General features: G+C 63.0%; 110 protein-coding genes, 2 tRNA genes and 2 pseudogenes (2 of these 114 running past the window's edge). 71 read left to right on the top strand and 43 right to left on the bottom strand.

Going from position 1 to position 115343, the window contains the following annotated elements:
- Positions 1 to 508: the start of an iron uptake system protein EfeO gene (gene efeO / locus AOT96_RS01605; protein WP_065351216.1), read on the bottom strand. The gene continues 623 nt to the left of window position 1, outside the view; the window shows 508 of its 1131 coding nt (coding positions 1-508); it begins with the start codon at positions 506 to 508; its stop codon lies off the left edge, out of view.
- A gap of 14 nt (positions 509 to 522) precedes the next feature.
- A complete protein-coding gene (efeU, locus tag AOT96_RS01600) occupies positions 523 to 1425 on the bottom strand; it encodes an iron uptake transporter permease EfeU (protein WP_003946279.1) in 903 nt (300 codons plus the stop codon).
- Positions 1426 to 1565: 140 nt separating this feature from the next.
- Between efeU and AOT96_RS01595 the strand changes: the two genes are divergently transcribed.
- The 6 genes from AOT96_RS01595 to AOT96_RS01570 all read left to right on the top strand — a co-directional run bounded on the left by AOT96_RS01595 (position 1566) and on the right by AOT96_RS01570 (position 6240).
- Complete coding sequence (locus tag AOT96_RS01595) at positions 1566 to 2378, top strand: lytic transglycosylase domain-containing protein (protein ID WP_156778924.1); 813 nt, start codon at positions 1566 to 1568, stop codon at positions 2376 to 2378.
- A gap of 214 nt (positions 2379 to 2592) precedes the next feature.
- Positions 2593 to 3879 (top strand): phosphopyruvate hydratase, encoded by a 1287-nt coding sequence (eno, locus tag AOT96_RS01590; protein WP_003946309.1) that lies wholly within the window; start codon positions 2593 to 2595, stop codon positions 3877 to 3879.
- A gap of 20 nt (positions 3880 to 3899) precedes the next feature.
- Positions 3900 to 4625 carry an FtsB family cell division protein gene (locus tag AOT96_RS01585; protein WP_075833969.1) on the top strand — a complete coding sequence of 242 codons (726 nt, stop codon included), beginning with the start codon at positions 3900 to 3902 and terminating at the stop codon, positions 4623 to 4625.
- On the top strand, positions 4622 to 5167 hold the full coding sequence (locus AOT96_RS01580; protein ID WP_003946286.1) for a DUF501 domain-containing protein: 546 nt from the start codon (positions 4622 to 4624) through the stop codon (positions 5165 to 5167). The genes AOT96_RS01585 and AOT96_RS01580 overlap by 4 nt, the downstream gene beginning before the upstream one ends.
- Positions 5164 to 6129 (top strand): Ppx/GppA phosphatase family protein, encoded by a 966-nt coding sequence (locus AOT96_RS01575; RefSeq protein ID WP_065351214.1) that lies wholly within the window; start codon positions 5164 to 5166, stop codon positions 6127 to 6129. The genes AOT96_RS01580 and AOT96_RS01575 overlap by 4 nt, the downstream gene beginning before the upstream one ends.
- 34 nt (positions 6130 to 6163) lie before the next feature.
- Positions 6164 to 6240 (top strand) — tRNA-Leu (locus AOT96_RS01570).
- 93 nt (positions 6241 to 6333) lie between these two features.
- Here AOT96_RS01570 and AOT96_RS01565 read toward each other — a convergent pair.
- The 3 genes from AOT96_RS01565 to AOT96_RS01550 form a co-directional block, all read right to left on the bottom strand.
- Entirely contained in the window at positions 6334 to 7020 is a 687-nt protein-coding gene (locus AOT96_RS01565) for a hypothetical protein (protein WP_007728826.1), read from the bottom strand.
- A 963-nt stretch (positions 7021 to 7983) separates the two neighbouring features.
- A complete protein-coding gene (locus AOT96_RS01555; RefSeq protein ID WP_007728824.1) occupies positions 7984 to 8178 on the bottom strand; it encodes a hypothetical protein in 195 nt (64 codons plus the stop codon).
- Between the two features lie 289 nt (positions 8179 to 8467).
- Positions 8468 to 9145 carry a TerD family protein gene (locus tag AOT96_RS01550; RefSeq protein WP_007728823.1) on the bottom strand — a complete coding sequence of 226 codons (678 nt, stop codon included), beginning with the start codon at positions 9143 to 9145 and terminating at the stop codon, positions 8468 to 8470.
- 296 nt (positions 9146 to 9441) lie between these two features.
- Between AOT96_RS01550 and AOT96_RS01545 the strand changes: the two genes are divergently transcribed.
- The 8 genes from AOT96_RS01545 to AOT96_RS01510 all read left to right on the top strand — a co-directional run bounded on the left by AOT96_RS01545 (position 9442) and on the right by AOT96_RS01510 (position 19720).
- Positions 9442 to 11745 carry a putative bifunctional diguanylate cyclase/phosphodiesterase gene (locus AOT96_RS01545; protein ID WP_231917381.1) on the top strand — a complete coding sequence of 768 codons (2304 nt, stop codon included), beginning with the start codon at positions 9442 to 9444 and terminating at the stop codon, positions 11743 to 11745.
- A complete protein-coding gene (locus AOT96_RS01540) occupies positions 11738 to 14128 on the top strand; it encodes a putative bifunctional diguanylate cyclase/phosphodiesterase (RefSeq protein ID WP_083197574.1) in 2391 nt (796 codons plus the stop codon). Before AOT96_RS01545 ends, AOT96_RS01540 begins: the two co-directional genes overlap by 8 nt.
- A gap of 46 nt (positions 14129 to 14174) precedes the next feature.
- Positions 14175 to 15026 (top strand): SDR family NAD(P)-dependent oxidoreductase, encoded by an 852-nt coding sequence (locus AOT96_RS01535; RefSeq protein ID WP_030536264.1) that lies wholly within the window; start codon positions 14175 to 14177, stop codon positions 15024 to 15026.
- Positions 15027 to 15029: 3 nt separating this feature from the next.
- Complete coding sequence (locus AOT96_RS01530) at positions 15030 to 15935, top strand: TIGR03619 family F420-dependent LLM class oxidoreductase (protein ID WP_042448880.1); 906 nt, start codon at positions 15030 to 15032, stop codon at positions 15933 to 15935.
- Positions 15936 to 16003: 68 nt separating this feature from the next.
- Positions 16004 to 16690: a nitroreductase gene (locus AOT96_RS01525; protein ID WP_003943290.1), complete on the top strand. Its 687-nt coding sequence runs from the start codon at positions 16004 to 16006 to the stop codon at positions 16688 to 16690.
- 73 nt (positions 16691 to 16763) lie between these two features.
- The gene (locus AOT96_RS01520) at positions 16764 to 17900 is read left to right on the top strand and encodes a class I SAM-dependent methyltransferase (RefSeq protein WP_007728811.1); all 1137 of its coding nucleotides are present in this window, start codon (positions 16764 to 16766) and stop codon (positions 17898 to 17900) included.
- A 194-nt stretch (positions 17901 to 18094) separates the two neighbouring features.
- Positions 18095 to 18943 (top strand): Bax inhibitor-1/YccA family protein, encoded by an 849-nt coding sequence (locus AOT96_RS01515; RefSeq protein ID WP_020970268.1) that lies wholly within the window; start codon positions 18095 to 18097, stop codon positions 18941 to 18943.
- Between the two features lie 120 nt (positions 18944 to 19063).
- Positions 19064 to 19720: an enoyl-CoA hydratase/isomerase family protein gene (locus AOT96_RS01510; protein WP_231917380.1), complete on the top strand. Its 657-nt coding sequence runs from the start codon at positions 19064 to 19066 to the stop codon at positions 19718 to 19720.
- A gap of 165 nt (positions 19721 to 19885) precedes the next feature.
- Here the strand turns inward: AOT96_RS01510 and AOT96_RS01505 are convergent, their stop codons facing one another.
- Positions 19886 to 21103 (bottom strand): acetyl-CoA C-acetyltransferase, encoded by a 1218-nt coding sequence (locus tag AOT96_RS01505; protein ID WP_019744600.1) that lies wholly within the window; start codon positions 21101 to 21103, stop codon positions 19886 to 19888.
- Between the two features lie 121 nt (positions 21104 to 21224).
- Positions 21225 to 22196: an SGNH/GDSL hydrolase family protein gene (locus tag AOT96_RS01500; protein WP_042448870.1), complete on the bottom strand. Its 972-nt coding sequence runs from the start codon at positions 22194 to 22196 to the stop codon at positions 21225 to 21227.
- A gap of 71 nt (positions 22197 to 22267) precedes the next feature.
- Here AOT96_RS01500 and AOT96_RS01495 point away from each other — a divergent pair, with 71 nt between their 5' ends.
- The 3 genes from AOT96_RS01495 (at position 22268) to ilvA (ending at position 26169) form a co-directional block, all read left to right on the top strand.
- Positions 22268 to 23653 (top strand): cystathionine beta-synthase, encoded by a 1386-nt coding sequence (locus AOT96_RS01495; protein ID WP_003943292.1) that lies wholly within the window; start codon positions 22268 to 22270, stop codon positions 23651 to 23653.
- A 44-nt stretch (positions 23654 to 23697) separates the two neighbouring features.
- A complete protein-coding gene (locus AOT96_RS01490) occupies positions 23698 to 24870 on the top strand; it encodes a cystathionine gamma-synthase (RefSeq protein WP_007728802.1) in 1173 nt (390 codons plus the stop codon).
- Between the two features lie 135 nt (positions 24871 to 25005).
- Entirely contained in the window at positions 25006 to 26169 is a 1164-nt protein-coding gene (gene ilvA / locus AOT96_RS01485) for a threonine ammonia-lyase (RefSeq protein ID WP_228402296.1), read from the top strand.
- A gap of 6 nt (positions 26170 to 26175) precedes the next feature.
- On the opposite strand, the gene AOT96_RS01480 is transcribed toward ilvA, so the two are convergent.
- Positions 26176 to 26970, bottom strand: a complete 795-nt coding sequence (locus tag AOT96_RS01480; protein ID WP_003943281.1) for an FAD:protein FMN transferase — start codon at positions 26968 to 26970, stop codon at positions 26176 to 26178.
- Positions 26967 to 27212, bottom strand: coding sequence for a hypothetical protein (locus tag AOT96_RS01475; protein ID WP_153211881.1), 246 nt, complete (start codon positions 27210 to 27212; stop codon positions 26967 to 26969). The genes AOT96_RS01480 and AOT96_RS01475 overlap by 4 nt, the downstream gene beginning before the upstream one ends.
- Before the next feature lie 205 nt (positions 27213 to 27417).
- Between AOT96_RS01475 and AOT96_RS01470 the strand changes: the two genes are divergently transcribed.
- Positions 27418 to 28518: a C40 family peptidase gene (locus AOT96_RS01470; protein ID WP_003943296.1), complete on the top strand. Its 1101-nt coding sequence runs from the start codon at positions 27418 to 27420 to the stop codon at positions 28516 to 28518.
- Positions 28519 to 28606: 88 nt separating this feature from the next.
- Here the strand turns inward: AOT96_RS01470 and greA are convergent, their stop codons facing one another.
- Together greA and AOT96_RS01460 are read right to left on the bottom strand one after the other, a co-directional pair.
- Positions 28607 to 29101: a transcription elongation factor GreA gene (greA, locus tag AOT96_RS01465; RefSeq protein WP_007726385.1), complete on the bottom strand. Its 495-nt coding sequence runs from the start codon at positions 29099 to 29101 to the stop codon at positions 28607 to 28609.
- A gap of 227 nt (positions 29102 to 29328) precedes the next feature.
- The gene (locus AOT96_RS01460) at positions 29329 to 29754 is read right to left on the bottom strand and encodes a DUF4307 domain-containing protein (protein ID WP_007726384.1); all 426 of its coding nucleotides are present in this window, start codon (positions 29752 to 29754) and stop codon (positions 29329 to 29331) included.
- 279 nt (positions 29755 to 30033) lie between these two features.
- Between AOT96_RS01460 and mca the strand changes: the two genes are divergently transcribed.
- From mca to AOT96_RS01445, 3 genes are read left to right on the top strand one after another with little or no spacing between them, the layout of a single operon-like run.
- On the top strand, positions 30034 to 30912 hold the full coding sequence (gene mca, locus AOT96_RS01455; protein WP_007726383.1) for a mycothiol conjugate amidase Mca: 879 nt from the start codon (positions 30034 to 30036) through the stop codon (positions 30910 to 30912).
- On the top strand, positions 30909 to 31223 hold the full coding sequence (locus AOT96_RS01450; RefSeq protein WP_007726381.1) for a hypothetical protein: 315 nt from the start codon (positions 30909 to 30911) through the stop codon (positions 31221 to 31223). Before mca ends, AOT96_RS01450 begins: the two co-directional genes overlap by 4 nt.
- A 19-nt stretch (positions 31224 to 31242) precedes the next feature.
- Positions 31243 to 33270: a thioredoxin domain-containing protein gene (locus AOT96_RS01445; protein WP_065351211.1), complete on the top strand. Its 2028-nt coding sequence runs from the start codon at positions 31243 to 31245 to the stop codon at positions 33268 to 33270.
- On the opposite strand, the gene trhA is transcribed toward AOT96_RS01445, so the two are convergent.
- On the bottom strand, positions 33237 to 33905 hold the full coding sequence (trhA, locus tag AOT96_RS01440; protein ID WP_003945269.1) for a PAQR family membrane homeostasis protein TrhA: 669 nt from the start codon (positions 33903 to 33905) through the stop codon (positions 33237 to 33239). The two genes, AOT96_RS01445 and trhA, sit on opposite strands and share 34 nt — an antisense overlap.
- Before the next feature lie 172 nt (positions 33906 to 34077).
- Between trhA and AOT96_RS01435 the strand changes: the two genes are divergently transcribed.
- Entirely contained in the window at positions 34078 to 34845 is a 768-nt protein-coding gene (locus tag AOT96_RS01435; protein WP_003945211.1) for an isoprenyl transferase, read from the top strand.
- Between the two features lie 6 nt (positions 34846 to 34851).
- Here the strand turns inward: AOT96_RS01435 and coaA are convergent, their stop codons facing one another.
- Positions 34852 to 35784 carry a type I pantothenate kinase gene (coaA, locus tag AOT96_RS01430; RefSeq protein ID WP_003945270.1) on the bottom strand — a complete coding sequence of 311 codons (933 nt, stop codon included), beginning with the start codon at positions 35782 to 35784 and terminating at the stop codon, positions 34852 to 34854.
- Between the two features lie 172 nt (positions 35785 to 35956).
- Here coaA and AOT96_RS01425 point away from each other — a divergent pair, with 172 nt between their 5' ends.
- The 5 genes from AOT96_RS01425 (at position 35957) to AOT96_RS01405 (ending at position 42509) form a co-directional block, all read left to right on the top strand.
- Positions 35957 to 37153, top strand: a complete 1197-nt coding sequence (locus AOT96_RS01425) for a DUF885 domain-containing protein (protein WP_065351210.1) — start codon at positions 35957 to 35959, stop codon at positions 37151 to 37153.
- Positions 37154 to 37229: 76 nt separating this feature from the next.
- Positions 37230 to 38537, top strand: a complete 1308-nt coding sequence (glyA, locus tag AOT96_RS01420) for a serine hydroxymethyltransferase (RefSeq protein WP_003945195.1) — start codon at positions 37230 to 37232, stop codon at positions 38535 to 38537.
- 152 nt (positions 38538 to 38689) lie between these two features.
- On the top strand, positions 38690 to 40123 hold the full coding sequence (locus tag AOT96_RS01415) for an amidase (RefSeq protein ID WP_065351209.1): 1434 nt from the start codon (positions 38690 to 38692) through the stop codon (positions 40121 to 40123).
- A gap of 26 nt (positions 40124 to 40149) precedes the next feature.
- On the top strand, positions 40150 to 40866 hold the full coding sequence (locus tag AOT96_RS01410; protein WP_030536254.1) for a helix-turn-helix transcriptional regulator: 717 nt from the start codon (positions 40150 to 40152) through the stop codon (positions 40864 to 40866).
- 275 nt (positions 40867 to 41141) lie between these two features.
- On the top strand, positions 41142 to 42509 hold the full coding sequence (locus AOT96_RS01405; protein WP_058037245.1) for a PhoH family protein: 1368 nt from the start codon (positions 41142 to 41144) through the stop codon (positions 42507 to 42509).
- 60 nt (positions 42510 to 42569) lie between these two features.
- Here the strand turns inward: AOT96_RS01405 and AOT96_RS01400 are convergent, their stop codons facing one another.
- The 5 genes from AOT96_RS01400 to AOT96_RS01380 all read right to left on the bottom strand — a co-directional run bounded on the left by AOT96_RS01400 (position 42570) and on the right by AOT96_RS01380 (position 47394).
- Positions 42570 to 42974, bottom strand: a complete 405-nt coding sequence (locus AOT96_RS01400) for a carboxymuconolactone decarboxylase family protein (RefSeq protein ID WP_003945227.1) — start codon at positions 42972 to 42974, stop codon at positions 42570 to 42572.
- A gap of 30 nt (positions 42975 to 43004) precedes the next feature.
- Positions 43005 to 43430 carry a limonene-1,2-epoxide hydrolase family protein gene (locus AOT96_RS01395; protein WP_007726363.1) on the bottom strand — a complete coding sequence of 142 codons (426 nt, stop codon included), beginning with the start codon at positions 43428 to 43430 and terminating at the stop codon, positions 43005 to 43007.
- A 17-nt stretch (positions 43431 to 43447) separates the two neighbouring features.
- Positions 43448 to 45061 (bottom strand): serine hydrolase, encoded by a 1614-nt coding sequence (locus tag AOT96_RS01390; RefSeq protein ID WP_064689298.1) that lies wholly within the window; start codon positions 45059 to 45061, stop codon positions 43448 to 43450.
- A gap of 97 nt (positions 45062 to 45158) precedes the next feature.
- The gene (locus AOT96_RS01385; protein WP_065351208.1) at positions 45159 to 46730 is read right to left on the bottom strand and encodes an MFS transporter; all 1572 of its coding nucleotides are present in this window, start codon (positions 46728 to 46730) and stop codon (positions 45159 to 45161) included.
- A 97-nt stretch (positions 46731 to 46827) separates the two neighbouring features.
- Complete coding sequence (locus tag AOT96_RS01380; protein ID WP_003945239.1) at positions 46828 to 47394, bottom strand: TetR/AcrR family transcriptional regulator; 567 nt, start codon at positions 47392 to 47394, stop codon at positions 46828 to 46830.
- Positions 47395 to 47734: 340 nt separating this feature from the next.
- Here AOT96_RS01380 and AOT96_RS01375 point away from each other — a divergent pair, with 340 nt between their 5' ends.
- Entirely contained in the window at positions 47735 to 48190 is a 456-nt protein-coding gene (locus tag AOT96_RS01375; protein WP_042920867.1) for a nitroreductase family deazaflavin-dependent oxidoreductase, read from the top strand.
- A 107-nt stretch (positions 48191 to 48297) separates the two neighbouring features.
- On the top strand, positions 48298 to 48969 hold the full coding sequence (locus tag AOT96_RS01370; RefSeq protein ID WP_003945272.1) for an NADPH-dependent F420 reductase: 672 nt from the start codon (positions 48298 to 48300) through the stop codon (positions 48967 to 48969).
- A 49-nt stretch (positions 48970 to 49018) separates the two neighbouring features.
- On the opposite strand, the gene AOT96_RS01365 is transcribed toward AOT96_RS01370, so the two are convergent.
- Together AOT96_RS01365 and glpX are read right to left on the bottom strand one after the other, a co-directional pair.
- Positions 49019 to 50422 (bottom strand): class II fumarate hydratase, encoded by a 1404-nt coding sequence (locus tag AOT96_RS01365; RefSeq protein WP_003945220.1) that lies wholly within the window; start codon positions 50420 to 50422, stop codon positions 49019 to 49021.
- A gap of 101 nt (positions 50423 to 50523) precedes the next feature.
- On the bottom strand, positions 50524 to 51558 hold the full coding sequence (gene glpX, locus AOT96_RS01360; RefSeq protein WP_003945202.1) for a class II fructose-bisphosphatase: 1035 nt from the start codon (positions 51556 to 51558) through the stop codon (positions 50524 to 50526).
- A 180-nt stretch (positions 51559 to 51738) separates the two neighbouring features.
- Here glpX and AOT96_RS01355 point away from each other — a divergent pair, with 180 nt between their 5' ends.
- A complete protein-coding gene (locus AOT96_RS01355; protein ID WP_003945206.1) occupies positions 51739 to 52308 on the top strand; it encodes a DUF4245 domain-containing protein in 570 nt (189 codons plus the stop codon).
- Between the two features lie 21 nt (positions 52309 to 52329).
- Here the strand turns inward: AOT96_RS01355 and AOT96_RS01350 are convergent, their stop codons facing one another.
- Genes AOT96_RS01350 through AOT96_RS01340 form a run of 3 tightly spaced genes read right to left on the bottom strand, consistent with a single transcriptional unit; the run spans position 52330 to position 54406 of the window.
- Complete coding sequence (locus AOT96_RS01350) at positions 52330 to 52548, bottom strand: exodeoxyribonuclease VII small subunit (RefSeq protein WP_003945276.1); 219 nt, start codon at positions 52546 to 52548, stop codon at positions 52330 to 52332.
- Positions 52545 to 53810, bottom strand: coding sequence for an exodeoxyribonuclease VII large subunit (gene xseA, locus AOT96_RS01345; protein WP_042920858.1), 1266 nt, complete (start codon positions 53808 to 53810; stop codon positions 52545 to 52547). The genes AOT96_RS01350 and xseA overlap by 4 nt, the downstream gene beginning before the upstream one ends.
- Positions 53807 to 54406 carry a lipid droplet-associated protein gene (locus tag AOT96_RS01340; protein ID WP_030536251.1) on the bottom strand — a complete coding sequence of 200 codons (600 nt, stop codon included), beginning with the start codon at positions 54404 to 54406 and terminating at the stop codon, positions 53807 to 53809. Before AOT96_RS01340 ends, xseA begins: the two co-directional genes overlap by 4 nt.
- A 153-nt stretch (positions 54407 to 54559) precedes the next feature.
- On the opposite strand from AOT96_RS01340, the gene AOT96_RS01335 reads away from it, so the two are divergent.
- On the top strand, positions 54560 to 55573 hold the full coding sequence (locus tag AOT96_RS01335) for a 4-hydroxy-3-methylbut-2-enyl diphosphate reductase (protein ID WP_003945273.1): 1014 nt from the start codon (positions 54560 to 54562) through the stop codon (positions 55571 to 55573).
- A 69-nt stretch (positions 55574 to 55642) separates the two neighbouring features.
- On the opposite strand, the gene AOT96_RS01330 is transcribed toward AOT96_RS01335, so the two are convergent.
- Positions 55643 to 56599 (bottom strand): DUF6542 domain-containing protein, encoded by a 957-nt coding sequence (locus AOT96_RS01330; protein ID WP_042448843.1) that lies wholly within the window; start codon positions 56597 to 56599, stop codon positions 55643 to 55645.
- 217 nt (positions 56600 to 56816) lie between these two features.
- On the opposite strand from AOT96_RS01330, the gene AOT96_RS01325 reads away from it, so the two are divergent.
- Together AOT96_RS01325 and AOT96_RS01320 are read left to right on the top strand one after the other, a co-directional pair.
- Entirely contained in the window at positions 56817 to 57992 is a 1176-nt protein-coding gene (locus AOT96_RS01325; protein ID WP_054826655.1) for an exonuclease SbcCD subunit D, read from the top strand.
- Complete coding sequence (locus AOT96_RS01320) at positions 57989 to 60967, top strand: AAA family ATPase (protein ID WP_065351207.1); 2979 nt, start codon at positions 57989 to 57991, stop codon at positions 60965 to 60967. Before AOT96_RS01325 ends, AOT96_RS01320 begins: the two co-directional genes overlap by 4 nt.
- On the opposite strand, the gene AOT96_RS01315 is transcribed toward AOT96_RS01320, so the two are convergent.
- Positions 60968 to 62161, bottom strand: coding sequence for an AI-2E family transporter (locus tag AOT96_RS01315; protein ID WP_003945249.1), 1194 nt, complete (start codon positions 62159 to 62161; stop codon positions 60968 to 60970).
- A 152-nt stretch (positions 62162 to 62313) separates the two neighbouring features.
- Here AOT96_RS01315 and AOT96_RS01310 point away from each other — a divergent pair, with 152 nt between their 5' ends.
- Complete coding sequence (locus tag AOT96_RS01310) at positions 62314 to 62718, top strand: hypothetical protein (protein ID WP_003945253.1); 405 nt, start codon at positions 62314 to 62316, stop codon at positions 62716 to 62718.
- 6 nt (positions 62719 to 62724) lie between these two features.
- On the opposite strand, the gene AOT96_RS01305 is transcribed toward AOT96_RS01310, so the two are convergent.
- The 3 genes from AOT96_RS01305 to AOT96_RS01295 all read right to left on the bottom strand — a co-directional run bounded on the left by AOT96_RS01305 (position 62725) and on the right by AOT96_RS01295 (position 66909).
- A complete protein-coding gene (locus tag AOT96_RS01305; RefSeq protein WP_003945213.1) occupies positions 62725 to 62934 on the bottom strand; it encodes a YbdD/YjiX family protein in 210 nt (69 codons plus the stop codon).
- 2 nt (positions 62935 to 62936) lie between these two features.
- A complete protein-coding gene (locus AOT96_RS01300) occupies positions 62937 to 65219 on the bottom strand; it encodes a carbon starvation CstA family protein (RefSeq protein ID WP_007726338.1) in 2283 nt (760 codons plus the stop codon).
- Positions 65220 to 65331: 112 nt separating this feature from the next.
- Complete coding sequence (locus AOT96_RS01295) at positions 65332 to 66909, bottom strand: FMN-binding glutamate synthase family protein (RefSeq protein WP_037132028.1); 1578 nt, start codon at positions 66907 to 66909, stop codon at positions 65332 to 65334.
- Positions 66910 to 66998: 89 nt separating this feature from the next.
- On the opposite strand from AOT96_RS01295, the gene AOT96_RS01290 reads away from it, so the two are divergent.
- Together AOT96_RS01290 and ychF are read left to right on the top strand one after the other, a co-directional pair.
- On the top strand, positions 66999 to 67538 hold the full coding sequence (locus AOT96_RS01290) for a CD225/dispanin family protein (RefSeq protein ID WP_065351206.1): 540 nt from the start codon (positions 66999 to 67001) through the stop codon (positions 67536 to 67538).
- 70 nt (positions 67539 to 67608) lie between these two features.
- The gene (ychF, locus tag AOT96_RS01285) at positions 67609 to 68688 is read left to right on the top strand and encodes a redox-regulated ATPase YchF (RefSeq protein ID WP_003945278.1); all 1080 of its coding nucleotides are present in this window, start codon (positions 67609 to 67611) and stop codon (positions 68686 to 68688) included.
- Positions 68689 to 68706: 18 nt separating this feature from the next.
- Here the strand turns inward: ychF and AOT96_RS01280 are convergent, their stop codons facing one another.
- Positions 68707 to 69669, bottom strand: a complete 963-nt coding sequence (locus AOT96_RS01280; RefSeq protein ID WP_065351205.1) for a pseudouridine synthase — start codon at positions 69667 to 69669, stop codon at positions 68707 to 68709.
- A 188-nt stretch (positions 69670 to 69857) separates the two neighbouring features.
- Between AOT96_RS01280 and AOT96_RS01275 the strand changes: the two genes are divergently transcribed.
- A tRNA-His gene (locus AOT96_RS01275) sits at positions 69858 to 69933 on the top strand.
- A gap of 296 nt (positions 69934 to 70229) precedes the next feature.
- On the opposite strand, the pseudogene AOT96_RS01270 reads toward AOT96_RS01275, so the two are convergent.
- Together AOT96_RS01270 and AOT96_RS01265 are read right to left on the bottom strand one after the other, a co-directional pair.
- A pseudogene (locus AOT96_RS01270) lies at positions 70230 to 71327 on the bottom strand (glycerophosphodiester phosphodiesterase family protein).
- A gap of 62 nt (positions 71328 to 71389) precedes the next feature.
- A complete protein-coding gene (locus AOT96_RS01265; RefSeq protein WP_039972676.1) occupies positions 71390 to 72232 on the bottom strand; it encodes a PE-PPE domain-containing protein in 843 nt (280 codons plus the stop codon).
- A gap of 107 nt (positions 72233 to 72339) precedes the next feature.
- Here AOT96_RS01265 and AOT96_RS01260 point away from each other — a divergent pair, with 107 nt between their 5' ends.
- The 7 genes from AOT96_RS01260 (at position 72340) to AOT96_RS01230 (ending at position 76994) form a co-directional block, all read left to right on the top strand.
- The gene (locus AOT96_RS01260) at positions 72340 to 73305 is read left to right on the top strand and encodes an L-lactate dehydrogenase (protein ID WP_039972672.1); all 966 of its coding nucleotides are present in this window, start codon (positions 72340 to 72342) and stop codon (positions 73303 to 73305) included.
- Positions 73306 to 73345: 40 nt separating this feature from the next.
- Entirely contained in the window at positions 73346 to 73732 is a 387-nt protein-coding gene (locus AOT96_RS01255; RefSeq protein WP_003945275.1) for a phage holin family protein, read from the top strand.
- On the top strand, positions 73729 to 74094 hold the full coding sequence (locus AOT96_RS01250; RefSeq protein WP_007726323.1) for a VOC family protein: 366 nt from the start codon (positions 73729 to 73731) through the stop codon (positions 74092 to 74094). The genes AOT96_RS01255 and AOT96_RS01250 overlap by 4 nt, the downstream gene beginning before the upstream one ends.
- Positions 74095 to 74169: 75 nt before the next feature.
- Entirely contained in the window at positions 74170 to 74646 is a 477-nt protein-coding gene (locus tag AOT96_RS01245) for an SRPBCC family protein (RefSeq protein WP_030536240.1), read from the top strand.
- A gap of 32 nt (positions 74647 to 74678) precedes the next feature.
- Positions 74679 to 76007, top strand: coding sequence for a WS/DGAT domain-containing protein (locus AOT96_RS01240; protein ID WP_030536239.1), 1329 nt, complete (start codon positions 74679 to 74681; stop codon positions 76005 to 76007).
- Between the two features lie 20 nt (positions 76008 to 76027).
- Positions 76028 to 76591, top strand: a complete 564-nt coding sequence (locus tag AOT96_RS01235; RefSeq protein WP_003945221.1) for a mismatch-specific DNA-glycosylase — start codon at positions 76028 to 76030, stop codon at positions 76589 to 76591.
- Between the two features lie 52 nt (positions 76592 to 76643).
- Positions 76644 to 76994 carry a hypothetical protein gene (locus tag AOT96_RS01230; RefSeq protein ID WP_003945214.1) on the top strand — a complete coding sequence of 117 codons (351 nt, stop codon included), beginning with the start codon at positions 76644 to 76646 and terminating at the stop codon, positions 76992 to 76994.
- A 60-nt stretch (positions 76995 to 77054) separates the two neighbouring features.
- Here AOT96_RS01230 and AOT96_RS01225 read toward each other — a convergent pair whose 3' ends face one another.
- Positions 77055 to 78752, bottom strand: coding sequence for a fumarate hydratase (locus AOT96_RS01225; protein ID WP_007726313.1), 1698 nt, complete (start codon positions 78750 to 78752; stop codon positions 77055 to 77057).
- 114 nt (positions 78753 to 78866) lie between these two features.
- Complete coding sequence (locus tag AOT96_RS01220) at positions 78867 to 79988, bottom strand: winged helix DNA-binding domain-containing protein (RefSeq protein ID WP_007726312.1); 1122 nt, start codon at positions 79986 to 79988, stop codon at positions 78867 to 78869.
- Between the two features lie 271 nt (positions 79989 to 80259).
- On the opposite strand from AOT96_RS01220, the gene AOT96_RS36295 reads away from it, so the two are divergent.
- From AOT96_RS36295 to AOT96_RS01185, 8 genes and pseudogenes are all read left to right on the top strand, one after another.
- Positions 80260 to 80385 (top strand): hypothetical protein, encoded by a 126-nt coding sequence (locus AOT96_RS36295; protein ID WP_019744544.1) that lies wholly within the window; start codon positions 80260 to 80262, stop codon positions 80383 to 80385.
- A 314-nt stretch (positions 80386 to 80699) separates the two neighbouring features.
- Positions 80700 to 81641 carry an alpha/beta hydrolase gene (locus AOT96_RS01215; RefSeq protein WP_442978599.1) on the top strand — a complete coding sequence of 314 codons (942 nt, stop codon included), beginning with the start codon at positions 80700 to 80702 and terminating at the stop codon, positions 81639 to 81641.
- On the top strand, positions 81638 to 82687 hold the full coding sequence (locus tag AOT96_RS01210) for an alpha/beta hydrolase (RefSeq protein ID WP_442978598.1): 1050 nt from the start codon (positions 81638 to 81640) through the stop codon (positions 82685 to 82687). The genes AOT96_RS01215 and AOT96_RS01210 overlap by 4 nt, the downstream gene beginning before the upstream one ends.
- Before the next feature lie 85 nt (positions 82688 to 82772).
- Positions 82773 to 83252, top strand: coding sequence for a VOC family protein (locus AOT96_RS01205; RefSeq protein WP_003945229.1), 480 nt, complete (start codon positions 82773 to 82775; stop codon positions 83250 to 83252).
- 252 nt (positions 83253 to 83504) lie between these two features.
- A complete protein-coding gene (locus AOT96_RS01200; RefSeq protein ID WP_231917377.1) occupies positions 83505 to 84260 on the top strand; it encodes an ABC transporter substrate-binding protein in 756 nt (251 codons plus the stop codon).
- Positions 84261 to 84428: 168 nt separating this feature from the next.
- On the top strand, positions 84429 to 85127 hold the full coding sequence (locus tag AOT96_RS01195) for a CPBP family intramembrane glutamic endopeptidase (RefSeq protein ID WP_051720844.1): 699 nt from the start codon (positions 84429 to 84431) through the stop codon (positions 85125 to 85127).
- Between the two features lie 69 nt (positions 85128 to 85196).
- A pseudogene (locus tag AOT96_RS01190) lies at positions 85197 to 86589 on the top strand (amidohydrolase family protein).
- Position 86590: 1 nt separating this feature from the next.
- Positions 86591 to 87439, top strand: a complete 849-nt coding sequence (locus tag AOT96_RS01185) for an antibiotic biosynthesis monooxygenase (protein ID WP_231917376.1) — start codon at positions 86591 to 86593, stop codon at positions 87437 to 87439.
- Positions 87440 to 87519: 80 nt separating this feature from the next.
- On the opposite strand, the gene AOT96_RS01180 is transcribed toward AOT96_RS01185, so the two are convergent.
- Complete coding sequence (locus AOT96_RS01180) at positions 87520 to 87750, bottom strand: PLDc N-terminal domain-containing protein (RefSeq protein ID WP_030536232.1); 231 nt, start codon at positions 87748 to 87750, stop codon at positions 87520 to 87522.
- Between the two features lie 895 nt (positions 87751 to 88645).
- On the opposite strand from AOT96_RS01180, the gene AOT96_RS01175 reads away from it, so the two are divergent.
- Positions 88646 to 89428, top strand: coding sequence for a DUF1906 domain-containing protein (locus AOT96_RS01175; protein ID WP_042920828.1), 783 nt, complete (start codon positions 88646 to 88648; stop codon positions 89426 to 89428).
- On the opposite strand, the gene AOT96_RS01170 is transcribed toward AOT96_RS01175, so the two are convergent.
- Positions 89415 to 89915: a nuclear transport factor 2 family protein gene (locus tag AOT96_RS01170; protein ID WP_042920826.1), complete on the bottom strand. Its 501-nt coding sequence runs from the start codon at positions 89913 to 89915 to the stop codon at positions 89415 to 89417. The two genes, AOT96_RS01175 and AOT96_RS01170, sit on opposite strands and share 14 nt — an antisense overlap.
- A 235-nt stretch (positions 89916 to 90150) precedes the next feature.
- Positions 90151 to 91581, bottom strand: a complete 1431-nt coding sequence (locus tag AOT96_RS01165) for an MFS transporter (RefSeq protein ID WP_047270338.1) — start codon at positions 91579 to 91581, stop codon at positions 90151 to 90153.
- An 85-nt stretch (positions 91582 to 91666) separates the two neighbouring features.
- Here AOT96_RS01165 and AOT96_RS01160 point away from each other — a divergent pair, with 85 nt between their 5' ends.
- Positions 91667 to 92125 carry a MarR family winged helix-turn-helix transcriptional regulator gene (locus AOT96_RS01160; RefSeq protein ID WP_003945257.1) on the top strand — a complete coding sequence of 153 codons (459 nt, stop codon included), beginning with the start codon at positions 91667 to 91669 and terminating at the stop codon, positions 92123 to 92125.
- Here AOT96_RS01160 and AOT96_RS01155 read toward each other — a convergent pair.
- The 3 genes from AOT96_RS01155 to AOT96_RS01145 all read right to left on the bottom strand — a co-directional run bounded on the left by AOT96_RS01155 (position 92116) and on the right by AOT96_RS01145 (position 93910).
- Complete coding sequence (locus AOT96_RS01155) at positions 92116 to 92514, bottom strand: hypothetical protein (RefSeq protein WP_042448789.1); 399 nt, start codon at positions 92512 to 92514, stop codon at positions 92116 to 92118. The genes AOT96_RS01160 and AOT96_RS01155 overlap by 10 nt on opposite strands.
- Positions 92515 to 92592: 78 nt before the next feature.
- A complete protein-coding gene (locus AOT96_RS01150; RefSeq protein ID WP_003945233.1) occupies positions 92593 to 93336 on the bottom strand; it encodes an Rv1157c family protein in 744 nt (247 codons plus the stop codon).
- A 271-nt stretch (positions 93337 to 93607) separates the two neighbouring features.
- On the bottom strand, positions 93608 to 93910 hold the full coding sequence (locus AOT96_RS01145) for a 4a-hydroxytetrahydrobiopterin dehydratase (protein WP_003945236.1): 303 nt from the start codon (positions 93908 to 93910) through the stop codon (positions 93608 to 93610).
- 16 nt (positions 93911 to 93926) lie between these two features.
- Here AOT96_RS01145 and AOT96_RS01140 point away from each other — a divergent pair, with 16 nt between their 5' ends.
- The gene (locus tag AOT96_RS01140; protein ID WP_007726279.1) at positions 93927 to 94352 is read left to right on the top strand and encodes a (deoxy)nucleoside triphosphate pyrophosphohydrolase; all 426 of its coding nucleotides are present in this window, start codon (positions 93927 to 93929) and stop codon (positions 94350 to 94352) included.
- Here the strand turns inward: AOT96_RS01140 and AOT96_RS35630 are convergent.
- On the bottom strand, positions 94330 to 94506 hold the full coding sequence (locus AOT96_RS35630) for a hypothetical protein (RefSeq protein WP_003945207.1): 177 nt from the start codon (positions 94504 to 94506) through the stop codon (positions 94330 to 94332). The two genes, AOT96_RS01140 and AOT96_RS35630, sit on opposite strands and share 23 nt — an antisense overlap.
- Positions 94507 to 94830: 324 nt before the next feature.
- On the opposite strand from AOT96_RS35630, the gene typA reads away from it, so the two are divergent.
- The 6 genes from typA to AOT96_RS01115 all read left to right on the top strand — a co-directional run bounded on the left by typA (position 94831) and on the right by AOT96_RS01115 (position 101226).
- A complete protein-coding gene (typA, locus tag AOT96_RS01135; protein WP_007726276.1) occupies positions 94831 to 96738 on the top strand; it encodes a translational GTPase TypA in 1908 nt (635 codons plus the stop codon).
- A 150-nt stretch (positions 96739 to 96888) separates the two neighbouring features.
- Entirely contained in the window at positions 96889 to 98673 is a 1785-nt protein-coding gene (locus tag AOT96_RS01130; protein ID WP_007726274.1) for an ABC transporter family substrate-binding protein, read from the top strand.
- On the top strand, positions 98670 to 99554 hold the full coding sequence (gene mshB / locus AOT96_RS01125) for an N-acetyl-1-D-myo-inositol-2-amino-2-deoxy-alpha-D-glucopyranoside deacetylase (protein ID WP_007726273.1): 885 nt from the start codon (positions 98670 to 98672) through the stop codon (positions 99552 to 99554). The genes AOT96_RS01130 and mshB overlap by 4 nt, the downstream gene beginning before the upstream one ends.
- Before the next feature lie 107 nt (positions 99555 to 99661).
- Positions 99662 to 99820, top strand: a complete 159-nt coding sequence (locus tag AOT96_RS35625) for a hypothetical protein (protein ID WP_003945210.1) — start codon at positions 99662 to 99664, stop codon at positions 99818 to 99820.
- 92 nt (positions 99821 to 99912) lie between these two features.
- Positions 99913 to 100329, top strand: coding sequence for a hypothetical protein (locus AOT96_RS01120; RefSeq protein ID WP_065351203.1), 417 nt, complete (start codon positions 99913 to 99915; stop codon positions 100327 to 100329).
- A 51-nt stretch (positions 100330 to 100380) separates the two neighbouring features.
- Positions 100381 to 101226: a uroporphyrinogen-III synthase gene (locus AOT96_RS01115; RefSeq protein WP_003945251.1), complete on the top strand. Its 846-nt coding sequence runs from the start codon at positions 100381 to 100383 to the stop codon at positions 101224 to 101226.
- Here AOT96_RS01115 and AOT96_RS01110 read toward each other — a convergent pair.
- Both AOT96_RS01110 and AOT96_RS01105 read right to left on the bottom strand, forming a co-directional pair.
- Positions 101186 to 102757: a PH domain-containing protein gene (locus AOT96_RS01110; RefSeq protein ID WP_081305368.1), complete on the bottom strand. Its 1572-nt coding sequence runs from the start codon at positions 102755 to 102757 to the stop codon at positions 101186 to 101188. The genes AOT96_RS01115 and AOT96_RS01110 overlap by 41 nt on opposite strands.
- Positions 102754 to 103257, bottom strand: a complete 504-nt coding sequence (locus tag AOT96_RS01105) for a PH domain-containing protein (RefSeq protein ID WP_065351202.1) — start codon at positions 103255 to 103257, stop codon at positions 102754 to 102756. Before AOT96_RS01105 ends, AOT96_RS01110 begins: the two co-directional genes overlap by 4 nt.
- An 82-nt stretch (positions 103258 to 103339) precedes the next feature.
- Between AOT96_RS01105 and AOT96_RS01100 the strand changes: the two genes are divergently transcribed.
- The 8 genes from AOT96_RS01100 (at position 103340) to AOT96_RS01065 (ending at position 112527) form a co-directional block, all read left to right on the top strand.
- Positions 103340 to 103528, top strand: a complete 189-nt coding sequence (locus tag AOT96_RS01100; protein WP_003945217.1) for a hypothetical protein — start codon at positions 103340 to 103342, stop codon at positions 103526 to 103528.
- A 118-nt stretch (positions 103529 to 103646) separates the two neighbouring features.
- Entirely contained in the window at positions 103647 to 106205 is a 2559-nt protein-coding gene (locus tag AOT96_RS01095) for a bifunctional FO biosynthesis protein CofGH (RefSeq protein ID WP_003945208.1), read from the top strand.
- Positions 106205 to 106963: a hypothetical protein gene (locus AOT96_RS01090; protein ID WP_007726264.1), complete on the top strand. Its 759-nt coding sequence runs from the start codon at positions 106205 to 106207 to the stop codon at positions 106961 to 106963. Before AOT96_RS01095 ends, AOT96_RS01090 begins: the two co-directional genes overlap by 1 nt.
- Before the next feature lie 146 nt (positions 106964 to 107109).
- A complete protein-coding gene (fdxA, locus tag AOT96_RS01085; protein ID WP_003945248.1) occupies positions 107110 to 107433 on the top strand; it encodes a ferredoxin in 324 nt (107 codons plus the stop codon).
- 5 nt (positions 107434 to 107438) lie between these two features.
- Positions 107439 to 108542, top strand: coding sequence for a succinyldiaminopimelate transaminase (gene dapC / locus AOT96_RS01080; protein WP_065351201.1), 1104 nt, complete (start codon positions 107439 to 107441; stop codon positions 108540 to 108542).
- 64 nt (positions 108543 to 108606) lie between these two features.
- Entirely contained in the window at positions 108607 to 109287 is a 681-nt protein-coding gene (locus tag AOT96_RS01075; protein ID WP_007726255.1) for a hypothetical protein, read from the top strand.
- A gap of 12 nt (positions 109288 to 109299) precedes the next feature.
- The gene (locus AOT96_RS01070; protein ID WP_065352740.1) at positions 109300 to 110712 is read left to right on the top strand and encodes an acyl-CoA synthetase; all 1413 of its coding nucleotides are present in this window, start codon (positions 109300 to 109302) and stop codon (positions 110710 to 110712) included.
- A 213-nt stretch (positions 110713 to 110925) separates the two neighbouring features.
- A complete protein-coding gene (locus tag AOT96_RS01065) occupies positions 110926 to 112527 on the top strand; it encodes a substrate-binding and VWA domain-containing protein (protein WP_065351200.1) in 1602 nt (533 codons plus the stop codon).
- On the opposite strand, the gene AOT96_RS01060 is transcribed toward AOT96_RS01065, so the two are convergent.
- Positions 112524 to 113744, bottom strand: coding sequence for an HNH endonuclease signature motif containing protein (locus AOT96_RS01060; protein WP_231917375.1), 1221 nt, complete (start codon positions 113742 to 113744; stop codon positions 112524 to 112526). The two genes, AOT96_RS01065 and AOT96_RS01060, sit on opposite strands and share 4 nt — an antisense overlap.
- A gap of 211 nt (positions 113745 to 113955) precedes the next feature.
- On the opposite strand from AOT96_RS01060, the gene AOT96_RS01055 reads away from it, so the two are divergent.
- A complete protein-coding gene (locus tag AOT96_RS01055) occupies positions 113956 to 114990 on the top strand; it encodes an ABC transporter ATP-binding protein (RefSeq protein ID WP_065351198.1) in 1035 nt (344 codons plus the stop codon).
- On the top strand, positions 114990 to 115343 hold the beginning of the coding sequence (locus AOT96_RS01050) for an ABC transporter permease (RefSeq protein WP_065351197.1). 405 nt of this gene lie beyond the right edge of the window; the window shows 354 of its 759 coding nt (coding positions 1-354); its start codon is at positions 114990 to 114992; the stop codon falls past the right edge of the window. The genes AOT96_RS01055 and AOT96_RS01050 overlap by 1 nt, the downstream gene beginning before the upstream one ends.

The raw sequence follows: 115343 nt of genomic DNA, 5'->3' as shown, positions 1-115343 counted from the left end.
GGTCGACGTTGCCGGACTGGACGGCGGCGACGAACTGAGCAGCGGTGTCCTGCAGTGCGACGATCTGGCTGCGGATGTACCTCCGGTAGCCGTCGGCAGCTTCGGCGAGTTGGCCGCTCTCGTCGGTGGCCGCCTGCGAATCGCCCGTGACGACGAAGTCCTGACGGATGCCGGTTCCGACCATGCCCGGCTTGCACGCGAGTTGATAGGTCGCAGCCTCGGGGAGGGAGACGATCAGCTGCCGGGTAAGGCCGGGGCCGATGTTCTCGACTTCGCCCATCGCTCGATTGCCCTCGGCGAAGACGTAGAACTCGGTGACCTTCGAGCCGTTGTTCGTCACCTGGAACGTCGAACTGCCAGTGGTTCCAGTGGTGGCACTGACGTCACACGAATCGTCGGTGGCCGTGACGACGATGTCGCCGTCGCTCGCGGTCGTCTTCTCGGTGCATGCGGCGAGGGAGAAGGGAAGTACCGCGGCCGTGGCCAGTACGAGGGTGTATTTACGCATGTCGGCAATGCCTCTCAGGATTTTTCGGGAACGTGTGTGTCGTGCGCAGGCGGGGTTGTCGGTTCCGATGGGCTCGACGGAAGGGGACGTAGGAAGAGCGCGAGGACGACTACGAGGTAGACGACCCATGCGACGGCTTGCAGGACGGTCGGGTCCGGGCGGAAGTTGAAGATTCCGGCGAGGACGGTGCCGTACCAGGTCGACGGGTCGTAGCCGGGTGTCAGGTTGAACGCGAGATTCGAACCGCCCGGCAGGACGTTTCCGGTCTGCAGAGCGCGAACACCGTACGAGAGGATTCCGGCGGCTACGACGATGAGGAAGATCGCCGTGTACCGGAAGAACGTCGTCAGGTTGAGACGGAGGGCGCCGAAGTACATGGCGACGGTCAAGACGGCGGCCAGGAGAATTCCGAGGAGCAGTCCGACCAACGGCCAGGAGCTGCCTGCGGTGTTCTCGGCGTAACCGACCATGAGCAACGCAGTCTCGACGCCTTCACGACCGACCGCGAAGAACGACAGCGACAAGATGGCGACGGGTCCGGCGATCAACGCCTTCTCCATCCCCGCTTTCAGATCTCCGGAAATGTTTTTGGCGGCCGTGCGCATCCACAAGACCATGATCGTGACGATGACGACGGCGATCAGGGAGGCAACGCCCGCGATGATCTCTGCGGTCAGGCCGTCGACCGTCGACGTTCCGTAGTGGATCGCGAAGAAGATGATCGCCACCATCGCGACGGCGATCGCGACGCCGAGCCACACCCATTTCAGTGCGTCCTTGCGCTGGGCCTTCACGAGGTAGGCGGCGAGAATCATCACCACGATGCCCGCTTCGAGGCCTTCGCGCAGACCGATCAGGCCACTGCCGAATAGCTGGGTGGCAACTGATGGTGTGCTCGCGGCAGCGAGTACCGACACGGGCACGGGCGACTCCTGACTGAGTGAGTGCAACAGCTTCTGACGAACGCATGAGGCTAGGCCAGCCTTAACTCAGAAGAAGATACTCCATCATCGACGGCGAACCATGCTCTCACCTGTACTTTTGCTGTTCTTTACCAATGGATTCGGGAGTAGTTCACTCGCATGTGGATGATGGAGGGGTGTACCGAACTCCCGCAGCCCGCAGAAGTCCCCGGCGTCTCTCGCGAGCCGTAGCAGCAGTAGCTGCCGGAACAGCTTTGCTGGGCGCAGGCGTCGTGGCTTGCGGATCGAACGAACCGAAAGTAGCCATTCCGGAGGGCATACCCCCAGGTACCGGCTCTCCGACGCCGCCGATCGACATCAATGCTCCCGGCCGCAGTGCTGATCAACTCGCCGACTGGGCAGCGGGATTGTCGGACGACATCGGGATCGGGACGACGGCACTCGAGGCCTACGGGTACGCCGCTGCGGTCATGGCCGAGACGCTTCCCGGCTGCGGAATCGGGTGGACAACTTTGGCCGGTATCGGCAGCGTCGAGAGCCGCCACGGGACCTACGACGGCTCGTCGGTCGACGCGTTCGGCCAGGTTGCTCCGATCATTCGGGGAATCCCTCTCGACGGTGGCCCGGGAGTTGCCGAGATCCCCGACACCGACGGCGGGGCGATGGACGGCGATCCAGTGCACGACCGTGCGATGGGGCCCATGCAGTTCATCCCCGAGACGTGGCTCAAATGGGGAGTCGACGCCAACGGCGACGGCCGGGTGGACCCCGACAACATCGACGACGCTGCCCTCACGGCCGCCCGCTACCTGTGCGCACGCGGGGGAGACCTCACTTCCGCTGCCGGATGGCAGCAGGCACTGATGGCGTACAACCTCTCGGGCGACTATCTCGCGCTCGTTCGTGATCGTGCGTCGGCGTATTCAGTCGGGGTACAGCCGGACTGACGGTGATCGATCCGCAGGTCGGACCCGTGACCGCGCGTCGATAAAGAAGCCTTCGGCCCGTGCGGTTAGGCTGTGTGCTGGCACTACAGAGGTGCTGGCACTGCAGAGGCCCAGCCGCGATCGTGGTCCTCTTTCGACCGGAGGGGTCGGAGCCCAAGTGTCAAGCACGCAGAGCGTGCCCCAATGCGAAGCCCATTCGAAGGAGAACCACACAGTGGCCAGTATTGAGCAGGTCGGAGCTCGCGAGATCCTTGATTCCCGTGGTAACCCCACGGTTGAGGTCGAGGTTCTGCTCGAAGACGGAAGTTTCGCCAGGGCTGCGGTGCCGTCCGGCGCTTCGACCGGTGAGCACGAAGCCGTCGAACTGCGCGACGGTGGCGCACGCTACGGCGGAAAGGGCGTCGAGAAGGCCGTGGAGGCTGTGCTCGGCGAGATCGCTCCTGCCATCATCGGCATCGACGCAACCGAGCAGCGCACGGTCGACCAGGCGCTGCTCGACGCGGACGGCACCCCGGACAAGTCGCGTCTCGGCGCAAACGCTCTGCTCGGTGCCTCGCTTGCCGTGGCTCGCGCCGCCGCCGAGTCCTCGGGCCTCGAGCTGTTCCGCTACGTCGGTGGCCCCAACGCTCACGTTCTCCCTGTCCCGATGATGAACATCCTCAACGGTGGCGCGCACGCAGACACCGGCGTCGACGTCCAGGAGTTCATGGTTGCTCCCATCGGCGCACCGAGCTTCAAGGAATCGCTGCGCTGGGGCGCCGAGGTCTACCACTCCCTGAAGTCGGTTCTCAAGGAGAAGGGCCTCTCCACCGGTCTCGGCGACGAAGGCGGATTCGCGCCCGACGTCGCAGGCACCAAGGAAGCACTCGACCTCATCACGATCGCCGTGAACAAGACCGGCCTCAAGCTGGGTACCGACGTCGCGCTCGCTCTCGACGTCGCTGCCACCGAGTTCTACACCGACGGCACCGGCTACAAGTTCGAGGGCAAGAACCGCACCGCGGCCGAGATGGCGGCGTTCTACGCCGAGCTCATCGACGCCTACCCGCTCGTTTCCATCGAGGATCCGCTCGACGAAGACGACTGGGACGGCTGGGTCGCACTCACTGATCAGATCGGCAACAAGATCCAGCTCGTCGGCGACGACCTCTTCGTCACCAACCCCGAGCGCCTCGAAGAAGGCATCGTCAAGGGTGCGGCCAACGCACTCCTGGTGAAGGTCAACCAGATCGGCACCCTGACCGAGACCCTCGACGCCGTCGATCTCGCTCACCGCAACGGCTACAAGACGATGATGAGCCACCGTTCCGGCGAGACCGAGGACACCACCATCGCCGACCTCGCGGTTGCCGTCGGCAGCGGCCAGATCAAGACCGGTGCTCCGGCACGCAGCGAGCGCGTTGCCAAGTACAACCAGCTGCTGCGCATCGAGGAAAACCTCGGCGACGCAGCACGTTACGCCGGCGAGGTTGCGTTCCCGCGCTTCGCTTTCGAGGCCTGACGGAAATCTAAGATTCAGTAGTGTCTGCACAGCGCGGTAAGCCACGATCCCCCGGCGGAAGTCCGGGGGGTCGTGGTTCCCGTCGTGGGGACACACCGTCGCGTGCGCGTCGGGACAGTGCCCGACGCCCACGCGTGTCGGAACCTTCGGTAGATCCGGAAGCAGTCGATTCCGCTGTGACAGGCCCCGCGCAACCGGGGGTCTCCGCCGAGAAAGCGTCGGCGCGAGGGTCGAAGTCGGCCCGGGGGAAGAGCGGAACCAACAAGTTCTGGTCTCGGCTTCCGAAGTCGGACAACACCATTTTCGGCTTGTCCACCAGTCGGGCAGTTGTGCTCGCGATGGTTGTGCTCATGCTGGCGCTGACACTGGCAGTGCCGCTCCGTACTTACATCAGCCAGCGTTCGGATGCCGCGCAGGTGGCGGCGGAACGTCAGGTACTCGAGGAAGAACTGCGAAAGCTGCAAGGGCAGAACGCGCGCTTCGACGACCCTGCGTACATCGAAGCTCTTGCACGAGAACGCCTTCGGTACGTCAAACCGGGCGAGACCCCGTTCCAGGTTCAGCTTCCCGGTGACTACAAGGAACCCGAGAAGAAGCAGGAAAAGGAAACACCGCTCACAGGTCCGTGGTATCGCGATCTGTGGCAAACGATTTCGGAACCGCCAGTGGTTCCTGAGACGACGACACCGGCCCCGATGCCGTTGGCGCCGATAGAGCCAGAAGAACAAGGAGTACCCACCGGGTGAGCAACACGTCCGAAAATTCCCCACAGGTTTCACAAGCGGATCTCGACGCCGTTGCCGCTCAATTGGGCCGTGAGCCACGCGGAGTGATCGAGATCGCGTACCGCAGCCCGGACGGTCAGCCGGGCGTGGTCAAGACCGCCCCCAAACTTCCGGACGGAACACCGTTCCCGACGTTGTACTACCTCACGGACCCGCGACTGACTGCCGAAGCGAGCCGTCAGGAATCCGCCGGCGTCATGCGTGAAATGACCGAACGCCTGACCCAGGATCCGGAACTTGCCGCGGCCTATCGACGGGCATACGAGTCGTACCTTGCCGAGCGGGACGCGATCGAATCTCTGGGAACCGACTTTGCCGGCGGTGGGATGCCGGATCGTGTCAAGTGCCTGCACGTGCTGATGGCACATTCGCTTGCCAAGGGACCCGGCGTCAATCCGCTCGGCGACGAGTCCGTCGCGTTGGCCGGTCACGGAAAGCTGCGCGGCACTGCAATTCCCGCGGACTGGCCTGGCATCGACGATGCCGACAACACCGACCGGTGACTCGCCGTGTCGCCGCAGTCGATTGCGGTACCAACTCCATTCGACTGCTGATCGCCGACGTCGGCGCCGACGGTCGTCTGGTGGATGTCCGGCGCGAGATGCGCGTCGTGCGACTCGGTCAAGGTGTTGATGCGACAGGGGCATTCGCGCCCGAGGCCATCGAACGCACCCGGGTCGCGCTGGTCGAGTACGCGTCGATGATCGCCGATGCCGGAGCAACCGCCGTTCGCATGGTCGCCACCTCGGCTACTCGCGACGCTGCGAATCGGGAAGACTTCTTCACGATGACGCGGGACGTGCTCGGCGCGGTGATTCCCGGATCCGGAGCAGAGGTCATCACCGGCGACGAAGAGGCGCGCCTCTCGTTCAGCGGTGCTGTGGGAGAACTCGATCCGTCGGAGGGCCCCTTCGTGGTGGTCGATCTCGGCGGCGGATCCACCGAAGTTGTCCTCGGCGACACGTCGGGCGTCCAGGCTGCGTACTCCACCGACATCGGCTGTGTGCGCGTCACGGAGCGGTGCTTACCGTCGGATCCGCCTACAGCAGAGCAGGTTTCCGAGGCGACGGCTTTCGCGACCGCGAAACTTGCCGAGGCGTTCGAGGCCGTACCCGTCGAGAAGGCGCACACGTGGGTGGGTGTCGCTGGAACCATGACGACGCTGGCCGCGATTGCTCAGGAACTTCCGGAGTACGACGCCGAGAAGGTGCACCTGTCGAGGATTCCGTTCAATCAACTGTTCGACGTGTGCGAGCGTCTCATTGCTATGCCTCGGGTTGATCGTGCTGCCTTCGGCCCGATGCATCCGGGGCGGGTGGACGTCATCGGCGGCGGAGCGATCATCACCACGGTGCTGGCTCAAGCGTTCGAAGCCAAAGCCGGGATCACCGAACTGGTTGTCAGCGAACACGACATCCTCGACGGCATCGCGATGTCGGTAGCTCAGACCGACCCGATAGTCTGATCCCTGCCGCACCCGACCCGTCGGGTGCGGCAAGGCCCCCATAGCCCAATTGGCAGAGGCAACGGACTTAAAATCCGTCAAGTGTCGGTTCGAGTCCGACTGGGGGCACCACGTAGATCCTCCTGCACATTGAATCGAAAAACCCCGCTCGTCCTCTTCGGGCGGGCGGGGCTTTCCGTGGAGCAGCGACTGACCACCAAGTGGCTACTGAGCCCAGACGGTCGTCCCTGCAGGAGCATTCAGCGTGTTGACGAGATCGATGCCGGCTACGACAGCCGCGCCGCCGCCGCCGAGGATCGTTCCGGCGACACCGCCGATTCCGGCGCCTGTTGCGAGGCCACCCAGACACAGTGCCGCGGCGACGGGGAGTCCGACGATGGTCAAGCCCAGCGGAGCGCCGACAGCGCAACCGATTCCGGCGCCGACGATGGTGCCGAGCAGGCTGCCGACCTGAGTGCCGAGTCCGAGTTGGCTCTGGAAGTGCGCAATCGCCCGATCATTCTCCTCGGGCGAGGCGACGGGCGTCCATTCCTTTGCCGCAGGCGCACTCTCGGGTCGAGGTGTTGCCTTCGCCGAATCGGTGATCGGTGTCAGCGTGAGGGTCTTACCGTCTTCACTGATCGTGCGATCGAAGGGGAACTGTAGATCCCCGAGGTTGTATGCGAGAGGCAGGGAAACAAGGTCGGCTCCCTTGCTGTCCTGCAAGACGACGGACTTGCCGTCGCCGGATACCTTGAACAGCCCGGCGTCGATGGTGGTGACGATCGACTTGTCGACGACCTTCGCTTCGTAATTCACGTCGGTCGACGGATCAGCTGATGCGATCCCTGTTGATGCTCCGACTGCAGCGACCGCTAGAGCAGTCACTGCCGCCTTCTTGAAGAAACCCATAGTTCAACCCCGTGTTCGCCTGCGTGTGCTCGCAGAAACTCGACAACTTCGGACATTGGTAAACCCCCGACAAAGCCTTCGTATTAAGGCAGACCGAAGTGACGGAAGGGATAGTTGCGCTCGGGCCGACCGGAAGCGGCCGGTGCAATCGAATGTGCAGCGTGCAGTACCAACTTGTCGAACATGTGTGCGAAAATGTGGAGATGCGGTTGACCGAGCAATCCCCGGACTGCTGCCCCAACGGACACCGGCTCACGGCGAACACATGCCTTGTCGGTTGGGAGGTCTGCGGGTGTGCCTCGACGGAGAATGGCGGACACAGGACCCATTACTGCAGGCGATGTGGTGAAACTGTCCGGACGCCGGAGTGCGTCGGCGTGGATCCGCAGAAAAGTCGGTGGAGTTGAAGTGCTGTTACGTTGTGTTTCAAAGAGATTCGCGAGAGCCTCACCCGGCGGATCGGTGCCGGGTGAGGCTTGTGGATCAGGTAGGCGGGGCGACGGGTGCGTCGCTGCTTCCTCCCGAGCTCCCGCTCGACGAGCCGGTGCCGAACAGTAGACCGAAGAAGCCGGAGATTGCGCCGAAGAAATCGAACATGGGCGAGCCTTTCGCGAGGACGAATGCGGTCACGACAAGTGGCCGACTTGTGGTGGTGTTCAGAGAAGTTCCGTCGACATTGACGGCAAAGGCGTCGGACGAAGGCCGACTGCCGGATGAAATGTACGATTCGTCCCGGTTTGATACAAGTCTTTCCCGAGTAACAGTTACTTGAGGCTTAAATTATCGGGGGTGCCCTGCCTGATCTGGGGTGCCTGCCTGATCTGGGGTGCCCTGCCTGCTTGGGTGGGGCAACCAGGCAGGGCAGTGGTTGGCCGTCCCTCTCAATACCGACCTACGGCGAACCATCGGCGTTGAAACTACCCACAGTTCGTGACGTGCGCCACTTACGTACCGGTACCTTCGTTAGCCGAGGTCGGACGTTGCGGCGAAGGCGGTCGTCGACGTCCCCGCGGGGACGTGGTTCATCGAGAAATCGCGGTCCCGATCAGGGTTGACGACGCTTGCCAACAGGAGCATGGCGGCGACAAAGAGAACTCCTGCGGCGAGGTAGGCGATTCTCACGGGCAGGCGCGGGCGTCGATCTGAATTCGTGGACATTCACGTTCTCCATCGGTGCATGTTGGACGAACGCCTAGTTTAACGATCAACTAATGAAAGGGTGCGAACAGTGACGCAAGATACGAAAAGGCCCTCGATCTCGGGGGAAATCGAGGGCCTTTCCGGTCGAACGTCGGCGTCGCTAAGCACATAGCGTCACCGACCCACTATCGGTGTCGAGCGTGACCCCTCATGTCCGACCCCACTTCTCGACACTATCCAGTAACTTGCGACATTGTGGATGATTCGGACATTGTCATTCGGATGGGGGAGATCCCGTCCGCAGCCCCTACTTTCGTCCTGCAGCCCATTTCATTCCCCAGTTGTAGGCCCGATCGAGATCTGACTGACTGCCGTTGATGTACTGAACTTCACGGGTCACCGTCACGCCCTGACCTGAACTCTGGATGAGAGCGATCGCGCACAGTCGCTCCTGGTTGCTGGCGGAGTCGAGTCGCACTTCCACCTCCGGCCCGTTGGTGGGATACAAGGTGACGACGCCGTCCACCGCCGCCCAGTTGGGAGCGCCGTCGTAGATCATCGCGAAGATCAGGATTCGCCGGAAAGCGCTTGGGTCACCAAGATTGACGTGCATGTTCTCGCCGCCGGTGTTCGCACCACTGCGGTCGTCGCCGTCGAGGGAGATGTAGGGCGGAGAAGTCAGTGAACCGAAACTGTTACCCAAGGCCTGAACTACTCCCTTGGACCCGTCGGCAAGTTCGTAGAGGCATCCGAGGTCCAGGTCGACCGCACCAGAGCCCGCGCCGGCGAGCTTGGCGAGAAAACCGGTCTTCTTCGGTGGTGCCCCCTGTGACCAGTTGAGGTTCACGCGCATATTGCCTTGTCGTTCACCCGCCTTCGCGAGGTTGACCGTCGGCGCCGATTTTGTGAGCGTGATCTTGCTCAAGCTGACCGGCGCTTGCGACGGAGTGGACTCGCCGGAACGTCGGGTGTAGTCGATTGCCATCGTGATAGTCCTTGTCTGAACTCGAATGAGTCCGATCGTGTTACCCGTCGAGGAATCTCCACCGACGTGATCGGCGATCTCCGGCCATTGTCCCTCATGTCTGATTTCAACCCATGGGCATCAAACTTGCGGCGCCAACTTGCGGCAGACCAGCAGTTTGCTGATTACTGTGTCTGTGGGCAGACGCGACTCCGAAATAGGGTGGACGCACTGGTTGACACGGCAACGTCCAATTACGGAAGAATTGCTGAGTCGGACGTCCGATTCAATTGCGTCGTGGGAGCGGGAGGTAAGTGATGCCAGTCCTGTCGCTTCTGCAACCCCGCCAGAGAGAAAGACTGACGCCCGCCCAACGTGATGACGTAACTCGTGAGCAGATAGCCGTTACCTTCGGCGTGCTGCCATGGGCCGCTGCCGTCCACCTCGTCGTCACACTCGGGCTGACGTTGTATGTAATTCCCCCGGACGGCGGACCGCTGCCGCGTGTGTGGCCATTGCTGTCCGGCGTGATCGGGTTGGTGGGGATGTGCGTGGGTCTCGCCATTCATTTCAACCTGATCACACCCACGTACCGGATGTCCTACGCGTTTCTCATCGTCGAATTTGCTGTAGTCGGGATCCTGTATTCCTCGCTCGCCCTGGTCCTGTACCCGATCCTGGACGATTCCGGCGATCTGATCCTGATAGCGGTCACCACATCGATCACCGGTGCCGGAGCCGTGGCCACCGCGATGTTGCGAGTGGTGGGGGTCACCTGGGTCCTGTCCAATCTGATAATCCTCGGGGTGGCATTCTGGCTTCAGCCGGGACCCGAGTTCGAACGAATTCTCATTGGAATGATCGCCTATGGCGCGGCTCTGATCGGCGGCACGATAGTGGTCTCGGGCAACCTGGAATCTCGCTATCGAGCTGAATTGAGCGCCGCGTCGGAACGATCGGTCGTGCAGATGCTTCTCGAAGACTTCGAAGGCAACGCCGGGGACTTCGTGTGGGAGACGGACCAGAAAGGCAAGTTCAACCGAATCCCGACGCGGCTCGCGGTCGAAGCGGGGCTGGACTCCACCGAGTTGCAGGGAACGGCGTGGCAGGACCTGTTCATGGAGTTGGGCACCCTACGGATCCCCGGCGGGATCGATGCGCTGATGGAGTTGCAGCAGGCCCGCCACACGAAGACCGCATTCGTCGACGTGCTCGTTCCGGTCCGAGTTCACGGTGAAATTCGGTGGTGGCAGATCTCCGGACGCCCGCGCCCCGGCCGTACACCCGACGAGTTCGTCTGGCGAGGAGTCGGTTCCGACGTCACGGAAGTAAAACTGCAGAGTGACGAGATCGTGCGGATGGGTCGTGTGGACGCACTCACCGGTATGCCGAACCGGCACAGCTTCTGGACCGAGCTCGAGCGACTGCTGCGCGAGCCGTATACAAGCGAAAGTGGTCTCGCGTTGGCCATGCTCGACCTCGACAACTTCAAGTCGGTCAACGACACACTGGGACACACCGTTGGCGACGCGGTTCTGCGAGAGGTCGCGGATCGCCTGTCCGAAGCCGGCGGGGTGTCACAGTTGTTCGCACGTCTGGGGGGAGACGAGTTCGCGGTTCTTTTCACCGATGTGGGTGACAGCTCACAAGTTCGTACTCTGCTCGGCCGCTACATCGAAACTCTGCACGAGCCGATCACAGTGGCTGGTACGCGGTTGGAGATCGGATGCAGCATCGGGTACTACCTCCCCGACGAGCTGCCGTCCTCCGCCGACGAGATGATGGGCGCTGCGGACCTGGCTTTGTTCGCGGCAAAGGAATCCGGGCGCGGGGCCGTACGTGAATATCGAGACTCGATGAAGTCCGTGGCCGATCGGCGGGCCCGCCTGCTCGAAGATCTGGGAAACACTGTCGCGGAGAAGGACCTCGAACTCGAGCTGTTGCCCAGGATCGACGTGGTTTCCCGCGAGATCGTGGCCGTGGAAGTCCGCGTGATCTGGCACAACGCCCGCCTCGGTGCCGTTACGTCCGCCGAATTCATGAGCGTCGCAGACGACACCGGTTTGGCGTACTCACTGGGGACTACCGTCTTCGAGTTGGCCTGCGAGGCGGCGTCCCGCCTTCCTGATCACCTGCGGGTAGCCGTCGCGGTATCGACGCGTCAGCTCGAATCGGATTCCTTTGTCGTCGCGATAGGGGACTCGCTTCGACGATCAGGTGTCAGTGCACATCAGCTCGAGCTCCAACTCAACGAATCATCGGCGATCACCGACGAGTCCAAGTTTGCGTTGCACGCCATCGCGGACATGGGAATCGCGCTGACCGTGGACGAGTTCGGCGCCGGATTCTCCTCGCTCGCATCACTGTCCGGCCTTCCGTTCACCCGAGTCCGGATAGAGCGCTCCATTTCGGGTGCAGTGCCTGGTGGACGGTCGATCCTCGAAGCTGTCGTGGATCTGGTCGACGCGTTGGGAATGGAGGTCGTCGTCTCGGGAGTCGACGGTGAGGAAGACTTGAAGTCCGTGGCCGCTGCAAGGGTGAGGACTGTTCAGGGATGCATCGCCGGCGGAGCCATGTCGGTCGACGCGGTCGCAGCGGCGGTAGCAGGCCGACGTGGGTGACCCGGCAGTACTCCGTAGGCGTCGCGTCGGGACGTCGGTGCGCAAACTCGGTCGCAGCGGCACGGAACAACACCTCTCGGATTACGATCGCCGTCGCCTACTCGATCGACGACTGCGGTTCACCGCGCGCGTACTGCCGTGGTCGTTTCTGACCGCGGCGGTTGCCTTGTCAGCGATCGTGGTGCTTCTGCCGGTGGATGCCGGATGGTTCACCTTCGCCTGGTCGAGCGTCATGCTGTTGTCGAGCGCTGGATTCAGTGTGTATTGGCTCCGGCGCTCGCGTCTCGGCGTCTCCGAGTCCCAGACCACCGAACTGGTGGTACTCACAGTCGAAATCATTGTCTGGGGAGTGCTCCTGGCGTGCTTGGCTCTCGTTCTCTTCCCGATGCTCGATCCTCGTGACGAGTTGGTACTGAGCTCGACCTTGATCGGTGGGATCGCGGTCGGCGTGTTTCCCACCATGATGTTTCGCGGAATCACTGTGGTCTGGATCAGCCTGGTGGGAGTCGGGTTGGCCGGGGCGTTCTGGACGGAACCGGGCACATCGCGTTTCGTGCTGATCGGGGTGCTGGTCGTCTTTGTAAGTTCGCTCTACAGCGGAACTTTGCTGTTGGCCAAACTTTTCGAGAGACGGCTACGCGCCGAACTCATAGCCGAGGACGAACGAGATCTCGTCGAGTTGTTGCTCAACGATCTCGAAGACGGAGCACAGGATTGGCTCTGGGAGACCGATTCGCGCGGTATCGCCAGTACCGTGTCGTATCGATTCGCCGAGCAGGTCGGTTTGCCGGCAGCACAGATTCGGGGCCGCACAATGCACGAGATCCTGATCGGGATCGGCGCGTCCCGAACAGATGTGGGCAGGAAGTCCCTTGATCTCCTCGCCGCGAATTTTCAAGCCGGGACGGCGTTTCGGGACCTCACCATGCAGGTCGTCGTTCGGGGCGATACTCGCTGGTGGTCGATGTCAGGTCACCCGGGCAGTGGCGATGGGGCGACCTACGGGTGGCGCGGTGTCGGATCCGATATCACGCACTCGTATCACCAGCGCCAGAACATCTTGCGATTGGCAGAAATCGATTCGTTGACCGGGCTCAGAAATCGGTACAGCTTCAACGCTCAACTGTCTTCGCGGATTCGGGACGGACACAGGGTGTGGCTGGCAATTCTGGATCTGGACAACTTCAAGTCGATCAACGACCGGTTGGGACACCACATCGGAGACGACGTGCTTCGCGATGTTGCCGGCAGACTGCACAGCGTTCTGCGATCGAACGAGATCTGTGGCCGACTGGGGGGTGACGAGTTCGCCATCGCCTTCGACGACGTAGCCTTCGACGACATCGGGAGTGCAGATGAGGTGGAGAAGAGATTCCAAACGATTCTCGACTCATTCGAACGACCATTTTCACTGGTCGGCAACCAGATTCGCATTCGTGCCAGTCTGGGGTACGGCTCGATGCCCGACGACGCCGACAGCCTCGAAGACCTGGTGATTGTCGCGGACCTCGCGCTTTACCACGCAAAGGAGAGCGGTCGGAACCAGATTCGCGCCTTCGATGCGACTTTGCGGGATCGTGCGACGGGTAGGGCCAGGGCATTGTTGGATCTTCGTCGTGCGTTGATCGACGAAGAGTTCGAGTTGGTTTATCAGCCACAGGTCTCGGCCGCGACGGGAGTTGTTGTCGGGTTCGAGGCTCTGCTGCGGTGGAACCATCCGACTTCAGGTCTCGTCTCGCCGGGAGACTTCATTTCGGTCGCCGAGGAAACCGGCTTGATCGTGCCGATCGGTGCAGGTGTTCTGAGGGCTGCCTGCACGGCGGCGACAACGTGGCCGGAGGACATTCGGGTTGCCGTCAACGTTTCTCAGGTGCAACTGCGTTCGAGTCGATACGTCGACTCGGTACGCCGGACACTGATCGAGGTGAACCTCCACCCCAGCCGACTCGAGATCGAGGTGACCGAATCGTTGGTCATCGACGACGCCGACCGAGATGTGTTGGTACAGCTCTCGGCGCTCGGCATCGCCATTGCGATGGACGACTTCGGCACCGGGTTCTCCTCGGTTGCCAGCTTGGCCCGGCTGCCGCTCGATCGGTTGAAGATCGATCGGGCGTTCGTCGCACCGCTGGACGCGGATCCCTCGAATTCGAGGTTCGCTGTCTTGCGAGCCGTCATCGCGATTGCCAAGTCTCTGGGGCTGGACACCGTCGCCGAGGGCGTGGAGACGGAGAGGCAGCGCGCGATAGTGACCGAGTGCGGATGTGACGTGATCCAGGGGTACCTCGAGGGAATGCCGATACGGGCAGCCGAGATTCCGCACTATTTGAATGGGCGACTCGGCGGTTCGAGCAGGTGGGGTGTCGCGGCTACCACTGAGTGAGAACTTTGCGCCCGTTTTGCCGATCGATGTGTGACGGTACGCCGAAGTGCTTCACATCGAACTGCAGAAGGGTGTCTTCGTGGTGGTCGGATCGGCGTACTCCCCAGGGCCGATGTTGGTGGGTAAGAAGGCAGTGGTCACAGGCGGTTCCCAGGGAATCGGCGCAGCGATTGTTCGAGCATTTGCATCGCATGGCGCGTCAGTTCTGGTTGTCGACGTGGCTCCTCTTGGCGACGTCGAATTCGACTCGGCTGCAGGTGGTTCGATCAACTATCTCGAGTACGACGTGCGGACGCGGGAAGTCCCCGTAGCGTTGACCGAGTTCGCTCCGGACGTCCTGGTGAACAACGTGGGTCATTTCCTGAACCCGCCGACAGAGTTCACCGGTACGGATCCCGGTTTCTGGTCCGAGGCCGGCAGCATCAATTTCGATCACGTCGTGCGTCTGACCCATGCCCTGCTTCCCGGCATGATCGACCGCGGTTTGGGTGGATCGATCGTGAACCTGACGACGGTGGAGGCGCATCGAGCGATCCCGGGCCACACGATGTACTCGGCATACAAGGCCGCGCTGACACAGTTCACCAGGAGCCTTGGTGTGGAGATCGGTCGAACCGGAGTGCGCGTCAACGCCATTGCCCCGGATCTGATCGAGTCGGTACAGGTGCCGTATCGCACGATCGTTCCTGCCGACGACTGGGACAAGTGGCCGGGGTGGGCACCGTTGGGCGGACCGGGCCAGCCGGTCGACATTGCCGGCCCCGCACTGTTCCTGGCTTCCGACCTGGCGAGATACATCACCGGAACCGTGATCCACGTCGACGGCGGCTCGCACGCTGCCGGAGGCTGGTTCCCCACAGAAGAGGGTGGCTGGACCAACCGGCCCCGAAAGGCTTGACACATGACAACTTTCAGTCTGAACGTTCCCAACTTCGGCACCACTCTCGCGGAGGACTCCTACGCGAAACTCGTGCAGGTCTGTCAGAGCGCGGAAGCTGCGGGCTTCGACCGGGTCCTCGTCACCGATCACGTGGTGATGGGCTCGGACAACTCGGCGTACACGTGGTCGGCGTTCCCCACCGAGCCCGACGCCAACTGGCTCGAGCCGCTGACCGTCCTGGCTTTTGTTGCCGGACAGACGAAGACAATTCGCTTGGGGACCGGAATCGTCATCGCGGCGCTGCGCGGGGGAGCGGTACTGGCCAAGACGGCCGCGACACTCGATCTGCTCTCCGGGGGCCGACTCGACCTTGGCGTCGGAACAGGTTGGCAGGAACGTGAATACGAGGCGGCAGGTATGGACTTCGGTAAAAGGGGACCACTGCTCGACGACGCTCTCGCAGTGTGCCGGGCCCTGTGGAGTTCGGCGCCGGCGAGCATCGACACCCCTCGTCTGAAGTTCGACGACGTGTACTGCGCGCCCCGTCCGGCCGCTGGAATCCCGATCTGGGTGTCCGGTTCGCTCTCCAAGGCCGTTGTACGACGCGTCGCAACCTGGGGTGACGGGTGGATTCCGATCATGGGTGCCGCGGACGACGACCTACGTGAAGGGATCGACGTCATCGGCAAAGCGATGGCGGATCTCGGACGCGATCCAGCGGAATTGCAGGTCCGTGGGCGACTGACCGTCGTACGCGGGTCCGACGGTTCGATCGACCTCCCGGCGACGATGATCGGCGCCGAGCAACTGCTCGAATCCGGTGCCACCGATGTGCTGGTTGCGCTGGCGGCAGTAGATCCGGATCCGGATGCGGCGATGGCAGAGTTCGGCGAGCTGGTGGCGGCCTTCGCAAAGGTGACCCGCTGACGATTGCGTCGAGGCGGTAGTTCTATCGTGCGAAGTGTTGTAGTGCAGCCTGATCGAGGAGAGAACACATGACCGAGAGCATCGTCGTGGATACGAGCCTGGAAGCGTTGCTCGACGCCCGGATCAGCTGCCGCGCCTACGAGGACCGTCAGGTGCCACGTGAGGTGATCGAGGAGATCCTTCGGCTGGCGCAGAAGACGCCGTCGTGGTGCAACACGCAACCGTGGCAGGTCGCGATCACCGAAGGGGAGGGCACCGAGCGATTCCGCGCCGGCCTCGGTGAGTACGTGATGGCCAACGCCCAGGAGTCGGACTTCGAGTTCCCGCGCGCGTACCAGGGCATCTACAAGTCGCGTCGGTTCGACTGCGCGATGGCGCTGTATTCGAGCGTCGGAATCGAGCACGGTGACCGCGCCGGATCCGCGGCACAGACGATGAAGAATTTCGAGCTCTTCGGCGCTCCCCACGTCGCGATCATCACCACCGACGAGGCATTGGGCACCTACGGCGCAGTCGACTGCGGGTTGTACGTGAACAGCTTCCTGCTCGCGGCCCAGAGTCTGGGGGTCGCCACCATTCCGCAGGCGGCGCTCGCGGGCAGCTCCAAGTTCATTCACGAGCATTTCGGTATCGACGACACTCGCAAGGTTGTCTGCGCGATCTCGTTCGGATACCCCGACGCCGACCACCCGGTGAACGGATTCCGCACCGAACGCGAAACCGTCGACAACGTCGTGCAGTGGATGTCGAACTGACAGGGATGTCGAACTGATCACCTGCTGGTCGGGGGATTGAGTGTTGCGTAGTTCCACCTGAAAGACTGGTGGCATGTCCGACACACCCGAACTGTTCGATCGTCTGCGCCGATTCCCCGATGTCGAGGCACCCAATCTCTTTGCCGTCGATGCGGCTGATCGTCTGATCCTCGACGAGGCCGCCGACGCTCTCGCCGCGGCACCGGCGGGCACCGTCGTCGTGATCGGCGATCATTACGGTGCGCTGACTGCCGGTGTTGCGCTCGTGCACGGAATCGCCGCCGTGCGCGTTCACCAGGATCCGCTCACCGGAGAGCTGGCCCTCGCGAACAATGCGCGCGAACTCGGATTCAGTGACGCCTTCACCTCGCACGGACTGGACGAGGAGTTGCTCAGCGGCGCCCGCGTCGTGCTCATGCAATTGCCGCGTAGCCTCGCCGAACTTGCCGAGATCGCCCAGCTGATCGCGCTTCACGCCGACCCGGCGGTTCGTGTCTTCGCCGGTGGGCGTGACAAGCACATCACCCCGGCGATGAACAAGGTTCTCGGCGAATCGTTTTCCGACGTCAGCGCCTCGCGTGGGCGTCAGAAGTCCCGCGTACTCAAGGCTTCGGAACCGAAGCCCGATGTTGCTATCACGTTCCCGGTGACCGAACGCCTCGACGAATTCGACCTCGACGTCGTTGCTCACGGCGCAGTGTTTGCCGGTGCGAGCCTGGACATCGGCACCCGGTTGCTCCTGGAGAACCTCGGAAAGATTGCGGTCGATCCGCTGAGCGACGTGATCGATCTGGGTTGTGGCAGCGGCATTCTCGCGGCGGCGATCGCGCGGAAGTTCCCGGACGTGCACGTGATCGCAACGGATCAGTCCTCGGCAGCCGTCGCTTCGGCTCTGGCGACCGCGTCCGCAAATGGCGTCGGCGATCGAGTGAGCGGCCTGCGCGACGACGCCGTGAGTTCGTTGCCCAGTGCGAGCGCGGATCTGGTTCTGTTGAACCCGCCGTTCCACGTCGGCGCGGCGGTCCACACCGGCGGAGCACTCAAGATGTTCGAAGCTGCCGGCCGTGTCCTGCGTCCCGGTGGCGAGTTGTGGACTGTTCACAACGCGCATCTGGGGTATCGCGAACCGTTGAAAGCCGCGGTGGGTCCGAGCGAGGCGATGGCGAAGAACGCGAAGTTCATCGTGATGAAGTCGGTCAAACCGTCCTAGTATCGAAAAGGGACGAGTGTCGAAGAGTGTTGATCTTCTGGAAATGCGCCGGGAACTACAACCGAAGCTTCGACGTTGTAAATTACGAGTGCTTTACTTTTAGTCAGGTACACGGACCGTGTCGGAAACTCGGATCCGTCCGGCGAACCCGCGACGCACCCGTCGTAGGCCACCACGATGAAGGGATGATCACGGTGCGCACCACCAGCAACCCGGTGTTCCGCAATCTGCCCAAGCAAGAGGGCAACGGATACGCCTCGTTCGGATCTGCGACGGCGGGCGCCTCGCAGGCAACCCAGCAGTTCGGTCAGCCGCAGTACGCTCCGGCCGAGCCGTACCAGACCGGTCCCACCTCGCGGGCCATGACGATCGACGACGTCGTCACCAAGACGGGCATCACGCTCGGTGTGCTGACGATCTCGGCACTGGTGTCGTACTTCCTGGTCAACAACAACGCCGACCTCGCAGCCCCGCTGGTCATCGGCGGCGGTCTCGTCGGCCTCGTTCTGGTTCTGGTCGCGACGTTCGGTCGCAAAATGGACAACCCGGCAATCGTGTTGGCGTACGCCGCGGCCGAGGGCCTGTTCCTCGGTGCGCTGTCGTTCATGTTCACCTTCCAACTCCAAGGCGCTGACGCGTCGATGCTGATTGCGCAGGCGGTCCTCGGAACCTTCGGCGTGTTCTTCGGCATGTTGGTCGTCTACAAGACCGGTGCGATTCGGGTGACACCTCGTCTGACGCGAATGATCATCGGTGCGTTGATCGGTGTTGTCGTTCTGGCGCTCGGTAACCTCGTCGCGAGCTTCTTCACCGAGGGCGGACTGGGACTGCGTGACGGTGGAACCGTCGCCATCATCTTCAGCCTCGTCTGCATCGGCATCGCAGCCTTCAGCTTCCTGCTCGACTTCGACGCCGCTGATCAGCTGATCCGCGCACAGGCGCCCGAGAAGGCAGCCTGGGGCGTCGCATTCGGCCTCACCGTCACCTTGGTCTGGCTGTACGTCGAGATCCTGCGTCTGCTGAGCTACTTCAACAACGACTAGTTCTCGAGTCGATCCGTAACACGAAGAAGGGCCCCGCGAGGGGCCCTTCTTTTGCCGTCTGTGGACGGTTACGGTGCTTGGATACCTAGCAACTGCTTGGTTTGGAACGAAGGGGAGCGAATGTCGACAAACACCTCTGAACCCATCCTGGTCGCGGATGCCGGAGCAGTGCGAACGCTGACCTTCAATAATCCGAGTCGCCTGAACGCATTTGATGCAGCCGGTTTTCGAGCGTTCACCAAAGCGCTCGACGACGCGGCGTCGGACGAAGCCGTGGCCGTGGTGATCGTCGAGGGCGCAGGCAAGGCATTTTCCAGTGGCGTCGACCTACGCGCACTCGCCGAACCAGGCGCAGACAACGCCGACTTCGGCCACGCATTCGCGCCGCTGATCGTCGCGCTGGTGGAGTTCCCGAAGCCATTGATCGCCGCGGTACACGGCGCTGCCGTCGGCATCGGCCTGACCATGCTGCTTTACTGCGACGTCGTCTACGTTGCCGAGGACGCACGTCTGCGTGCACCGTTCACTTCGCTGGGTACCGCTCCCGAAGCTGCCAGTAGTTGGTTGCTGCCCAAGGTGATCGGAACGCAGCGAGCCGCCGAGCTGATCCTGTCGACCCGGTGGCTCAGCGGCGTCGAAGCTGCCGCCTACGGACTGGCGACAGCCGCCGTGCCGGCCGACCAGGTACAGGCACGCGCCCGCGAGAGTGCCGAGCAGATTGCCGCCAACGTCGGACCGGCAGTCCTTGCCGCCAAACGACTGCTCCGTCACGGATAGGCGGACGAAGCTCACGCTGCCGTGCAGCGTGAGGACGACGCTGCGCGAGAGTTGATTCGCGAGTTGGGGAGTTTTGCTCGGAAGTTCACGAATACCTGAAACCCGACCACACGAAAGCGGCCGCCCGGCAGAAGCCGGGCGGCCGCTTTCGACGTGCTCAGGGGATCAGCTGAGGCGCTCGATCACCATTGCCATGCCCTGTCCGCCGCCGACACACATGGTCTCGACGCCGAAGGTCTTGTCCTGCTCCTGCAGGTTGTTGATCAGGGTGTTGGTGATACGGGCACCGGTCATACCGAAGGGGTGACCCAGCGCGATCGCGCCACCGGAGATGTTGAGCTTGTCCTCTTCGATGCCCAGTTCGCGAGCGGATCCGAGGACCTGCACTGCGAATGCCTCGTTGATCTCGAACAGGTCGATGTCGGAGATCGACTTGCCGGCGATCTTCAGGGCGTTCTTGACGGCCTGGATCGGGCCGAGGCCCATGATCTCGGGGGACAGGCCCGAGACGCCGGTGGAGACGATGCGAGCGAGCGGGGTCAGGCCGAGTGCCTTTGCCTTGGTGTCGGACATGATCACCAGTGCGGCTGCGCCGTCGTTGAGCGGGCAGGCATTGCCGGCGGTGACGGTGCCGTCGGGGCGGAAGACGGGCTTGAGGCCGCTGATGCCCTCGTAGGTGGTGCCGGCGCGGGGGCCGTCGTCCTTGGAGACGACGGTGCCGTCGGCGAGCGTGACGGGCGTGATCTCACGCTCGAAGAAGCCGCGCGCGATGGCTTCCTCGGCGCGGTTCTGGCTGCGAACTGCCCAGCGGTCCTGGTCTTCGCGGGTGATGCCGGTGGCCGAAGCGACGTTCTCGGCGGTCTGGCCCATGCCCAGGTACACGTCGGGGATCAGGCCCTCTTCGCGAGGATCGGTCCAGGCGACTCCACCTTCGGCGAGCTTGGCGCTACGGGCCTGCGCTGCGTCGAAGAGCGGGTTCTTGGTGTTGGGGAGGCCGTCGGCGTTGCCGGTGATGAAGCTGGAGACGGACTCGACGCCGGCGGAGATGAAGACGTCGCCCTCGCCTGCGCGGATGGCGTGCAGAGCCATGCGGGTGGTCTGCAGCGAGGAGGAACAGTAACGGTTGACCGTGACACCGGGGAGGAAGTCGTAGCCGAGCTGGACGGCGACGACGCGGGCGATGTTGAAGCCCGACTGACCGGCGGGCTGGCCGCAACCGAGCATGAGGTCGTCGATCTCGGTGGGGTCGAGCTCGGGGATCTTTGCCAACGCGGCGGCAACCATCTGAGTTGCGAGGTCATCCGGGCGGATGTCCTTGAGCGAACCCTTCATTGCGCGGCCGATTGGCGACCGTACTGCTGAGACGATTACTGCCTCGGGCATGAAAACTCCTTTTGTGTACTGCTCGCGGGCGGCTTGAAACGCCGTCGAGCAGGGCAAGTTGAATGCAGCTTCGACTTACAATTTACGTTGCCGCTCCCAGATGGTGGTCACGCAGTCTCACTCAGTTGACGTCGGGGCGCTGACCTGCAGGTTTGGTGCGTCTCGCGAAGGCTTTCCACTGGGTTGCCGCCGCCGTCAGTCGGGCCGCGACGGTGCGGGCTTGCGCCGCCTCCGAAACGTGGGGGAGCTCGGGTAGCGGGCCACCCTGCCATTCACCCAGAGCCGACGCGAGAACCGGGACGATCTGCTTCGCCGCGAGTTCGTATCCGGCCGCGGACGGATGGAAACGGTCGGCCGAGAACATCGTGTCGGGCGAGGCCAGGAATTCCTTGGCCAGCAGGTCGGCCAGTGGAACGGGATGACCCCCGGCGTTTCTGGTCGCGGCCGCCTGGGCGAGTGCGAGGCGATGGCCCCATTCACGCACCACGGAGCGCAGAGGTTGCGGGATCGCCGTGACCACCCCCAGATCCGGGCAGGTGCCGACAACAACGACGGCGCCGCTCTCGCGTAAGCGTCGAACCGCGTCGCCGAGGCGTTTAGCCGACGCGTGAATCGCGTTCTTGGCGGTGACGTCGTTGGCGCCGATCAGGATCACCGCAGCGTCCGGGGGAGGACCGGCGACGAACATGGCGTCGACCTGCCCACTCAACCCGCGGGAGGTGGCGCCCCCGATGGCCTTGGTGCTCAAACGGATTCGCTTCCCGGTTTCACTCGCAAGCAGCTTCGCGACCTGAACACCCGGTACTTCCGAGGCCGTCAGCGCGCCGACGCCGGCCGCAGACGAATCGCCGAAGATCATCAAGTGGAGATCGAAGGGCACGGCCCGCCACCAGAGTTCCGGGTTGTCGGCGCCGGGCGCGTACACCCCGTCCGCCTCGGGTGGCTTGGCGATATTGCGACCGATCACCCCGCGGGCCGCCCCCGCCTGCGACATCAGATAGTTGTAGCCCAACCAGGAGAGCGTGCCTGCACTCGATCCGGCCACCACCGTGGCCACCGACGCTTTCAGTCCGGTTCGACTCACACTTGCCAATCTAGCCGGATTGCACCACCTTCGCCCGACGTCCGCGCGCACCGTTTTCTTTCATCTGGGAACATGGACGAATGCGCATCGCGGAACACGTCGTCGACCTCATCGGCAACACCCCACTCGTCAAGCTCACGTCCGTCACGGGCGAAAACTTCGGCACGGTGGCAGCCAAGGTCGAATACCTCAACCCTGGCGGTAGCTCCAAGGACCGCATCGCCGTCAAGATGATCGACGCAGCCGAGGCTTCGGGTGAACTGAAGCCGGGCGGCACCATCGTCGAGCCGACCTCGGGCAACACCGGAATCGGCTTGGCGCTCGTGGCGCAAAAGCGTGGATACAAGTGCGTTTTCGTCTGCCCAGACAAGGTCAGCGAAGACAAGCGCAACGTCCTGCGCGCCTACGGCGCCGAGGTGGTCGTGTGCCCCACGGCCGTCGCGCCGGACAACCCGAACAGCTACTACAGCGTCTCCGACCGCCTCACCCGTGAGATCCCCGGCGCCTGGAAGCCCAACCAGTACTCCAACCCGGGCGGACCGGAGAGCCACTACGAGACCACCGGCCCCGAGATCTGGGCCGACACCGACGGCAAGATCACGCACTTCGTCGCGGGCGTCGGCACCGGCGGCACCATCACCGGCACCGGCCGCTACCTCAAGGAAGTTTCGGGCGGCAAGGTCAAGGTCATCGGCGCAGACCCCGAGGGCTCCGTCTACTCCGGCGGCACCGGTCGTCCGTATCTGGTCGAAGGCGTCGGCGAAGACTTCTGGCCGTCGGCATACGACCCGTCCATCCCGGACGAGATCATCGCCGTCTCGGATGCCGATTCCTTCGAGATGACGCGTCGCCTCGCCCGCGAGGAGGGACTGCTGGTCGGCGGTTCCTGCGGTATGGCCGTCGTCGCTGCCCTCGAAGTAGCCAAGCGTGAGGGCCCCGACGCCCTGATCGTCGTCCTCCTCCCGGACGGTGGCCGCGGCTACCTGTCCAAGATCTTCAACGATCAGTGGATGGCGTCGTACGGATTCCTGCGCACCCCACTCGACGGCAAGACCAACGTCCCCACCGTCGGCGACGTTCTGCGTGGCAAGTCGGGCGAGCTGCCGGACCTCGTTCACACCCACCCGTCGGAGACCCTGCGCGACGCGATCGAGATCCTGCGCGAGTACGGCGTGTCCCAGATGCCCGTCGTGGGTGCGGAACCGCCGGTCATGGCAGGCGAGGTCGCCGGAAGTGTGTCCGAGCGGGATCTGCTGAGCGCGGTCTTCGAAGGCCGTGCGCACCTTGCGGATTCCGTCGAGAAGCACATGAGCAAGCCGTTCCCGCTCATCGGTTCCGGCGAGCCGGTCTCGGCTGCCACGAAGGCGCTCGGGGACACCGACGCACTCATGGTCGTCGACGACGGCAAGCCGGTCGGTGTCATCACGCGCCACGATCTCCTGGGTTTCCTGAGTTCGGATTCCTGAGTTCGGATTCCTGCGCCGGCACCGGCGCCATTAGGCTGGGGACCATGAGTGAGCAACGCAGCAAGGCCGACAACATCAGCTGGCAGGGTTTCTCCACGAAAGCGGTGCATGCGGGTTACGAACCCGATCCGCTGACCGGTGCGGTCAACGTGCCGATCTACGCGAGTTCCACCTTCGCCCAGGACGGCGTCGGTGGAATGCGCAGTGGCTTCGAGTACGCGCGAACGGGTAACCCCACCCGTCGCCCACTCGAGGCGAACCTCGCCGCGCTCGAATCCGGAACTTACGGCCGAGCGTTCAGTTCGGGAATGGCGGCCACCGACTGCCTGCTCCGTTCGGTACTTCGACCCGGCGATCACCTGGTCATCCCCGACGACGCGTACGGCGGAACCTTCCGTCTCATCGACAAGGTGTTCACGCAGTGGGGGATCGAGTACACCCCGGCTCCGGTGTCCGACGTCGATGCGGTGCGCGCGGCGATGAAGTCCAACACCAAGCTGGTCTGGGTCGAGACGCCCACGAACCCGCTGCTCAATATCGGTGACATCGAGCTCCTTGCCGAGGTCGCCCACGAGGGCAACGCAAAGATCGTGGTGGACAACACCTTCGCCTCGCCGTACCTGCAGCAGCCGCTGCAGCTCGGTGCCGACATCGCGCTGCACTCCACGACCAAGTACATCGGCGGACACTCCGACGTGGTCGGTGGCGCTCTCGTCTGCAACGACGAAGAACTGGACACCGCGTTTGCCTTCCTGCAGAACGGATCCGGCGGCGTTCCCGGCCCGTTCGACGCGTTCCTGACGTTGCGCGGAATCAAGACACTGGCGCTGCGCATGGAGCGTCACAGTGACAACGCGGAGAAGGTCGTCGAATTGCTCGACGGCCACCCCGCGGTTGCCAGCGTCATCTATCCGGGACTGGCTTCGCATCCGTCGCACAAGGTCGCGGCCAAGCAGATGCGACGCTTCGGCGGCATGATCTCCGTCCGTCTCAAGGGCGGCAAGGCGGCAGCTCTCGACCTGTGCTCGCGCACCGAGATCTTCACGCTGGCAGAATCTCTCGGCGGAGTCGAATCCCTCATCGAATTCCCCGGTGCGATGACCCACGCCTCGACGGCCGGTTCCGCTCTCGAGGTTCCCGACGATCTGGTTCGCCTGTCGGTCGGCATCGAAGACGCCTCCGATCTGGTCGGCGACATCGAGCAAGCGCTGTCCTGATCTTCGCTCTACAGTAATTCGACTTCGAATCTGCAGTGCGCCTTCACACCTCACGAGGGTGTGGAGGCGCACTTTCTGGAGGCATGCGTGAATCTCGAACAGATAAAGGCTGCACAGCAACTGCTCGCCCCGGTCATGCGACGCACCCCGGTCGTGGCCTCGCGAGTGTTGTCCGAAACCACCGGCTTCGCTGTGAGTTTGAAATGTGAAAATCTGCAGCGCACCGGCTCTTTCAAACCGCGCGGTGCGTACAACCGCATTGCCAATCTTTCCGCAGAGGAACGGGCAGCGGGCGTGGTGGCGGCCAGTGCCGGTAACCATGCGCAGGGAGTTGCCTGGTCTGCAACAGAATTGGGAATCAAGTCGACCGTCTTCATGCCGACGGGTGCGCCGCTGCCGAAGTTGGTGGCCACCAAGGCATATGGAGCTCAGGTCCACCTGCACGGTTCGACTGTCGACGAAGCGCTCGTGGCCGCTCGCGAATTCGCGGACCGAACCGGAGCAGTTCTGGTCCACCCGTTCGACCACGAGGACGTCGTGGCGGGGCAGGGGACTGTGGGGCTCGAAATCCTCGAGCAACTGCCTGAGGTCGGCACGATCCTCGTTCCCACCGGCGGCGGCGGTTTGATCGCGGGAGTGGCTGCAGCCGTCAAAGCTGTGCGCCCGCAGGTCCGCATCGTCGGAGTGCAGGCCGAGACCGCGGCTGCCTGGCCGGCGTCGTTGGCAGCCGGGAAGCCGACCGCCTTGGCGTCGATGTCCACGATGGCAGACGGTATCGCCGTTGGCTGCCCGGGCGAGGTTCCGTTCGCCGAAGTTGCCGCCCATGTCGACGCCGTGGTGACGGTCAGCGAGGAAGCGCTGTCCAAAGCGCTCCTGCTGTGCCTCGAACGCGCCAAGCTCATCGTCGAACCGGCCGGCGTCGCGGCCGTCGCGGCCTTGATGACCTGTACTCCGGAGGAGCTGGGACTGACAGGGCCGGTGTGCGCCGTGCTTTCCGGCGGCAACATCGATCCGCTACTTCTCACGCACGTCATCTCGCACGGTCTGCGAGCGGCCGGACGGTTCCTCGGCGTTCACATCACCATCGACGATCGGCCGGGCGCACTGGTCTCGTTGCTGGAAGTGGTTCGAGCGAACGGCGCCAGCGTGGTCGATGTCATCCATTCCCGTACCGGTGGCGAACTCGCGCTCGACGAAGTGGAAGTCTTCCTCACCGTCGAGACGCGTGGTCCGGACAACAAGGCGGAACTTCTGACGGCCTTCGACGGCGCCGGTTACGCAGTACGACTGCAGAACTGAGGCGAGTTACTCGTCAGGCCAGCCGCCCAGAACCGTCACGCGGTACTCCTGGTCGACCAGCCTGGCGGGTACGTCGAGTTGATGTAGCCAGTCGATGGCCGAACCGCCCATGCCGACCGCAACCCGACTGAATGCGGCGGCCTGGGCGCAGGAGGATGCAATCACCGACACCGTGCGCCACATCGGCGTCGCCGTCGATTCGCGGTGCAGTGGCTTGACGGTGCTGGCCGTGGCGATCCCGCAGTCGGACGGAAGTGCTACCTGGCAGGTCGGGTCGCCGGGCAGGTCTTGCACCTGAATCTGCCAGCCGTCTTCCGGCGCCGGGCCGGCAACCGCGATGTCCCCGCCGAGGCCGACCAGCACGCCACACCCGAGAAGAGTTGCAGTGGACGCGGCACAGTGGTCCGCTGAACTGGCGCGGGCCGTCGCGGACAGATCGAGAACGACGTCGTCCGGGCTGTACACGCGGTTGTTCTCGACGCGAATCTTCCACCAGGAGTGAGGGTCTGCCGACCCGGCCGTCGGCGTGAGTTTGCCGTCGGTCAGTCGTGCGACAGCCAACGCGTCTTCGAGGAAGTGCGCGAACATCGGGGTCACGGCGACGCCGTCGACGTTGCTCGCGGCGCTGACATAGGTACGAATCTCGGAGTCGGCACGATCTCGATTGGTGGCGGCGTCGGCAGCGGTGAGGTACCCGCGAACCAGGCTGGCCGCGGAGGGAAGGACTTCAGGGTCGGTGACGACGACCCGGGCCTGAACCCCCCACGTGAGCCACTCGGAGGCCGAGCGCGGAGTACTCACGAACCGTTGGAGACGGCGTCCGGGGTTCCGAATCCGGCGACCACGACGGGCCGCTTCGCTACGGGATTCTTGGTGTGAGAAGCCGACGTGTCCGGCGCGAGTGCCGTGGCAGTGGGAGAAGAAACGAGTGAAAGTCCGCCGCTTGCGAGTGCTCCCGCCACAGCCGTGGCTGCGAGGGCGAGGCGAACGGGTCGATACACCGTAGTGCGTCCCCGGGCGGGTCGTGGCCGATCGTCGCTCATGGACTCAGCTTGCACGCCGAACCTGAGAAAAGCCTTGGCGTCTGTAGTCATTTGCGTAACGCCCGCCGAGATAAATGAGACATTGGTTACAGGAGTCGCGAGACTGAGCCGTGTCGAATGCATGTTCGAAAGAGTAGATGTTCACACCGACAAGTTTCGGGTACGACCACGTACATGGATTTTCAGAGGTTTATCGGAGGTTCGGATGGCAGTCGGTGTCCTGGCGATCGCTGTGTCGATCGGCACCGCACTGGGCGTGATGAGTGGAACTCTCGGAGCGCCCGCACAAGTCGAGAAGAACGAGTCTTCGAATGCTGCAGTCTCACTTGCAGCCTGGAACGGACCGGCACGAACTCAGGACACACCTGAGGGAATCGTGCCTTCCGTACCCTCCAACTTTCCGGGAGCGACATTGGCGCCCGTGGGAGCGGTGGCAGTGTTCGCGCCGTGGATCAAAAAGGCCGGTGCTCTTTGCTCGGAGATCACGCCCGCGGTGATCGCCTCGCTGTACTCGGTCGAGAACGGATTCAAGTACGGACCCGATACCGACATCTCACCGGAAGGTGGGCGCGGGCCTGGCCGCTTCACCACCGCAGCGTGGACGGCATACGGCAAGGACGGTGACGGCGACGGAAAGATGGACATCCTGGGCGTGGCCGATCCGGTGATGACAACCGGATACCGGTTGTGCGATCTCGTGAAGCAAGCGCAGTCCTGGCAGAAGTCCGGTGAGGTCGAGGGCGATACCGTCGACCTCGCGCTCGCTGCCTACGACGTCGGGCCGGATGCAGTTCGCGAAGCGGGCGGCGTTCCGGCAGACAAGTCGGGCGAGGTTCCTGCGGAGCAGGCGGTCGCCGCTCCGTTTGTCGCCCAGATCAAATCGTTGCAGGACTCGTTCGCCCTGATGCTTGCGCCCTTCGACTACAACAACCTCGCCGCAGCGGTGGGCGGCGTCGTCGAGGCCGGTCTGAAGTTTCTCGGATTGCCGTACGTGTGGGGTGGCGGAAACATCAACGGGCCGTCGATGGGCGGGTTCGACTGCTCGGGGCTGACGTCGTACGCGATCCACGCGGCCACCGGGGTGACTCTGCCCCGGACCTCGGAGACGCAGTGGGGTGTCGGCGTCGAGATCCCGCTGGATCAGGCGCAGCCCGGTGACCTGTTGTTCGGCAACTGGCAGGCAGGCGGCCCCGGCCACGTGGCGATCTACGTCGGCAACGGTCAGATGCTTCACGCACCCACGTTCGGCGACGTGGTGAAGGTCGGCCCGATCTTCGCCGGCATGAAGGCTCGCCGCGTGGTGTGAGTGGGCAGGAAACAGCGAGCGCCGACAGAGCAAGAAGCGCCACCCGACCGAGTCGGGTGGCGCTTCTTTTCAGAGCTGGTACAGCCGATCAGCTGTGGTAAGGCTCCGCGCTCAGCAGCGTGACCTTCATGGTGCTGCCGTTGGGCAGGTTGTACTCACGCGTGTCGCCGACCTTGGCTTCGAGCAGCGCGCCGCCCAGCGGTGAGTTCGGCGAGTAGACCTCGAGCTTGGCGTCACGTGCGCCTTCTTCGCGGGTAGCGATCAGGAACGTCTCGGTGTCACTCTCGTCGCCGTCGTAGTAGACCTTGACTACGGATCCGGGCAGTGCGACACCGGACTGAGTGGGGGCCTCGCCGACCTTTGCGCTGTTCAGCAGCTCCTGGAGCTGGCGAATGCGGGCTTCCTGCTGACCCTGCTCTTCGCGGGCAGCGTGGTAGCCGCCGTTCTCTTTCAGGTCGCCCTCTTCGCGACGCTCGTTGATCTCGGCGGCGATGACCGGGCGATTGGCGATGAGCTGGTCGAGTTCGTTCTTGAGCCTGTCATGTGATTCCTGGGTAAGCCAGGTCACCTGGGTCTCGGTCATCTCGATCACTCCCTAGTAGTCGGAGCCGGGGGCTCCCTCGACGATCGCTGCAACAGCAGCGAACAACGACGCAGAAGCACCACCAGGGATGCAACCTTGCCGTCAAACCTTGCGTCAATGCAGCAATACACGGTTCCACCCGGAACCGTGTATCGGGCAATTCTATCACGCATGACTACCCGCCCTGTCCGGCGTCAAACGTCCGGCAGGGTGGGTGCGTTCCGAGGTCAGCTCTTGGTCAGGTACTCCGGAACGTCGAAGCTGCAGCCGTAGACGTCGGCCATGCCTGGCGGCTGGGACGTCTTGACCTCGGTGTTGAACTCGAGGGTCTGATGTTCCGACGACGGGACGTAGACCTCACGTCGACCGGTTTCGGAGCCGTCCTTCGAGCGTGCGCGCACGATGCACATCGCTTCACGCGACGAGTCGTCGCGTGTGACGGTGAAACGGATCTTCACCGTGGAGTCGTTGGCGATGTCGAACGAGATGGTCTCGGTCTCGATTTCCTTGACCGCAAATTTTCCGTACGCGTAGTACGCGATTCCGCCGCCTACGACGATGACGAGAGCGGTCAGAGCCCACACCATCCACTTGCGGGGACTGCCCGTGCGAGTTGTGCTCGGGTACCGATCTTGGGGAAGCGGTTTGCTCATCACTCTGCTCTCGAAGACTCGAGTTCGCGTGTCGTGCAGCAACTGACTGTGTCCCGCCGGATTACCGAAGGGGTCACGGCTGCGCCAGGAACTCTCGGGTGGAACTATAGAGGACGTATCCCGTCGCGCCGTCGGTAGGTTTGTCGGCAGTCGGTACGTTTGACGGCAACGGCCCGGAGTAATCCGAGCGGTGCACAGCGTGTGATTCGAAGACTGCCGGTGACGGCTACAGGTGAACTGCCGGCAACGGCTACAGGTGAAGTTGAGGTGAACGAACACGTGAGCGGATTCCGGCTCATGGCCGTCCATGCCCATCCCGACGACGAGTCGAGCAAGGGTGCGGCCACCACCGCCCGTTATGCAGCCGAAGGCCACGAAGTGATGGTCCTGACGCTCACCGGGGGTGAGCGTGGCGACATTCTCAACCCGGCCATGGACGTTCCCGGTGTCCGCGATCGAATCAGCGAAGTTCGCCAGGAGGAGATGGCCGAGGCCGCTCGCATCCTGGGCGTGAAGCAGCGCTGGCTCGGTTTCGTCGATTCCGGGCTTCCCGAGGGCGACCCTCTTCCGCCGCTGCCCGAAGGGTGCTTCGCCCTCGTTCCGCTCGAAGAGTCGACGCGCGCTCTGGTCAAGGTGATTCGCGAGTTCCGTCCCCACGTCGTCACGACGTACGACGAGAACGGCGGATACCCGCACCCGGATCACATCCGGTGCCACGAGGTGACGATGGCAGCCTACGAAGCCGCCGCCGATCCCGAGTACTTCCCCGAGGACGGTCAGCCGTGGGAAATCAAGAAGGTCTACTACTCGCACGGATTCATCCGTAAGCGCCTCGAACTCTTCCAGGAGGAGTACGAGCGTCGCGGAGAGCCGTTCCCGATGGCGGACTGGCTCAAGAAGTGGAAGACCGAACGCGGCGACATGATGGTCCGGGTGACCACTCAGGTCACGTGCGGCGACTACTTTCCCCAGCGTGACGATGCTCTGCGCGCACACGCGACGCAGATCGATCCCAACGGTTCGTTCTTCGCTGTGCCGCTCGACATTCAGCAGAAGATCTGGCCCACCGAGGAATTCGAGCTCGCCAAGACGCGGGTCACCACGTCCATTCCGGAAACCGACCTGTTCGCAGGTCTCGAAGAGGACGCTCAGAAGTGAATGCTCTGTCCGCCGAGGTAGTTCTCGGCACCACACAATTTCTTGCTCAGACCCCGAGTAACCCATCCGGCCCGGAGTTCGGAAAGTCGTCTCCGGTCGGCCTGCTGGTGATTCTTGCGCTGCTCATCGGTGTGATCCTCCTGGTTCGGTCGATGAACCGCCAGCTCAAGAAGCTGCCGGAGACGTTCGAACCGGATCATCCCGAACTCGATCAGCAGGCAGACGAAGGCACCGACCGGGGAGCTATCACTGCTCCGAGCCCGGCGGAACCCAACGTCTCTACCGAGAAGAAGCCCAAGCAAGAATCCTGAGACGAACGAGGTAGCGGCGATGGACCCACGGATGCGGAACAACCTGGGTGGGTCCTCGAGCCCTTACCTGCGTCAGCACGCCGACAATCCGGTCCACTGGCAACAGTGGGGCGAAGAAGCGATGGAGTGGGCGCGCGAGCGCAACGTGCCGATTCTCCTCTCGATCGGATACTCGGCGTGCCACTGGTGCCACGTCATGGCGCACGAGTCGTTCGAGAACGACGAGATCGCGGCCGTCATGAACGCGAACTTCGTCTGTGTGAAGGTGGACCGAGAAGAACGTCCCGACATCGACGCCGTCTACATGAATGCGACGGTTGCGATGACCGGCCAGGGCGGCTGGCCCATGACCTGTTTCCTGACTCCCGACGGTTCACCGTTCTACTGCGGCACGTACTACCCGCCGACGCCTCGCGGCGGAATGCCTTCGTTCACACAGCTTCTCGAAGCGATAGTCGACACCTTCACGAATCGGCGCGACGAGGTCGACAACGCGGCGCAGTCGATCGTCACGGAACTTCAGCGCGCGTCGGGCGGGATTCCGTACGGGGGAGCACCCATCGACGCCGAGCTGCTGAACGCGGCGGGCCGGTCGATCCTCGGCGACGAGGACGTCCCGCGCGGGGGATTCGGTGGGGCACCGAAGTTTCCACCGTCGGCACTACTGGAGGGGCTGCTCCGACAGTACGAGCGAACGGGTTCGGGCGAGATCCTCGGCGGCATCGAGCGCACCGCCGAAGCAATGGCACGTGGCGGGATCTACGACCAGTTGGGTGGCGGTTTCTCGCGGTACTCGGTCGATGCCGAGTGGGTGGTTCCGCACTTCGAGAAGATGCTCTACGACAATGCGCTGCTCCTGCGGTTCTACGCGCACTGGGCGCGGCGCACCGGATCGGACCTCGCCACTCGCGTCACCGAGGAGACCGCAAGGTTCCTGCTCTCCGATCTGCTGACCGAGAACGGTTGCTTCGCTTCGGCTCTCGATGCCGACACCGACGGCGTCGAAGGCCTCACGTACGTATGGACGCCGACGCAGCTGGTCGAGATTCTCGGCGCGGAGGACGGGCAGTGGGCGTCGGAGTTGTTCCGGGTCACCGATACCGGAACCTTCGAAGAGGGTGCGTCGGTACTGCAGTTGCTCCGTGACCCCGACGACTGGTCGCGCTGGCAGACGGTCTCCGACGCTCTCCGTGCCGCCCGGGCTCAGCGTCCACAGCCTGGCCGCGACGACAAGGTGGTGACGGCCTGGAACGGGTTGACCGTCACGGCCTTGACGGAAGCCGGACTTGCCCTGGACCGACCCGACTGGATCACCGCGGCGGCCGAGTGCGCAGGCGCTCTTCTCGACCTTCACCTGGTGGACGGTCACTTGCGTCGCGCTTCCCTCGGCGGGGCTGTCGGCGCCCCGACGGGCGTGCTCGAGGATTACGCAATGTTGGCCACCGGCCTCCTGGCTCTATACCAGGCAACGGGATTGGCGCGGTGGCTCGATGCGGCACAGCAGTTGCTCGACGTCACTGTCGACCACTTCGCTGATCCGGCCGAGCCGGGAAGCTGGTTCGACACGGCCGATTTCGCGGAGTCGCTCGTGACTCGGCCCCGAGACCCGTTGGACGGCGCGACGCCGTCCGGTGCGTCGAGCGTCGCGGAGGCTCTGTTGACCGCAGCGGCGTTGACCGATGCCGAGCGCTCTTCTCGTTACGCCCAGGCCGCGGCGGACGCGCTGGCGAGGGCCACGCTGCCGCTCGAGCGTGCGCCTCGGTCGGCGGGGCACTGGCTCGCGGTGGCGGAAGCGTCGTTGCGTGGTCCGATACAGGTGGCCGTCGTCGGGGAAGGTTCGCTGTTGGCCGATGCCCGCCGGCTTGCCCCGGGTGGTGCAGTGGTTGTCGGCGGAGCGCCGGATTCTTCACCGCTGCTTGCAGATCGACCCCTCGTCGACGGAGGTGAAGCCGCGTACATCTGTCGGGGATTCGTGTGTGATCGGCCGGTGACGACGGTGGTGGAACTGGCGAGTCAGTTGAACACGACGAGCCATACCGCGATGTAGTGGCAGATCGCTGCGACGACCGTCGCGGCGTGGAAGAACTCGTGATGCCCGAACGTCGTGGGCCACGGGTTTGGCCATTTCGTCGCGTACAGAATTGCGCCGACGCTGTAGAAGATTCCGCCGACGAGCAGCAGCACCATCGGCGCCACACCGACCTGGTGCGTCAGTTCACCGACCACGGGAACGATCGCCCAACCGAGGAGCAGGTAGAGCGGGACTCCCACCCATTTCGGGGCGGTGGGCCAGAGCATCTTGAGTGCGACGCCGGCGAGCGCGCCTGCCCACACGATCGCGAGGATGATCTTGCCGGTGTGAGTCGGGAGGCCGAGCATGGCGAACGGTGTGTAGCTGCCGGCGATGAAGAGAAAGATCATCGAATGGTCCGCACGCTTCATCCACGTACGGCCCTTGACCGTCTGCCACTGGATGCGGTGATACGTCGCACTGATGCCGAAGAGGCCGCAGATCGTGACGCTGTAGATCGCGGTTGCCCAAGCCGCTTTGGCGCCGACCTGAGCGCCGGCTACGGAGACGAGAACGATGCCCGCGACGACGGAGACACCGAGCGCCCACAGATGGATCCAACCGCGCATGCGTGGTTTGACCGGAAGCTCGTCGAGCCCGAATGCCGTCATGTGCAACCCCTCTCGTTCCGTACTGTTGCGAACCGCGTAACCTACGGTACCGTAGGTTACGCATCAGTAGCATAACCTACCTGCGGGTTTTCGACGCGTACAAAAAGCGTGACGGCGCTCGCATGTGGCTGTCACTGCCGGGCGTAGTCTTTGACACCATGGTGATGTCACGGTGAATCTGCGCGGACTGCTGTACAGCATCTACGAGCGACGACTCCTCAGTCATCTCGACGGTCTCGCGCACCCACGGCACGTAGCCGTGATGTGTGACGGAAATCGGCGATGGGCTCGCGAGAACGGCTTCACCGATGTCAGTCACGGGCACCGCATGGGCGCGCTCAAAATTGCCGAATTGCTCGAGTGGTGCGACGCCGCCGGAATCGAGATGGCAACCATCTACCTGCTCTCGACCGAGAACCTGCGCCGCGAGCCGGAAGAGCTCGACACCCTCCTCGAAATCATCACCGACGTCGTCGAAGAGATCTCCGGGCCCGGCAAGAACTGGAGTGTGCAGATCGTCGGGGCTCTCGATCTTCTGCCTCCCGAGCAGTCCAGGCGCTTGCGGGAAGCGGCGGCGGGGACGAGCGGCCGAACCGGGACACATGTCAACGTCGCGATCGGATACGGCGGGCGTCAGGAGATCGCCGACGCCGTCCAATCGCTCCTGCGCGACAAGATCGGTGCGGGCCTGAGCGGAGACGAACTGATCCAGGCCGTCACGGTCGACGGCATCGACGGGCATCTGTACACGTCGGGACAGCCCGATCCGGATCTGGTGATCCGCACCTCCGGCGAGCAGCGGCTCTCCGGATTCCTGTTGTGGCAGAGCGCCTATTCGGAGATCTGGTTCACCGAGGCGTACTGGCCCGAGTTCCGTCGAGTCGACTTTCTTCGAGCCTTGCGCGATTACGCGGCGCGCCACCGCCGGTTCGGTGCCTGAGCCGTCTCAGAGCTTGCGCAGCCGCAGCCGGTTGATCGTGTGATCGGCGTCCTTGCGCAGCACCAGGGTTGCGCGGGGGCGGGTGGGGAGAATGTTCTCCACCAGGTTCGGGTGGTTGATCGAGTTCCAGATCTCCTTCGCCGCGATGGTCGCGTCACGGTCGGAGAGGCCGGAGTAGTGGTGAAAGTGGGCGTTCGGATCGGCGAACGACGTGTTGCGTAGCGCGAGGAACCGCTGGATGTACCAGGCTTCGATGTCCTCGATGCGGGCGTCGACGTAGATCGAGAAGTCGAACAGATCGGAGACCATCAGACGCGGGCCGGTCTGCAGGACGTTGAGGCCCTCGATGATGAGGATGTCGGGCTGGCGGATCAGGTGGTACTGGCCCGGGATGATGTCGTACGACGTATGCGAATAGACCGGCGCCGCTACCTCTTCCGCCCCGGACTTGACTTCGGTGACGAAGCGCAACAGCTTGCGGCGATCGTAGCTTTCGGGAAAACCCTTGCGGTGCATGATGCCCCGACGCTGGAGTTCCCTGGTCGGATAGAGGAATCCGTCCGTGGTGACGAGGTCGACGCGCGGATGGTGATCCCAGCGGGCCAGGAGAGCTTGCAGCACACGAGCAGTCGTGGATTTTCCGACCGCGACCGAACCGGCGACGCCGATGACGAAGGGCACCTGACGGTCGGGATGCTTCTCGCCGAGGAAGGTCGCGGTGGCCGCGAACAGTCGTTGGCGTGCCGCTACCTGTAGGTGGATCAGACGTGCGAGGGGGAGATAAACCTCGGCAACTTCTTCGAGATCGATCTGCTCGCCGAGACCACGCAAGCCGTACAACTCGTCCTCGGTCAACACCAGTGGCGTCGACTTACGCAGTGTCCGCCACTGCTTGCGGTCGAACTCGACGTAGGGACTCGATTCGTTGGTGCGCGCCATCAGCCCAGCTCACCGGCACGTAGTGAACCCGGGGCCCGGCGGACGAAACAGCTATGCGAGCAAGCCAGGCGCGTGTGCGCACGATCCGAGTGCATAGTCGGATTGTGCTCGGTGCCACGTCCGGGACTTTCGCCGGGTGGCATTCCGGAGCGAGCGACTAGGCTCGGTGGTTATGGATCCAGACACACTTGTTCGCCAATACCTGCTGCTCGGACTGGGTTTCGACCGTCTCGAAGACGGGTTCGTCGACGCGTTCACCGGTGACCCGGTGCTGCGTAAGCAGATCGAGAGCGCCCCGAAGCCCCATCCGCGTGAACTTGCCCGCACGGCACGTGAATTGCGGGGCGAGTTGGCCGGAAGTGGTCTGAATGCCGAACGCTCCCACTTCGTCGACGTACACCTTCGCGCCCTGGAATGCTCCGGGCGCAAGTTCGCGGGTGAGGACATCGGCTTCGTGGACGAGGTCGAGGCGTACTTCGACGTACGAATCGAAAAGGGAAACGAGGACGCCTACAGCGACGCTCACCGGTTGATGGGTGAAGTTCTGCCCGGTCCGGGACCGCTGGCGCAGCGGGTGCAGGCGCATCGCAAGGCCGACGAGATCCCCGCGGCGAAACTGAACGAATGCGTCGAGGCAATGTCGAGTGCGCTGCGCGATCTGGTCCGCGGCACGTTCGGGCTTCCCGCGTCGGAAACCGTCGAATACGAAGTGGTGGGGGACAAGCCGTGGTCCGGCTTCAACTACTACCTCGGTGACTACCGCTCCAAGGTTGCGATCAATTCGGATCTGCCGCAGTTCATGGCCAACCTGCCGCGGCTGATCGCGCACGAGTCCTACCCCGGCCATCACACCGAGCATTGCCGTAAGGAAGCCGGTCTGGTCGGTTCGGGCCAGCTCGAGCAGACACTGTTCCTGGTCAACACGCCGCAGTGCATCATGGCCGAAGGCCTCGCGGATTTGGCGCTGGAAGCGATTGTCGGCCCGGACTGGGGTTTGTGGGCGCAGGACATCTACGCCGACCTCGGCTTGTCTTTCGACGGGGAAAAGGCGCAACGGCTCTCCGCCGCGTCGGGGCAACTGCTGAGTGTCCGGCAGGATGCGGCGCTGATGTTGCACGACGAGGGGCGCAGCCTCGACGACGTGGCGCTGTTCCTCGAACGGTGGTCGCTGTCGACGCCGGAACGCGCTCGCCAATCGCTCAAGTTCCTGTCTTCGCCGCTGTGGCGGGCGTACACCAGCACGTATGTCGAGGGATACCGGCTGCTCGGGGGCTGGCTGGACGAGGTGCCGGTGGGCGCGGAGCGCACCGAACGCTTCCGCAGGCTGCTCGACGAGCCGCTGGTCCCCAGCTCTCTGCGTGCTGCCTAGTGCCGGGTGGAGACGGCGGGAGCGAACTTCGTAGACTGGACGCATTCGTTTCCGCATCCAGCTTGGAGATTCCTCGATGACCGCTGTGCCCGGCTCCGACGTCAACTCTGCATCACTCGCCGAACTCGACCCCGAAGTCGCCGAGGCGATGGCTGGTGAATTGGCTCGTCAGCGCGACACGCTCGAGATGATCGCGTCGGAGAACTTCGTTCCCCGCTCGGTTCTGCAGGCTCAGGGCAGCGTCCTGACCAACAAGTACGCCGAGGGCTACCCGGGACGTCGTTACTACGGCGGTTGCGAGCACGTCGACGTCATCGAGGATCTGGCGCGCAACCGTGCGAAGGAACTCTTCGGTGCAGAGTTCGCGAACGTTCAGCCGCACTCGGGCGCACAGGCCAACGCTGCTGTTCTGATGGCACTGATGAACCCGGGTGAGAAGCTGCTCGGCCTCGACCTTGCACACGGCGGTCACCTCACGCACGGCATGAAGCTCAACTTCTCCGGCAAGTTGTACGACGTCGCGTCCTACGGCGTCAGCAAGGAAGATCACCGCATCGACATGGACGAGGTGCGCTCGATCGCCCTCGCCGAGAAGCCGAAGGTCATCGTTGCCGGCTGGTCCGCGTACCCGCGTCAGCAGGACTTCGCGGCGTTCCGTGCGATCGCCGACGAGGTCGGGGCGTACCTGTGGGTGGACATGGCTCACTTCGCCGGACTGGTTGCGGCAGGCTTGCACCCGTCGCCCGTCCCGTACGCAGACGTCGTCTCCTCGACCGTCCACAAGACCCTCGGTGGTCCGCGTTCGGGCCTGATCCTGGCGAAGAAAGAGTGGGCCAAGAAGCTCAACTCTGCTGTCTTCCCCGGTCAGCAGGGTGGACCGCTCATGCACGCCATCGCGGCCAAGGCAGTCACCTTCAAGATCGCTGCCGGTGAAGAGTTCAAGGATCGTCAGGCACGCACCCTTTCCGGTGCGCGCATCCTTGCCGAGCGTCTGGGCAACAAGGACGTCGCAGACCAGGGCATCAGCGTCTTGACCGGCGGCACAGACGTCCACCTCGTGCTCGTGGACCTGCGTAACTCGCAGCTCGACGGCCAGCAGGGTGAGGACCTTCTGCACGAAATCGGCATCACGGTCAACCGCAACGCTGTTCCGTTCGATCCCCGCCCGCCGATGACCACCTCCGGTCTGCGTATCGGTACCGCAGCGTTGGCCACTCGCGGATTCGGCGATGCCGAGTTCACCGAGGTCGCCGACATCATCGGTACCGCTCTGGCCGGCAACGCGGATCTGCCGGCGCTGCGTGCGCGCGTCGCCAAGCTCGCTCTCGACCTTCCGCTGTACGACGGTCTCGAGAACTGGGGCCTGCTCAGCAAGAACGTCTAGGAATTCCTTCACCGACGGCCCGGTCCCTTTTTAGGGGCCGGGCCGCTGGTTTTTTGCCAGTCGCGGATTGTGGCATCGGTCACATGACCGATGGTGGCCGAGTTCGGTGCTTCCTAGCCTGAGAGCATCACCCCTCCGGCGAAGGAAACCCCATGACCGAACAGAATCTGCATTGGCTCTCCGCTACCGAGATGGCGGCGTCGGTCGCGTCGAACAGTCTCTCGCCCAACGAGATTGCCGAAGCGATGATCCAGCGCGTCGACGCCGTCAATCCGTCGATCAACGCGATAGTGCAGTTCGATCGCGAGCAGGTGACGCGCGATGCGGCCGAACTCTCACGGCAACAGGAAGCGGGCGAGAAGCTCGGCCCGCTGCACGGCGTTCCGTTCACGATCAAAGATCTGACGGCAGTCGACGGGCTGCCGACCACGTTCGGGATGAAGCCGATGGCCGACAACATCGCGACGGGAAATGCCGTCGTCGTGGACAGGCTGCGAGGCGCCGGCGGACTGTTCCTGGGAAAGACGAACACTCCCGAAAGTGGTTACTACGGTGGCACGGACAACCACCTGTACGGGCCGACGCACAACCCGTGGAAGCTCGGCAACAGCGCGGGCGGGTCCAGTGGCGGTGCGTCGGCTGCCGTGGCTGCAGGCCTCGGGCCACTCGCCGAGGGCAGTGACGGCGCGGGATCGGTGCGTATCCCGTCGGCGCTCTGCGGGGTCGTCGGGTTGAAGCCGACCACCGGCGTCATCCCGCAGACCATCCTGGCCGGGCGCTTCTACAACTGGGCGTATCACGGTCCGATCACCCGGACTGTTGCCGACAACGCGCTGATGCTCGACATCATGGCCGGGCCGGACAATGCGGACCCGCTCTCGATCGAGCGTGCCGAGACCTCGTACGTCGAAGCCTCGAAGGGTGACGTGAAGGGCCTTCGCGTGGCGTGGTCGACGAATCTCGGTCTCGGCCATGTTGATCCGGAGGTGCTGGCGGTGTGTCTCGACGCGTTGTCGGCATTCGAGGAATTGGGTGCCCGGATCACCGAGGCGACCCCGCAGTGGGGAAATCCGTCGGCGTCGATGTGGAACGGCATCTGGGTTCCCGGTTTCGCTTCCGAATACGACTTGCTCGACTGGGAGAACCAGCGCGGCGAGGTCGACGACAACCTGATCGAGATCATGCACGAGGCCGAGCGGCTCACCGGTGTCGACGTCGGGCGGGCCGACGCCTTCCGCGGCGTCATGTGGGACACGTGGACGACGTTCATGAACGACTACGACGTGTTGGTCTCGCCGACCCTGGCTTCGGCCACGTTCCCGCTCAGTCAGTTCGCGCCGTCGTGGCTCGAAGGTGCGTCGCTGCGTGAGCAGTTGCTCGATTGGCTCTTCACCTACCCGTACAACATGCTCAACAATCCGGCGATCACCGTGCCCGCTGGATTCACAGCCGACGGTCGACCGGTGGGGCTGCAGATCGCCGCACGTCACCGCCAGGACGCACTGGTCCTGCGGGCTGCCGCGAACTTCGAAGCGGCACGTCCGTGGGCGGGCAAGAAGCCGGCCGATTCACTGGTCGTGGCCTAGCTCACACGATTGGCTAGATTGGTGTGATGACGTCTGTACTGCCTGATCGCGGCGCTGGACCTGACATGTTCGCGCCGCGATCGCCGGCGGCCGGGGCGTACGGCATTCTCGGCCTGTGCGCCGAAGAACTCCGCGCACGTGGACTCGCGTACTCGGCTGCGGCGGTCACGTACCGAGACCCGTCGAGCGGAAGACATCGGGCTCTGGCGAGTTCCGGATACGACGCCAGGGTGCTCGAGTTCCTGCTCGAGGACTTCGTCGCCGATCGCAATCTCTTCGGCATCATTCGCGAGGCTTCGGGCGTGCCCGTGTTCTGGCAGGACGTGCCACGATTCGAGCAGGTCGAGATGGTCACCGATGTTCTGCGGCCGTCCGGGTACGCCGAGGGTGCGTCGGTCGCATTGGGGTTCTCCGGCCGTGAGGTGACCGGATTGCTGCACATGAGCTTCGCGGATTCCGGCGTCGTCGATCGCGTACGGGAGGTGGTGGCGGCGTCCAGCGCAGCCTGCTCGCGCGTCGTGGGGGACCAGGTGGCGCTCGATCGTGTCCATCTGAGCCCACGGGAGATCCAAGTACTGCAATTGGTGGCCAGGGGCGCGGGCAATGTCGAGATCGCCGAGGAGTTGTTCGTCAGCCGTCGCACCGTCGCCACCCACCTCGAGAACATCTTCGTCAAGACCGGAACCAATTCGCGGGTTCAGGCAGCGGTGCGCGCCGCGAAGTGGGGTCTGATCGAGTCCTGAGTGACGCTGAATCACACGAGTGGCATTTTGTTACCTGGCGTTCACCAGATGTGCGGCTCGTTCCGTGGCGCGAGTGTCCGATCCGCAGTACCGTCGGCAGTAACGAGTAACCAGAAGTTACTTGTGCGGGAGGTTCTGATCGTGACTGAAACACTCAGTACGAGAGGGCCGGCGCCCGGCCCTTGTTTCAGCTGACACAGCGTCACCTGACACCAGAGCCGTCCGGCCCAGCGAGCTGAGTTTGCGCGGGTGCCGCGCAGACCTAGGAGCCCAACGTGACTGCATCACGCTCCGTCTCTGCCCACTCGGCCCGGGCTGATCTATCAGCCGGGAATCATTCGGGAGATGCACTTCGCACGTACGTCTTGGATACCTCGGTACTACTGTCCGATCCATGGGCTGTCACTCGATTCGCCGAACACCACGTGGTACTGCCACTCGTCGTGATCAGCGAACTCGAAGGCAAGCGACACCACCACGAACTGGGATGGTTCGCCCGAGAATCGCTCCGCATGCTCGACGATCTCCGGATCGAATACAGCCGCCTCGACCGTCCGGTACCGATCGGCACCGAGAACGGGACACTGCAGGTCGAACTCAATCACACCGACCCTGCGGTCTTACCCGTCGGATTCCGCACGGACAGTAACGATTCGAGGATTCTGGCGTGCGCGCTGAACCTTGCGGCGGAGGGTAAGGACGTAGTCCTCGTCAGTAAGGACATTCCGCTTCGTGTGAAGGCAGGCGCGGTGGGACTACCTGCCGACGAGTACCACGCTCACGACGTCGTGCCATCCGGATGGACGGGCATGACTGAGCTGGACGTCGCCTCGACGGACATCGACGAGCTGTTCAACGAGGGTTACCTGGACCTCGACGAAGCGCGAGATCTGCCGTGTCACACGGGTCTTCGCCTGCTCGGTGGTTCGTCGAGCGCCCTCGGTCGGGTGACTCCCGACAAGCGTATCCAGTTGGTGCGCGGTGAGCGCGAGGCGTTCGGGTTGCACGGCCGCTCCGCCGAGCAGCGCATTGCGCTCGATCTCCTCATGGACGAGAGCATCGGTATCATCTCTCTCGGTGGTAAGGCGGGCACCGGTAAGTCGGCCTTGGCTCTGACGGCAGGTTTGGAAGCCGTTCTCGAGCGCCGCACTCAGCGCAAGGTTGTCGTCTTCCGTCCGTTGTATGCCGTTGGCGGACAAGAACTCGGCTACCTTCCCGGTAGTGAGAGCGAGAAGATGGGCCCGTGGGCTCAGGCCGTTTTCGACACTCTCGACGGGTTGGCCTCGCCAGAGGTTCTCGAGGAGGTTCTCGCCCGCGGAATGCTGGAAGTGTTGCCGCTGACGCACATTCGCGGTCGGTCGCTGCACGATTCGTTCGTGATCGTCGACGAAGCGCAGTCGCTCGAACGAAATGTTCTGCTGACAGTGCTTTCTCGTCTGGGAACCGGCTCGCGAGTGGTCCTCACGCACGATGTCGCGCAGCGTGACAACCTGCGAGTGGGCAGGCACGACGGAGTTGCGGCCGTCATCGAAAAGCTCAAGGGGCACCCGCTTTTTGCGCACATCACACTCACGCGCAGTGAGCGTTCGCCGATCGCCGAGTTGGTGACCGACATGCTCGAGGAGTTCGGCCCCACTTCCTGAGAAGTGATCTCCCCGTGCGGACTTCGGTCTGCACGGGGAGATGCCTGGGTTTGAAGTTGTTCAGTTTTGCAGCGGTCCCAGTTCGTTGTCGAGAACTTCCTGCACGACACGCATCGCCGCCAGTCCGGCCGGCGCGCCGCAATACGCGCTCGCGTGGATCACGGTTTCGACGATCTCGGTGCGCGTCAATCCGTTTCGCAATGCCCCACGTACGTGGCCTTTGAGTTCGTTCTCGGCGCGCAGCGCGATCAGCATCCCCAGATTGATCAGACTGCGACTGCGGCGATCGAGTCCGGGACGCGTCCATACCGAACCCCAGACGTTGGCCGTCACGAAGTTCTGCAGTTCTTCGCTGTCCGTTCCCCGGGTGCGCTCGAAGGCGGCGTCGACGAAATCGGCCCCCATGACTTCGGTGCGCACAGCCAATCCGGCGTCGAAGGAGTCAGGCGTGGTGTTTTCGGACATGGCAGGTTCGCTCGCTTTCGGCAGGTGATTTCAGGCCGGAGCAAGCCTACTTCGTGTCCCGGTCCCGACGACTGCGCGGCCGACCGCGGTCACCACGCCCCACGCGACGTCTCGCAGACTGAAGTAGTCCCGCCAGACGCAGACCTTGCCGTCGCGCAGTTCGAAAGTTCCGCATACCCAGAACTCGATGCGCAACGGTCCGACGGTGAGGATGTCGGTGCGTTCGGTGAGCACCGTGGACTCGTCGCCGACGATGTGGTGCATCTCCGCCTCGAATTTCAGTGAAGGCTTCGTGACCAGACGAAGCGCTCGCACGACGGTCTTCTTGCCTCGCAGGGTGGGGAGCGAGACGTTCTGCCAGACGATGTCGTCTGTCATCAATTCGGCTGCGGCGTCCACGTCGAAATCGGTGAGGGCCGCGAACATTGCGTTCACCGTGGCTGTCGAACTACTCATGGGGTGTCCTTGGCTGATTATTCGGCCGGTGTTGCCCGGATGAAGGTACCGAGATGATCGTGATCGAAGTACTCCAAGGTTAGCGAGTTTCCGTCGAAGGTGGCCTTCGAGACCGTCCCGGCCGGTGCGTTCTCGCCGCTGAGCGGGAACGTGAAGGTGTTTCCGTCCCAGTGGGTCAGAGGGTACGTCGCGGCCGCGGGACCCATGGTCAAGGTCAGCGCACCGTTCTGCTGCGTCACGAGCGCGGGACCCCAGTACGGATTGCCGTAGTCGCCGGTCAATTGGTCTGTCGGTGGCGCGGGAGCGGGGGAGGCCGGCGGCGTCTTCCCGGCAAGTTCGCCCTCAGGGTCGGCTTGTGAGGCAAAGGACGCTTCGTACAGCGGGCGCCACTCGCGGGTGATCTTCCCGAACTGCACCAGATCGGCGAATTCGGCGGTCAAGGTCTCTGCGACGCCGGTGGGCGTGCCGTTGGTCAGAACGACTATGCCGACGTCAGCGGAGGGAATCGTGACGAAATTGGTCCCGGCACCGAGCAGGAAGGCGCCGGAGTGGCTGGCGGTCACACGGCCTGCCGCGCTGTCGGAAACGTTGAACCCGTAGCCGTAGAAGCCGGAACGTTCCCCGATTTCCTGCGCATGGCGCGAGACGATTTCCGGGTTGACTGCTGGCACGAGCGCCTCCGTCTGAACGACCTGCTGCCCCTGATACCGGCCGCCCGACAGCACCATGTCCAACCACTTGGCCATGTCGTTCACCGAGGAGCTGACTCCACCGGCGGGGGATTGGGCGTCGGCGTCCCGAACCGGCCCTACCTTGTACTTTCCGTCTTCGAGGATGTGGCCGACTGTTCGATTTTCTCGGGCTTGGTAATCGGCGAACCGCGAAGACGTCGAAGTCATACCGAGCGGACCGTAGATCGTGTTCTGCGACAGCGTTTCCCAATCGGTGCCCGCCGCGGCTGCAACGGCCTCCGCACCGGCAGTGACGCCGAAGTTCGTGTACTCGTATGTGATTCGGAATGGATTGAGCGGTAGTTGGCGAAGTTTTTCGAGCACCTGGGCCCGGTTGTAGCCCAGGTCCTCCAGCCCGTCGCCGGCGTGGTCCGGTAACCCCGACCGATGCGTGTAGAGATCGGAGATCGTGAGGTGGTCGGTCACCCACGGATCGGCAAGCGCAAACCCCGGCAGTTTCGAGATCACCGGAGTGTCCCAGTCGACGGTCCCGATTCCGACTTCGTGGGCGACCACCGTGGCCCCGACCGATTTCGACACCGATGCCAGTTGGAACACGGTGTCGGCATCGACGGTGGCGCTCTTACCCAACTCGCGAACCCCGAATCCCTTCGCGTACACAGTCTTACCTCCGTGCACCACGGCCACCGCCATACCGGGAACACCGGAACTTGCCATGAGGTCGTTCGCGAGGCCGTCGAGCTTCCCGACCGCGTCGTCGATTTGCCCGTCCGGGATCGGCACCCCGGCGTCGAGACCCGGGCTGGCGTCGCTGACGACCGGCCCGGGCGCCGAGGTGGTGTCTGAATCGGACGAGCATCCGGCGAGCAGGGCGACCGTCAGTACTACCGGAACCGCCGCTGCCGACAGTCGCGAGCTGTTTCTACTGGTGATGGACACGAGATTCTCCCTAGCAGGGTTGTCGTCGGTACCACTCGGTCAACCCAGTATCGGGGAACGGCGGGCTGATATTGGGACAAATCGGGAAACCTTGTAGCTACTTCGGGGTCTTGGTTGTCAGACTGCCGAGAATGGAGCCTTCCGTGACCGGCTTCCAAGGGAGCAACAACGCGACCATCAGAGCGGTGATCAATGCTGCTCCGACCGTGAAGTACGACGCGATGGCGAAACCTTCCAGGCATGCGGTCTTCATCGTGTAGATCAGACTGTCCTTCTGCTGCTCGAAGAGCGGACTGATGTCGCGGGAGCGGATCTCGATGACGCTGAGCACGGACTCACGAGCGAAGCCTTTCTCCTGCGCCGACATCACGGCGTCGGGAATGGCGTCGACGATCGGAGCCACCTTGGACGTGTAGTACGAGGCGACGATCGAACCGATGACGGCGACACCCAGGGTCCCGCCGAGCTCACGCGTCGTGTCGTTGACTGCCGAACCTGCGCCCGCTTCGTCGAGGGGCACCGAGGACATGATGGAGTCGGTCGCCGGTCCCTGGACAATTGCGAGGCCCAGACCCATGAGGACCATCGAGATCACGACGGGTCCGAGGTAGGGCGTCTCGACGGTCGTCCGACCCGCCAGGAACATCCCGCCGCTGAGTACCAGGAGGCCGAACACCATCACTGCAGTCGTGCCGAGTTTCTGTGCCGCCAAGGTGGCGACTGGGGCGCCCACGGCGACAGCTGCAGCGAAAGGCAAAGAGTGGATGCCGAATTCGAGCGGCGAGTACTCCCGAACGCCCTGGAAGTACTGCGTGATCAGGAACAAGAATCCGAACATGCTGAAGTAGCTGACAGCAATAGCCAAGGCGGGGAAAGAAAACCGCCGGATTCGGAAGAGATTCATGTTCAGGATCGGCGCGTCGGTGCGCAGTTCCCATGCGACGAATGCGGCCAAAAACACTGTCGCAGAGAGGTATCCCGTGATGCTGAATGTCGACACCCATCCGCGATGTGGTGCGTCGATGATGGTCCACACCAGAATGACGATGCCCAGTAGCGACAAGATTGTTCCGACGAAATCGAATCGGCCGACGTGGAGCGCCTTCGATTCCGGAACAACCAGCAGCACACCCACGATGACCAACAATGCTGCCGGAACGTTCATCCAGAACACCGAGTGCCAGGAGAAGTGCTCGAGAAGCCAGCCGCCCGCAGTCGGGCCGATGGCAATCGCGAAGCCGGCCATTGCGGTCCAGGCCGCGATGGCGATGGCTCGTTCTCTGGCGTCGGTGAAGATGTTGGTGATCATGGCCAACGTAGCCGGAAAGACAGCTGCGGCAAAGACACCCATGGCGGCTCGCGCCATGATCACCTGTTCGAGGTTGGAAGCCAAGGCGCCGACGAGCGACATCGCACCGACGCCGATCAAGCCGATGATCATCACTCGGCGGCGTCCGAAGCGGTCACCCAGGTGGCCGAAAGTGAGTAGGAACCCGGCGAAGGTCAACGTGTACGCGTCGACGATCCACTGCAGGTCGCTGACGCTGGCGAACAAGTCGACGCTCATCGTCGGCAGTGCGACGTTGACCACTGTGTTGTCCAGCACGACAAGGAGTTCGGCGAGGCAGATGAAGATCAGCGCAGTGAATCGACGGGACTTGGTCATCATGGGCGCCGAGGGCGCCGGTGCAAGTGTGTGAGACATGTTTGTACGCCATCTCTGCTCCTGCGCGGACGGCAGCAGCGGTTGGAAGAAAGAGGGTTGGTCAGCTCGGGGCCGAGACCAGAGCCTTGAGGTGAGCGCCGATGCGATCGAGAGGCGCCGTGGTGTGCTGAGCTTTTGCCATCAGCGTCGCGCCTTCGATTGACGCGATCACGACGGTTGCCCACTGTGCTGCAGTCTCGGACGGCTGTCCCTGCTGCCAGAAGAACGATGTGAGAAGCGATTCCCACGAGGTGAAGGATTCGCCCGCAGCAGTTAATGCCGCCGGCGTCGACGCGCCCTCCACTGCCGCGGCTGCGACCGGACAGGAGGAGGTGAAATCGCTCTCTACCAAGCTGTTTCGAAATATCGTGACAACCGCGTCGATGATCTCCGGTGGGGAAGACTGAGCGATCATCGAACTGATCGCGGCACTGACGCCCCGGCCGAAGTAGGCAACTGCTTCGCCGGCCAGCTGTCCTTTGCCCTCGGGAAAGTAGTGGTACACCGACCCGCGGGGAGCTCCCGAGCGTTCGACGATCTCGGTGAGCGAGGTCGTCGCGATCCCGTGTTCACGGAAGGCATTGATGGCGCCGACCAGCATCAGAGTGCGGGAATCGGAGTCGGCCATCCCGCCATCGTATGCAATCGCAGTGCTGTTCGAATCATCTGGTGCCGCTGATTCTCTTGGTACTCCCCACTTGCGACGCGCTGCGGCGATCGGACAACGCGTCTGCGGGCCGGTCATGGCAACAAGGCGTCTCGAGGTGTGTTCATCACTGCCTCCCAGTATGTCGATCGGTATAGGAACGAATCTGAGACTAGATGTAACCGACAGACACAGTCAAGTGTTGTGTGCAGGTGGTGGGTATCGACGGAGATTCTTGGTGGCAAAACTCCCCGAACAGTGGTTATATCGTGCGGTATAGAGCTGTTGCTTCGAGCACCAGCTTCGGAGGAGAGGAAACGACATGCCGGTACCGACGTCAGTTGCACGAAAACGAAGAATCGAAGTCGCAGTCGGGAAGTATTTCGCCAATCCGCTGGTCACCGGATTGAATCGGATCGGTTTGATGCCGTCGTTGATGACCGAGATCGAGACGGTTGGACGCCGAACCGGTCTGACCCGCCGAGTGCCCGTTGCGATCACCTACGACGGTGACGAGGCGTGGGTCATTGCGCAGCATGGCACCGGCACGGGGTGGGGTGCCAATATCTCTGCGACGCCGAAGGTTCGGATCCGTCGCCGCGGCGAGTGGGTGGACGGACAGGCCCAGATCATGCCGGACGACGACGTGCCGGCGCGGGTGAAGACATTTGCGTCGGGGAAGATCAGATCGGCGCTGACGGCCTCTGCCTTTCGTGGATTGCAGACCGACCCGGTCAGTGTTCGCATCAAACTCGCACTCGATTCGTCAACCGATTGAATCAACGGGAGTTGAAATGGCCGGTGCGGAATGACCCGGTGCGTTCTCGTCGTTGACGAATGCAGCGGTGGCGCGATCGCCACTCCACACGACGAAGGAGCAGGATCATGCGCATCGGAATCATCGGAGCCGGTCAGATCGGTGGCACGCTCACACGTAGGCTCGCTGCGCTCGGTCACGACGTGCGCGTCTCGAACTCGCGGACACCGGACACGCTTGCAGAACTGGAAGCCGAGACGGGTGCGAAGGCAGTCCGCAGCACCGAGGCCGCCGAGGGTGCCGAGCTGGTCATCGTGAGCATTCCGCAGAAGAACGTGGTTGATCTACCGGCGGGGATTCTCAGCGGTGCGGTCGCAGGTGCCCCGGTCATCGAGACCAACAACTACTACCCGCAACAGCGTGACGGTCTGATCGCCGCCATCGAGGACGGACAGACCGAAAGCGGATGGGTGCAGGAACACCTGGGTGTACCGGTGTTCAAGGCGTTCAACGGAATCTGGTGGAAGCATCTCCTCGAGAAGGGGCTTCCCGAAGGTGCAGAGGGGCGCATTGCGCTACCCATCGCCGGCGACGACGACGCGAACAAGCAGGTCGTCTTCGATCTGATCAATCAGTTGGGCTTCGATCCCGTCGATGCGGGAACGATCGACGATTCCTGGCGTCAGCAGCCGGGAACTCCCGTGTACGGCAAGGATTTCGATCGCGAAGCGACGCTGAAAGCATTGGCCGAGGCGAGCCCCGATCGCACCGACGAGTGGCGGGCAACCACTACGGTGTAGGGAAAAGTGTGGCGGTTTCCGAAGTGGAAACCGCCACTCTTTTGTTTGTTCAGTCCTTGACCTTCGCCATCGCCAGAACGTCGAGACGCTTGTCGAGTTCTTCCTCGCTCAGCTTGTCCGGGACGAGTCCGCGCTCGATGACGACCTGACGGATCGTCTTCTTCTCTTTGAGCGCCTGCTTCGCGACGGCTGCGGCTTCCTCGTAACCGATTGCCGAGTTGAGGGGCGTCACGATCGACGGCGAAGATTCGGCGAGTGTCTTGAGGTGCTCCTCGTGCGCGACCAGTCCGCTGACGCACTTGTCGGCGAACAGTCGAGAGACGTTGGCCAGCAAGGTGAACGACTCCAGCAGGTTGCGGGCCATGACCGGGATGTAGACGTTGAGTTCGAAAGCTCCGGCGGCGCCACCCCACGCGATGGCGGCGTCGTTTCCGATCACCTGAGCCGCAACCTGAGTGGTTGCCTCGGGCAGGACCGGGTTCACCTTTCCGGGCATGATCGAGCTTCCCGGCTGCAGATCAGGGAGTGCGATCTCGCCGAGTCCGGTCAGCGGACCCGATCCCATCCACCGAATGTCGTTGGCAATCTTCGTCAGTGAGACGGCGATGGTCCGCAGCGCGCCCGATGCCTCGACCAGTCCGTCACGCGCGGCCTGCGCTTCGAAGCTGTTCTTCGCCGGAGTCAGCGCGTCGACACCGGTCGACTTGACCAGTTCGGCAACAACTTTGGGGCCGAATCCATCCGGAGCATTGAGACCGGTGCCGACTGCTGTTCCGCCGATCGGCAGCTCGCCGAGGCGGGGGAGTGTTGCGTTGACGCGCTCGATGCCGGCCTCGATCTGACGTGCGTAGCCGCCGAACTCCTGACCGAGCGTGACCGGCACAGCGTCCATCAGATGGGTGCGTCCGGATTTGACGACGGTCTTCCACTCGGTCGCCTTCGTGGCAAGCGCAGCATGCAGATGTTCCAGTGCCGGAACAAGATCGGTGACCGCTGCTTCGGTAGCTGCGACATGCGTGGCGGTGGGGAAGGTGTCGTTGGAGGACTGCGACATGTTGACGTGATCATTGGGATGTACGTCCACACCGGCGGCCTTCGCGATGGATGCGATGACCTCGTTGGCGTTCATGTTCGAACTGGTTCCCGAGCCGGTCTGGAAGACGTCGATGGGGAACTGATCGTCGTGCTTGCCTTCGGCGATCTCGTTCGCGGCGGCGATGATTGCGTCGGCCTTGTCCGCGTCGAGGAGTCCGAGGTCCTTGTTGACCTGCGCACACGCTGCTTTCAGCAGGCCCATTGCGCGGATCTGGGTGCGCTCGAGCGGGCGCCCGCTGATCGGGAAGTTCTCGACTGCACGCTGGGTCTGTGCTCGCCACAGTGCGTCGATGGGCACCCGAACTTCGCCCATGGTGTCGTGTTCGATTCGGAACTGTTGATCGTTGCTCTCCGTCATGGCTCCACATTGCCACTTTTCGAGAGCTGGTAGGGGACTACGTCCCCCGTGAGCGGTTAAGGAGTGCAGGGACTCCCTAACCACTCACGGGGCGGAGCCCATCAGAACGTCGGGGGAACCGCGCCCTCTTCGCCGTCGAAGTCGACGGAGCTGTACTCGCGCAGCTTCTCGAGACGGTGGTACGCGTCGATCATGCGAACGGTGCCGGACTTGCTACGCATCACGATGGACTGCGTGCTGGCGCCGCCGCCGTAGTAGCGGACGCCGCGCAGGAGGTCACCGTCGGTGACGCCGGTGGCGCAGAAGAAGACGTTCTCGCCCGAGACGAGATCTTCGGTGGACAGGATCCGATCGAGATCGTGACCGGCGTCGATGGCCTTCTGACGCTCTTCGTCGTCGGTGGGGGCCAGCTTGCCCTGCAACGATCCACCCATGCAGCGCATGGCTGCTGCGGCGATGATGCCCTCTGGCGTTCCGCCGATGCCCACGAGCATGTCGGTGCCGGACTCCGGACGCGCTGCGGCGATCGCGCCGGCAACGTCACCGTCGGAGATCAGACGGATACGAGCGCCGGTGTCGCGAACGTCCTGGATCAGCTGGTTGTGACGCGGGCGGTCCAGGATGCAGATCGTGATGTCGGAGACCGACGCCTTCTTGACCTTGGCCACGCGCTTGATGTTCTCGGCGATCGGTGCGCTGATGTCGATGACATCTGCGGCATCCGGCCCGACAGCGATCTTCTCCATGTAGAACACGGCCGACGGATCGAACATCGCGCCGCGCTCGGCAACAGCCAGAACAGAGATCGCGTTGGGCATGCCCTTGGACATCAAGGTGGTGCCGTCGACCGGGTCGACGGCGAAGTCACAGTCGGGGCCGTCGCCGTTTCCGACCTCTTCGCCGTTGAACAGCATCGGCGCTTCGTCCTTCTCGCCTTCACCGATGACGACGATGCCGCGCATCGAGACTGAGGAGACGAGCTGACGCATGGCGTCGACGGCTGCTCCGTCGCCGCCTTCCTTGTCGCCGCGGCCTACCCAGCGGCCGGCAGCCATAGCACCGGCTTCGGTGACTCGGACCAATTCGAGTGCGAGGTTACGGTCCGGGGTCTCACGATGAGTGCTGCTGGCCGTCATGTGCGGTGCCTCCTGGCGCGGTCGCGGTCGACGGGGTGTGTCGACGCAGTGGTTTCTTCAGGCGTCATTGTCCCAGATGGGAGCGGCTACGTGCGCTGTCGGGTCGCCGCAGAGACGTTTTGTCTCGCTCGAGGGGGACCGGGAATCGTATCTACTGCGGAGTACCTGGATACTGGAGGTGTGGCATCGAAGAAACCCCGCATTCTCGAAGACAACAAAGACATGGTCTGGTCTCTCGTACCGTTGGTGCTGTTCTGCATCATCATTGCGGGCATCGCCAGCCAGTGCACGTTCAGTCCTGGCGGCCCGACACAGGGGCCTATCCCGAGCGTCGACGTGGACGCAGCTCTGAACTACGACGCGAAGGAACTCGGATTTCCCATCCGTAATCCCGGTGTTCCGGACGGGTGGACTCCGAACTCCGGCAGTCGCAAGATCATCTCCGGCGACGGCGGCGGAGATTCGAGCACTGTGGGATTCATCACGACCAGTGGTCGCTACATCCAGCTGACACAGAGCAACGCCGAGGAATTCCCGTTGGTGTCACATGTTGCCGGTGGACAGCGATTCGCGACCGGAGTCGAGACCGTCGGTGCCGATACGTGGAACGTCTTCGGCGGCGAAGGTGTCGAGTCGATCTGGGTCACGGACGTCGGGGATGTTCGCCTGTTGCTCACGGGCGCGGCGACGCCGGAAGAGTTCCGGATTCTTGCCGAGAAGGTCGGCGCAGCGCAGCCGATCACGCCATAGGATTTGCGGTCGGAGCGGACGCTACTCGTCCGCTTCGGCCAGAGCCTTTTCGACGCGGGCCCTCGCGCCGGCCAAGTGCTCTTCACAGCGCTTGGCCAACGCTTCGCCTCGCTCCCACAGTGAGAGTGACGCGTCGAGGTCCAGACCGCCCTGTTCGAGAATCTTCACGACGCTCACCAGTTCGTCCCGGGCTGCTTCGTAGCCGAGTTCGTTGATGTCGGTGTCGGTGGCGTTGCTCATTTTTCTCTTCCCATCACTGCGGCGCGAACGGCGCCGTCTGCAAGTCGAACTCGAATCTGGGTACCGGGTGGCGCGTCCTCGACCGAGCGCAGAACCTCCGGATCGCCTTCGGCGACAACACGTTGCACGACTGCGTATCCGCGGGCCAGCGTCGCGGCGGGGCCCAGCGTGGTGAGCCGGGCGCGCAGATGCTCGATCGTTCGGGACTCGGAGTCGATCAACCGAGTCACATCGCGTCGTCCGGCGGCTTGGAGCCTTTCGACCTCCTCGGCGCGACGGTCCACCGCGAGCAGCGGCGATGCCATGACCGGTCGAGTGCGCAACTGTTCGATCAGATGAGACTCACGCTTGACCCAGCTGCGCAGTGCCGCAGCGCTGCGGTCACGCAGATCCGCAACCAGGGCAGCTTCCGCAACCGCGTCGGGTACGACGCGCTTGGCCGCGTCCGTGGGTGTGGCTGCGCGCAGGTCGGCGACGTGGTCACTGAGCGGGCTGTCCGGCTCGTGTCCGATGGCACTGACGATCGGCGTCGTGCAGGCCACGATGGCGCGGCACAGCGCTTCGTCGGAGAACGGCAGGAGATCCTCGACGCTACCGCCGCCGCGAGCGAGGATGATGACGTCGACTACCGGGTTGGCGTCGAGTTCCTTCAGCGCTTCGATGATCTGGGGAACAGCAGTCGGACCCTGAACCGCGGTGTTACGCACTGCGATGGCAACTGCTGGCCAACGACGATGGGCGACTGAGACGACATCCTTCTCGGCCGCACTGGCTCGGCCCGTGATCAGGCCGATCGTGCCGGGCAGAAACGGAAGCGGCCGTTTGAGCCGCGGATCGAACAAGCCCTCGGCGGCGAGCAAGGCGCGCAGTCTCTCGATGCGGGCAAGCAGCTCACCGATACCCACGGCGCGAATCTCGGTGACACGCAACGACACCGTTCCGCGTCCGGTGTAGAACGAGAGCTTGCCGAACATCACGACTCGCGAGCCCTCGGTCAACGGCACCGGGGAGTTGTGCAACAACTGCGGTGAGCACGTGATCGACAGCGACATGTCTGCCGACGGATCACGCAGGACGAGAAAGGCCGTTCGGGTGCCGGGGCGTGCATTGATCTGGGTGATCTGACCTTCGACCCAGATACTGCCGAGCCGATCGATCCAGCCGGCGACCTTGGCGGAAACCGTGCGGACCGGCCACGGCTGCTCAGCGCTACTGGCGCCGGACGATCGCTGCGATGAAGCGGGGGGCGTTGCGGAAGTCACTTTGCCTTGGCTGTGGTGATGCGGTTAGTGAGCATGGTCTGGAACGGTGCCCGGGCGAGCGTCGCATTCTCGTAGTCCAGGACTGCGGTCAGCTCGTCGATGCTGAGCGTCCGGATGCGCGCACGGAGCTGTGCGAGTGTGAGGTTGGGGTAGTCGAGTTCGGTGACGATCTCGGGCTCTTCGGCAGGTCCGTCCGTCGTAGCTGCCGTGGATTCGGACTCGGCGACGGGTGCGGGTTCCTCGATGGGGGCAGTCGGCTCGAGCGAGTAGAGCGCGAAGCGACCGGCGTTGGTCGGGGTGTCAGCGGTGGTCGATCCGGTGGAAGGCGTCGGGTCAGCAGGCGCATCGACGTCTTCGTCGAAGACCGCCCACTCGGGCTGTTCGTCCTCGGAAGACCAGTTGATCAGTGCAAATGCCTGATCGCCCTTGATCGCCAGCGAGGTGATCGACTGCTGCACGCGCATGCTTGTCTGCAGCATCTGGCTCACGGCGGTCATCGGCAGGGCGACGGCGGTGGTGGGCAACTTCTTTGCCTCTTCCATCGCGGTGACGGCGAGTCCCGCGGCAACGCGCGCCACGAACGGTGGTCGGATCATTCCCACAGCTTGCCGCAAAGCTCCGACAATCGGTAGCCGACTTGCCTGTGACGGCTGTACTCGTTTACTTCGGAACCTTCGATCGGAGCCCGAAACCGAGGTGTTCACGTTTGCCGGAGTGTCTCACGTTCGAGGTGCCAGTAGGCTGATCACATGTCTTCGGCTGTTCCTCTCAATCTCGGTATCGCGCACTCGGCTGATTCGCCGTCCACCCGCAAGGGCAGCGCCAAGCGCGTGCTCCTCGCCGAGCCTCGCGGCTACTGCGCCGGCGTCGACCGCGCGGTCGAGACCGTCGAGAAGGCCCTCGAGAAGCACGGCGCACCCATCTACGTGCGTAAGGAGATCGTCCACAATCGCCACGTCGTCGAGACGCTCGAAGATCAGGGCGTGATCTTCGTCGACGAAACCGACGAGGTTCCCGAGGGATCGTTGCTCGTGTTCTCGGCGCACGGTGTGTCGCCGGCCGTCCACGACTCGGCTGCCGAGCGGAACCTGCGCACGATCGACGCGACGTGCCCCCTGGTCACGAAGGTGCACCAGGAAGCGAAGCGATTCGCCCGCGACGATTACGACATTCTGCTCATCGGCCACGAAGGCCACGAGGAGGTCGAGGGCACCGCAGGTGAGGCTCCCGATCACGTCACCATCGTCGACGGCCCGGATTCGGTCGACGCGGTCACGGTTCGTGACGAGTCGAAGGTCATCTGGCTTTCCCAGACCACACTGAGCGTCGACGAGACGATGCAGACCGTCGCGCGCCTGCGTGAGCGCTTCCCCAATCTGCAGGACCCGCCGTCCGACGACATCTGTTACGCCACGCAGAACCGTCAGGTCGCGGTCAAGGCGATGGCTCCCGAGTGTGATCTCGTGATCGTGGTGGGTTCGCGGAACTCGTCCAACTCGGTTCGCCTGGTCGAGGTCGCGCTCGGGGCGGGCGCTGCCGCGTCGTACCTGGTCGACTACGCCCGTGAGGTCGATCTCGCGTGGCTCGAGGGTGTCCAGACCGTCGGCATCACGTCGGGTGCATCGGTACCCGAGGTGCTCGTGCGCGGCGTGATCGAACTTCTTGCCGAGCACGGATACAACGACGTTCAACCCGTCACCACTGCCAACGAGACTCTGGTGTTCGCCCTTCCCCGTGAATTGCGAGCAGCGCGCACGTCCTGAAACAAGAAAATGCGGGGCACCTTCCATCTGGAAGGTGCCCCGCATTTTTGTGCTACCGGGCGCGTCTGTTCAGGGCTCTTCGCGATCGCGGTACCGAACTCGCGGCGGCGGATACGCCGGAAGATCGACTCCGGGTGGGCGGCGGCGAGGGGGCAGCGGCGGCGATACGTCGTCACCCGAAGCGAAGAAGGGCTCCATCCGCTCCTCACGTCTGGGCGACGGAGTGGGCTCGGGCGCCCGGCGGCGACCGTACGACGGGTAGTCGTCGTCTGCCACGGGCCGACTGTCGGGCTGGGGGCGACGCGTAGGCGGTTGGTGCGTGCGATCGACCCTGGGTGGCTGAGGGCTTCTCCGAGGCGGCAGCGGACGCTCGTCCTGGATCGGCTCGCGCCTGGGGGTGCTTCGGTAGGCGGGCTGCTCGTCCACCTCGGGGGCGCGGCGACGCGGGGGCCCGGGGACGGGCGCGTCCGAGACTCTGCGTCGACGCCCGGTCTCGGGTGCGGGTTGTTCTCGCGTGGCAGCCGCAGAGGAGTCACGAGTGGTGGCCGCCGAGCGGCGGGAGCGGGTCGAGCGCGCGGGCCCGGTGGGGCGCTGATTGAGCAGGAAGTACCGGAAGCCACCGATGATCAGCACGACCACGGTTGCGGCCAACATGATCGGAAAGCGGTTGACCAACGGGTACGCGATGTTGATCGCGATATCGCGCAGCGCGGTGCTGTTGTCCTTGCCGATGAGCGTGTGCCCGATCGGCACCGCAGCGAAGAGCAGCAACGGCGGTTGGGCCATCGCGGTGAAGAGGGCCTTGTTCGAAGCGGCAACCACAGCGAAGAGACAGCCCAGGAAGTAGAACGTCGAGAACACCGCGGTGAGCTCTCCGCCGCCTCCGGTGGCATCGATCAGTACGCCGACGGCGGTCACACCGGCAGCAAGCAGGATCACTCCCCACCAGGGCAGGCCGGGGACGGTCACGATGAGCGATCGCTTGTCCAGCGGTACCCCGGAGCGAGCACGTTGGGTTGCAGACACATAACGACATTAGCGGTTCTTGCGTTGTCGGCCGTGTTTGTGCGGGTCGTGGCTGGCGCATTTATCGACGCGATGGCGCGATGGTTTCGGGTTCTTCGCCAAACGAACCGGACGGATTGTGTGCAGGGTCACCGGACTCTCGTGGATTGGGGCACACCGCCGAAGCCGTCAGCGTGGGAGATCGGCGGTGTCGGTGGGCTGCTCTACCGTCGGATTCATGAAGATTCTGCACACCTCCGATTGGCATATAGGTCGCACCTTTCACGGCGTCGATCTGTTGGCCGATCAGGCGAGTGTGCTCGGTTCCATCGCAGATTCCGTCCGCGAACACGGAGTCGACGTCGTGGTCGTGCCGGGGGACATCTACGACCGCTCGATTCCCAGTTCCGACGCGGTCACCGTGTGCAATCGAGGCTTCGAGGCAATCCGGGCGGCGGGGGCGGTCATCGTCGCGACGTCCGGCAATCACGATTCCGCGGTGCGGCTCGGAGCCGGGGCATCCTTTGCCGCTGCCGGCGGCTTGCACTTGATCACTCGCGTCGGCCAGATCGGTACTCCGGTGATGCTGAGCGATCAGTTCGGTCCTGTCGCCTTTTACGGGATTCCGTACCTCGAGCCGGAGATCACGCGCGTCGAGTTGGACGTGCCCCGGGCTCGTACTCATTCCGACATCCTCGGAGCGGCCATGTCGCGTGTTCGGCGAGATCTCGCCGAACGAACGGCTGCCGACCCCGCGACTCGATCGGTATTGCTCGCCCATGCCTTCGTCGTGGGCGGTGAGGCCTCTGAATCGGAACGCTCCATTTCGGTCGGCGGAGTGGAGACCGTCGCAGTGGGAGAGTTCGACGGCGTCGACTACGTCGCCCTCGGACACCTGCATTCTCCGCAGATGCTCTCGGAGAGTGTGCGGTACTCGGGTTCACCGTTGCCGTATTCGTTCGGTGAACGCAGCCACCGTAAGGCGGCGCTGCTGATAGAACTCGACGCAGCCGGCCTGTCGTCGGTGCAGCGCCTGGATCTCCCGGTCATTCGGGGGCTGAGCCAGGTGACGGGAACTCTCGAGGAACTACTCGGTGAGTCGAAGTACACCGATTCCGAGCAGTGCTACCTCTCCGCATTGCTCACTGATCCGGTTCGTCCCGTCGATGCCATGAGGCAACTTCAGGCGCGTTTTCCCTTTGCCGTTCATCTCGAATGGCAAAGGCCGGAAGGGCAATCGGATCTCAAGTACCGTGACGCGGTACGGGGTCGATCCGACATGGAGATCGCCCGCGGCTTTGTCTCGGCAGTGCGTAGTGACCCGTCCGAGCGTGAGGTCACATTGATGGCCGAAGCGCTCAGCGCTGCCGCGCGCGCCGAGGAGTCCACGGTAGAACTGAGTGAAACCGCGTGAGGCTGCACAAACTCGAAGTCAGCTCTTTCGGGCCCTTCGCCGACACGGTCGAGGTCGACTTCGACCGTTTGGGTGCAGACGGGCTGTTCCTTCTGCACGGTGACACCGGGGCAGGCAAGACCACGATCCTCGACGCGGTTGCGTTTGCCCTGTACGGGCGGGTGCCGGGTGCGCGCAACGAGGGCAAACGGCTACTGTCCGATCACGCGCCCGCCGGTTCGGTGCCGCGCGTGGAACTCGAAGCGACCATCAGTGGTCGCAGAATCAAACTTGTTCGTAGTCCAGAGTATTCGCGCCCGAAGAAGCGTGGCACCGGTTCGATCACAGAGAATGCAAAGGCCACACTGACGTGGTTGGACGGCCGCGGCGAGAATCTTTCGCGCATCCCTGACATCGGTGACGAGATCAACCGCCTCATGGGCATGAGCGCTGATCAGTTCTTCCAGGTGGTGCTCTTGCCGCAGGGTGAGTTCGCCAAATTCCTGCGTGCCGAGAGTGACGAGCGAGGCAAACTGCTCGAGCGTCTGTTCGACACCAAGCGTTTTGTCTCCGTCGAGGCATGGTTCGACGCCAAGCGAAAGGCAAGTGCGACCGCGCTCGCGGCCAGGGAGCAATCCGTGCGGCTGCTGCTCGCGAAGGTCGAGACAGCTGCGGGACTCGAGGTAGGCGCCGAGGCACACCCACTGGAATGGTCGCGCAAACTCCTCGCCGAGGCTCAGGACACCCGCGATGCAAGTCTTGCGGAGCTGGTGACCGCGAAAGATGCAGCAGCCGAGGCTAATCGGGTTCTGTCGGCGGCGCAGCGAACCGCAGATCTGGTCGCTCGCCGTAATCGTGCGACCGCTGAACTCGCAGCATTCAATACGGGCGCCGCCCAAAGAGCTGTGATCGGCGCTGAAATCGAGACCGCCAAGCGCGCACTGCCGGTGGCCGCTGTCGCCGGCGATGTGGACGCTGCCGGCTTGCACCTCGCTGCCGCACTCGAATCGATGACCGCAGCGATGTCGACCTACTCCGCACTCGACGGTCCGGAGATTTTTGTGCCGGAGGTGTGGCCACCCACCGACGACGAGCGTCAACGCGTCGTAGCTCGGATCCGGACCTGGCGTGACGAGATCGTTCGCCTGGACGCAATGGCGGAGGATGCTCGCAGAGCCGATGCGGCAGAAGCCGAGATCGAGAAACTCGGAGTTCGGCGAGACGCTCTGTCCGAGCGCATCGATGCCATCGCGGTTGAACGCACTCAACTGCCAGAAATGGTGCGCTCGGCCGGCCAACGACTGGAGGATGCGCAACGCGCGCACGCGGCTCTGCCCGGCCTCGAAGCTGCACTGGCCAAAGCATCGGATGCTGCGGCAGCGGCTCATGAATTCGTCTCTCTGCGTGCGCAAGCCGAGAAGATTCGTGTGCAGGTGTTGGATGCGCGCGACGCCCATCAGAGTGCTCGCGGGCGCTGGCTCGACCTCGTGCAGAAGCGTATCGAGGGCATGGCTGCGGAGTTGGCGAGTTCACTCGCGCCCGGTGACCCATGCCAGGTGTGTGGTTCGCGTGAACACCCTGCGCCGGCGCAGTCTGATGTCGTGACGGTCACCGAGCCCGATCTGGAAGTCGCGTCCGCAGCCGAGCGTGCGGCCGAGAAAGCCCTGAGCAAGGTAGTCGACCGCCAGGTAACCGTCGACCGTGACATCGACCGGGTGATCGCCCGCGGCGGGGACGGCGACGTCGCAGAACTCGACAGGCTCCGCGCCGCGGCTCGGAACGCCGTTGACGAGGCGACCCACTCTGCCGGTCAGGTTGGAGGGTTGGCCGACAAGCTCGGGCATCTCAACGAGCGTGACGGCGAGCTGCAACAGGAATCCGCTTCTCTGACGGCCGAATTGGCGGCACTGACCGAGCGTACGACGACTCTGTCGGCCACGGTCGAGCAGATTCGAGCGGCGATCGTCGCTGCGGTGGGAGAAGATTCGACCATCGCTGCTCAGCGCTCGCGGTTCGAAAGGCTTGCCTCCGCTGCCTCGGCGGCGTCTGAGATGCGTGACGACGCCGTTCGTGCGCAGGCGCGATCGGCGGAACTGTCGACCAAACTGGCCGCTGCGGCGGCCGCTGCTGGATTCGATTCGGTCGAGGCTGCGATCGAAGGGGTGAGATCGCCGGCCCGAATCGCAGCGATCGAAACGGAACTCGCCAAAGCACGCGACCTCGAGGTGGCCGCTCGGACGGTCCTCGACGACCCCGAGGTCGTTGCGGTGAGCGAAGTCGAGACAGTCGACGTCGACGGTCCTCGCGAGCGTGCTCTTCAGTGCGCCGAGGTGGTGAACTCGGCTGTTGCAGCTGCTTCCCTGGCCGAGAACCGTGTGTCGGATCTCGAACGGTTCAGCGGACAACTCGAGAAAGCATACGAAGCGGTTGCACCTGAGCGGGAACTGCACGACGAACTCGCTGGCCTCGCCGACGTGATCGCCGGCAAAGGTCAGAACAGTCGCAAGATGTCGCTGCGAGCGTATGTGCTCGCGTCGCGGTTGGAAGAGATCGCCGTGTCGGCATCGGTTCGGCTGCAGCGGATGTCCGGGGGCAGATACGAGTTCGTGCACAGTGACGAGGCAGGTTCTCGGGGTCGCCGCGGCGGTCTGGGACTCGACATCCGGGACGACTTCACGGGTGTGGTTCGCTCGGCGAAGACGCTCTCGGGCGGTGAATCATTCTTGGCGTCATTGTCTTTGGCCCTCGGACTTGCCGATGTGGTTGCGGCGGAGTCCGGCGGAATCGTTCTCGACACGATGTTCATCGACGAAGGATTCGGCACTCTCGACGCCGACACCCTCGACTCGGTGATGGCTGTGTTGGACGAGCTTCGCGACGGTGGACGAGTGGTGGGCATCGTCAGTCACGTGGACGAGATGAGGCAGCGAATCCCGAGTCGCCTGCACGTCATTCGCGGACGTGCAGGCTCCTCGGTGAAGGTGATCGCGGGCTGATCAGGCCTTTTTGTTCTCTACCTCTGACTCGGCGTCGTCGTCTTGATCCTCGAGGATGTCCGACGCATCGCCGGCGGGCATCGGCTCGTTGTCGCTTGCGCGTTCGTCGATCTGCTCGCCGATGTACCGGATGACAACTGCTGCCACAGCGGCGACGGGCACTGCGAGGAAGGCGCCGACGATGCCGTACAGCGAGCTACCGGCGGCCACGGCAAGCAGCACGATGACGGCGTGGAGTTTCATCGACTTGCTCTGCAGCACAGGCTGAAGGACGTTTCCTTCGATCTGCTGAACGGCCAGGATGATGATCAACACGATGATGGCGGTGGTGAGACCGTTGGCCACCAGCGCAACCAACACGGCCAGGGCGCCGGCGACAAAGGCACCGACGATCGGGATGAAGCCACCGATGAACGTGAGAATTGCCAGCACCGGTGCCAGCGGGACCCCGAGTATCAGCAGTCCGGCGCCGATGAAGACCGCGTCGATCAGACTCACCAGTGCTTGTGTCCTGATGAATCCGCCGAGCGTGTCCCACATGCGGGTGAGGACCTCTTCGAGATGCCGACCGGCACGGCCGCCGCCGACAGCGTGGAGCCAGGGGATGAACCTCGGTCCGTCCTTGATGAAGAAGAAAGCGAGAATCAGGACCAAACCGAGCGTGACCAACAACGAGCTCGCTGTGCTCACGCCGCTGAAAACGCCTGAAGCGATGGCGGTTCCGCTTTCCTGCACCTTGGTGATGACGGCATGGACGGCGTTGTCGATCTGGTCGTCCTTCAGGTTCAGCGGCGGACCCTGGAGCCAGTCCTGAACCTGGTTGATGCCCTCGGTGGTCTTGTTCGCGAGCTCGGGGGCCTGGCTGACCACTGACGGAACGATGCCGGCGATCACACCGGCCAGGATTCCGATCGAGAGCACCAGGGTGATGCCGGCTGCCGCGGCCGGTGGCATCCCGCGCTTGATCATGCCGCGGGTCGGCGGCCACATGACTGTCGCAACAACGATAGCCAGAGCCACCGGCAGGATGATGACCCAGAGCTTTTCGATCAGCCAGCCGAAAATCCAGGCGCCCAGCGAAATCGACGCCAACACCAACGACCATTTTGCGAGCCACATACCCCCTTGCCCGATGATCTCGCCGCGGTCGCGCTTGCGCACCCCTGCGGACGTCCCCTTGTCTTGCTCGCTCACTGATCGTCCTTTCCGTCGGCGCAGGGATCTCCTCGCCGATGTGCGAATCCGGTGATCTAGCTGAGCTGATCGTAACGACTGCATGCGATAACTCGTGTGTTGCGCTGCAATACTGTGTTTTGAAGCATGCTGATCGGACTAACATTTCCGTCATGAGAATCGCAGCAGCAGTCGGGGCAGCAGCAATCGTCGTTCTCGGGCTCACCGCGTGTAGCACCGAGGATCAGGACAACGCGCAGAACAAGATCAGCGAGGCAGTCACGAGCGGGCAACAGGCGCTCGAGACGGCGAAACAGTCAGCGGGCAACGCCATCGATCAGGGCAAGACGGCGCTGTTCGTCGCCACGTTCCGTGGGGCTTACGCACCGTTGGCGGAGAACCGCGACGACGCAGACATCGAGGAGATCTTGACGACCACGTGTACCGAGGTCGCCAACGGCACGGACGAGGCGGAGGTCAAGACCAAGATCACCGACCTGGCCGAGAACAACGGCAACAAGCCCACCGACGAGCAGGCCGGCCACATATACGAACTCGCGAAGGCCACCTGCCCCTGACCGGATTCAGCAGCAGCGGGCGCCTGGGTTGGCGTCGGCTGCTGCGTGTCGGCGGCGCCAGAACTCTCGTTCGCTGATCACCGGTGAGTCGGCGTGGTGGCGTCGGGTGTGCTCGACGTAGCGCTGATAGTCGAGATCACCCATCACCGAGCGAACCCACCACAGCGTTCCGCGGAACGCTGTGGTGAGTTTTGCCGTCATGGTCGCCGTCGTCATGGTCAGTGCCCACCTCCGTGTGCGGCGCCGGGCGCCCGGACTTTCCCGGCTTTGATCAGCTCGTCCCATTCTTTCTGGATTTCCTTCTCCGCGGGCGTCGGAATGAAGCTGGCGGGTCCGAAGATTTTCGACGGTTCTTCCGGGGACTCTGTGGTCGGCAGCCCGCCCGCTCGGATTGCCTTGGCACATACGATGATCCCGGCGATGACCACGACGATCACCAGTGACGCGAAGATGATCGACAACGTGCCCTGGATGAAGGTGTTGCGAATGACGGCATCGATGGCCTCCGGAGTCTTCGCGGAACCGTGCGCCGTCTCGCCGGCAGCCTTCGCGTCCTTGAACACGTTGTGCTGAGCCCAGTACCCGATCGCGGGGTTGTCGGAGAAGATCTTCTGGTACGACGCGGTCATGGTTACGACCAGGTCCCACACCAGCGGCACGCCGGGAATCCAGGCCCATTTGAACAGGCCCTTCTTCATGACGATCGTCATGACCACCGTCAGTGCGATCGCGGCGAGTAGCTGGTTGGCGATGCCGAAGAGCGGGAAGAGTGTGTTGATTCCGCCCAGCGGATCGGTGACACCCATGAGCAGAATCGCGCCCCAGGCAGCGACGACGATCAGCGAGCATAGCCACGCGCCGATGCGCCACGACGGGTCCTTGAACTTCTTCGCCGGACCGCCGAAGTTGCCGAGCGAGTCGGAGAGCATGAATCGAGCGACGCGGGTGCCGGCATCGATCGTGGTGAGGATGAAGAGCGCCTCGAACATGATCGCGAAGTGGTACCAGAACGATTTCAGCGAGTCGCCGCCGAAGACGTCGCTGAGCACTTCGGACATTCCGAACGCGAGCGTCGGGGCGCCGCCGGTTCGCGAGATGATCGATTCTTCGCCGACGGCCTCGGCTGCCTGAGTCAGCACGTCCGGTGTGATGGGGGCAGTGCCGAGGGGCAGATTGTTGACGTATTCGGCTGCGGTTTCCGGTGTTCCACCGGTCAGTGCCGCGGGAGCGTTGAGTGCGAAGTACAGGTGCTGATCGAGGATGCAGGCGGTGACCAGAGCCATGATCGCGACAAACGATTCGGTCAGCATGCCGCCGTACCCGATCATCTTGGTCTGGCTTTCCTTCTCGAGCAGCTTTGGCGTCGTACCGGACGCGATCAGTGCGTGGAAGCCCGAGAGTGCGCCACAGGCAATGGTGATGAACAGGAACGGGAACAGTGAACCGGCAAAGGCCGGGCCTTCGCCGTTGGAGGCGAATGGCGTCACTGCCGGCATGTTCAGAGCGGGTCGTGCGACCAGAATTCCGATGGCCAGCAGCGCGATGGTGCCGACCTTCATGAACGTCGACAGGTAGTCGCGCGGTGCCAGGAGCAGCCAGACCGGCAGCACCGATGCGGCGAATCCGTACGCGATCATCAGCCACGCGATGGTGACCTTCGAGAGTGTGAACCAGTCTGCGCCCCAACCGGTATCGGCAACCCATCCGCCGGAGACGATGGCAAGGAGAAGCAGGACGACGCCGATCAGGGAGACCTCGGAAACCTTGCCCGGCCGCAGATACCGCAGGTACACGCCCATGAACAGCGCGATGGGGATGGTCATCGCGATCGAGAACACTCCCCACGGGGACTCGGCGAGCGCATTGACGACCACAAGTCCGAGCACCGCGATGAGGATGATCATGATGACGAACACGCCGATCAGTGCGGCGACGCCGCCGACAAGGCCGAGTTCTTCGCGGGCCATCTGACCGAGGCTGCGCCCGCGGCGCTTCGACGAGATCCACAGGACCATGAAGTCCTGCACCGCCCCGGCGAACACGACGCCGACGATGATCCAGATCGTTCCCGGAAGATATCCCATCTGCGCGGCCAACACGGGTCCGACCAGGGGACCGGCACCGGCGATTGCCGCGAAGTGGTGACCGAACAGCACCCGACGGTCGGTCGGCATGTAGTCGGCGCCGTTCTCCATGATTTCGGCGGGAGTTGCGACGTCGTCGCGGGGCTTGACGATCTTGCGTTCGATCAACCGCGCATAGAAGCGGTAGGCGATCAGATAGGTACAGATTGCGGCCAACACGAACCACACAGCGCTGATGTGTTCACCGCGGACGATCGCAATCATGTACCAGGCGCCCGCGCCGACCAGTCCGAGAACAAGGAAGACGACGCGCGCAGTCGTGGAGATGGGTGTTTTGTCGATGACGCCGACAGGTGGCAGGTCAGGATCGGTTTTCAGGTACTCGACATTTGGTTCCGGCGCAGTCGTCAAGCTCATCGTCGAACTCCGTCCACTAGTGCACGTGTGGCCGCCGTCACAGCGGGCCATCTGTCACTGTAGGACCAGGAGGGTGAATCCGCGCGATCTGAAACGCGGGAGTCGACCGACGTCAGAATCGGTGAGCGTCGGCGTCGATCCAATCGGTGAGCCAGCTCTGCGGCGGGGAGTCGAGCAGTTCGCCCGGCATCAGCCAGTCGAACAGGTCGGCATAGGTGCGAGTGGTGAGACCGTCGACGCGGCGGTTGAGCATTCCCGGTTGCAGTTGGTCGAAGGAATCGATGCCCATCGACGCGATCATCTGTTGCGCGCTGGCGACGGTTGCCTTCTGGAATCGGTAGACGCGCTCGCTCTTGTCGGGGATGTCGAGTGCGCGGGTGCGTGCCGGATCCTGAGTGGCAACGCCGACCGGGCAGCGGTTGGTGTGGCACATCTGGGCCTGAATACAGCCCACTGCGAACATCATTGCGCGGGCCGCCATCGTGAAGTCTGCGCCCTGGATGATGCGTTTGACGATGTCGGAACCGCTCGCCACCTTTCCGGAAGCGCCGACTTTCACGAGAGGGCGCAAACCAGTTCCCACCAGAGCGTTGTGCACCAGCATCAGGCCCTCGGTCAACGGCATGCCCATGTGGTCCTCGAACTCCACCGGACCTGCGCCGGTGCCGCCTTCGGAACCGTCCACGATGATGAAGTCGGGCGTGATGCCGCGTTCGATCATCGCCTTGCAGATTCCGAGGAATTCACGACGCGAGCCGACACACAGTTTCATCCCGACCGGCTTGCCTCCCGACAGTTTTCGCAGGGTCGCGATGAAATCGACCAGTTCGACCGGGGTGCTGAACGCGGTGTGCGCGGGTGGCGAAATCACAGTCTGGCCGACGGGTACCCCGCGGGTTTCGGCGATTTCGGGGGAGACCTTGACTCCGGGAAGCACGCCACCCAACCCGGGTTTCGCACCTTGCGAGAGCTTGATCGAAATGGCCTTCACCTGGTCGGAGCCTGCGCGCTCGGCAAAACGGTCAGGATCGAATCGGCCGTCCTCGGTCCGGCATCCGAAGTATCCCGAAGCGATTTCCCAGATCAGATCGCCGCCGTGTTTGCGGTGATACGGACTGATCGCGCCTTCACCGGTGTCGTGAGCGAAACCGCCTTTGGCGGCGCCGGCGTTGAGGGCCTCGATTGCGTTGGCGGACAACGACCCAAAGCTCATCGCGGAGACGTTCAGGAGAGCGATGTCGTACGGCTTCGTGCAATCGCGTCCGCCGAGGCGAACTCGCGGAACGGTGTCGGGGGCGGTCCGTGCGCGAATCGAATGCGTCATGAACTCGTAGCCGATCGCATTGACGTCGCGCTCGGTCCCGAAGGGCTCTTCCGCCAGTGTTCCCTTTGCCCGCTCGTAAACCAGATCTCGCGTTTCGCGATCGAATGGCATTCCATCGGTGGATGATTCGACGAAGTACTGCTGGATCTCCGGTCGAATCTTCTCGAGGAGGAATCGCGCGTGCCCCAGGACCGGATAGTTACGGAGGATGCTGTGGGACTTCTGAGTGAGGTCGTAGGTGCCCATGGCCGCCAGCGCGAGTGTGACGACAGCGATCACCCACCATCCGGGCGAGGCGACAATTGCGAGCGCGGCGGTGCCGAGACCCACTATCCATATCAAGAGCACGATCAGCATCCGAGTCACCTCGAGAGCGTAGGCGCTCACTGTGACACGGCAGCGGTAAGTCTCCACTAGGTTCTGCGATAGAGAACCGAATCCGACTCTTTGGGGGAATGATGACCGAACCGCAATATCCGACCGACCCGCAGGATCCGAAGGAGCAACAGTATCCGAAGGAGCAACAGTATCCGAAGGAGCAGCAGTATCCGGCAGGCCAGCAGTATTCAGCCGGTCAGCAATATTCAGCAGGCCAGGAATATCCGACGGGTCAGCAGTACCCAACCGACCCGCAGTATTCAGCCGGACAGCAGTATCCGACCGGTCAGCAGTACAGCGCAGCCCAGCAGTACAGCGCTGCTCCCACGTACGCGGCGCCTCAGTACGGTCCGCCGAAGTCCAACGCGGGATGGGCCGTCGCGTCGATCATCTTCTTCTGGCCTATCGCGTTCGCCGCGTTCAACCATCTCCACGACATCTACCCGAAGTGGGCGATGGGCGATCACCAGGGCGCGCAAAACGCGTCCGAGCGGGTGAAGAAGCTCGGGCAGATTTCGCTCCTGATAGCCGTCATCTGCTGGGTGCTGTTCATCGCGTTCTACGTGATCTTCCTGGTTGCGATCGTGTCGTCCGTCGATTCGTATACCTACAACTGATCACCTGCCGCGACGTGACGGTGGGGCGAGTACCCGTCACGTCGCCGCGAGGCCGTAGAATCCACAGACCGTGAGCCTTACCCTCGGAATCGTCGGACTGCCCAACGTCGGCAAGTCCACCCTTTTCAATGCACTGACCAACAACGACGTGTTGGCAGCGAACTACCCGTTCGCGACCATCGAACCCAACGTCGGTCTGGTCGAGCTGCCCGATCCGCGGCTGCAGAAGCTCGCCGAGATCTTCGGCTCCGAGCGCATCCTCCCCGCGACCGTGTCGTTCGTCGACATTGCCGGCATCGTCAAGGGAGCGTCCGAGGGCGCAGGCCTGGGTAACAAGTTCCTGGCCAACATCCGTGAAGCGGACGCCATCTGCCAGGTAGTTCGCGTCTTCGCCGACGACGACGTCATCCACGTCGACGGCAAGGTCGACCCGGCCTCCGATATCGAGGTCATCGAGACCGAACTCGTGATCGCCGACATGCAGACCTTGGAGAAGGCTCTCCCGCGTCTGGACAAGGAAGCTCGCAAGAACAAGGAGCTCAAGCCGGCCCACGACGAGGCACTCAAGGCTCAGGCCTTCCTCAACGAGGGCACGACGCTCTTCAGCGTCAAGGACAAGCTCGACTTCTCGTTGCTTCGTGAGCTGAGCCTGCTCACCACCAAGCCCTTCCTGTACGTCTTCAACGCCGACGAGTCTGTGCTCACCGACGCAGCGAAGATTGCGGAATTGCGCGCATCCGTCGCACCGGCCGACGCTGTGTTCCTCGACGCGAAGGTCGAGCAGGAACTTCTCGAGCTCGACGAGGAAGACCGCCAGGAGATGCTCGACTCGATCGGTCAGACCGAGCCCGGCCTGCACGCTCTCGCGCGCACCGGCTTCCACACCCTCGGACTGCAGACTTACCTGACGGCTGGTCCGAAGGAAGCTCGCGCCTGGACCATCCACAAGGGTGACACCGCTCCCCAGGCTGCCGGCGTCATTCACACCGACTTCGAGCGCGGCTTCATCAAGGCTGAAATCGTGTCCTTCGACGATCTCGTCGAGGCGGGTTCCATGGCCGCAGCCAAGGCTGCCGGCAAGGTCCGCATGGAGGGCAAGGAATACGTCATGGCCGACGGCGATGTGGTGGAGTTCCGCTTCAACGTCTAAATCCGCGGCTTCTGGTCGTCACCCCACGGGCATCTCGCTGAGCGTCCGACGGGTGACGAACCGCCGCGCTCTCCCCGACAACGGGTCGGTGAATTCGAGTTCCCTCGCGAGCAATTGGAGTGGGAGAGAATGATCGTCCGGGGCGTCGGGAAGCAGGTCGGGGTATCGCCGGTCGCCCAGGATCCCGGCGCCGAGAGCTGCCAGATGCACCCGCAACTGGTGCATCCGTCCGGAGCGCGGACGTAGAACCGTGTGCAGCACAGCACGTCCGGAGGCGCTCACGCCCGTCCCTCGTGCCTCGATCATGGTCTCGGAGTTGGGTTCACGGCTGTCGTCGACGACGACTCGCAACTCGCCGCCTCGAGCTTCGATGTGGTTGCGGTAAACGAGAGGGACGTCGAGCGCTGGTGAATCCTGGCCCCGCCGGGTGGGTCGCGCCGACACCGCCTCGTAGACCTTCGTGACCTGACGCTTCTCGAACAGTGACTGATACGCGCCGCGCGTCGCGGGGCGGGCCGAGAACATCACCACGCCTGCGGTGCCGCGGTCGAGTCTATGGATCGGAGTCAGATCTGGGTTGTCGAGGCGGACGCGCAGTCGGACTAGTGCCGACTCGCGCAGGTAGCGCCCGCTGGGGGTGGTCGGGAGAAAATGTGGCTTGTCGATGACGACGAGATCGTCGTCGATGTGCAGGATCTCTTCGTGGAACGGCACCGGGTCCTCCGCCGGCAACTCGCGGTAGTACCAGACGAACCGGTGCGCACTGAGTTCTGTGCTCCGGCAGAGCGACTGGCCGTCGATACCCACGAACTCGCCGTCGTCGAACCGCCGATACAGGTTCTCGGCGTCCAGATGGTCGAACTTGGCCACGACGTACTCGGCGATCGTCGCCCACGGCCCAGAGAGCGGGATGCGTAGGCGCGTCGGGCCAACCCCGTTCTTGACGGGCAGCGGTGGGGACATGGACACGCAGGTCATCATCCCATCGACTACTGGTCAGCGGTGATTCGGTGTGGCCTCGACGGGGACGTCCCCGCGGGGACGCGGAAACCGAACTCACAGCGGTGGTCGGTGTAGATCGTCTACTCGAAAATCAGTAGCGCGCACGAGATGCGGGCCCGTATGGTTCGGCAGAGAAAGATCGCAGTCGAAAAGCACTGCGGGCCATACCTTCTGTAGCTCAATTGGTGAGAGCACCCGACTGTGACTCGGGCGACGGCGGATCGTAACCGCCCAGAGGGACCAGCTCAGATACGGTTGAGGTCGGGCCTCTAGGCGCAGAGGCCGGCGGCCCTTTGCCTGCACAGTTGTCGAACGAGCCTGAGCCGGTATTCCCTGAATCGCCGGACAGCATTCCAGTCGCCGGCCATTTCCGCGTCGGCAAGTAGGTATTCGCAGTTGTCCAGTTGATCCTTCAAAGACATCATCAGAATTCACCTCCGATCACCCGAGCAAGTACCTGTCCAGGATGCGGCCGACGGGACCCCGGGGACATCGGCCGTAGTACCTGTTCAGGTACCTGCTTCGGTGCGCGGTGGAGGCTACTTCTTGACCGCAGGTGCAGGTAGTGGCATGCCTCGCTCGGCCAGAACGGCTCGGAGACGATCGGGGTAGTCGGTGATGATCCCGTCGACACCGAGGTCGATCAGGGCGTGCATGGTGGCGGGATCATCGACGGTCCACGGGATGACCTTCATGCCACGCGCATGTGCGCTCGCGATCATGTCGGCTGTCGGATAGAGGGTGAAACCGGGATCCCCGACCTTTCCGCCCTACGGAGTTCCTTGGACGGGGGAGTAGGCGGAGGCACCAAAGGTTGCTACCGCCGCGATGCCGTCGCCACCGAAATCATCGATGTCCAGACCGCCGAGCCACGGTGACGCTCCGTCCTTGCCTACCTGGAGAAAGTCGCCGTTTGTGAGCGCAACGACGGGGACACTCGGCGCGAGTTGACGGGTGAGCATGAGCGAGCCCCAGTCGAAGCTCTGAATGGTGACGCTGTCCAACAATCCGGCTGCCCGGATCGTATCGAGGACTACAGAGACGAACTGCTCACGCGGGGCGGTCTCGTGAGGCGCTCCCGCTTCCACCTTGGTCTCGATGTTGAGCTTGATTCCGGGTGCGTTGTACGACTTCACCAGGGCAAGCACTTCTTCGAGCGTCTGCATTTTCGCTCCCGGAACATTCTGCTGTTCAGGGTATCCGGCAAGGGGGAGAGTGCCGCAGTCCATGGTCTTGATCTGCTGCAGGCTCAGCGTGTTGACGAATTTGCCGACGTACGGGAACTCCGGGTCACCCGCAGTTGCGGGCTCGGTGTCGAGGCATTTCTTGTTCGAGATCTTACGATCGTGCGTGACGACAGCGATCCCGTCCTCGGTGATCTGGGTATCGAGTTCCAGTGTGCTGACGCCCATTTCGAGGGCATTCGCGAACGCGGCCAGGCTGCTTTCCGTGTACAGGCCGAGCCCGCCGCGGTGGGCTTGGACGTCGAACGTCGAAACCGGCTGGGGTGCTGAACTACCGAACGAACCGGACCAGTCGAGACTGCCGGTTGGCGATGCGCCGGCCGGGGCCGCCAGGGCGGTGAGGGGGAGTGCGACGGTCACGGCGGCACACGACAATATTCTGCTCAGTTGCATGAAAGGAACGTAGAGGCGTCGAATGGCTCCCCGGGGTTCGTTAGGTAAACTAACGGTAAAGGTCAGGCCGCGTGAATGCGCTGCCCGACGCCGCTCGCGTGGACCTTCATCCACGACGCCAGAAGCTCACACCCGGTCAGTCCGCTCTCGTCGAGAGGTTCGATCGCGTAGCTGATGTGTCTACCGCCGCGAGGGTTCTTGAGCTGAAATCGGTTCAGGTTCAACTTCGTCGGCAGGTAACCAAGTACTTCGAGGAACGCGGTGCGAATACGTCGTAGATCGGTACGCCACTGTTTCGGACTGAAACGAGTCTTCTGCGCATTTTGGAAAGCATTGCTACGAAGTAGTTCCCAAACCTTTCCTGCCCACACGCGTGCCTGCGAGAAGGACATCCAGCGCGTCAAGTCTGCGATGTCGCGAATGTAGCTGTCGTCGCTGGCATTACAGATCATGTCCTGCGGGTGCCCGATCCACTTGACCGGAATCCACGGCTGGATCTCGGGTCCGTCGCCGGCAACTCCGTGTCCCTCACAACCTTCGATCACGCCTGCCGGTTGTTGAGGATCGGAGATCAGTCCGACTCCGATGACGTTGGCGCGGTTCAGCGTCGGAAGAGCCGAGCGGATCACGGTGCATCCCTGTGAGTATCCGATCAGCATGACCGGGCCGTCTGTCTGTGCGATTTCGGCGGTGAGGGCCTTCACACCCATCGCGGTGCTGTGCCGAAAGCTCAGGCCACCGTCGGCGACCGGACCGTACGATGCGGGATAAGCGACCCAGCGAGAATCGAATCGACTGTCGAGTTCGTCGGTGACGGCACTGAGGAGTCCGCGCACACGGGCGCCGTGGTCGCCGACGTGGGATTCGCCGGTGCCGCCAACTGCAAGAACGGTTACCTCAGCCATGTCAGCGATCATCCACGTCGATTCTGAGAGGTCTGCATCCAAACCCTGAGAAGAGACTGGCAATCCGTTGTACTGCGAAATCGTTATCGAGCGAGCACCATTTACCCATGACGACGCCGAATCGTTCATCCAGACGAAAAGTGTCCGTTGTCGGTGCGGGAAGCGTCGGCACCGCAATTGCGTATGCGTGCCTGATACGCGGATCGGCCGACGCGCTCGCCCTCTACGACACCAACAGCGCAAAGGTCCGGGCCGAAGTTCTCGATCTCAACCACGGCACCCAGTTCACACCGCCGTGCACTGTCGACGGAGGCGATGACATCTCGGTCACCGCGGGATCCGACTTGGTCGTCGTCACCGCGGGCGCCAAACAGCATCCCGGTCAGTCGCGGCTCGAACTTGCCGCGGTGAACGTCAAGATCGCGCAGACACTGACCGAACAACTGTTGGCGGTGTCACCGGACGCGGTCCTTCTCTTCGTCACCAACCCGGTCGACGTGGCGACCTACGCAGCGATCCAGGCCGCGGGACCGTCGTACCGCGGCCGAATTTTCGGATCTGGGACCGTGCTGGACACGGCCCGATTGCGATTCCTGCTGGCTACCGAACTCGGAGTCGCGGTGGAGAACGTTCATGCCTTCATCGTGGGCGAGCACGGGGATTCCGAGATTCCGCTCTGGTCGAGCGCAACCATCGGCGGAGTGCCGGCAACCTCGTTCGTGGGACCGTCGGGTGGCGTCCTCGGCCCCGACCTACGCGCGAAAGTAGCGAAGTCTGTAGTCGAGAGTGCTTACGAGATCATCGAGGGTAAGGGCGCGACCAACCTCGCCATCGGATTGTCGAGCGCATTCATCGCGGAAGTCGTGTTGCGGGACGAACAACGGGTTCTGCCGGTATCGACTTTGCAGAGCGGCGTCCACGGACTCGAGCACGTTTGCCTGTCCCTTCCCACGATGGTTGGTCGCGCTGGTGCCGGCCGAGTCCTCGAAGTACCGCTATCGGAAAAGGAGGCTTCGGGGCTCCGATCTTCTGCCCGGACATTGCGAGAGGTGCAGGAATCTCTGGGATTGTGAATATCTGTTCTCCTCGATATCCGACATATAGGATCAACAAATGATCAGCTTCCTGATTCGCGCCGCGATCTTCCTGGGTTCTGCCGCTGTCGGGCTTCTTGTTGCGTCGTTGATTCTTTCGGGCTTCTCGGCGCCCACATCCGGATTCATCGTTGCGGTCGTGATCTTTGCGATTGCGCAGTCGGTCCTGGCGCCGTTCATCGCCACGGTGGCAAAGCGCCATGCACCGGCATTTCTCGGCGGAATCGGATTGGTGTCGACATTTGTCGCGCTGTTGGTGGCGTCGCTCTTCTCCAATCTGTCGATCTCCGGTGTCTCGACGTGGATTCTGGGAACCGTCGTCGTGTGGCTGGTAACCGCCGTTGCGACGCTGGTTCTTCCGTTGTTGTTCGTGCGTAAGAAAGTTCAGGAGAAGAAGGCACAGTGACGCGCCCGAACATCGGTATGGACTACGCAGTCCTGGACTGCCCGGATCCGGCTGCATTGGCCAACTTCTACGTCCAGGTCCTCGAGTGGAAAAGTGTTCGCGACGAGGATGATTGGCACGTGATCGAAGGACCCGGCGGGGAGCGGCTCGCGTTTCAGCTCGCTCCGGATTTTGTTCCGGTGGACTGGCCGACCTCCGGTGTCGGGATCCATCTGGATCTGTTCGTGGATTCTCTCGACCCCGCCGAGGCTTGGGTGACGAACCTTGGAGCGCAGCGGGTGACCGACATTCCGGAGCATCAGACTTTCCGCGTGTACCGCGACCCGGTCGGTCACTATTTCTGCCTGTGCCTGCGGGACTGAGTGTCGACTCGCTCCGATCTCGTCGACCGTGGATAATTCCGAACACTTGTCACGCCCGAGAATTGGAGATCGACGATGGCTTCGCAGAATTCCAACGAATTCCTGGTAGAACGTACGAAGATCGTCAAGGCAGAAGCACCGGTCGTCTTCGCGTTGATCAACGATTTCCATCAGTGGACTCAGTGGTCGCCGTGGGAAGGTCTCGACCCGGCGATGCAGCGGACGTACGCGGGGCCTGACGCGGGCGTCGGGGCTTCGTACGCCTGGGCGGGAAACAAGAAGGCGGGCTCCGGTTCGATGGTGATCACCGAATCCGTCCCGAATGAACGAGTAGTTTTGGACCTGGCCTTCCTCAAGCCGTTCAAGGCGCAGAACGTCACCACGTTTCTCATCTCGCCGAATTCCGGTGAAGTTCAGGTGACGTGGAAGATGACCGGAAAGAAGAATCTGTTCTTCAAGATCTTCGGTTTCATCTTCAGCATGGACAAGCTTGTCGGAAAGGATTTCGAGAAGGGCCTGTCCCAGCTGAAAGCTGCTGCAGAAAAGAGCTGACAAGCCGGTGGTACCGTCTCCCGGTGTTACGGATGACGCCCACCGATGCCCAAACCTTCTGGATTTCGGAGAAGATCCCGAACGATCAGCTGCTGCTCTACTGTTTCGACGGGCAGAGCCAGCACATGGACGAGCTACGACGCTCGGTGGTCGAAAGAGCGTCGCTCATTCCGGATCTCAATGTTCGGATTCGTGAATCGCCGTGGCACCTCGACTATCCGGTGTGGGAGCCCATGCCGGTCGACGCCTCCTTGGTGAGAGTGCATGAGCTGCCCGAAAACTCGTGGCTCTCGTGCATTCACGGAATCGAGAAACTACTCGAGAACCACGTCGACCCGCGCGAGTCCCCGTGGACGCTGCACCTGTTTCACGGCGTCACCGGCGTGCCGCGCTGCAGTGGCCCGGCGCTGATCGCAGTTCTGCAGGTCGCTCATTCTCTGGCGGACGGCAAACGCGCGTCGGCGATTGCTCGCCAACTGTTCTCGCCGCAACCGCCCGCGAAGCAGAAGACGGACGTGCGGCGTAGCGGATCAGCCGAGATTCTGGGCCGCGCCGCCCTGCGCCTTCCGGGCCAACTCGTTTCGCTGTTCCGCGACGGCCGGGCGGGGCACCGCGCGCAGTTACAGCTGCAGGCGGACACCGAATCGGGAGTTGTTGCGCCGCAGGCGGCGAGCCGTCCGAAGGTGCGCTCGAACATCCCTCCCGGACCGCACCGACTGGTGCGCATGGTCGTGCGGGACAGCGCCGATTTCCGTGGCGACGGCGTATCCGTCACAGTCGGAGCGATGACAGCCATCTCGGTAGCGATGGCGAACTACCTCACCGAGCGAGACGGCTCGGTACCGCCCGAATTGGGAGCTGAGGTGACCATCGCCAAGGCAGGTACACCCACGGCGCGCAATCACTTCCGCAATGCAGGTGTCGGGCTGTTCCCGGAAGTCGATGATCTTCGTGAGCGAGCCCAATTGATCAGGGAGTCGATGGACGAGCGTCGCGCACGTGCGTCCCATCCATCCAGCGCAGCGTCGGATCTCGCGCTGAACGCGGTTCCCGGCCCGCTGGTCCGTTGGGGCGTGCAGCAATACGATTTCACGGCAGTACCCGACGAGGTCACTGGAAACACCGTGGTGTCGAGTGTCGCGCGCGGTGACGCGGATCTGGTGCTCGGAGGCGGCGTCGTTCGGTTCACAGCGGGCTTCCCGAGTTTGTCGCCGGTCATGTCGTTGACCCACGGCGTACACGGGATCGGGGACACTGTGACGATCAGCATCACCAGCAGTCCGGCCTCGATTCCGGACATCGATGTGTACGAGCAGATGATGCACGACGCGATCGACGAGGTGCGCGAAGCGCTGTCGTGACGGCCTGATGTACTGGCTGCATGGGATTCACGCGCGCCGAACTGGAATCGTTCCGAGACGCCGAGATCGAGGATCTGATCGGGCCGGATTGCCGGCTGTTGTTCGTCGGTATCAATCCGGGACTGTGGACGGCGGCGACCGGCGCGCATTTCGCCAGACCGGGTAATCGGTTCTATCCGGCACTGCTGCGGGCAGGCATAATCGAGCATGCGATCGATCCTTCCGCGGGTATGTCGGACGCTGACACACAGCATCTGATCGATCGGGGAGTGGGCATCACCAATTTGGCGGTGCGGGCAACTGCGCGCGCCGATGAATTGACGTCGGAGGAACTCGCAACTGGCGGAGTTCGGGTCCGAAACATCGTGCGCGCAACCAATCCAGTAGTCGTTGCCTTCGCCGGAATCACCGCCTATCGAACAGCTTTCGGTGACAAGAAGGCGAAGGCCGGGCGTCAGGACCGTGATTTCGAGGGGGCAAAACTGTGGATCGTGCCCAATCCCAGTGGTCTCAACGCACACGAGACGGTGGACACCTTGGCAGCGAAATATCGTTCCGCCGCATCCGAAGCCGGAATTCTCTGAGAGAAGTCGCAGTTCCGTTCGGCCAGAACAAGGTACAAGTTAAAGTGCTTGTATGTCTGTTCTATACAACGTCTTTGTAGTGATTCACCTACTCGGCATGGCTGCCCTGGTCGGTAGCTACTTCACCGTCCTCAAGGCTCCTTCGATCACCGAGGTCATGGTGTGGGGTGCCAGGATGCAGTTCGTGTCCGGCCTGATCATCGTCGGGTTGGGCGAAGGCGCCCTGGACAAGAACTACATTCACGCGAAGATCGCTGTGAAGCTGGTGCTTTCGCTGGTCATCGTGGCGCTTGCCGAGATCACCCGGGCGAAGCAGAAGAAGGGCCAGCCCAATCCGAATCTGGTACACGTCGTCGGCGGGTTGTCGATCGTGACCGTATTCGTGGCCGCGCTCTGGACCTGACAAAGACACAAAAGAGCCCCGGCGATCGAAACTCGCCGGGGCTCTTTGCTGTTGACGTGTCTACAGACCCGGGCGCTTGCCGATCGTCAGGGTCACTTCACCGGTGTGCGCAAAGAAGTCGTTGCCCTTGTCGTCGACGACGATGAAGGCGGGGAAGTCCTCGACGTCGATCTTCCAGACGGCTTCCATTCCCAGTTCGGCGTACTCGAGGATGTCGACCTTCTTGATGCAGTCGAGCGCCAGGCGAGCGGCCGGTCCACCGATCGACCCGAGGTAGAAACCGCCGTGCGAGTTGCAGGCGTCGGTGACCTGCTTGGAGCGGTTTCCCTTGGCCAGCATGATCATCGAGCCACCGGCGGCCTGGAACTGCTCGACGTACGAGTCCATACGGCCGGCCGTGGTCGGGCCGAACGAACCGGACGCCATGCCGTCGGGCGTCTTGGCGGGGCCGGCGTAGTACACCGGGTGATCCTTGAGGTACTGCGGCATCTCTTCGCCTGCGTCGAGGCGTTCCTTGATCTTGGCGTGCGCGATGTCGCGTGCCACGACGAGCGGACCGGTCAAGGAGAGACGAGTCTTCACCGGGTGCTTGGAGAGCTCGGCGAGGATCTCCGACATCGGCTTGGTCAGATCGATCTTGACCGCAGCGCCCTTGCCGGTACCCGAAATGCCATCCGTCTCTTCGTCGAGCTGAGCGTCCGTGACCTCGGGCAGGAAACGGCCCGGGTTGAATTCGAGCTGTTCCAGGAACACGCCCTCCGGGGTGATCTTGGCCTTCGCCTGTCGATCTGCCGAGCAGGACACCGCAATGGCGACGGGCAACGAAGCGCCGTGGCGGGGGAGTCGGACGACGCGGACGTCGTGGCAGAAGTACTTGCCGCCGAACTGTGCTCCGATACCGATCTTCTGCGTCAGCTCGAAAACCTTCTTCTCGAGCTCGTGATCGCGGAAGCCGCGACCCGTGATGGCGCCTTCGGTGGGCAATTCGTCGAGATAGTGCGCCGACGCGTACTTCGCCGTCTTCATCGCGAACTCGGCCGAAGTACCGCCGACGACGATTGCAAGGTGGTAGGGCGGGCAGGCTGCGGTGCCGAGTGAGCGGATCTTCGCCTCGAGGAACTGCATCATCGAGTCGGGATTGAGGATCGCTTTGGTTTCCTGGTACAGGTAGGACTTGTTGGCGCTTCCGCCGCCCTTGGCCATGAAGAGGAACTTGTACGAGTTCTCATGTCCGGCAGCAGTATCGGCGTACAGCTCGATCTGCGCGGGCAAGTTGTTGCCGGTGTTCTTCTCGTCCCACATCGTGATGGGGGCGTTCTGCGAGTAGCGCAGGTTCAGACGCGTGTAGGCGTCGTAGACACCGCGGGCAATGGACTTCTCGTCGTCGCCGGGGGTGAGCACATGCTGTCCACGCTTGCCCATGACGATGGCGGTTCCGGTGTCCTGGCACATCGGCAGAACGCCGGCAGCGGCGATATTGGCGTTCTTGAGCAGATCGAGCGCGACGAACTTGTCGTTGTTCGACGCTTCGGGATCGTCGAGGATGCTCGCGAGCTGCGTCAGGTGATCCGTGCGCAGGTAATGAGAGATGTCGTGCAGCGCCGTTTCGGTCAGCAAGCGCATCGCTTCTGGCTCGACCTGCAGGAAGGTGCGGCCGTCCGGTCCCTCGACTGTCGACACCCCTTCGGTGGTGAGCAATCGGTACTCGGTGGTGTCATCACCGATCGGCAACAGGTCCTCATAGAGGAAGTCGGCCATCATCTCTCCTGAACAAGGGTGCGTGCGAAGGTCGCATTCAGGTTATCGTTGGGGGTTTCCTTCTCCGAATCGGGGCGGGTGTGAGCTGGAATTATCCGGATGCCACTGGCTCGATCAAGATACTTCGACCAGTTCGGAGAGCTCGACGCCGCGAAATTCGGCAAGTATTTCGGCCTGCTCGGCCACTGCTGCGCGGGCCGATCGTGACCACGTTCCCCACGGGGTGATCGCGACCTTCAGCGTCTTTCCGGATGCTCGTGGTCGCCACAATCCGGTGATCGTGCCACCGACTACCACCGTGCCCGGTCGCCCGAGGGTCGGCCACACCGTCTTCTGGGCGGTCGGATCGGGAACCAGGGTCTCCCGATCCTTGAGCTGTACATACGGATCGAAAGGCCCGAGCAAGCGCGTATTTGAATCGGTGGGGGAGCCGAACAAGTCTTCGCGGTCCTGTTCGAGAATCCACCGCTTCTCGCCGTTCACCTCGATCTCCTCGGCATCGATTGGCCAGTGGGCTTTGACGTCCCTGACCGGAGCATCGAGAAACGACGCGACGTGAGCAGGTGTCGCGGGGCCGTAGAACCGCAGATAACCCCGGATCACGTCGAAGCGGGAATCTGCGTCTGCGCCCGTGGCGCTGAATGGGCGTCGGCGCCAACCCGGAATGCGTTCGAGCACTGGGGGAGATGTGTCCGGCTGTAGCTCGAGGCCTGCCTGGAGTGCCGCGAGCCGGAACGGCATCTCGTACAGATGAGTGGCGTTGCACGGGCGGCAGAATCTCAGATAGGGCTCGGTCACTCGGTTGGTCAACTGCGCGGACATCTCGCCCTTGACGGTTGGTTTCGAGACGATGTCCCGCATCGCAGCAGCAACTGTTTGCAGGGCAGTCAGCGTCGGGATGCCGGCGGCCTTCAGGGGCCGATTCGCGTCGTAAATGCGCTTGGCTGCATCGGCTTCGCTGAACGGCGACGTGGCGGCGGCGACGGCAGGCAGGTCGCCCCGACGGTAATAGTGGGGGGCTCCGCGCAACGTCCAGGCAAGAGCGAGCTCAGTGGCGTCGACGCGGACGCCGCGGATCCGCAGGGCCCAGGCGGCTCCGTCAGGTCCGGTGTTCTGAATCCCGAGATCGAGAATGCTGCAATCGCTGTGATCGGCGTCACCGACAACCGCTCGGTCGAGTTGATGGCGGTGCCACCGGAAATTAGCTACCTGCGTGAGTGAGGTTGCGCTAGACATGATTTCAGTTTACTGGTGGGTAACCGCAGGATTTGGGGCGGTTGATCAATGCGGCGACAGAATTGGTCAAATTCGACCGATTGGCCGGAATTTTTTCAGTAGCAGACCTTATTAGTCGAAATAATGACCCCATTGTCGGAATCCTTTGCCAACTGGTCGTTCGTATGATTACTGTTACCCACGTCACGGATACATTACAGATGTGACGCAGCTGTCACAGCACTGTCGGGTGCTTTTGGCAGCTGACCTCTGACCTCTCAAGGAGATTCACATGGGTTCAATGGAAGGAATTCTCGGCGCTGTTGTTCAGGGCCTGGGATCACTGTTCAGCGCTGACGGTCTGCTCAAGACCTTCATGGGATCGGTAGAGACCATCTCCAAGGACCCCACCCCCTAATTCAGCGCGACATTGCCACGCCCGCTCCGGGTGTAGTTACTTCAATTTCGACAAACTGCAGGAGGAAACTCATGGGATCTCTCGGTGAAGCCATCGGAAGCGTCAACAACCTCGGTCAGCGTCTCGTCGACGCACTGACCACGCTCAGCGGCGGCACGGTTACGCCCAAGTAAGCGTCGTCTGACGAGAAAGGCTCACGCACTCGGTGCGTGAGCCTTTCCGTGTCGACCGGATCGAGTATTTCCGATCACGTGGGTTTGCCTGTTTCAGGCGGTACCGTTCGAAAGGTTCCGCTGCCGAAGAGAGTGACCCGGATGATCGAGACTCGTGCGTTACGAACGGTTTTCCGTGTCTTCGTGGCGTTGGCCACGGCAGTGTGTGGGCTCCAGCTCCTCACCGCACCGGGTCACGCTCAGTCGGCGGACAGCAGGCTGGTCGACATCTCGGTGTACTCACAGTCGATGGGGCGCGACATTCCGTTGCAGGTCTTGCGGCCGGCTGATACTTCGACGCCTGCTCCGACGCTCTACCTACTCAACGGAGTAGACGGAGGAAAAGACGACGCGACGTGGTCGGTGCGGACCGACGCACCGAAGTTCTTCGCGGACAAGCACGTCAACGTGGTCACGCCTCTCGGTGGAGCATTCAGCTATTACACCGATTGGGAGCGGCCGGACCCCGGCCTCGCGAAATCCGGCAACAACAACGGGGTCAACATGTGGACCACGTTCCTGACGGAAGAACTACCGCCAGTCATTGATTCAATGTTCGCGACGACCGGCGAGAACGCACTGGCAGGCCTGTCGATGGCAGGCACGTCGGTACTGGATCTGGCTATGGCGGCGCCCGCGCTGTACAACAGTGTCGGGTCCTTCAGCGGGTGCGCGATGACGAGTCCGGGCATCGGGCAGAACTTCGTGAAACTCGTGGTTGCCGTGGGTGGGGGTGACGCGGAAAAAATGTGGGGTCCGTACGATGGTCCGGGTTGGCCGGCTCACGATCCGGTTGTCAACGCGGACAAGCTACCTCGAGTCCCTATGTACATCACAACAGCAACCGGAATTCCGGGTCCGTACGACACACTTGCCGATCCGCGGATCGACAACGACGTCACAGATTTGGCGTTGCAACTTGTTCTCGGTGGCGGAATCGAGGCGGCAACTCACTACTGCACCACCCAGCTTGCGGACAGGACGAACGCATTGGGTATGAACAACATTCGCTACAACTTCAAGCCGGCAGGAACGCATTCATGAGGATACTGGGAAGACGACTTACACGACTCGTGGCCGATGATCGCCGCGTCGCTCGGCGTGTGAGGCCCCATCGAGCAAGCCTTCGAAGCGTCGTTCTCGTCGGCGCGCTCGCCTTGATTTCACTACTTGCGTTGCCCTCGACCGCGCTCGCCGACGAGACCCCGAAGATAACGAGTGTCACCGAACTGTCTTCGCGCTTGGTTCTTCTCGACGTCGCGAGTCCCGCCATGGGGCGCACCATGCAGGTGAAAGTGCTGCTTCCTGCCGACCGCTCGGAACCGCGCGGGACGCTGTATCTCCTGGACGGCAATTCCGGGCAGATCGAAGAGAACAACTGGCTGGCTCCGGCTAACGGCGATATCGTCCCGTTCTTTGCCGACAAAAACGTGAACGTCGTACTCCCCATCGGTGGAACCGGCACCATGTACACCGATTGGCAGGAAGACCACCCGAAATTCGGTCGTCTGAAGTGGGAGACATTCCTGACGAAAGAGCTTCCCCCACTGATCGACACGAGGTTCGCCACCAACGGGCACAACGCAATCGGCGGGATCTCGATGGGTGCAGAAGCCGCGCTGATTCTGGCCCAACGCTCGGCCGGGTTGTACGACGTGGTCGCGGGCTACAGCGGCTGCTACACAACCGTCGGAGGATTCGGCAAGGCGTTGACCGATCTTGTGGTGATCAACGGAAATGCCCGTTCGGAGCAGATGTGGGGTCCGGCCGGCAGTGAGGCTTGGCAAGAGCACGACATTTTCGCCAATGCCGACAAGCTGCGCGGCACCAAGGTGTATCTCGCCTCGGGATCGGGACTACCAGGTCCGCACGAAACTCTCGATACTCCTGCCCTGGGCCGGGTATTGGTCGTCGGCGGGGTCATGGAACTGGGATCGAACCTGTGCACCGACCAGATCACTCAGGTGTTGCGTGATCGCGGAGTCGATGTCACCCGCAGCGCTCAACCGGTGGGGACGCACGGTTGGCCGTACTGGCGCGACGAACTCGTTCGCTCCTGGCCGATGTTTGACTCTGCGTTGTCGGCTTGAGTAATTCCTTGCGATGAGTTTCCGGTTCGGGCCGGGTCTATAACCCTGTACACCTGTTTCGTAACCTCTCCGACAAGGACAGAACATGCCTTCCATCACTCCCTGTTTGTGGTTCGACAACCAAGCAGAAGAAGCAGCCAACTTCTACATCTCGGTGTTCGGTTCCGGGCAGATCCTGGGAATCGAAAGATACGTCGAGGGATCGCCTTCCGGAATGCCGGCGGGATCGGTGATGACCGTCAGCTTCGAGCTCGACGGTCAGCGATTCACCGGATTGAACGGCGGACCGATGTTCACGTTCTCGGAAGCAGTGTCTTTCGAGATTCCGTGCGTCGATCAGGCTGAGGTCGATCATTACTGGTCCAGGCTGACCGAGGGTGGCGAAGAGGGCCCGTGCGGATGGGCCAAGGACAAGTTCGGATTGTCCTGGCAGGTAGTCCCGAATCGCCTTCTCGAACTGATGAAGGATCCGGATCGGGCCAAGGCGCAACGCGCCACGGACGCGATGATGAAGATGAAGAAGATCGATATCGCGGAGCTCGAACGGGCCGCAGACGCGTCCTGAACACGATCTGGCCGATGGGCGACAGCCTTCGTTAGCTGATGCTAGCCTTCCCTAATTCTCGCTGGAGCGTTGGAGGAGTGCTGGTAACCATGCGAATCAAAGTCTCTCGAATGAAGATTGCAGTCACCGCCTTGGCCGCCTCGCTCGCCGTCGCCGGACTTGCCGGCTGCAGCAGCGACAGCGCTGACGCACCCGCGGAGGCGGGAGCAACCGTCTCGACCATGTTCGGCACTCGCTCTGGGCACTCAACCAGTGGGCGTCGCGGACTGGATGGCGTTCGGCGGCAAGGGCGTCGGACCGTGGATTGCGGACGAGTTCGCCACCGACCCGAAGATCCTCGGAACGATGGACTTGAGCGTCGAAGACGTCATCGCGCTCGAACCGGACCTCATTCTGTGGACGCGAAGCGACAACACGCAGGCCACCTACGACAAGCTCAGTGCCATCGCACCGACGGTCGGGCCGCCGCCGGGTCTCGCCACGGCCTACGGGACGACGGTCGAGCAGCAGACCGAACTCGTCGCCAAGGCACTCGGCAAAGAATCGGAAGGCAAGGCGCTACTCGACGGCCTCGACGCCAAGTTCGAGGCCGCGATTGCCGCCAATCCGAACTTCGCGGGCAAGACCGCGGCGGTCGGCGCCTACAGTTCCGACGGCTACGGCGCCTACGTACCCGGCGACGCACGCGCAGACTTCATGACCCGCCTCGGCTTCACGATCCCGACGGCGATCACCGAAAAAGCCACCGGAAACTTCTACATCCCGGTCGCCAACGAGAACCTGAACCTGTTCGACGCGGATCTCACGGTGCTGTTTCCGATCTTCCTCGACAGCAGTGCGTTTGCGAACGATCCGCTACTGCGCGCAATCCCGTCGGCTCAGGAGGGACATCTGTTGATCCTCGATGACCCGGCACTCGTCAATGCGTTCTCGAGTGGCTCGGTACCGGGGTTGACCTACGCAATCGACAACGCCGTTCCGAAGTTTGCGAGCACGCTCGGCGCCTGATCAGAGCTGTTTCGGGACCTGCCCGTCACTGTGAGCGTGTTCGCAAACAGTGGCGGGCAGTTCTCGTGCGCCGGTACACTGGACAAAGTGAACTTTCAGCTAACGAGCGGCGGCCCAGTGGAGATCGGTCCATTGGAGATCGAAGCGACCGCTCCTCGTTTTCCGCGGATGCATGCATACGTGGATATCGCTGTTGTGATCGTGGTGCTGGTGGGAACCAATCTGATCGCGCATTTCACCACCGCCTGGGCAAGCATCGCGACGGTACCCATCTCTGCTCTCGTCCTGTTGGCGCTCACCAAGCGCCGGGGAATGGGGTGGGCGGAATTGGGGCTGTCCCCTCGTGACCTGCGGCGAGGTTCGAAGTACGCGCTTGCTGCCGTCGGCCTGGTCCTGACGGTTGTCGCCGTCGGCGCTCTGCTTCCGCTCACACGTCCTTTCTTCATGGCGGATCGCTACGCCACTATTTCCGGCGCGATCGTCGCGTCGATGATCGTGATCCCGCTGCAGACCGTCATTCCCGAAGAGTTGGCTTTCCGTGGCGTCCTGCACGGCACGTTGAACCGGGTCAGTGGATTCCGCGGCGTCGCCGCTGCCGGTTCTCTGATGTTCGGACTGTGGCACATCGCGTCGTCGATGGGTTTGACCAGCGGTAACGAAGGGCTGTCCGGCTTTCTCGGTACCGGAGTCGTCGGCCAGGTCGCCGGCATCCTCGGAGCCGTTCTCGCCACCGCTGCGGCCGGTCTCGTATTCACCTGGCTTCGTCATCGCAGCGGCAGCCTCATTGCGCCGATTGCTCTGCATTGGTCGTTGAACGGTGCCGGTGCGCTGGCTGCGGCTCTTGTTTGGCATGCAACTCTTGCTTGATCCCGATATCTGACAAAAAGGACAGCATTCGCCGCGCGACGCCGGGTAGTTTTGTGCTTTGCTCAGTAAGTGACGCACCTTCATCGAGGCCATGTCTTCCACATCTCCGGTCGTCCGACGGTAGAGGATGCGGCGCAGTCGCTCGTCTCGATCCCCGACGGCGTCTTGGCGATCGACGATGCCGGAACGATCGTCTACTGCGGAGAATTCGGATCACTCCCGAGCGGTCTCGAAGGCGCTGAAACCCACGACCACCGACCGGGTTTCCTGCTGCCCGGATTCGTCGATGCACACATTCATTTCCTACGCCGGCGACGCATACGGCGGCGGCCAACTCCTCGAGTGGCTCGACCTGTGCGTCTTTCCCTCCGAATCGAGATTCGCTGATCCGGAGTTTGCCCAGCACGCTGCCGAGGCCTTCTGCGCTCGCCGAATCGCCACGGGAACCACGGCCGCGATGGTGTTCGGATCGGCCTTCCCGCACGCGCAGGACGCCCTGTTCTCGGAAACTCTGAAACGCGGCCTTCGGGTGGTCAGCGGACGTGGGATTCAGACCACCGGCCCGGCCTCCGCCGCCGCGCTGATCACCTCGGAAGAGGACGCGATCAGACTCACCCGCGAGGAGATCGACAAGTGGCACGCGGCCGACACCGGCGACGTGAACACTGCGCTCGTTCACGTCGCAGTGGTTCCCCGCTTTTCTCTCGCGGTGACAACACGGACGCTGAAGGATTTGGGGGAGTTGTACGACTCCGTCCGTGACCGGGGCGTCTACTTCCACAGTCATCTCAACGAGAACAATCGGCCCGGAACCGGCGAGGTGGCGACCACACTCGCCGAGTACGAGGTCGAGACCTATCTCGACACGTACGACGGCAAGTTCCTCCCCGGCTCACAGGTCGGCGGAAAGAGCTTCCTGGGTCCACGCGCGATACTCGCGCACTCGGTGCACTGCCAGGACTCCGAACTCGCACGAATGGCCGAGACCGGAACCTCGATCGCACATTGCCCTACTTCCCAGCAGTTTCTCGGCTCCGGCACCATGCCGTGGAAACGAACCGTTGCGTCAGGGGTCAACATCGCGATCGGATCGGACTTCGGTGGCGGCGACGAGTGCCTGCTCACCCGAGTCCTCGGCGACGCCTTCAAGGTTCACATCTCCGAAGCCGGCGACGACGGAGTGTCGATGCACCCTGCCGAACTGCTGTTCACCGGAACACTCGCCGGTGCTCGCGCGCTGGACATGGAGAACCGGATCGGCAACTTCGACGAGGGCAAAGAGGCCGACTTCCTGGTGATCGATCCGTCCGGGTGGCCGCCGCTCGCCGGGCTCGTCAACTACGGAACGCGTTCGGATGATCCGATACTCGCCCGCGACCAGACGCTCTTCGGGCTCCTGATGGCGATGCGCGAGCCCGCGATTGCGCACGTGTACGTGCAAGGGCGCCGGATATCGGGCTGACGTGTCCGCAACTGCCATCACCGGGTACCACCGAACGAGTTCGGGATTCCGGGCGTGGGTCGAGCGTGCGGCCGAGACCGCCGGTCGATTCGACGGCTACCTGAGCTGTGGCATCAGTGATCAACCGGAACCGGTGTCGCACGGCGTGTCCGTCACTTTCGACAGTGCCGACGATCTTCATCGTTGGCTGGAGTCGACTGATCGCCGCGATCTCGAAAGATCAGCTGCTGCAACGGGAATTCTGGCGCAGACGAGTGATCTCGTTCTGATCGACGGCGTGCTGCCGCCGCCCGGTATCGGTGTGTACGACCACGCCGTCGTCGTGGGTAAGGAGAACGAGTTTCTGCGAACGCAACGACACCTCATCGATCTCAGTTCGCGATTCTCCGGCTACGAGTCGGTGATGTTGTTGCGGTCGGTCACCGACTCCACCCAGTGGAAGTCCGTCCTTCGGTTTCGGACAGAGCAGCAGTTGGCGGTGTGGATGGCGTCGCCCGAGAGGGCCGCAGCACTACCGAAACTGCGGGCCGAGTTGGCCGAGGACTTCACCGAGACCACGCGGTCGACACCGTTCGGCACCATTCTGCGCACGGAGAACGGGCAGACTCGCGCGACGCCGAATTGGAAGACGGCGATGATCATCCTGCTCGTCCTCTATCCGACGGTGATGACGCTGTCGAGGTTTCTCGGGCCGCTGCTCGACGGGATCGGAGCGCCGCCGTGGCTGTCGATGTGGTTGAGCCAGATAGTCAGCGTCGGCGCCATGACGTGGTTCCTGATGCCGACGGTCACCAGGTGGTTCCGCCACTGGCTCGACCCGGTCGACGGCGCCGTTCCCCGCACCAACTGACGCGGTGGCGCAGCGGTAATTGCGGTGTACGCAGTGACTCTGACGCTCTTTGCGTCGGTGAAGTGGCTGCAGTTCTGGGACTACTTCGACTGAATCCGGCCTCGGCGGAAGTAGGTGAGTGGCCCGAAGAAGTTGACGAAGATGATCGCCGCCCACTTCTTCTTGCTGCCGTTGACCGTATTGGCAGGGCGTCGCGCCAGGTCTGTCCACGCGGCGATCGCCAACAGGGACTGAATCGTTGCGAGCACGGCGACGACGCGGCGTTGCGCGGGTGACAGCTCACTCCAGGACTTCTTCTTTATGAGGTTCATGAACTCCACTGTGCCCTCGAACGTCCAATCGGTGTCGAGATCCGGTTGTTATCGGTGCCGGGAGTTCCTCAAATCAGTGTGAATAGCGTCACCATGACGACCGATAGGTACGGTCTCGCGGACCGTCGGGACGGTCGTGTTCGGCGTAAAGATCTCGCTAACTGAAGTTATGGCTGAAAAATTGCGCACACGCTCAGGATGCAATGTGCCCTGGATGGGGAGATTTGGCATCGATTCGCAAGTAAGAGACTTTGACGGCGAATCTCTCAGGGTGGGGAAGTCGAGCCCTCTGTTCTTGCCGCACCGGTACAGCGGTGATGCTGCACGATAACTGCTCTCGGCAACCATGTTCGAATTTTGTCAGGAATGCGCAATATGGTGACAAATTGTTCACCGTGACTGGTTGTTACCTGTGGATATCAGGTCAGTCGAGCGGGCCTGAAATGTAACGTCCCGGACACATTCGGTGTCGTAAAAGTAACGGAAGGGCTCTAGTGTTAGCCCCGGCAGCCAGCCAGTGGCCCGCCATCACGGACAGTTCATCACTGACAGGAGCAATATCAATGCCTACTATCGGTTTCGGCGACATCTCAGACTTCCTCGGCGCTTTCGCTGACCTCTTCGGATTCCTCGACTTCATCTCCGGAAGCGTTGAAGGCCTGTCGGCAGAGTAAGTCCCGCAGAGCAAGAAGTGCCCCCGAGCCTGTGGCGCGGGGGCACTTCTCTGTTTCGTCGAGCTGCGCGGTGGAGTGGGCACCGAGCCCATTTGTCGCAAATGTGGCTCATGTTGGCCAAGTGCATGGCGGGGATGATGTGACTGTGGTGGAATGCGAGCGAAAGAAGATAGCTTGCCTGCCCGCCACTTCGAGCGGGACACGCCGATGATCGGAGCTTTGTGCACGTCTCGCGAAGAAACCTCTTCAAGTACGCAGCGGCTGGATCGGCGGCTGCCGGACTCGCTGCATTGAGCGGTACGACGTCGGTGGCCAATGCCGGTTCGCTCGGGACCCTGCTCGATTACGCCGCCGGTGTGCCGTCCGCTCAGGCGATAAAGGCCGCCGGGTATGCGGGCGCCATTCGGTACGTCTCGGACAGGCGCCCGGGCGCCGATTGGATGGTCGGCAAGCCCGTACTGGCGCGGGAAACCGACGCGTTGACCGCGGCCGGACTTCAAGTCGTTTCTTGCTATCAATTCGGCAAGGGCGGAACGGCGGACTGGCGCGGGGCCCGCGAAGCGGGCAAGCGTCATGCTGCCCGTGGCCTCGAACTACATGCGGCGGCTGGTGGGCCGTCCGGTCGCCCGATCTACGCGTCGATCGACGACAACCCGACCAGTACTGAAATCACTACGCTGATCGCGCCGTACCTCGAGGGGTGGGCCTCGGTTGTCGGCAACGGAGCGCTCGGCGTCTACGGAAACACTCGCGTGATCGACGCAATGATCAGTGCCGGCGTCGGAACCTGGTTCTGGCAGCACAACTGGGGCTCGCCCGCAGGGTATGTGCACCCGCGGGCAAACCTGCATCAGTTCGAGATCGACAAGCGCAAGGTCGACGGCGTCGGCGTGGATCTGAACTCGATCCTCACTCGGGACTACGGGCAGTGGTCGTTGGCCGGTGCGGTCGGTCCGGCTCAGCCGGTCGGATCCTCGTTGCCGACAGGATCTATCGCACCATAGCGCCGAATTTGGCGAGCCAGGCCTTGGCGTCGTCGGGGAGGGTGCCCGCCGCTTCCGCGGCGAGGCACCATGCTTTTGCCATCGACAGGAAGTTCATCGGGTTGTAGGCGTCTTCCTCGCGAGACCACAGTCCGTTGCCGGCGTAATGCAGGATCGTGATGTTGGCGGCTCCGTGCTTGGATCCGTCACCCGGATCCTCCATCGGGTTGTCGATCTCGCACACGATCCATCCGCGCTGCTCGTCGATCACGAACCAGTTGGCCGGGAATTCGGTCATGCGGTGCCCCGGGAACTCCGTCATCGTGCGAGTGACCCACTTGCGTACGGCCTCTCGGCCATTGAGGGTGCCGAAAGCGTGTTCCACGTAGACGACGTCCTCGGTGAACATGTCCGCGAAGGCGTTCCAATCGCCGGAACGAGTGCACTCGACAACGGTGTTCTGGTAACCCGCGAAGGCGTCTTCGAGTTCGGTGCGTGTCCAGGTCATGAAAGGCTCCTCGGGTAGTCGTCGCCTCAAATTAGAACACGTTGCAGAATTGATTGTCGGCGATTCGATGGAGAAGAGTTCTGCGGTACCGTCGTTGGCGGGTCGGGGACCCGTTATGTGAGAGGGCACCACGTGGATATCATCATCAATTTCATCTACACACTTCTGTCGAAGTTGCAGACGGGCAGCATCGAAGGCTCTTCGGAGAAGTGAGTCCTCCGCCGGGTTGATTCCCTTACGAGACTTTCTGTTTGGGAATCAACCCGGCGAACACCATCGTCACGACGGCGGCGGCGATGGAGATCAGGAACGTGGCACGAAACGCCTCGAACGAGGGGATCACTGCGGTGCCGACGGTGATGGTCATTCCGGCCAGGACGACGCTCACGATCGCGGCAGACGTCGACGTGCCGATCGATCGCATCAGTGAGTTCAGTCCGTTCGCGGCTGCAGATTCCGTGATGGGGACTGCGCCCATGATCAAGGCCGGCATGGCCGAGTACGAGAGCCCGACGCCCGCTCCGATGAACATTCCGGCCACCGCGACCTGCCAGACGCTCGACACCGTGAAATATGCGAAGGCGTAACCCAATCCGATGACGAGGGCGCCGAGCATCAGCGTGATTCGTGGGCCACGCCACGCCGAAATTCGAGCGGAGACGGGCGAGAGCGCCATCATGACGAGTCCGCCGGGGGCCAGTGCGAGTCCCGCTGCAACCATGGACAGTCCGAGTCCGTAACCGGTGGACGTCGGTGCCATGAGCAGTTGGGGGAGCGTCAGAGAATTGCCGTACATGGCAAAACCGACGGCGATCGACGCGAAGTTGGTGAAGAGAACTTGCGGCCGGGCCGATACGCGGAGGTCCACCAGCGGTGCGTTGCGTCGAAGTTCCCACCATCCCCACATCAGGAAGCTGAGCGCGGAAACCGCAAGGAGCCCCAGGGTTTTCGCGTCGCTCCATCCCCAGGTTCCGCCCTTGGTGATGGGGAGTAACAGGGTGATCAGACCAACGGTGAGGCCGAGCGCACCGACGAAGTCGAAACGTCCCGGGCGTCGTACGGTCGATTCGGGAATGACGAACGCAACCAGTGCGATGCAGATCAGCCCGAACACTGCCGATGTGACGAAGAGGAAGTGCCAGTTGGCATTCTGGGCGATCACCGCGGCGATCGGCAGTCCGATCGCACCGCCGACGCCGAGGGTGGCGCTCATGACCGCCATCGCGCCGGCCACTTTCTTCGGTGGAAGAACGTCACGAATGATGGCTATGCCCAATGGAATTGCCCCGACCGATGCTCCTTGAAGTGCACGGCCGACAACGAGCACGATCAGTGATGGTGCGATCGCGCAGATGGCCGAGCCCAGAACGACCATCGCGAGACTGACCAGCAGCATTCGTTTCTTGCCGAACATGTCGCCGAGGCGCCCGCTGATCGGCGTGATCACCGCGGCGGCGAGGAGTGTTGCGGTGACCGCCCACGAGGTGTCGGCGGGAGTGGAGTTCAGCAGGTGCGGCAATTGCGGAATGATGGGGACTACCAGCGTCTGCATCAAGGCGACGACGATTCCGCACAGTCCTAGAACGGTGAGCACTGGACCCGAGGATGCGTAGTTCGTGTCGGGGATTTTCTCGTCGACATTGGACGACCCTGCGTGAACGGACATGCGGCTCCCGCCATGGCGTGTTCTGATTGGTGCGTTCGCCCCAGTGTGCACGCTACACATCGTGTGTAGTCTGCACAATATGAGGATGGACCGGGACCCTGATCTGGTGAATATCGAGTACGAGTTGACTCTGCTCTCGCGTTACCACGCGCTCGCACAACGGGCCGAACTTCATCTGGACCGGTCGGCGTATCTACTGCTCGGTCGACTGGAATTGCAACATCCCATGAGCCTCAAGGAGCTCTCCTGCGCTTTCTCGCTCGACATCTCCACCATCAACCGGCAGATCGGCGCGCTGAGGCGTCAGGGCTTGGTGGAGCGAGTGGAGGATCCGGACGGAGGGCTCGCGCGAAAGGTCCGGCCGACGGCGCAGGGGCTGTCGAAACTTCGTGCTGATCGCGAACATTCGACAGCCGGTGTCGAAAAGGTCCTCCGCGAGTGGACGCCGGAGCAGCGTCTCGCGCTCGGTGACCTACTGCGGCAATTCAATACCTCGGTCGAAGCGCTGGAAGGCCGCGAATGGCCGCGACCGAATCAGGTCTGAGAGTGCGAGACGGATCGTAGTGAGCGGTCCGGATCGCTCGAATCCGATTCCGGCGCAATGACAACAAGTTTCGGGTGTTCTTCGGGGGCTGCATGATTTCCACGCCAGGAGAGCAGTGACCAACGTGAGAGACCGGACAGCGCGGACCCGAGACTGGCGAACGAGCCCGAACTCAGGACCGACGCCGTAGACCCGATGCTTCCGATCGAAAGAAAAGAGCCGACGCTACCGATCGACAGGATCGAGTACGCCGATCCGATCGAGAGAATGGACCCCTCGGATCGGATGGACAGTATCGATCGCGTCGACTTGTGTGACCGTATCGACTGGTCTGGGCCGGATTTCTTCTCTGGACGACCGTGCGTGATGTCCACTCGTAGATGTCCCATCTATCGGGTCTATCACGGTGATCGGAGATGCAAAAGGGACCCACCGAAATTCGGTGGGTCCCTTTCACAAGACTTCGATCAAGCTACCGCGAACATGCCCACGGTCGGAAGGAAGCTGCAGGTGATGCGATCTGCGCCTTCCGGCTGGGTGGTCAGCGAACCGCTGATCACCGAGAGAACGCGTCCGGGGCCGGTATCGGCGATAGCCGACAGAGTGGCTGGGCCGTCCGGGTTGATGCGTGCGGCGTTGGTCAAGTTCTGGGTGGCGCTGCGCTGGTTGTCGATGTTGACCCAGGTGACGGTCATCGGCACCGGCTGGTCGTCGACGGCGGGAGCCGTACCGAGAGCGGTGAAGACGAATCCGGCCTGACCGGCAGCGGGACCGGGAGGAGGCAGGTGGGCCGGGCCGGGAACGGCAAGTGCAGTTCCGACCGAATCGGCGGTGGCCGAGATGCAGCCCTTGCCAAGCGTCGGGTAGAGGAACTGCGCGATGACGGGGGCGTTCTCGTCCGGGATCGCCGGTCCGCCGCCGCCGCTGCCGTCGAGGAAGGTGATGACCTTCTCGAGGGTGGCCTTGATCTCGGGCGGAATGCCGGGGGAGTTCAGGATCGCGCGAGCCTGGTCGAGCAACGCTTGCTGCGGTCCGCCTGCAACATCGGCCGGACCTGCGGCGGCGCCGATGATGGCGGGCGCAAACGATGCGAGGAACTCGATCGGCACACTTTCGGGTGCGGGCGGTGCTGCCGGATCGGCCATTGCCTGTGCCGGCAATGCCAGTCCTGCTACTGCGGCAATAGCGACGGCGGTGAACGCCTTTCGCATACCTCGGGTTCGAAGCACTGTTTCCCCATCCTTAGTCATACCGCGCGGGCGCCTAGGCGAGCTCCGCGTTTGACGGCTCGAGGGGTCACTCTATGTACAGAGCCCCCGGGTTGTACAGCTGTTCAGTTGCTGAGCAGCTACGCACCGGGGGGAGTCTATGGCATGACCGGCCTCGATCGTGATTTACGGCGACCATACCTGTGACTGAAGTGATCTATGTGAAAGTTGATGCAACTGTTACGTCAGATTGCGAGGTTTGTTCACTCGAAGATCAGTCGAAACGGACCGAATCGTCGACGAGTACGTCAATTCGACGGGCAAGGTCGAAGTCCAGTTCCGTGAGACCGCCCGCCGAGTGTGTCGAAAGCGTGTACGTGACCTTTCGCCAGCGAACGTCGATGTCGGGATGATGATCCGCGGCCTCGGCGACTGCCGCGATGCGTTGAAGAAGCGCGATGGCGTCCGGGAATGTCGCGGAGTCGACCGTGCGAGTGATCGACCCTGGCGACAGTTGCCAGGCGGGCAGTTCGTCGAGAGCGTTTTGGATCGCGGAGTCGGACAACAAAGTGGCCATACTCCATCATGGTGCGATGAGTGATGCACCTGCAAGGGATCGGGAAGTTGTCGCCGGTGCGATCTTCCGCGAGGGAAGGCTGCTCCTCGCGCAGCGGACGAGTCCGCCGGCTTTGGCCGGTCGTTGGGAGCTGCCGGGCGGGAAGGTCGAAGAATTCGAATCGCCACAGAACGCGTTGGCGCGGGAGCTGCTCGAGGAACTGGCGGTCGAGGTGAGATGCGGCGCCAGAATCGGTGTCGACGTGCCACTGTCGCCGGGGTTGGTCCTGCGGGCCTACCGGGCGGAGTTGGTGTCGGGAGAACCGGTCGCGCTCGACCATGCTCAATTGACATGGGTCGACGCCGAAGAACTGTTGTCGATGGATCTGGTGGACAACGATCGAGCCTGGATCCCCGAGTTACTCGCGGAATTGAGCGCGCTTACGCCGCACGAGCCTTCTTGAGACCCGCTTTCAGTTCCTTCTTGGATGCGCCCTCGTTCTCGAGCTTCTTCATCCGCATGATGACGACGGGACACTTGATGCACCGCGTCTTCTTGCGGCAGCACTTCTTCTTCGGCTTGAGCTGCGAGACCTTGCTTGCCTTGACTTTTCCCATGTGACGCTGCGGCTTTCCTGTTTCACTACGGCGGAGAGCCCGCTCTTGGAACGAGGTTAGCGTACCCTTAAATGACCTGTTTCTCCAGGTCGTAATCCTACGCGCATCGGCGTGGTGCAGATCACTATTCGCTGGTGGGGGCGGTGATAGAGGCCGCACAATGCAGGAGTATCAGCCCGGAGCGAGTAGTATTTACTAGGCCGCGGTGCCTTCTCAGGCGATTCGTGCCCTGATTCGGATCACACACTCGTGCAGCGGCCACCAGAAGAGCCGTGCGACTTGACTTTCGCGTGGCCGAATCAACTCAGCCAGGAGAGCCATCGCGTGACCATCACCAGCTTCCGTAACGTTGCCATCGTCGCACACGTCGACCACGGCAAGACCACCCTCGTCGACGCCATGCTTCGTCAGTCCGGCGCGTTCGAGGAGCGCGCCGAGCTGGTCGATCGCGTTATGGACTCCGGCGACCTCGAACGCGAGAAGGGCATCACCATTCTCGCGAAGAACACCGCAGTACATAAGGTCAACGAAGACGGTTCCATCACCGTCATCAACGTCATCGACACCCCCGGCCACGCCGACTTCGGTGGCGAGGTCGAGCGCGGCCTGTCCATGGTCGACGGCGTCGTCCTGCTCGTCGATGCTTCCGAGGGACCCCTGCCGCAGACGCGTTTCGTGCTGCGCAAGGCACTCGCCGCTTCGCTGCCCGTCATCCTGGTCGTCAACAAGACGGACCGCCCCGACGCCCGCATCGAAGAGGTTGTCACCGAGGCTCAGGACCTGCTCCTCGACCTCGCATCGGACCTGTCCGACGAGGCCGCCGAAGCCGCTGAGCTCGCACTCGAACTTCCCGTCCTCTACGCGTCCGGTCGCGAAGGCAAGGCATCGACCGTGCAGCCCGAGAACGGCAAGGCTCCCGACGCCGAGGACCTCACCGCACTCTTCCAGGTGCTGATGGAGTACGTCCCCGCGCCGAAGGGCTCGGTCGACGCACCGCTGCAGGCTCACGTCACCAACCTCGACGCATCCGCATTCCTCGGTCGCCTCGCACTCGTTCGCATCCACAACGGCGAGCTGCGCAAGGGCCAGACCGTGTCCTGGTGCCGCGAGGTCGACGGCGAGCCCGTCGTCACGAAGACCAAGATCACCGAACTCCTCACGACCATCGGTGTCGAGCGCGTTCCCGGTGAGGTCGCCGTCGCCGGTGACATCTGCGCCGTCGCAGGATTCCCGGACATCATGATCGGCGACACCCTCGCCGATCTGGAGAACCCGGTCGCACTGCCCCGCATCACCGTCGACCAGCCGGCAATCTCGGTCACTATCGGCACCAACACGTCACCGCTCGTCGGTCGCGTCAAGGGTCACAAGCTGACTGCACGCATGGTCAAGTCCCGCCTGGACCAGGAGCTCGTCGGTAACGTCTCGCTCAAGGTCCTCGACATCGGTCGCCCCGATGCGTGGGAGGTCCAGGGTCGTGGAGAGCTCGCGCTCGCCATCCTCGTCGAGCAGATGCGTCGTGAAGGCTTCGAACTCACCGTCGGTAAGCCGCAGGTTGTCACGCAGCTCGTCGACGGCAAGGTTCACGAGCCTTTCGAAGAGCTGACCATCGACAGCCCCGAGGAGTACCTCGGCGCCATCACGCAGCTCCTGGCCAACCGCAAGGGCAAGATGGTCCAGATGTCGAACCACGGCGCAGGCTGGGTTCGCATGGAGTTCATCGTTCCTTCGCGTGGCCTCATCGGCTTCCGCACGGACTTCCTCACGGAAACCCGCGGAACCGGTATCGCCAACGCCGTGTTCGACGGATACGGCCCGTGGGCCGGCGAGATCCGTGCGCGCCACACCGGCTCGCTCGTCTCGGACCGCTCCGGCACGGTGACGCCGTTCGCCATGATCCAGTTGGCCGACCGCGGAACCTTCTTCGTCGAGCCCGGCGCAGACACCTACGAGGGACACGTCGTCGGTATCAACCCGCGTCAGGAAGACCTCGACATCAACGTCACCCGCGAGAAGAAGCTGACCAACATGCGTCAGTCGTCCGCAGACGTGATGGAGACCCTCGCAAAGCCGATCAAGCTCGAACTCGAAGCAGCGATGGAGTTCTGCTCCAGCGACGAGTGCGTCGAGGTCACCCCGGAGGACGTTCGCGTCCGCAAGGTGCACCTCAACGCAACCGAGCGCGCTCGCGAGCGTTCACGTAGCAAGGCACGCGACAAGGCTGCTCTGTAGTCTTTCGTCGGTTACAACCTGACAGGCGGATGTGCCTTTCAGCCGAGTTTTCGGCGGAAAGGTACATTCGCCTTCATGGTTTCCAGGCAAAGTTCTGCCTGGAAATCGAGTGCGAAGGGGCGACGCGGCCCCGTACGGAAGGAATTGTCTGTGGCCTCAGGACGTCGCTACCTGGCGTTGGCAGTGGCAGTGACGGCGTTGTCACTGACTGCATGTACAGCCGATCCGCCGCCTCCGGTCGAGAGCACCGAAACCGTCAAGCCCACACCGACTCCGGTCGTTCCGGCGATGAAGCAGGTCACTGTGGCAATCGACGAGGTGGGAGGCGGATTCAACCCGCACCTGCTCGCGGATCAGTCGCCGGTCAACTCCGCAGTCGGCAACCTCGTACTGCCCAGTGCGTTTCGCCCGATCAATTCGCCCACACAACCTGGCGCGACGGAGTGGGCGATCGACGATTCTTTCCTCGTTTCCGCTGAAGTGACGTCGGAGGCCCCGTTCACGATTCGCTACCAACTGCGCAACGAAGCCCAATGGTCGGACGGCGCTCCCATTGCGGCAGAAGACTTTCGCTACCTGTGGCAGCAGATGATCTCGGTTCCCGGTGTGGTCAATCCCGCGGGCTATCAGATGATCGACGACGTGAACTCGTCCGGCGGCGGCAAAACGGTCAACGTCGTGATGCGTGCGCCGTATCCGGCATGGCGAGAGTTGTTCACCGATATTCTTCCGTCCCACCTGATCAAGGACACTCCCGGCGGTTTCAGCACCGGCCTGAGTGAGGGGATTCCGGTGTCGGGAGCCCACTTTCACGTGCGCTCGGTCGACCGCGGCCGGGACGAAATCGTGCTCGAACGCAACGACCGATTCTGGGGCAAGCCTTCAGACCCGGATCAGATAGTTCTGCGACGCGGAGGAACGGCTGCGCAGTTGGCGGATGCGCTGCGTACCGACGATGCCCAAGTGGCGCAGGTTCATTCGGGTAGTGCCACGGATATTCAGCTGTCTGCAATCCCGGGTGTCAGGACGGCATTCTCCTACGTTCCGCGCACTCTCGACATCAACGTGAACGGGCGAAGCAAGAACTTCGCGGATGTTCGGGTGCGTAAAGGTGTTCTGGGACTGCTCGATCCGGACCTGCTCGCCGTGGTGGCGGCAGGGAGTGAATCGGCGTCGGCCCCGGTGAAAGCTCAGATCCTCGCTCCGTCGGATCCGGGATATGCGCCCACCGCGCCGCCGAAACCGACCAGGGAGCAGGCGCTGGGCGAGCTGACTGCAGCCGGCTACCTGACGGCACCGCCCACCGGAATCGTCACGGGCACTGGAACGGTCGGATCGATCGTCCGTGACGGCGCCCAGTTGACACTGCTGATCGGCGCTCCCGAAAACGACGACATCGCGATCGCCGTGGCAAACACCGCTGCCGACGAATTGCGTGACGTGGGAATCCTGGCGACCGTCGAATCGGTGGCGCCGGAGGAACTCTACGGCGAGGACCTGACGACAGGACGCGTCGACATGATCGTCGGTTGGAGCCGGGCAGGCGCCGACACGGCCACTTCGCTGGCCTCGCGGTTCAGTTGCCCGAGCGCACCTTCCACTCCGGCAACAAGTTCGGCAGTGCCCGCACCGACGCCGTCGCAGACACCGGAGCCCATCCGAACGACAAGCGTCGAGGCTCCGAGCAACCTGTCCGGGCTGTGTGATCCGGCGTTGCAAGGTCGGATCGACGAAGCGCTCAGTGGCATCGGGGATCTGGGGTCGTTGATCGCCGATGCGGAACCCAGGCTGTGGGATCTTGCGGCGGTTTTGCCGATCGTGCAGAGCCGAGCGCTGGTCGCGGTCGGGACCGGAGTCGAGGGCGTGGTCCTCGACGGGCCGGTGCAGGTGGGGATATTCGGAAACGCTACGGACTGGGTGAGGGTGGAAAAGTGACCGCGTCGGCGAAGCGACTTCTGTTGGTGCACGCACATCCGGACGACGAAACGATCACCACCGGTGGCACCATCGCGCGATACGCGTCCGAAGGCGTCGAGGTCACAGTCCTCACCTGCACGTTGGGGGAGGAAGGCGAAGTGATCGGTGATGCGTGGGCCGGGCTCGTGGCTTCCGAGGCCGATCAACTCGGTGGCTACCGGATCGCGGAACTGAGCGCTGCTTTGTCGGCTTTGGGCAGTGCCGCTCCTCGCTTCCTCGCCGGTGCCGGTCGGTATCGCGACTCCGGAATGATCGGCACACCTTCGGCCGCCAATCCCCGTGCTTTTGTCAATGCTCGACTCGACGAAGCAGTCGGCGCGGTGGTAGCCGTCATTCGTGAGATTCGGCCGCACGTCGTGATCACGTACGACCCCAACGGCGGCTACGGGCACCCGGATCACATCCAGGCGCACGCGATCACGACAGCGGCCGTCGAAGCTGCAGGAACGACCGCGTATCCCGAGACCGGCGAGCCGTGGTCGACTCCGAAGTTCTACTGGACCGTGACCGAGCGCAGCGGACTCGAACGCGGCATCGCGGCGATTTCCGAGTTCCCGGAGAACTGGCGTCTGCCCGAGCCCGGGGAATTGCCGAGCGTCGAGGACACAGACGTGACGACGGCAATCGACGTTCGAGGCGTCATCGATGCGAAGGCGAGGGCATTGAGCGCCCACGCCACTCAGGTGACGGTAGCCCCGAGCCGAGCCGAGTTCGCATTGTCGAACAACGTGGTCCAACCGATCCTGACGGTCGAGCATTTCGTATTGGCCGCCGGCGCGCTCGGTCCGGTGGGTGAGGACGGCCGCGAGCGCGATCTGTTCGGCGGGCTGCACAGCTGACCTGGGCGTCGGCTCACAGGCATTGCGATCGACGCCGTAGTGGTGTGTGATGCGTGTCACCGGATGGGTGGTCCTTTCGGTAACAGCAAAGCCTGGGGGCTGAAGAAATGTACAACTGGGACCTGCAGAACCAGATCGTCGCCTTCGTCGATTCGTTGCGTCCGATGGCTGGTTATTACCACGACTTGTATTACGGGTCGCTCTACGCATTCGCAGATCAGCAGAGTCATTTGCTGACTCTGCTCGGGTTCCCGCCGGTTCCCTGATCAGCTTCGTGCTTTTCGGGCGCGAGCCGGGGTGCTTGTCTGGAGGGACCCCGCGCTCGCGCGATGACGACCGATAGACCACTATCAAAACCATGACGACCGTCGAGAACAACACGGACGCCTCGACAGGAACGTCGCTGTCGTGGCTCGACCCTGTCATCCTCGGCGTCCTGATTTTCGACGGATTCCTGTGCGCGGTGTTGTCCGTCCTGTTCTTGCCGACTCATCTCGGTACGACGGCATTTCCCATCAGCATTCTCGTAGCCGCGACCGCGAACCTCGTATTGGTGATCGCCGCCCGCACGGTTACGACGCCGGGTAGGGCCGCATTGCCGCTCGCCGGTTGGATCGTCGGGTTCTTGGTGTGCATGGTGGGCGGCCCCGGCGGCGACGTACTCGTGCTTTCGTCCCCTCTGACCTTCCTGCTGCTGGTCGGTGCGATCGCTCCGGCCTCCGTTTTCCTCTTCAAAGTGGCGATCAACAGACTCGCCACCCTCAGCTCGCAATAGTTCTCGGCGCGCGCGTAGGAAACTGACCCGTGCATAAGGGACACTCAGCCTGTGGCTGAACATGATTTGGCGGGTGCGACTATCGCCTTGACCGCAGAACGGCGTGTCGAAGAATTTGCGACGCTCCTCGAACGTCGAGGCGCGGAGATCGTGCGGACACCGGTGATCCATGTGCTGCCGTTGGTGGACGATCGAGACCTGAGGACTCAGACGTCCGCTTTGATTGCCGATCCTCCGGAATTGGTCGTGATCAGTACCGGGATCGGCTTCAGGGGTTGGCTCGACGCCGTCGCCTCGTGGGGTTTGACCGAGGAGTTCCTCGGGGCTCTCGCCCACACGCGCATCATCGCCCGCGGCCCCAAGGCGACGGGTGCCATCCGAGGCGCCGGACTGCGCGAGGAATGGTCGCCTTCGGGTGAGTCGTCCGAGGAAGTTCTGGCACATCTCGGAAGCGAGGGAGTGGCAGGCTTGCGCATCGCAGTCCAGTTGCACGGCACCATCACCGAATGGGAGCCGTTGACGGACCTGAGCGCCTCCCTCGCCGACATCGGCGCGGTTGTCACTCCGGTATCGGTCTATCGGTGGATCCGGCCGCCGGATCAGTCGCCGGTCCGCGCGTTGGTCGCTGCAGTTCGTTCCGGTGCGATCGACGCGCTGACCTTCACCAGTGCCCCCGCGGTCTCCTCGATGCTCAGCACGGCAAAAGAAATGGGCGAGCTGGAGCGGTTCGTCGCAGCTATGCGCGGACCGGTACCGACCTACTGCGTCGGACCGGTGACGGCCGCCCCGCTGGAACTCCTCGGTGTTCCGACCATCCAGCCGGAGCGATCGCGTCTCGGTTCGCTGGCGCGGCTCATCATCGACGACCTGCCCACACGTCGCCACCGCCCGGAGTGACGGCTTCGATCAATGCCCACGCGTTCTCGGCGGGGAGATCGATCACCTCGTAGCTTCCGGTGCCGGCGGGCGTCGCGGCGACGACGGTTGCCACTCCCGCGCGTCGTTGGAAGAACGTCTCGCGCACCGTCCATCCGATGACACCTTCGGATTCGAGACTGTGACGCTGGCGATCGAGCGAGCCGTTTCGGGTGATCAACCATCCGGGTAGTACTGCGTGGCCGAGGCCGTTGTATCGGTCGAAGGCGAGGGCGGTGCCACCGATGGCGAGTACGGCGACCCCGAACCACGCGTAGATCGGTACATCGAGTCCAGAAGCCGCGCACGCCACACAGACCAGGAACGCCACCGCGGCGAGGAACAGTGCTCGGGTGTACCGGCGACGCCGCGCGGCCGGGCCGTGCGGGATCAGCGGGGCGGACGCCTGGCGTGAGTCACCGATCACGGTGGCCATCACTCGCTCGGCTTCCCTGCGCGGTCCCTGCGGGAGCAGTAGCGAAGATTCCTTCTTCTCGGCGCTGACCCCGGTCATGATGGCGTCGAGCCGCGCGCCGCGGGCCAATCGCAGCAGGAGCGGTTCCTTGAGCGTCGTGCCGCGGAGGCGGGCGCGGTCGAGTGTGGTTTGCCGAGTCTTCAACAGGCCGTGACTGACATGCAGGATGCGGCCGTTGTCGGTGAGTTTCATGTTGCCGAACGCGATCAGGTACTGGACGCAGGCGAGTGCACTCGACAGCACCAGCAGCACGACGAGTGCGATGACGACCATCAGTGCGATGCCGAGGCTCTCGAGTGAGTCGAAGCTGTCGCTCACTGCCGAGGATTTCGCGACGGCAGTGCCGATGCCGTATTGGAACGAGATGCCGATGATGGCTGCGATGATGGCGATTCCGGTGAACGAAAAGGGGGCGTAGCGAACCCAACTCGGTTCCCAGTGACCGATTTCGGTGTCGACCGGTTCGGTGATGCTTTCGACCGGCGTGCCCGGGGTTTCCAGTCGCCGTGCTTGCTGGGCGCCGGCCAACAGTGCGGCGCGTAGGTCCGGAACCAGGGCGGTCGACAGGGCGTTGAGCTCGAACTTGTTCGAATCGTGGCCGCTCCCGGCGCGCTGGCCGGTACCGATGCGCACGATCGACAGTCCGAGCAACCGGTGCATGACCCCGGCCTCGACGTCGACGGATCGGATGCGGCTACGCGGGACGGAGAGCAGCTTTTTCTGGAAGACCCCGGTGCGCAGTTGAACGTGGACGGGTCCGATTCGGTACGTGGTGGTGAAATACCGCAACAAACCGAAGATGACGAGCAGAGTGACGACGCCGAGTCCCCACCAGTGGTTTCCGGATTGGCTGCCGAGAACTACGGAGACGAGTAGGACCGGGAGCAGTTTGACGACTTCGTTGACGGGGTGGACCAGAAGCATGCGTCGGTCGAGGCGGAGCCAGGGCTGTTCCTCTTCCGCGGCCTCGGCAGCTGCCGTTTCCGCCTCTACCGGGATCTCGATCGCGGTCGGGTCGCCCAACTGTTTCTCGTTCACGTCGCGTCTCCCACGTTGCTACCCGCGATCTCCGTCAGTTGAGCCACCGTGCGGTCGGCGACTTCCTGGTCGAGTGCGGAGATCTTCACGGCCCCGGCCGACGACGCTGTCGTGACCGTGACGGTTGCCAGACCCAACATGCGGTCGATCGGTCCGCGCTCGGTGTCCACGGTCTGCACGCGCGAGATCGGTGCGATGCGTCGCTCCTGGGTGAACCAGCCGGTGCGGGTGTATACCGCGGTGTCACTGATCTCCCATCGGTGGACCCGATACCGCCACGCCGGGACCATCAGAATGTAGGTGGCAGCGAAGAGTACGGTGACTGCGAATACGGTGCCGACCACCCAGGACGGGATTCCGGGCACCAAGACGGCACAGACGATTTCGGCGACGATGACGGGTACCCAGAACAGTGAGGCAGTGATTGCCCACAGCCTCGGGGCTTTGGTGCTGGGTCGCCATAACGGGTCGGCCATGGTCAGCGGTTGCGGCGCAGTCATGGGCACTACTTTGGTCGAGTGAGGGGCGATCTGTCGACATCGGCCCTATCGTGGAGTGTGGCGACCGCGAAGGGAGCACGTGATGACCGAACAAGATGCGACATTCGACCCGGAGGCTCCGGAATCAGATGCGCTCGAACAATCGACACCCGTAGATCCGAACGCCCCTGAAGAACCCGATCTGACCGACATTCCGCTCGACGCGCCAGTGGCTGACGTCGTGGATCAACGAGTCGAGGTTGCGGTCGACGACGACTACCGGCCGTCGTGATCGAGGCGGTGTCGGGGCGGTGAGGCCTCCTACTTCTGGCACCGGGTGGCACTAGTCGTCCCACATGGCGCATGATCGCTAGGTGAACCGAACTGGTGATGACTCCGGCAAACCCACCATGCTTCCGATGCCAGGTATTTCCGCGTCCGCCTCGTCCAGTCCGTCGCCCGGCCCGTCAGCGTCGGCGATGCGGCGAGTTCTCCGTCGTGCACGCGACGGAGCGACCCTGAACGTCGACGAGGCGGCAACGCTGCTGCAGGCACGGGGAACCGATCTGACCGATCTGTGTTCTTCGGCGGCCAAGGTTCGCGATGCCGGTCTGCTGGCAGCGGGTCGGCCGAACACCGTGACGTATTCGCGGAAAGTTTTCATTCCGCTGACCCGTCTGTGCCAGGACAAGTGCCACTACTGCACATTCGTCACGGTGCCGGGGAAGCTGCGTGCCGCTGGGCACGGCATGTTCCTGGAACCGGACGAGGTTTTGGACATTGCCAGGGCAGGCGCCGAATTGGGCTGCAAGGAAGCGTTGTTCACGCTGGGGGATCGCCCCGAGGCTCGCTGGCCGGAAGCCAAGCAATGGCTGGACGAACGCGGCTACGACTCCACCCTCGACTACGTGCGAGCGATGTCGATCCGGGTACTCGAGGAGACAGGCCTGCTCCCACACCTCAATCCCGGTGTGATGAGCTGGCAGGAACTCTCGCGGCTCAAGCCCGTTGCGCCGTCGATGGGCATGATGCTCGAGACGACCGCTACCCGGCTGTTCACCGACAAGGGTGAGTGCCACTACGGCAGCCCGGACAAGGACCCGGCGGTTCGGCTACGCACCCTGACCGACGCAGGCCGACTGAACATCCCCTTCACCACGGGAATTCTTGTGGGCATCGGGGAGAACTTCCTCGAACGTGCCGAGTCGATCATGGCGATACGCAAGTCGCAGAAGGCGTTCGGCCACATCCAGGAAGTGATCATTCAGAACTTCCTGGCCAAGCCCGATACCGCGATGCGCAATACGCCTGATGCTGGACTCGACGAGTTTCTCGCGGCCATCGCCGTCGCACGCCTGCTGCTCGGGCCGACGATGCGGATCCAGAGTCCGCCGAATCTCGTCTCGAACAGCGAGTGCCTCGCGCTGCTCGGCGCAGGCGTGGACGACTGGGGCGGGGTATCACCGTTGACCCCCGATCACGTCAACCCCGAGCGTCCCTGGCCGAATCTCGAGACCTTGGCCGAGATCAGCGCCGAGGGCGGCTTCACGCTGACCGAACGCACTGCGGCTCAGCCGGCATATGTCCTGGCCGGGGCTCCGTGGATCGATCCGCGTATTGCGGGTCACGTGCAGGCGCTGGCGGATCCCAAAACCGGTCTCGCCTTGCCCGACACCAAGCCGGTGGGTCGGCCGTGGCAGGAACCGGACGAGTCGTGGGAATCGAGCGGACGCGTCGATCTCAATACCGAGATCGACACGGACGGGCGCAACACCGAGACCCGCAGTGACCTGGGCAGTGCGTTCGGCGACTGGGAGACCGTGCGCGAACAGGTTCTCGAGCTCAGTGCTCCGATTCGCGTCGACACCGATCTGCTGGCTGCGCTCCGCAGTGCCGAACGCGACCCGGCCGGATGTTCCGACGACGAGTACCTGGCCCTCGCCACGGCGGAGGGCCCGGGCCTGGAAGCCGTTGTGGCACTGGCGGATGCGCTGCGCAAGGATGCCGTCGGCGAGGACGTCACCTACGTGGTGAACCGGAACATCAACTTCACCAACATCTGCTACACGGGCTGCCGATTCTGTGCGTTCGCGCAGCGCAAGGGTGACGCCGACGCGTTCACGCTGTCGGCAGAGCAGGTCGCCGACCGTGCGTGGGAAGCGCACGTCGCCGGCGCAACCGAGGTGTGCATGCAGGGCGGTATCGATCCGGAACTTCCCGTCACCGGTTACGCCGACCTGGTCCGGGCCGTCAAGAAGCGCGTGCCGTCGATGCACGTCCACGCGTTCTCTCCGATGGAGATCGTGAACGGTGCATCGCGCAGTGGTGAGAGCATCAGGGATTGGCTGACGGCCCTTCGTGAGGCGGGCCTGGACACCATTCCCGGTACGGCAGCGGAGATCCTCGACGACGAGGTGCGCTGGATCCTCACCAAGGGCAAACTGCCGACGGCGGAATGGATCGAAGTGGTCACCACGGCCCACGAGGTGGGGCTGCGGTCGAGTTCGACGATGATGTACGGGCATGTCGATCAGCCGCACCATTGGGTCGGGCACCTGAACGTTCTTCGCGGAATCCAGGACCGTACAGGCGGATTCACGGAGTTCGTGCTGCTGCCGTTCGTTCACCAGAGCGCGCCCCTGTACCTGGCGGGCGCTTCACGGCCAGGGCCGACCAATCGGGACAACCGCGCTGCGCACGCGTTGGCACGCATCATGCTGCACGGCCGCATACCCAATATCCAGACCAGCTGGGTCAAACTTGGCATCACCGGAACGCAGATGATGCTCAACGGCGGCGCCAACGACCTCGGCGGAACGCTGATGGAAGAGACGATCTCGCGGATGGCCGGCTCCGAACACGGTTCCGAGAAGACCGTCGCAGAACTGCGCGCCATCGCCGAGGGAATCGGACGTCCGGCACGCGAACGAACCACCACACATGCACGACGCGAAGGAGCGATTGCCTGATGGCTGACGTACTGGGGGACCGCAAGGTCGTCGAGGTTCTCGATCGAGCGGTGTGGGGGATCAACCCGGTTCTCGACCTCGCCTACAGCGATCCGCTCGGTATCAAGCGTCGGACGTTCGAGCCGACCGATCCCGAGCGAAACGCTGCTGCGATGGTGTTGGACGCGGCCGCTTGGGTCCTCGACGTCGTCAAGTTCCCCGGGACGGCGGCGTGGTCGGTGATGACCGACGAGCAGCGCTCGAAGTGGTGGACGACCCGGTTGGGTGCACTCAACACCGTTGCCGTGGCGTTCCCCGGCATCTTCGGCGTCCTCCTCAATCGGTTGCCGATCCAGGACCTGCTGGCCTTCGCGAATCAGGCCGTTGTGCTCGTTGCGGTTGCCCGTGAACACGGAGTGACCGAACGGGATCAGCAGGTGGACCTCCTGGCGTCGGTGCTGTGCCGGCGTGAGACGAAGTCTCGAGAGCTTCTCACCGGAGAGGACTTCGCCGAGAAATCAGCCGGCGGCGCCGACGAGACCTGGCGCCCGTTCGCGCTCATCGGAATGTTGTGGCGCACGTCCAAGACTTTTCGTGCCATCACGGACGAGTTGCACAAGCGGCCGTCTCGGACAAAACCGTACGAGATCATCGGCAAGATTCCGGTGGTCGGCGTCGTGGCGGATTACCTCGGTGAGCGGGGCGCACTGGTACGCGCGGCCGCTCTGGGGGAGAAGTGGATCGCGATTCGGTCGAGGAACATCACCGCAGTAGGCTGAAATGTGTTACCCCCGCCTGCTCAGAGTCGGTCGGCAGGGGGATAATAGGCTGTTCCCGCGGTACGTGAGAGTCGTATCGGATTTTCGGCCCCTTGCAACTGCGTGTTGCGGCGGCGATGCACGACAGGAAGGCAGGGAGATCGGCAGTGACCTACACGATTGCTGAACCGTGTGTAGATGTGATGGACAAGGCGTGCATCGAAGAATGCCCTGTCGACTGCATCTACGAGGGTGGACGCATGCTTTACATCCACCCCGACGAGTGTGTCGACTGCGGCGCGTGTGAGCCTGTCTGTCCCGTCGAAGCCATCTTCTACGAAGACGACGTCCCGGACCAGTGGAACGCGTACATCAGCACCAACGTCGATTTCTTCGACGATCTCGGCTCGCCGGGTGGAGCGGCCAAGCTCGGCAAGGTCGACTACGACACGCCGTTCATCAAGGCGCTGCCTCCGATGGGTGAGGAATAGAGATCTTGTCTCGTACTCCGGTGGCCGCTGGGCTTCCTGATTTTCCGTGGGATTCGCTCGCCGATGTCACGGCGAAGGCGCACTCTCATCCCGACGGCATCGTGAACCTGTCCGTGGGGACGCCGGTGGATCCGGTGGACCCGGTGATTCAGGAGGCTCTGGCCTCTGTTGCCGAGGTGCCCGGATACCCGACGACTCATGGCACGCTCGCGCTTCGCGAGGCCGTGGCGGAGTCACTGGATCGCCGCTACAACATTCCCGACGTCGATCCGGCAGCGGTGCTGCCGGCCATCGGTACCAAGGAAATGATCGCGTGGCTGCCGAAATTGCTCGGTCTCGGAGCCGGCGATCTGGTGGTCATTCCGGAGTTGGCGTACCCGACGTACGAGGTCGCAGCGAAACTGGCAGGTGCTCGTGTCCTGCGCGCCGACGGCTTGAACAAGCTCGGTCCCGAGTCGGCGGCGATGATCTTCGTGAACTCGCCCTCGAATCCCACCGGCAAGGTGCTCGGCCTCGAGCACTTGCAGAAGGTCGTGGCCTGGGCGCGCGAGCGCGGCGCCATCGTCGTCTCCGACGAGTGCTACCTCGGATTGACGTGGGAAGCCGATGCGCTCTCCATTCTCGATCCTCGTGTCAACGACGGTGATCTGACCGGTTTGCTTGCGGTCCACTCACTTTCGAAGACGTCCAATCTCGCGAGCTATCGCGCCGGGTTCGTCACCGGTGATCCGGCTCTGGTGTCGGAACTGCTCGAGGTGCGCAAGCATGCGGGCATGATCCTGCCGCTACCGATCCAGGCGGCGATGACCGCAGCCTTGGGCGACGACCAACACGAGAACATCCAGCGCGAGCGGTACCGCGAGCGTCGTAGTGTGTTGATCGAAGCTGTTCGAGGCGCCGGATTCACCGTCGACAATTCCGAGGCAGGTCTGTACCTCTGGGCGACGCGCGGCGAGGAATGTCGAGCGACGGTCAGTTGGTTCGCCGATCGTGGGATCCTCGTTGCCCCCGGTGAGTTCTACGGACCGAGCGGGAGCAAGCACGTGCGGATCGCGCTCACTGCACCAGACGAACGAATCGCCGCGGCAGCAAAGCGCCTCTCCGCCTGAATCGTGTGCTTTCCCAGGTGTCAGGTTCCCTGATGTCGGTATCGGTCCGATGTAAGGTCGCGCTGTGACCACCTCAGGGACCGGCGGCTTGGACGCGGTACTGATTTTTGCTGTCGTTGCTGCCTCGGTTGCACTGATGCTCGTGTGGTTGAAAAGTCGTCGAGTTTTCGGAGAATTCCCACTCTCGGCAGCTCTCCTCTGGCTGATGGTTGCAGTGCCTTCCATCTTGCAGGCGGCGATGCCGGGACTGCTCGAGATGTTTCGTCGTGATCCCGCGTTGATTCGTGACGGGCAATGGTGGCGCATTCTGACCTCCGTGCTCGTTCAGGACGGAGGGGCCGCAGGAACTGTCACCAATCTCGCGACGCTGGCCGTGGTTGCACCGCTTGCGTTTCGGCTCTGGGGCGCCGCACGTGGCTGGGCTCTCTTCCTGCTCGGTCAACTGTTGTTCGGTTTGCTCACCACCGCAGTCTTCCCGTCGACCGGCGCAGGCAACTCCGGTGCCACGCTTGCTCTGGCAGCGGCGGCCGCGGGGATCGGCGTTCTGGTGCGCCCGCGAATGCCTGAGATTGTTCTGACGGTCGTGATTGTCGTCGGCGGCGCAACATTGGTGACGGTCGACGACGCACACGGATTCGCGGTGCTTTCCGGGGCGCTCTTGGGGGCTGCGCTGGTGACGCTGTTCCCTCCGCACTCGATGGACGCGCGTCGGGCAGGAGAAAGTTTGCGACCATCCGCGCTGTGAGATGCTGTCGTGGTGCTGCTGAGATCCTTGAACCCCCTTGCTGTTGCCCGCGGTGACGAACTCGATGACGCCGTGACGATCGGTGACACGGTTCTCTCGCGGAGTGCCATTCTCGGTGCCGCGACCTCGGTCGCGGAGCGAGTGGCGCAGGCCGATCGGGTTGCCGTATTGGCAACTCCCACAGCAAAAACGATTCTCGCCGTCGTCGGGGCGTTGATTGCCGGCGTCACCGTTGTGCCGGTCCCGCCGGACTCGGGGAAGGCTGAGCGAGAGCACATTCTGCGTGACTCCGGTGCCCAGGCGTGGCTCGGCGAAACGGACGACCACTGCGAAGGTCTGCCCGTGGTTCCCGTCCGATTGCACGCTCGCTCGTGGCACAGCTATCCCGAACCGGCACCGCAGTCCACAGCATTCGTCCTGTACACGTCCGGAACTACCGGCCCACCGAAGGGCGTTCTGCTCAGTCGCTCGGCTATCGCAGCCGGGCTCGACGCGCTCGCCGAGGCCTGGGACTGGACGTGGCGAGACACCCTCGTACACGGGCTTCCGCTCTTCCACGTGCACGGACTGATTCTCGGAATCCTCGGCCCCCTCCGGATCGGCAGCCGGGTGATCCACACCGTCAAGCCGACGCCGGAAAACTACGCAAGGGCCAAAGGCTCCCTCTACTTCGGTGTCCCCACCGTCTGGTCGCGTATCGCCGAAGACGAAGAAGCTGCCCGCGCGTTGTCCGGTGCCCGACTTCTGGTCTCCGGTAGTGCGCCGCTTCCCGTGCCTGTCTTCGAAAAGCTGCGGGAGCGAACAGGATTGACGCTCATCGAGCGTTACGGCATGAGTGAGACGATGCTGACCCTGAGCACGCGTTTCGACGGCGAGCGACGCCCGGGGTGGGTCGGCGTGCCGCTGCGCGGAGTCGAGACTCGTCTTCGTGACGAGAAGGGCAACGATGTGCCGCACGACGGCCAGAGTATCGGCGGCCTACAGGTACGTGGGCCGATGCTTTTCGACGGCTACTTGAACCGTCCGGACGCAACCGCCGAGTCCTGGACGGAGGACGGCTACTTCAAGACCGGTGACGTCGCCGTCATCGACGAGGGTGGGTTCCACCGAATCGTCGGCCGCGAATCCATCGACTTGATCAAATCCGGTGGATTCAGAGTCGGCGCCGGCGAGATCGAGACCGCCATCCTCGGGCACCCTTCGGTGTCCGAAGTTGCGGTGATCGGTGTCCCCGACGCCGATCTGGGGCAACGGATCATCGCCGTCGTAGTCCGTAAGCCCGGGACTCCCGAGGTCACCGAAGCCGAATTGGTCGAGTTGGTCGGGGCGGAGTTGTCGGCGCACAAGCGTCCCCGTGAGGTTCGATTTGCCGAGACTCTGCCACGTAACGCGATGGGCAAGGTTCAGAAGCGTGAGCTGCTCTAGGCAGGTCGGTTTGCTGAAAAGTCGCTGCGACGCTTGAAGGTTCGTGAATTCGGCCGGCCCGTCCCGAAATGTGGGCTCGCCGGTTCTCCGACGATTCAGCGCTAGTTGGAATTTCTGTGTTCTTGGCTACACTACCGCCCGGTAGGGACAGTTCCAGTCGCGCGCATACCGTCGGTATGCCTGAGTGCGAGTGGCCTCGGAAGGGCAGATTTCATGGCGGGCGGACGGCATTCGAGTCCTGACAGCGGGCGGTCGATCGGGTTCTACGCAGTGGGTGGGTTGGTTGCCGTCGCGGTAGTCGCCACCGGGGTGGTGGTCTTCAAGGCAACACAGTCCGATTCCTGCGAGAGCGTCGACGAGTACTCGCTGGCAGCGGATCCTGCGATCGCGCCGGCAGTCACGGAGATCCTCGCAGAATCGTCGCCGGAGCAGACAGGCTGTTCGCGGATCACGGTCACCTCTGCGCTGCCCGGGGACGTTGCGGGAACCCTGGGTAAGGGCGTGGACGCGCCGGACATGTGGATACCGGATTCGACAGCGTGGGTGGGCAAAGCTGCATTGACGGCCAAGGGGCCGGTCGCTGCCGCCAGCGGTTCGATCGCCACCTCGCCTGTCGTTCTCGCCTCCGGCGGTGGCGAACAGTTTGCCAGTTGGCTCGCGGCGCTACAGGTTCCCGATCTGGCGTTGGGCAATCCGTTGTTCACAGGGGTTGCGTCGGCGCCCATTCTCGGAGCTCTCGCGGAGACCGGGGCTACCTCCGAATCCGTTCGAGCGGCACTCGTACCCCATGCGCAAGCGGAGAGTGTTCGTACCGAAGATCAGCCGGTAGGACAGAAGATGCTCACCGAATTGGTCAGCTCCGGAAAGGTCGGTGTTTCGACTGAGCAACAGGTCGTCGAGTTCGCGAAGGCTGAGTCGAAGATTTCCGCGACAGTACCGGCGACGGGAACCATGATCATGGATTACCCCCTGGTGGTCAGTGCTTCGGCACCGGACCGGCACTACGCCGCAGCCAAGAAGAGTGACGCCATCGCTGAGCTGTTGCACAGTGAATCTGCTCAGGAAGTGCTGACGCGCAGCGGGTTCCGTACTTCCGGCGGTGGAGCCGTCGAAGGTGGAGTCGGTGACGTCACGGCACTGACCGTGTCCGAACAGTCGGTGGCCGATCAAACGCTGGGTGCTTGGGCTCTGATGGCCAAGCCGATCCGGACACTCGTTGCGATCGACGTGTCTGCGTCGATGGACTACCCGGCGGCAGGCGGCAAGACGCGCATGCAGTTGACCACTGCTGCTGCTCTGGCCGGCAATCAGGTCTTCCCAGACAGCGTCGCTGCCGGTCTCTGGGCGTTTTCCCAAGGTATGAACGGAACCCAGGACTTCCAGGAATTGGTGCCGATCAGGCGCTACGACACGATCGTCGACGGTGTGACTCAACGAAAGTTGATGGCAGATCAGGCGAACCGGCTCACCGAACTCAAACGTGGCGCCACAGGTTTGTACGACACGACGCTGGCCGCATTCCGTAAGGTTCAGGAATCGTACGATCCGCGAGCGGTCAACAGCGTCATCATCTTGACCGACGGCGCAAACGAAGATCCTGACAGCATCAGCCGTGAACAGTTGCTCGATGTTCTTGCACGCGAGCAGGATCCGGCGCGTCCGGTCATCATCGTCACCATCGGCATCACCGATGACGCAGATGCGGCGGCGCTCGCCGATATCTCCCGCGTGACGGGCGGTTCGACGTACATCGCTCGTGACCCCTCGGAGATTTCCGAGGTGTTCGTGAACGCATTGGCTCACCGAGGAACTTAGGCCGCATCCGGACTGGTCCAGGGTGCCGGAAGTGGCGGAGCCTCAGACGAATACCGGTGCCCGGTAGGTGTCGTTGTGGTGAAGGTGTGCCGGTTACCTGGTACAGGTTCGGCAGTCCAGTCCGATGCCTGTTTCGCGTAATTGCATGCCGCACACAACCCGGCACCGTTGGCTGCGCTGGTGAGTCCACCCCTCGAGTGATCGCGAATGTGGTCGCGGTGGCGAACCGGCGCGTCGCACCACGGAGTACGGCAGCTTCGATCACGGAGTTCGATCAATCGCGCCAACCCCTTCGGGAAGGTTCTCGCCGTGGATTCCATTGCGGTCAGCGCGCCCGTATCGGGGCGTGCGTAGAGCTTTCGGAGCGTTGCCACCGTTTCGGAGTCTTCGCTGGCCTTGGTGATCCATTCGCGTGCAATAGCGGCTGGTACAGGTCCGTACCCGTGGACGTACGCCGGGTCGGAATTTTCGCCCAACAATGACTGGTCGGAGACAACCAGATTCACGGTGACGGGTGTCGGTGTGGCGCGGCCGATTCCGGTAACTCGCTCGACCAGGAGATCAGCCATGATTTGCGCTCGGGTGCGCTTGTCCCCGCCGGCAAGTACGGAATCTGCGTCGCGCCTGAGCGTGGCGTGCACGGCGATACCTTCGGCCACGGGAAGGAACACATTGAGCCAGCACATCGTGTCGGGCGCAGGCCGTGACGTCACTCGTCTGTCTCCCACGGCTTTGCGTGCTCGTCTGGCAATACTATCGGAGTCTATTTCGGCAGTGCGTGCGCGGATTCTTTGTGTCAGTTGATGGTTGCCGCATCCGTCCAAGATTGCAGCGTCGCAGCAGAACTCGCGATCCAATGTAGCGCGATCCTGGGCGGTGAGACATGAAGTCTCGCGCATGAGGATCGTCGCTTGATGCTCACTGATGGAGCCGTCGACGAGTAGTCGAAGTGTGTGAGGCATCTCGTCGTTCAGTGCGCGGGCCAGGTTCAGATGCTGAGTTCCGAACCAAGCCGACTCTCGCCGTGCGAGGGCAATCTGCGCGTTGATTCCACGGCCTTGGTATGCGCGCGGCACTCCCCGTTCGCCGCGGTCGTTGCGGGTGAACGCGTCGAGATCGGCAGCCAGCAATGCCTGGGCACCAGCGCAACTGGCCTTCAACTCTTCCAAAGCGCGCAGAAGATCCACGCGTGCTGCGTTGTCGATGGATCGATCCATGCTGACGAGTGATGCTCGGAATTGTCCGATGGTCTCTTCGGATATCGCCTGTTTGGATATGGCCTGTTCAGATACTTGCGTCGTCACTTTTACCCCCCGGTAGTGTCGAACATACATTCGATACTAGCCTCGACAGCGAACGGACGCAACGCCTTTCTCTGTTGGCGTCTGAAAGTTCCGACAGTTCGGTTTTCATGGTTGACTGGTCCTCATGATCGAGCTGAGGGGATTGACCAAGGTTTACGGACCGACGAAAGCGGTGGACGATTTGTCGTTCACGGTCAAGCCGGGCATCGTGACGGGCTTTCTGGGCCCGAACGGTGCTGGTAAGTCGACGACGATGCGGATGATCCTGGGTTTGGATCAGCCGACGTCGGGTGCGGCGTTGATCGAGGGCAAGCCGTACCGCGAGCTCAAGACGCCGTTGCGGACGGTGGGTGCGTTGTTGGATGCGAAGTGGGTGCACCCCAATCGCAGTGCGCGTGCGCATCTGCAGTGGATGGCTGCTTCGAACGGGATCCCGAAGTCCCGCGTGGACGAGGTGCTCGGGTTGGTCGGGTTGTCCGAGGTGGCGGGCAAGAAGGCCGGCGGGTTCTCGCTCGGTATGTCGCAGCGTCTGGGGTTGGCGGGTGCGTTGTTGGGGGATCCGAAGGTGTTGTTGTTCGACGAGCCGGTCAACGGTCTCGATCCGGAGGGCATCGTCTGGATTCGTAAGTTCATGCAGCGGTTGGCGGCCGAGGGCCGCACGGTGCTGGTGTCGAGTCACCTCCTGTCGGAGATGGCGCTCACGGCGGAGCAGTTGGTGGTGATCGGTCGGGGTCGGTTGATTTCGGATTCGACGGTCGCGGAGTTCGTGGATCGTTCGTCGGAGTCGACGGTGCGCGTGCGCAGCCCACAGCTCGATGCGTTGCGCAGTGTGTTGCTCTCGCAGGGGTTGACGGTGCGTGAGGACGGTTCCGGTGTTGCCCCGGCTTTGGTGGTGGTGGATTCGACCACCGATGTGATCGGTGGTTTGGCTGGTTCGCAGGGGATCGTGTTGTACGAGTTGGCTTCTCAGCAGGGGTCGCTCGAGGATGCGTTCATGAAGTTGACCGGGGACGATGTCCAGTACCACGCATCCGGTATCGATCCGGGTGTCGGTGCACACCATGCAAATACGCAGCAGGCAAACACGCAGCAGGCAAACACGCAGCAGGCAAACACGCAGCAGGCAAACACGCAGCAGGCTATGGGAGGTGCACTGTAATGGCTGTTCTCAGTGCTGAACGTATCAAGATCACCACGACCAAGTCGCCGCTGTGGTGCACGATCATCATCATCGTGCTCGGGTTGGGACTCGCTACCGTTTTCGGACTGAGCGCCAAGTCGTCGCTCAGCAACCCCAACGGTGCAATGATGCCGACAGTGTCGGGGGCACTCAGTGGAGTGACCGGCTTCGGTGTGTTGGTTCTGATGATCATGGCGGCCCTCGCGATCACCAGCGAATATCGTTTCGGGACAATCCGAACCACATTCCAGGCAGTTCCGAACCGCGCCTCGGTGCTCGTCGCCAAAGCGGGCCTCATCGGTGGGTTCGGAGCGGTGCTGACTCTCGTGTTG

The sequence above is a fragment of the Rhodococcus sp. 008 genome (genome assembly GCF_001682295.1).
GTDB classification, from domain to species: Bacteria; Actinomycetota; Actinomycetes; order Mycobacteriales; family Mycobacteriaceae; genus Rhodococcus_F; species Rhodococcus_F qingshengii.
The sequence above is the reverse complement of the archived record's forward strand: the minus strand, read 5'-3'. Positions and strand labels throughout refer to the sequence as shown.

Coding starts and splice junctions, on each gene's coding strand:
- AOT96_RS01470 (WP_003943296.1), top strand. CDS start 27,418: ATGGCAGTCGGTGTCCTGGCGATCGCTGTGTCGATCGGCACCGCACTG.
- AOT96_RS01245 (WP_030536240.1), top strand. CDS start 74,170: ATGGCTTCGCAGAATTCCAACGAATTCCTGGTAGAACGTACGAAGATC.
- AOT96_RS01150 (WP_003945233.1), bottom strand. CDS start 93,336: ATGCGAAAGGCGTTCACCGCCGTCGCTATTGCCGCAGTAGCAGGACTG.
- AOT96_RS01410 (WP_030536254.1), top strand. CDS start 40,150: ATGACGTCTGTACTGCCTGATCGCGGCGCTGGACCTGACATGTTCGCG.
- AOT96_RS01350 (WP_003945276.1), bottom strand. CDS start 52,548: ATGAGCAACGCCACCGACACCGACATCAACGAACTCGGCTACGAAGCA.
- AOT96_RS01100 (WP_003945217.1), top strand. CDS start 103,340: ATGACCGAACAAGATGCGACATTCGACCCGGAGGCTCCGGAATCAGAT.
- AOT96_RS01195 (WP_051720844.1), top strand. CDS start 84,429: ATGCATGCATACGTGGATATCGCTGTTGTGATCGTGGTGCTGGTGGGA.
- AOT96_RS01325 (WP_054826655.1), top strand. CDS start 56,817: ATGAAGATTCTGCACACCTCCGATTGGCATATAGGTCGCACCTTTCAC.
- AOT96_RS01300 (WP_007726338.1), bottom strand. CDS start 65,219: ATGAGCTTGACGACTGCGCCGGAACCAAATGTCGAGTACCTGAAAACC.
- glyA (WP_003945195.1), top strand. CDS start 37,230: ATGACCGCTGTGCCCGGCTCCGACGTCAACTCTGCATCACTCGCCGAA.
- AOT96_RS01215 (WP_442978599.1), top strand. CDS start 80,700: ATGATCGAGACTCGTGCGTTACGAACGGTTTTCCGTGTCTTCGTGGCG.
- AOT96_RS01060 (WP_231917375.1), bottom strand. CDS start 113,744: ATGGATCGATCCATCGACAACGCAGCACGCGTGGATCTTCTGCGCGCT.
- AOT96_RS01235 (WP_003945221.1), top strand. CDS start 76,028: ATGGGATTCACGCGCGCCGAACTGGAATCGTTCCGAGACGCCGAGATC.
- AOT96_RS01055 (WP_065351198.1), top strand. CDS start 113,956: ATGATCGAGCTGAGGGGATTGACCAAGGTTTACGGACCGACGAAAGCG.
- AOT96_RS01545 (WP_231917381.1), top strand. CDS start 9,442: ATGCCAGTCCTGTCGCTTCTGCAACCCCGCCAGAGAGAAAGACTGACG.
- AOT96_RS01385 (WP_065351208.1), bottom strand. CDS start 46,730: ATGATGACCAAGTCCCGTCGATTCACTGCGCTGATCTTCATCTGCCTC.
- AOT96_RS01230 (WP_003945214.1), top strand. CDS start 76,644: ATGTCTGTTCTATACAACGTCTTTGTAGTGATTCACCTACTCGGCATG.
- AOT96_RS35630 (WP_003945207.1), bottom strand. CDS start 94,506: ATGGGAAAAGTCAAGGCAAGCAAGGTCTCGCAGCTCAAGCCGAAGAAG.
- AOT96_RS01565 (WP_007728826.1), bottom strand. CDS start 7,020: ATGGGTTTCTTCAAGAAGGCGGCAGTGACTGCTCTAGCGGTCGCTGCA.
- AOT96_RS36295 (WP_019744544.1), top strand. CDS start 80,260: ATGGGTTCAATGGAAGGAATTCTCGGCGCTGTTGTTCAGGGCCTGGGA.
- AOT96_RS01520 (WP_007728811.1), top strand. CDS start 16,764: ATGTCCGACACACCCGAACTGTTCGATCGTCTGCGCCGATTCCCCGAT.
- AOT96_RS01180 (WP_030536232.1), bottom strand. CDS start 87,750: ATGAACCTCATAAAGAAGAAGTCCTGGAGTGAGCTGTCACCCGCGCAA.
- AOT96_RS01165 (WP_047270338.1), bottom strand. CDS start 91,581: ATGTCCGTTCACGCAGGGTCGTCCAATGTCGACGAGAAAATCCCCGAC.
- AOT96_RS01365 (WP_003945220.1), bottom strand. CDS start 50,422: ATGACGGAGAGCAACGATCAACAGTTCCGAATCGAACACGACACCATG.
- AOT96_RS01460 (WP_007726384.1), bottom strand. CDS start 29,754: ATGAGCAAACCGCTTCCCCAAGATCGGTACCCGAGCACAACTCGCACG.
- AOT96_RS01495 (WP_003943292.1), top strand. CDS start 22,268: ATGCGCATCGCGGAACACGTCGTCGACCTCATCGGCAACACCCCACTC.
- AOT96_RS01335 (WP_003945273.1), top strand. CDS start 54,560: ATGTCTTCGGCTGTTCCTCTCAATCTCGGTATCGCGCACTCGGCTGAT.
- AOT96_RS01380 (WP_003945239.1), bottom strand. CDS start 47,394: ATGGCCGACTCCGATTCCCGCACTCTGATGCTGGTCGGCGCCATCAAT.
- AOT96_RS01395 (WP_007726363.1), bottom strand. CDS start 43,430: ATGAGTAGTTCGACAGCCACGGTGAACGCAATGTTCGCGGCCCTCACC.
- AOT96_RS01280 (WP_065351205.1), bottom strand. CDS start 69,669: ATGATGACCTGCGTGTCCATGTCCCCACCGCTGCCCGTCAAGAACGGG.
- AOT96_RS01305 (WP_003945213.1), bottom strand. CDS start 62,934: ATGACGACGGCGACCATGACGGCAAAACTCACCACAGCGTTCCGCGGA.
- AOT96_RS01555 (WP_007728824.1), bottom strand. CDS start 8,178: ATGTCCACGAATTCAGATCGACGCCCGCGCCTGCCCGTGAGAATCGCC.
- AOT96_RS01170 (WP_042920826.1), bottom strand. CDS start 89,915: ATGACCTGGACACGCACCGAACTCGAAGACGCCTTCGCGGGTTACCAG.
- AOT96_RS01265 (WP_039972676.1), bottom strand. CDS start 72,232: ATGGCTGAGGTAACCGTTCTTGCAGTTGGCGGCACCGGCGAATCCCAC.
- AOT96_RS01255 (WP_003945275.1), top strand. CDS start 73,346: ATGATCAGCTTCCTGATTCGCGCCGCGATCTTCCTGGGTTCTGCCGCT.
- glpX (WP_003945202.1), bottom strand. CDS start 51,558: ATGACGGCCAGCAGCACTCATCGTGAGACCCCGGACCGTAACCTCGCA.
- AOT96_RS01145 (WP_003945236.1), bottom strand. CDS start 93,910: ATGGCCACTTTGTTGTCCGACTCCGCGATCCAAAACGCTCTCGACGAA.
- AOT96_RS01415 (WP_065351209.1), top strand. CDS start 38,690: ATGACCGAACAGAATCTGCATTGGCTCTCCGCTACCGAGATGGCGGCG.
- AOT96_RS01445 (WP_065351211.1), top strand. CDS start 31,243: ATGGACCCACGGATGCGGAACAACCTGGGTGGGTCCTCGAGCCCTTAC.
- AOT96_RS01205 (WP_003945229.1), top strand. CDS start 82,773: ATGCCTTCCATCACTCCCTGTTTGTGGTTCGACAACCAAGCAGAAGAA.
- AOT96_RS01140 (WP_007726279.1), top strand. CDS start 93,927: ATGAGTGATGCACCTGCAAGGGATCGGGAAGTTGTCGCCGGTGCGATC.
- AOT96_RS01490 (WP_007728802.1), top strand. CDS start 23,698: ATGAGTGAGCAACGCAGCAAGGCCGACAACATCAGCTGGCAGGGTTTC.
- AOT96_RS01090 (WP_007726264.1), top strand. CDS start 106,205: ATGGCTGACGTACTGGGGGACCGCAAGGTCGTCGAGGTTCTCGATCGA.
- AOT96_RS01505 (WP_019744600.1), bottom strand. CDS start 21,103: ATGCCCGAGGCAGTAATCGTCTCAGCAGTACGGTCGCCAATCGGCCGC.
- AOT96_RS01220 (WP_007726312.1), bottom strand. CDS start 79,988: ATGTCTAGCGCAACCTCACTCACGCAGGTAGCTAATTTCCGGTGGCAC.
- AOT96_RS35625 (WP_003945210.1), top strand. CDS start 99,662: ATGTACAACTGGGACCTGCAGAACCAGATCGTCGCCTTCGTCGATTCG.
- trhA (WP_003945269.1), bottom strand. CDS start 33,905: ATGACGGCATTCGGGCTCGACGAGCTTCCGGTCAAACCACGCATGCGC.
- coaA (WP_003945270.1), bottom strand. CDS start 35,784: ATGGCGCGCACCAACGAATCGAGTCCCTACGTCGAGTTCGACCGCAAG.
- ilvA (WP_228402296.1), top strand. CDS start 25,006: ATGCGACGCACCCCGGTCGTGGCCTCGCGAGTGTTGTCCGAAACCACC.
- AOT96_RS01105 (WP_065351202.1), bottom strand. CDS start 103,257: ATGACTGCGCCGCAACCGCTGACCATGGCCGACCCGTTATGGCGACCC.
- AOT96_RS01595 (WP_156778924.1), top strand. CDS start 1,566: ATGGATTCGGGAGTAGTTCACTCGCATGTGGATGATGGAGGGGTGTAC.
- AOT96_RS01290 (WP_065351206.1), top strand. CDS start 66,999: ATGATGACCGAACCGCAATATCCGACCGACCCGCAGGATCCGAAGGAG.
- AOT96_RS01155 (WP_042448789.1), bottom strand. CDS start 92,514: ATGGGACATCTACGAGTGGACATCACGCACGGTCGTCCAGAGAAGAAA.
- AOT96_RS01260 (WP_039972672.1), top strand. CDS start 72,340: ATGACGACGCCGAATCGTTCATCCAGACGAAAAGTGTCCGTTGTCGGT.
- AOT96_RS01530 (WP_042448880.1), top strand. CDS start 15,030: ATGACAACTTTCAGTCTGAACGTTCCCAACTTCGGCACCACTCTCGCG.
- AOT96_RS01095 (WP_003945208.1), top strand. CDS start 103,647: ATGCTTCCGATGCCAGGTATTTCCGCGTCCGCCTCGTCCAGTCCGTCG.
- AOT96_RS01375 (WP_042920867.1), top strand. CDS start 47,735: ATGCCGGTACCGACGTCAGTTGCACGAAAACGAAGAATCGAAGTCGCA.
- greA (WP_007726385.1), bottom strand. CDS start 29,101: ATGACCGAGACCCAGGTGACCTGGCTTACCCAGGAATCACATGACAGG.
- AOT96_RS01065 (WP_065351200.1), top strand. CDS start 110,926: ATGGCGGGCGGACGGCATTCGAGTCCTGACAGCGGGCGGTCGATCGGG.
- AOT96_RS01310 (WP_003945253.1), top strand. CDS start 62,314: ATGAGAATCGCAGCAGCAGTCGGGGCAGCAGCAATCGTCGTTCTCGGG.
- AOT96_RS01120 (WP_065351203.1), top strand. CDS start 99,913: ATGACGACCGTCGAGAACAACACGGACGCCTCGACAGGAACGTCGCTG.
- AOT96_RS01160 (WP_003945257.1), top strand. CDS start 91,667: ATGGACCGGGACCCTGATCTGGTGAATATCGAGTACGAGTTGACTCTG.
- AOT96_RS01510 (WP_231917380.1), top strand. CDS start 19,064: ATGTCGACAAACACCTCTGAACCCATCCTGGTCGCGGATGCCGGAGCA.
- AOT96_RS01240 (WP_030536239.1), top strand. CDS start 74,679: ATGACGCCCACCGATGCCCAAACCTTCTGGATTTCGGAGAAGATCCCG.
- AOT96_RS01400 (WP_003945227.1), bottom strand. CDS start 42,974: ATGTCCGAAAACACCACGCCTGACTCCTTCGACGCCGGATTGGCTGTG.
- AOT96_RS01425 (WP_065351210.1), top strand. CDS start 35,957: ATGGATCCAGACACACTTGTTCGCCAATACCTGCTGCTCGGACTGGGT.
- AOT96_RS01370 (WP_003945272.1), top strand. CDS start 48,298: ATGCGCATCGGAATCATCGGAGCCGGTCAGATCGGTGGCACGCTCACA.
- AOT96_RS01210 (WP_442978598.1), top strand. CDS start 81,638: ATGAGGATACTGGGAAGACGACTTACACGACTCGTGGCCGATGATCGC.
- AOT96_RS01225 (WP_007726313.1), bottom strand. CDS start 78,752: ATGGCCGACTTCCTCTATGAGGACCTGTTGCCGATCGGTGATGACACC.
- AOT96_RS01340 (WP_030536251.1), bottom strand. CDS start 54,406: ATGATCCGACCACCGTTCGTGGCGCGCGTTGCCGCGGGACTCGCCGTC.
- AOT96_RS01475 (WP_153211881.1), bottom strand. CDS start 27,212: ATGAGCGACGATCGGCCACGACCCGCCCGGGGACGCACTACGGTGTAT.
- AOT96_RS01550 (WP_007728823.1), bottom strand. CDS start 9,145: ATGGCAATCGACTACACCCGACGTTCCGGCGAGTCCACTCCGTCGCAA.
- AOT96_RS01525 (WP_003943290.1), top strand. CDS start 16,004: ATGACCGAGAGCATCGTCGTGGATACGAGCCTGGAAGCGTTGCTCGAC.